Genomic DNA, 110823 nt, shown 5'->3' on the forward strand with positions numbered 1-110823 from the left:
GCGGCAACCTCTTGTGTTCGAGCGGGGTCGAGATCAAAGATGCCCGCGAGGGTCGTGGAGGGGATGTCGCGCCATGCGTCTAGGTGAAACTGGCTAAAATATCCGAGGCCCACAACCCCGACGCGCAGGTTTGTCATTTGGGCAATTCACCGATAATTTTGATAAGTTCTTCAGTGACTGCGATGGTGCCCATGTCGCCCCCAAACTCCATCGGGCGCAGGCGGTTTTGGGCAAAGCCCGCGTCCACGGCGGCGTCGATTAGGGCGCCTGCCGCTTCATAGTTTTCGGTTTGGGTTTTGGTCGCGATATAGTCCAGCATGAGGCCCGCTGACAGGATCGCTGCAAGTGGGTTTGCTTTATCTTGACCCATGATGTCGGGTGCCGAGCCGTGCGCGGGTTGGAACAGGCCAATGGTTTCGCCGATTTCCCCACAAGACGCCATTCCCATGCCGCCAACAAGGCCACCAGCGAGGTCGCTCAGAATATCGCCAAACATGTTTTCCATCACCATGACGTCAAAGTTCCAAGGTTGGCGCACAAGGTCAAGCGCCATCGCGTCAACATAGTTGTAGGAGACATTTACATCTGGATAGCGAACCTTGGTTTCATCGAAAATCTGACGGAAAAATGCTTGGCTGGTAAAGACGTTCGCCTTATCCACGCAGGTTAGATTTCCCGATTTTCCACGCGCTCGCCGCTTTTCAGCCAGCTTGAATCCAAATTCATGCAGCTTTTCCGTCGTTGCCCGTGTGATCCGCATGATGTCGCGCACTTCGACGTTTGGGATGATTTCGGACCGTTTGTGGACGGCAGCGGAGTAAAACAACCCTTCGGTGCTTTCGCGCAAAATGATCATATCGATACCAGCTGCGCGTGGGTCTGCGAGGCGCTGGGGGGCGTTCGGATAGGCCTTAATCGGGCGCACACCTGCGTAAAGTTGATACCGATCCCGCAAGCGTAAGTGCGGCGAAACCTCTGTTCCGTCTTCTTGGCGGATGGAGGGAAGACCAATGGCGCCAAGAAAAATTGCATCGGCCTCGCCAGCTTTTTCTTCGCCACCCGGTTCGATGTCCAAACCAGTTTGCGCAAAGTATCCTGCACCAGCCGCAATTTCTTGCACCTTGGGCGCAATCGCTCCGCAACGAAGGAGCGCAGTATCCATAACCGCAAAAGCCGATTCCGCGACGTCCACGCCAATACCATCGCCTTTAATCAGAGAAATTGTTGGAATATGCGCCATGTTCGTCCTTTGGGTTTTAGGTGTTTACCCGTTTTACGGATTTGATAATAAATACATTATTAAACTCATTAATGCGATTGCACAAGATTATCAATTGGGTAAACTGAAAAATGTGGAACTTTTTAGAGTTTGAAAGCGGGAAATGAGGCCGAAATGAGCACCAAGTGGAATGTCTTCGCAATAAAATACGCTGAGCGGAACACGCGAACACGCGCGGATAGTTTTATTTTCGACGATCATCCTGCTGCGCAACATGGGATGGACTATTTCGTGTGGTTATTGACGGATGGTGTGCGCAATATTTTGGTCGATACGGGGTATGATGAGGCCGAGGGAAAGCGCCGCGACCGTCCGATCCTGCGCGATCCTGCGCTTGCGCTAGAGGCGTTGAATATCTCCGCCGAGTGTATCGATACGGTTATCATTACCCATCTTCACTATGACCACGCGGGGGGATTGGATCGATATCCGAACGCGCAATTCCACCTGCAAGAGATCGAAATGGGCTTTGCGACAGGGCCATGTATGTGTGATCCCACGCTGCAAATGCCCTATACCGCCGAGCATGTCTGCGACATGGTGCGCCACGTTTTTTCGGGGCGCGTTGTGTTCCATAAGGGAGACGGCGAGGTTGCTTCGGGGGTCACTGTGCACCGGATCGGTGGGCATTCGCGCGGCTTACAAGCGGTTCGGGTCGAGACCGAGAACGGCCCGTTGTGTTTGGCATCGGATGCCACGCATTACTACGAGAATTTTTTAAACCGCAAGCCGTTTCCGATTGTCGTGGACGTCGAGGATATGGTGATGGGCTTTGACAAGATCACGGCCTTGGCGGCGGGCGAAAAAACGCGGGTTATCCCCGGGCATGATCCACTGGTGCGCGATTACTACCCTGAGGTGGGGACGTCGGGGTTTGTTTGGCGGTTGGATTCTGGCCGCGTTTAGAACGTGAAAAGGGCGCCGCGTACATGTTGTACGGCGCCCTCTTTGTTTTAGGAGAGAAGCGCGCGGGCTTCTTCTGGGCCAACGGGGGCAGGGCGATCGCAGGTTGTTGTCATTTCGACAAAACTACGCGCTTCGCCTGCGGCCAGAATGCTCGTCATAACTTCGACGACATGGAGGGCAAGCTCGGAGGAGCAGCGATGTGGCCGACCCTCGGAAATTGCGATGGCCATATCGGACAGACCCGCCGCGCGATAGTTTGCGTGTTCGCCGTCGTTTGGAACCGAGAAGGGGTGATCCCAGCCATCGGGCAATTCCACAAAATCCTCCCGTTTGGTGATGCGAATATCCCCACCAAAGAAATTGGGGTCGGGCACGTGGACGGTGCCGTCTTGGCCATAGAGTTCCATGTTGGAATGGTCGTGTTGCCAAACGTCCCAGCTGGTGACCATCGAAATTACGGCACCGGATTTGAACTCAAGCAGAGCGTGGATGGTTGTTGGTGTACCCACTGGAATCGTTTCGCCATTGCGTGGCTCGGATGTAATCAGGCGCTCGGATGAAGGCGTTGAGGTCAGTGCCGCAACACGAGCCACTGGGCCAAGGAGCTGTACGAGGTTGGTCACATAATAGGGGCCAATATCGAGCACGGGTCCGGCACCCGGCTGATAAAAGAAATCTGGATTTGGATGCCAATGCTCCATGCCATGCCCCATAACAAAGGCCGTCCCAGAGGTGATTTTCCCCAATGTGCCGTCGTCAATCATTGCGCGCACATGTTGGTGCGAGGAGCCCATAAACGTATCCGGAGCAGAGCCGACGCGCAGACCCTTTTCCGCCGCCAAGGCCGCAATTTCTGCGCCCTCTTGGAGGGTGAGCACGAAAGGTTTTTCCGAGTAGACGTGTTTACCCGCGTTGAGAATGCTTTTGGACACCGCAAAATGCGCCGCAGGGATTGTCAGGTTGACGACGATATCTATGTCATCAGAAGCCAGTAAGCCCTCAACGGTCTCAGCGCGGACGCCGAATTCTGTGGCGCGGCTTTGGGCGGCTTCCATGTTCAAATCTGCGACGGCCCGCATTTCGATGCCTTTAAACATCGGCGCAAGCCGCAGGTAGGCCGCGGAGATATTCCCCGCGCCAATAATACCGATTCCAAGTTTTTTGGTCATTTTATTACCTTAAAGGTTTTTGTAGTTGTTGATGGAACGCGTCGCGAAGCGATTGATATCGCTTGGGTTGTCGTGCTCCATAACGAAGTGTTTCACGGGTGTTTTGCTACGGACGGCGGCGAGGATGCCTGCCCAATCCATGGTGCCTTCACCGACGTCTGCCCAACCATCCTCGTCTGCGTTCTCGCCAACGGGGGCGATGTCTTTGACGTGGACGGCGGTGATGCGGTCGCCGTACTTCTCGATCCATGCAAGGGGATCGCCACCGCCTCGCACGATCCACGCGATGTCGGCTTCCCACATCAATCCAGGGGCAGCTTCAAGCAGGGTTTCCATTGGAATGGAGCCGTCGTCACAGGCAACAAATTCAAAGTCGTGGTTGTGCCAGCCATAGGAAATGCCGTGTGCGGCAAGTGCATTGCTGATCGCTTGCAAACGGGCTGCGAAAGCTTTCCAGCCTGCCTTGTCTGTTGGGCGATCGTCCTCAACGATGTGGGGGCCGAAAATTGACGTGATCCCGAGGGCTTTTGCCGTGGCCACAACATCTTCAAGATTGTCCTCGGTATCGGAGATACCAACGTGGGCGGTTGGCATGGAAAGGCCCGTGGCATCCATTGCGGCCCGTACTTTGGCGGTGTCAACGTAAAGGGCGCCGTAGCCCTCAACGCCCGTATATCCAAGGGATGAGATCGTTGCGAAAACGTCGTCCCATGGGGTGAAATTGCGGGCGCTATAAAGCTGAAAAGAAGCGGTCATAGGGATTAAATCCTGTTTTCAGTGGTTTTTTCAAAAAGAGAGAGTCGGGCCGCGTCAAAGCCAATGCGGATCTTATCATCGTCGCGGACCTTCGATTGCCCATCCATGCGAAGACGAATGCGCACCCCCATGATTTCACACCAAACAATGGTGTCGCTTCCCATGGGCTCAACAAGTTCAACGGTGGTGTCCAAAGCAAAATCGGCAGCATCGACGGCCTCTCCGGTCACAATGTGTTCGGGTCGAATGCCCATCCAGCCTTTGCCAGCGGCGGGTTTGGAGATGAACTCGTAATTTGAGATCGGGATCGAGTGGCCAGCCGTCACGAACATCGGGGCACCGTCCGTTGTGATTTCGCCTTCAAAGAAGTTCATGGAGGGGGAGCCGATAAACTCTGCGACGTATTTGTTGCAAGGCTTGTTGTAGATCACGTCGGGACTGTCGAGTTGGTAGATTAATCCGCCTTTCATGATGGCAATGCGATCCGCGAGGGTCATGGCCTCGACCTGATCGTGGGTCACGTAGATCATGGTGTTTTTGAGTTGGTGGTGCAGGCGTTTGATTTCAACCCGCAGATCAGCGCGAAGTTGTGCATCGAGGTTTGACAGTGGCTCGTCAAATAAGAAGACATCCACGTCGCGCACGAGGGCGCGGCCAATGGCAACACGTTGACGTTGGCCACCAGAAAGGGCCGCGGGTTTACGTTTGAGCAGGGGTTCGATTTGCAAAACTTCTGCGGCGTGCGCGACCCGTTTTGCGATTTCGGCCTTGGGAACCTTGGCGTTTTTAAGGCCAAATGAGAGGTTTCCTTCGACTGTCATCTGTGGGTAAAGCGCATAGGATTGAAACACCATGCCGATGCCGCGCTCGTTGGGTTGGGCCCAAGTGACGTTTTCACCATTGATATGAATTTGCCCTCCCGAGACATCCAAAAGGCCCGCAATACAGTTGAGCAATGTGGATTTTCCACAGCCCGACGAGCCAAGAAGCACAAGAAATTCGCCTTCTGGAATGTCCAAATTCAGGTCTTTGAGAACCTTAACGGCACCAAAGTTTAGGTCGAGGTTTTTGATAGATACGCTTGTCATGATTTAGCCTTTCACCGCACCAGCAGCGATGCCGCGTACGAAGAGCTTGCCAGAAGCAAAATAGAGAATGAGAGGAACGAGACCGGTCAGAAGGGTTGCCGCCATATTGACGTTATATTCCTTCACACCTTGGACGGAGTTCACGATGTTATTGAGTTGAACCGTCATCGGATAAATCGCCGGTTTGGTGTAAATGACCCCAAAGAGGAAGTCGTTCCAGATACCCGTGACCTGAATGATCATTGCCACAACAAAAATGGGCAGGCTCATGGGCAGCATCACGCGAAAGTAGATACCCCAGAAGCCAGCGCCATCTACACGGGCCGCCTTAAAGAGTTCGTCGGGCAAGCTTGTGAAATAGTTACGGAACAAGAGCGTCAGGATCGGCATTCCGAAAATCGTGTGCACCAAAACAAGCCCCCAAAGCGACCCCATAAGGCCGAGGTTCTTCAGGATAAGAACGATGGGATAGAGCATCACTTGGTAAGGGATGAAAGCCCCGAAGATGAGGATGGTAAAGAAAATTTCCGAGCCTTTGAACTTCCAATTCGCCAGCGCATATCCGTTCACAGAGGCAATCAAAATCGACAGAATTGCCGAGGGGATAAGGATGCGGACCGAGTTCATAAATCCGCGACTTAACCCGTCGCAGTTCAAACCCGTACAGGCCGTGCTCCACGCTTTCACCCATGGTTCAAACGTGACCTCGACGGGGAGGTCAAAGATATTGCCCAGTCGGATTTCCGGCATGCCCTTAAGGGAGGTTGTAACCATCACATAGAGGGGCAGGAGGTAGTACATCGTCACCAAAAGAAGCGTGCCATAGAGCATGATATTGTTGGGACTCATACGTTTTTTGGGTTTGGGACCTTGGGGTCCGGTAAGATTATTTTTCACGGCGTTTCCCTCCGAATTCTAGGTATGCGTAGGGGACAAGAATGATCAGAACAGTCACGAGCATCATGGTAGACGCGGCGAAGGCCTGTCCGAGGTTTTGGTTTTTGAACATGCTTTCGATAACGTATTTGGCGGGGACTTCAGAAGCGATCCCCGGCCCACCGTTTGTTTGGGCGACGACGAGGTCATAGACCTTCACAATCCCCGAAGCGATGAGAACGAGCGCTGTGATAAAGACAGGCTTCATCATCGGGATCACAATAAAGATGTAGGTTTTCCAGCGTGGGATACCGTCCACACGGGACGCTTTCCAGATGTCTTGGTCGATTCCGCGTAGACCCGCGAGCATGAGCACCATGATCAAACCGGTCCCTTGCCACATCGCCGCGATGAGTATGCCATAAATAACGATGTCCTGATTATACAACGGATCAAAATTGAAGCTTTCCCACCCCATTGAGCGCACGACATTCTGGATGCCAAAGTCTGGATTCAAAATCCACTGCCACGCAAGGCCCGTTACGACGAAGGACAGGGCGAACGGGTAAAGGATGATGGTGCGGATCGTATTCTCAAACCGAATTTTTTGGTCAAGCAAGGTTGCCAAAAAGAAGCCGATTGATATCGAAAGCACCAAGGAGCAGAACCCAAAAATCGCGAGATTTTCGATCGAAATCAGCCATTTATTTGTCGACCAAAGGCGATCGTATTGGTCAAGACCAACAAAATCTAGTTTGGGTAACAATTTGGATTTCGTGAAGGAGTGGACAACAGTCCACACTGTGCAACCTACAAAAATTACCAAGGCAGTCGCGATCATTGGAAGCGCGGCGACTTTGGCGTTTAGGTTGCGAAAAAGCTGGTTGGGCCTTTTTGCATCCGCCATTGGAAGGACTCTCTTTCAGGAAGGTACGCCCTCATTTCAAAGGGTGGCACCTCGTTTGTAATGAAAAAAATGCCCCCGAACGACATGTGTTCGGGGGCATGTCACAATCGGGGAGGATCAGTCCGCGTTTGCAATGATCGCAGCATAACGCGTGTGGGCGTCTTCTGCTGTGATCGACAGGTCATTCCAGAATTCAACCATAAGATCTTCGATTTGGCCGGATGTATCTGCGGAAAGAACTTGGTCGCCGCTGGGCATGATGTTGCCCGAAGCAAGGATTTCGAGGCCCTTTTTCATACAGTCGTTTGCCGCAGAAAGATCGATGTCGCCCCGAACGGGAAGCGAGCCTTTTTTCAGGTTGAAGTTTACTTGAACTTCTTTGGAAAGAAGCAAGCTGGCCAACTCTTTTTGTGCCGCTTCAATTTCTGGATCATCCTGTTTTGGGAAGTAGAACGCATCGCCCGCAGTCGAGATGATTTCATTTACGCCCAAACCTGGGAGGCATGTGTAATCAACTCCCGCAACTTGCTCTGCAACAGCGAATTCGCCCTGTGCCCAATCACCCATGATTTGGCCGCCAGCTTCACCGTTGATAACCATTGCCGTTGCTAGGTTCCAATCGGATACGTTGGAGCCAACCGCGAGTTCACGTGCGCTTGCTGCTGCTTTAAAAACAGCGAGCATTTCAGGAGAAGACGCAGCCTCAGCATCTTTGTCAACGTTCACTTTGGTCCAAAGATCAACACCACCAAGCGCAACACTCATCACGCCGAAAGCACCGGAGGACTGCCAAGACTGCTGACCCATCGCAAGTGGTACTTTGTCAGCATCCCGCAGAGCAGGAGCGGAAGCCACAAACTCATCCCAATTCGCAGGAACAGGAACACCGGCGTCGGCGTATGCTTTGTGTGAAAGCCAAATCCACTGCCAAGAGTGAATGTTTACAGGCACACAGTAGATTTTTCCATCAAGTGTACAGCTGTCCAGCAGCGATACTGGGTTCACGATGTCGCGCCAGCCTTCTTCGGTCGCAATGTCTGTAAGGTCGAGCATGAGGCCGGCTTCTACGAGCTCTTCTGCCTGACGACCGTGGTTCAACTGTGTGGCATGCATAGGATCGCCGCCCAGAATACGGCTCACGATGACGCCGCGCGCAACGCCGCCGCCGCCCGCAATGGCGCCGTCTACCCATGTGTTGCCCTCAGTTGCGTTAAAGGCGTTTGCGAACTCAGCAACCGCAGCTGCCTCGCCGCCGGATGTCCACCAGTGTGTGACTTCCAAATCGGTCGCATAGGCTGTCGACGCTGCGCAGAGCGCAGTGGTCGCAATAAGTGCATTACGTAATTTCATGTTATCCTCCCAATTGTGTCCGGCGCCTCCCTGAGCGCCTTTTGCAATCGATTACAATATCGTGCCGCAGCGTGAAATAGGTTCTGTAATCGATTACAGGTAGATTTCAACGAACGCGCGATTCTGTCAAGCCCTTGGATTAATCTTTTCCACAGAGTAGACAGAGAAATCATTTTTGGGGACCACCGCATGAATTCGAACAGGGCGAGAATACAAGATGTTGCACGTGTTGCGGGGGTTTCGACGGCCACCGTAAGCCGCACATTGAGCAACCCGTCTGTGGTTTCTGAAGCGACGCGAAGCTCGGTTTTGGAAGCCGTGAAAGTCACCGGATATCGGGTCAATCGCGCGGCTAGAAATCTACGAACCCAGAAGACGAGTGCCATTCTCGTCTTGATTCCAAACCTCTCTAACCCGTTCTTTTCGCAAATAATTTCTGGAATTGAACAAGTTTTCTCGCGGGCCGGTTACTCACTACTGGTGGCTGATACCGAAAACAAAAGCAAACCCAATTTTAGTCTGGTTGACGTGTTTCGGGACGGGCAGGCGGATGGCATCATTTTGCTGGACGGCTACATCCCGCTTGAGGCGATCACATCGTTGCGCGGCACCGAAGCCGAGCATCTGGTTATATATGCTTGCGAGTGGGGTGAATCGGAGGGCATTCCATCGATTCGCAGCGATAATCCGGCAGGCGCGCGCATGGCTGCGGAACATTTTGCGAGCCTTGGACATAAAACTGTTGGTCACGTTTGTGGACCCGCCGAAAATGTTTTGACTCCCATGAGGCGTGATTCGTTTCTTACAGAAGCAAAGAAATTGGGTATGGAAGTGCGCGACGAGTGGGTTTTTCCCGGCGATTTTCGCCTTGTGACGGGTGCGCAGGCGGCGGACATGTATATGGCCCTTGAGGATAAGCCGAGCGCGATTTTCTGTGCGTCGGACCTTATGGCCATTGGCTTCATGAAGAGATGTTTGTCCGAGGGAATACGCATTCCCGAAGACGTGTCTGTTATTGGATTTGATGACGTGGGCCTCGCAGCATATTACCACCCGTCCCTAACGACAATTCGCCAAGATCGGGGTCAAATCGGGCGGGTCGCCGCCACCACGTTGCTTTCACGTCTTCGTGACCCCTCAAATATCGACCCTTATTTTAGACACACAGTGCCAGTCGAATTAATAAGTCGCGAAAGTACGGGTAGGTTTTTACCAAAAGCATAGTCCACGACTGGAGACTAATAGTCTGGTCGGTCCAGTTAAGAGATGTCTTAATGAATTCTGTATTTCGCCATGTTGGCGCCGCAATCTCAAGCGCATTTTAGGGGATAGTGCATTTGCACGCCCCCTTAAGTTTAACTGCGAGAACAACATGTCTTTTTTTACGGCCATTACATTTGATCAAGTCGCCTTAAGTTTTATGGCGTGTTTCTTGGTGCGGGAAGCGATGATTGCGACGCTGCCAAATTATGTTGCAGGTCCAGGTGGATGGTTGATCAATACTACAGTCTAGAGCTTTAACTGCGGCAATGCCCCGAAGCTAGTTTCAGTATTCAAAACCCACGCGATGCAAGACTTTTGGTTTTGCAGATGCCGAATCTTTTCTCCAAAAATCTGACCGTAACCGTTTACATAGCTTGATTTTTTCGATTGTAATCGATTACGTTGTGCCAACCCCCGCATTTTTGGGATTTCGGGGAAGGTTCATTTTGGAGGAAATAATGAAAACATTAAAAGGGCCAGCCCTCTTTCTTGCGCAATTCGCGGGCGACGAGGCACCGTTCAATTCTTGGGACGGTATCACCAAATGGGCGGCGGATTGCGGTTATAAGGGCGTGCAAGTTCCCAGCTGGGACGCGCGTTTCATCGACCTAGAAAAAGCAGCAACATCTAAAGATTATTGCGACGAACTCGCAGGGCAAGCGCTCGCAAACGGCGTTGAAATCACAGAGCTTTCGACGCATTTGCAAGGACAACTGGTTGCTGTCCATCCGGCATATGATATCGCGTTTGACGGCTTTGCTGCCCCCACCGTGCGGGACAATCCCAAAGCGCGGCAAGAGTGGGCGGTCAATCAAGTGAAAATGGGTTTGACGGCGAGCAAAAACCTTGGGCTTACCAAACATGGGACATTTTCTGGTGCCCTCGCTTGGCCGTATGTTTACCCTTGGCCACAGCGCCCAGCCGGACTTGTTGAGGCGGCATTTGACGAATTGGCGAAGCGTTGGCTGCCGATTCTTGACCACGCAGAAGATTGTGGTGTGGATGTTTGTTATGAAATCCACCCGGGTGAGGATCTCCATGATGGCGTGACGTTCGAGATGTTTCTTGAGCGCGTCAACAATCACGCGCGTTGCAATATGCTATATGATCCCAGCCACTATGTTCTGCAGTGCCTTGATTACATTGATAATATCGACATCTACAAAGACCGTATCAAAATGTTCCATGTTAAGGATGCCGAGTTTAACCCGACGGGTCGCCAAGGCGTTTACGGCGGCTATCAGAGTTGGGTTGATCGTGCGGGCCGCTTCCGCAGCTTGGGTGATGGCCAAGTCGATTTCGGCGCAGTTTTCTCCAAAATGGCAGCCAATGATTTTGACGGCTGGGCCGTTGTCGAATGGGAATGTGCGCTGAAACATCCCGAAGATGGGGCGCGCGAGGGTGCGCAATTTGTTAAGGATCACATTATCCGCGTCACCGAACGGGCGTTTGACGACTTTGCGGATGGTGGCACCGACGACGCTGCTAATCGCAAAATGCTTGGCTTGGAGGCATAGAAATGGCGATCACAGGACGTAACGAAGCCCTAGAGGGTCCCATACGCTTAGGTATGGTCGGCGGCGGTAAAGACGCATTCATTGGTGGAGTTCATCGGATTGCCGCGCGTATTGATGGCAAATTCAACCTAATCGCGGGGGCGCTTTCGAGCACCCCTGAACGAGCTTTGGAATCTGGCCTTGCGTTGGGATTGGCCGAGGATCGAATTTATTCCAGCTATAAGGAAATGGCGATCCGCGAGGCGCGCCTCAAAAATGGGATTGAGGCGGTTGCGATCGTTACGCCCAATCATGTTCACATGGATGCGGCGCGTGAATTCCTGAAGCGGGGCATCCATGTTATTTGCGACAAGCCCCTTACGCATACGTTGACGGATGCAAAAAAGCTGGTGAAATCTGCCGAAGCTTCGGACGCATTGTTTGTGCTCACGCATAACTACACGGGCTATCCGATGATCCGCCAAGCACGCGAAATGATCGCTAGTGGCGCATTAGGAAAAATACGTTTGGTGCAGGTTGAGTATGCGCAGGATTGGTTGGCAGAGGCCGCCGATCCCGACAACAAACAAGCAGCGTGGCGCACTGATCCGACCAAGTCTGGCGCGGGCGGATCAACGGGCGACATTGGAACGCATGCGTTTAACCTTGCGAGCTTTGTATCCGGTCTTGAGGTTGAAACGCTTTGTGCCGATTTGCAGGCTTTTGTACCGGGGCGCCAAGTGGACGACAACGCGCATGTGATGCTGCGCTATGAAGGCGGTGCGCGGGGGATGCTGTGGTGTTCACAGGTTGCCGTCGGCAATGAAAACGGACTTCGCCTTAGAATTTATGGTGAGAAAGGCGGGCTTGAATGGGCCCAAGAGGATCCAAACTATCTTTGGTATACCCCATTTGGTGAAGCCAAGAGGTTGCTGACACGCGGAGGGGCCGGAACGGGCGCGGCCGCCGCACGGGTTAGTCGTATTCCCGCAGGGCATCCGGAAGGGTATCTTGAGGGGTTCGCCACGATTTACTCCGAGGCTGCAGAAGCGATACTAGCAAAGCGGGCCGGAAAAGACGTGCCGAGCGAAGTTGTTTATCCAACCGTTCAGGACGGTCTAAAGGGTGTGCAATTCATCGACGCCTGCTTGCGCTCCTCGGCGCGGGATTCTGCGTGGGTTAAGTTCGTCTAAATTGATTGGCCGCACCTTGGGCAAAATGCGCATTGGTGCGGCCATAAATCCTCCGGTATCGGCCCGAAAACCAGAAGATTTATTCCGTAAGCGCGACGAGGGCTCCATGCGCTTGTACCACTTGTCCGGCAAGGCTCGCGCCGGCTTTGATCGCGTCGCTCAGGGTGCCGCCCGTGAAGTAAGAGGCACAGAAACCTGCGTTGAAACTGTCGCCAGCGGCGGTTGAGTCCACGACATTGTCGATGATGTTTGGCGCGATTGTGAGGGGTGTCCCGCCCAGAGTTTGGGCGATAACCGAAGCCGCACCGTTTTTGACAACAACGGTTTTCACGCCGAGCGATTGGTACCGCGCGATGGTCGCTTCGGGAGTTTCGTCGCCGTTAAATAGCTGTTCTTCGTCAAAGGACGGCAACACAATGTCCGAGACTTGTGCGGCCTTTGTTTTGACGGCCAGCATTTCCGCCTGATCTGTCCAAAGGCGCAAACGTTGGTTTGGATCATAGACAATTGTTTTTCCAGCTTTGCGTGCATAGGCCAATTCAGAAAGAAAAGTATCACGGTGCTCCGGCAGGATAACAGCCATTGTGATGCCAGAGAAAAACAATACATCCGCCGATGCAAATGCGGTGCGCAGGGTGTTTTGGTCGCCAGCCATTTGACGGGCCGCGGAATCCGAACGCCAGTAAGAGAAGCTGCGCTCGCCGTTGTCCAAGTGGATCATATAGAGGCCGACGGTTTTGCCCGCAACGTCCCGCGCGAAGGACATGTCGATATTTGCGGCGGCTCCAAAAGCCCGCATTTCCTGACTGGCAGAATCTGAACCTAGGCCCGTGAAATAGGACGTTTTCCACGCTTCTGGCACCGTCTTGGCCAAATACCACGCGGTGTTGAAAGTATCGCCCGCAAATCCGCGGCGATAGGTGTCTGGTCCAACGACGGCCAATTCGATCATCGCTTCGCCAATGGCCATAAAGTTTTTCTGCGTCATATCAGGTTGTTTCCTTGAAGCGATCTGGGTGGTTGGCTTGGATTCTCGGTAAGGCTGTTAAGACACGCGAGAGATGGATTTCAACTTGATCCGAAGCAGAGAGCACGTCGCCAGAAACAAGGGAGGAAAGGATGTCCTTGTGGTCTTGAAGGGCCGTTCGGCTGTCAAAGGCGAGGCTTAGAAACCGCACGCGATCCGCTGGGGCTTTTGTGTCGCAAATAAGGTGCCAGACCTTCGGTTGGCCTGCAATTCTGCAAAGTTCTTGGTGAAAGAGTTCATCCAATTCATAAAAGGCGATAATGGAGCCTTGGTCCAAAACTACGGCCTGTGCTTCGATCAAATCCTTAAGCGTGCCGATGGCGGTTGGCGTCATATTCTTGGCGGCCTCCCGAACGATTTCCTTTTCGAGGGCCACGCGAATGAACCGTGCGCGGCGCAGATCTGGGATCGATATATGAGTGACAACGGTTGCTTTTTGCGGACGAATACGAAGAAGCCCTTGTTGGGATAACCGATAAAAAGCATCGCGCACGGGTTGGCGGCTTACGTCGTATTGGCTCGCAATTTCGCTTTCGGAGATTTTCTTGCCGGGTTCCAATTCCAAAGAAACGATCTGATGAAACAGAATGTCATGCAGGGCTTCGGTCGCGGATTGCGCGCGACGGGTAGTATTTGACAGAGCCATTCGTTGTTCTTCCAAAAGCGGGTTGAAGCATCTTACAGACTAGCATATTAGTTTTGGCGGAGGAAGCAAGCCCTTCCAGTGGGCCGAACGGTATGACATGTTCGGATGAGTTCAGTTTACGGTGCGATGCGCGCCAAATTGCAAAAGGATACAAGCATGAAATTTCTTCGAATGGGCAAAGAGGGCGCTGAAACACCCTGTGTTCTGGATGCTGATGGCGTTGTGCGCGACGTGTCGAGCGTTGTTGCCGACTTTGGCCCCACGACCCTCGCCGATTTGACCAGCGTTTTCGACGGTTTGGACCTCGGCGAATTCCCCGAGTATGCTGGCGATCCACGTATCGGCACGCCCATCAGCCAACCTAAGAATATCTATTGTGTTGGTTTGAACTACTCGGATCATGCGGCAGAGTCGGGACTAGCTGTTCCAGACGAACCTATTCTGTTTAACAAATCCTCCAGTTCCTTTTGCGGTCCCAATGCGCCGCTGTTCTACGCGGCGCATATGACGAAACTCGATTGGGAAGTTGAACTTGGGATCGTGATCGGCAAAACGGCCTTTGGCGTTGGACCAGACGAAGCAATGGATCATGTCGCAGGTTTTACCGTAGTTAATGACGTGTCCGAGCGCGCATGGCAGGCCGAACGTGGTGGCCAGTGGATGAAAGGCAAGAGCTTTCTAAACTTCTGTCCGACCGGCCCGTGGCTTGTGACGCCAGACGACTTTGCGGATGTTCAAAATCTTGGAATGTGGCTTGATGTAAATGGGGAGCGTATGCAAACCGGAACCACAGCGAAGATGATTTTCGACGTGAAAACAATCGTTTCCTATATGAGCAGCTTTATGATGCTCGAAGAGGGCGACTTGATTTGTACGGGTACCCCTCCGGGTGTTGGGATGGGCAAGAAGCCGCCACGTTACCTGAAAATTGGCGATACTGTTGAGCTGGGAATTGATGGTCTGGGCGCGCAAAAACAGGTCGTTGAAGAGCTGTAAGCCATTCTGAATCTCTAATAAAACGCCCCGCAGATTATCTCTTCGGGGCGTTTTTCGTTTAAAGTCGACTTAGTGGTTGTCGCGTGGAACTCTGTGTTTGCTCACAACTTTTTGGTATTTCACCGCAGGTTTAAGCACCATACCCTTGTCGAATTGTTCGATCATACCGCGTTGGATTTCTTGCCACGGTGTTTGGTGCGCGGGGTAAGGGTAGCCCCCCGCTGCTTCGAGGTCGGCACGGCGTTTTGCCAGCTCATCTTTGCTGATCAGGATGTCTGCGGAACCTTTGTTCAGATCGACGCGAATATTGTCGCCCGTGACCACTAGGGCCAAACCGCCCATGGCTGCGGCCTCGGGGGATGCATTCAGGATCGACGGAGAGCCGGAGGTGCCCGATTGACGCCCGTCACCGATACAGGGCAGTTCGGAAATCCCCTGTCTGATCAACTCGGTCGGCGGTTGCATATTTACAACTTCCGCGCCGCCTGGGTGCCCGATTGGGCCTGCACCGCGCATAACAAGAATGCAGCTATCGTCGATATTGAGCGATGGATCGTCAAGGCGCGTGTGGTAATCTTCGGGGCCGTCAAACACGATTGCGCGTCCTTCAAAGGCGTTCATATCGTCGGGGTTCGAGAGATAGCGCGCTCGGAAATGTTCTGAAATCACGCTTGTTTTCATTATGGCGCTGTCGAAAAGATTACCGGTAAGTTCAACAAATCCTGCGGCCGGTTTGAGCGGAGCCGCATAGGGGTAAATCACGTCAGCATTGCTAACACTTGCGCCCGCATAGGCCTCGCCCATGCTTGTTCCTGTCACGCAAAGCGCGTTGGGATGAGGCAGAGCACCCGCGCCGATCAACTCGGCAAACACGCCCGGAATGCCGCCTGCGCGGTGAAAATCCTCGCCCAGATATTCACCAGCGGGCTGTACGTTGCACAACAGCGGTGTGCTGTGCCCATGTTTTTGCCAATCGGCGTTCGTGAGGTCAATCCCAAGGTGTGCGGCGACCGCGATGAGGTGAATCGGGGCGTTTGTACTGCCGCCGATTGCTGAATTCACAACAATCGCATTTTCAAAGGACTCGCGCGTCATAATATCGCTGGGCTTGAGGTCTTCGTTGACCATCGCGACGATGCGTTTGCCAGTTTCATAACTGATCTGGCCGCGCTCGCGATACGGCGCAGGGATTGTTGCGCCACCCGGAAGTTGCATGCCAAGGGCTTCGGCGAGGGAATTCATCGTAGTCGCGGTGCCCATTGTGTTGCAATAACCCACGGAAGGGGCGGCGGCAGAAGCGATATCCATGAACTCCGGATAGTCGATTGCACCCGTCGCCAACTCTTGGCGCGCATCCCAAATCACGGTGCCAGATCCCGCGCGTTTGCCCTTGTGCCAGCCGTTGAGCATGGGGCCGACGGAAAGCGCGATCGCAGGGATATCAACCGTTGCGGCGGCCATCAGGAGGGCAGGGGTGGTTTTGTCACAGCCGATCGTCAAAACGACGCCGTCGAGCGGGTAGCCGTGCAAAACTTCGACCAATCCAAGATAGGCGAGGTTGCGATCCAAGGCGGCCGTGGGGCGACGCCCCGTTTCTTGAATGGGGTGTACAGGGAATTCAAAGCAAATCCCGCCCGCCGCAATAATCCCGTCGCGCGTCCGTTTCGCAAGCTCAATGTGGTGGCGATTACAGGGTGACAAATCGCTGCCTGTTTGTGCGATACCAATGATCGGTTTGCCGGATTGCAACTCTTCGCGGGTGATGCCGAAATTCAAATACCGCTCAATATATAGGGCCGTCATTCCAGGGTTGTCTGGGTTGTCGAACCATTGTTGCGAACGGAGTTTGGTTGAATTTTCGGTCATTATTGCAAGTCCTTGCATTGGGTTTAAAGGGGGAGAGCGCCTTGTTTATATGGCCTCTGACTGGGCGTACCAAAGCGGGTTAGGGGGGTGTTTGCAAGGGCATTCTCTGGAAGTTTGTTCCACATTGTGAATTTTTGAACCAAATCACTGATATTCCAGTAGGAAGCGTATTTACTTGAGTAAATAGATCAGGTATATAATCAGATAACCGCGAAAAGGAGTGCAAAATGAACATTGTAGTGAGTGCCGAGCGAATCCCGCAGAACGATGTTATTGAGCGCGAGATTCCCGCGTACGACGCGCGCCGCTTGACCTTGGACAACGGGCAGGCGCGCATCATCCTAGATGGTCAAATCTACTCTTTGCGCATTACTCGAGCCAACAAACTCATTCTGACAAAGTAACCAACTCTCCCGCAAACTCCGCGCGGCGACTACAGATGCGTTCCTGTAGAAAGTCGAGCAACAAGCGTATACGCGCCGTTTTGCGCAGGTCGCCATGGAGGAGAAGCCAGAGTTTTCTGTCGGCAATTGTTCCTTGGTAGGGCGGGCGAACGAGGCCTTGAATTCGGTCGCCCACGAAGCACGGAAGCATGGTCATTCCAACCCCTTCAAGAGCCATAGCGACCTGTGGTGCTACTTCAAAGCATCGAAACCGAAGGCTTGCCTTTGGGTAATCACTTTTGCGAATCCAGCTCGCGGAGGTTGCTTCTTCGGGTTCATTCCAGCCGATAAAATGAAGCCCTATACCTGCGTTGTCTTGAATTTGGGCGGCGTATTCTGGCGTGCAGTACACAGCCTTGCGGCAGTCCACCAATTTGCGCCCATAAACATCGTCTTCGACGGTTTGGGCGTAGCGAATTGAGATATCTGCTTCCCGATGGTCGAGCCGAACAACAGTATTTGTGAATCCTAAATGCACGTCGATTTCGGGGTGCAATTTGCCAAAGAGGGCAAGGTCTCCCGTCACGGACGAAAATGCGAGGAAGGGCGGCATTGAAACGTAAATCGCGCCCGAGGGGAGGGAGTCGCGCCCTGCGATCAGGCGGGCAGCTGAAGCGATTTCATCCTCAATGCGCTCTGCTATGGGAAAAAGATCTTCGCCGAGCTGGGTCAATGCAAGGCCAGACTTCGCGCGGTCAAATAATCGCGCGCGCGTTGCGTCTTCGAGGGCAGTAATACGCCGCGAAACGGTGGCATGGTTCGTGACCAACTTGATCGCCGCACCACGAATGGTACCCGTGCGCGCAACTGCGAGAAAGTATTTTAGGTCATTCCAGTCAAACCGCGACAGGCGCGAAGGTAGGGGACGATAAGTCGACTGGTTCATATTTGATCCGCTTTGTAAGGAATGTTATTTTTTGTTCCAAATAGTATCCAACATACAGCTTTAGTGCAATGTGCAGCGCACTGGAAGATTGTGAGTTTGGGGCACGGGGTGGGATTTGACTGGATTGCGCGGCTAGGACTGATATTCTGAATTCAATTTTTCTGAAAAGGGTATTCCATGCTTCGCAACCTTAACCGCCTGCTTTCACCAGACATTCTTTATACATTAGCAACTATGGGGCACGGAGATGAAATCGTAATTGCGGATGCGAATTTCCCCGGCGATTCATGTACCGACCGCCTTGTGCGTCTTGATGGAATTTCAGCAACCGAAGCGTTGCGGGCTGTGTTGAGCGTGATGCCTTTGGACAGTTTCGTCGCCGATCCAGCAATAACTATGCAAGTTGTTGGGGCCCCTGATGATGTCCCACCAATTGTTGCGGAATTCCAGAATATTATAAATGAAACCGCCGATAATCCGGCGCAAATTCAAACGTTGGAGCGCTTTGCGTTTTACGAGCGCACCAAGCAAACCTACGCTATTATTCAAACGGGGGAACTGCGCCTCTACGGGAATATCGTGCTAAAAAAGGGTGTTATTTCGCCAGAATAAGCTGCTTTCTGCGAGCAATAAGGGCGTCTAACCCGTAGGATATAAGTAGGACAAGCAGGACGGCGAAAATTGTGTCCGAGAGGAAATGCCGCCCCATCGCAACGCGCATCCCTGACCCGACGATGGCAAAAAATATCGCAAATCTGCGTAAGTTTCGCGCGGCTACGGGATTGCTGCTCGCGGAGGTTAGCACGAAAATTCCGACTGCCACGGCGACGGCGCCTGACGCTTCGCCAGAAACGAATGAACAGTTCTGGGCACATTGATCGGTGATTTGGAAGGGCGGGGTAAAGGTCGCGTCGCCTCCGAATTCGGTGACATAGGCGGGGCGCGCTCGACCCCAATACGATTTAAGAATGCCATTGACCAAAAGGCCCGGTCCCAAGAGGAATAGGGCAAGAATTTTACCCCACATGAGCGGTGTAACCCCAAAGAGATTTCGCTTCCAAAGGTTGAGGAGGAGGAAAATCAGGGCCACCACAGGGAACAACAGCATTGCGTTCATCATGACACTGCGCACGCCCAAGGCAAAGGGCGATTGGGCCGTCGGAAAAACTCCAGTTTCAGAATTATAAAAAAGCCCAGTTACCCATAGATCAATCGAAGGCACAGTGGTGAAAATTACTAGGGTGAGGAGGAATACGACCGTAAGGCGTTGAAGGTAGGGTTGCATTTTAGGTCCTGAAATTGAGTTGGGCTCTCATAGCACGTGGTTGGTTTGCCCGCAAAGCCGCTAAATCAACCAAACCAGCAGATCTATCGAAATCAACACTGCGATCAAAGGTATGCCAACCCGCAATGCCAAAAACCGAATTGCCTCGCGGGTTAGGCGCGGTGGAGCGGCGCTGACGCCAAGAATGAGTTCAGGTTTTGGGCGCTTGGTACGGATTTTCATACGCGCATTAACGACGTTTTAAGTAATCAAACGGTTAACAGGAGTATGGATGCTGTCTGGGCCAATATTAAAGAAGATGAGTGGAGGGAAGCCGCTTGCGCGTCATTGGCATCGCTTCAGCAATCCTATGAGTACGGTGAAATCTGTGGCTCATTCGGACTGGAAGTTATGCGGGCGCGCCTGACACAAGAAAGCGAGCAGGGCTATGCGCAAGTTTTGGTGCGCAGCGCATTCGGGGGGCGGCGATTGGCCCTTTTGTCGCGCGGCCCGATTTGGCCCGACGGGGTCGACCGTGATGTTGCAAGTAGTGCTGCCCTATATAAGACGATCCCCATGTCTCGTGCCAGTATTATGATGGCGACACCAAATGGGTTGGCCCCCCTTGTTGGCATCCCGATGATGTCTGGGGCGACAGTTGCGGAGATTTCCCTCATGGACGACGACACCGCGCAACGCGCCTTTATGCACGGGAAATGGCGCAATCGTTTGGTGCAATCCGAAGGTATGGATTTAAGCGTCGAACCGATTGCGCCTACACCGGCCCTTATTGAGATGCTTCTGGCGCGAGATGCCAAACAGCAAAAACGGCGAGGGTATCGCAACCTTCCCCCGCGTTTCTTGCGCCGTTGGGCGGAGCATTATCCCGAGAAAACACATATCCTTGTGAGCCGTAGTTGCGGCAAGATTAACGCCGCGATGGTTTTCCTGCGACACGGAAGTACCGCGACTTATTACCTCGGGTGGCGCGAGGTTGAGGCACACATTCCGGTTCACAATTTGATGCTCTGGCAGGGCATGAGACTTTTGACACATCTCAACATCAAGCGACTCGATCTTGGTCTTCTGGATACCCATAATTCACCAAATCTTGCACGATTTAAGCTCGGCTCAGGCGCTCGGGCGCGTTGCATTGGTAAGACGTATCTCCTCCGATCGTCGTGACATAATTCTGTTACCCACAGCGGCTATGGAAGGCCCAATTCTGAAAACTATTTTTCGGAAGGCGTTCGCCTGTCGTATTCTGTTCTTTACTAAGTGGTAAAAAACAAATTAGGCTTCGGGAACAACAATGAGAGCTCAAAAAGGGCTCACCGACAAGGAGAGAGACTATGACGATTAAAACTGGGATCACTGCGATTGCCCTCGTTGCCTCTGCTGCGGCGACTGGTGCGTCCGCTGAAACTTTGCGTTTGCTCACTTGGGGTGGTTATGCTCCTGAGGAAGTGATCGAGAAATTCACGGCTGAAACGGGCATCGAAGTTGAAGTTACAAAATCCAACAACGAAGAAATGATTGCCAAGTTGCGCGCAACTGATGGCGGTGGTTTCGATTTGGCTCAACCCTCCCAAGACCGTATTGCCGGTGCACAGGAAGAGTTCGACATTTACAAGCCGATCGACCTTTCCAAAATCGATACCAGCCTCTTTATCACGTCCATGCTTGAAGCCACAAAAGGCAACACAACGCTTGGGTCTGACGTTTATGGCCTGCCACATATTTGGGGCACATCGGGCCTTGTTGTGAACACGGCGATGGCGCCAAATGTCAAAGATTACACGGACCTTTGCGCAGATGACGTTGCTGGCAAAGTTTCCTACCGTCTGAAACGCCCCACTTTGATTGGGTTCGCCTTCTCGATGGGCATGGATCCTTTCGCAGCTTATTCCGACCCCACAGCATATGAAAAAATCATCACTGCGGTTGAAGAAAAACTCGTCTCCTGTAAGGCGAACGTAAAAGCCTATTGGAGCGGTGGCGACGAGTTGATGGGCCTTTTGCGGTCTGGCGAAGTGACGGCATCCATGGCGTGGGATACGGGCGGATGGAAGCTTAACTCCGAAAATCCAGAGATCACGTTTATCGCACCCGCGTCCGGTGCACTTGGCTGGATCGACACTTTTGCGCTTCCACGGAAAACTAAAGCGGAAGATGCGGCTTACAAGTGGATCAACTTTGTTATGCAGCCAGAAATCGCTGCTATGATCACAGCGTCTGCTGGCAACTTCACGGCGTCCGTGGGTGCCGATGGCTTTGCCGACGAGGAACTGAAAGCGCAGTTCCAAGCGTCTTTCCCACCTGAAGCTATCGACAACATCAATTGGTACCCAACTGTACCAGCAGGCCTTGAAGACATCGAAGGCGCAGCTTTGGATCGTATCAAAGCCGCGAATTAATCAAACCACATAAAGGCGCGCGGGGAAACTCGCGCGCCTTTTTCTATTATTTTGGATGTTCTAAATGACGACTGTAAATGACCTCGACTGCATCAACCTCACGAAGCGTTTTGCGGAAACTCTTGCTGTGGATGATGTGACCTTTTCCGTACCAAGGGGATCCTTCTTTTCAATCCTCGGGCCGTCGGGATGTGGAAAAACCACGATCATGCGGATGATCGCGGGATTCCTTGATCCCACGTCTGGCGACATTCAAATCAAAGGTCATTCGGTTCTTGAAACTCCGCCCAATCGGCGTCCGGTCAATATGGTCTTTCAGCATCTCGCTCTGTTTCCGATGATGAACATCGAAGAAAATATCGGGTATGGTTTGCGTCGTCAGGGCTTAAAGAAGCGCGAAATCGAGGCCAAAGTTGGTGATGCGTTGGAGCGTATCGGGCTTCCCGGAATTGGGAAACGCCAAGTGGATCAACTTTCGGGTGGTCAAAAACAACGCGTCGCAATTGCACGGTGTATGGTTCTTGAGCCAGACGTTCTGTTGCTTGACGAACCCCTTGGGGCGCTGGATTTGAAGCTGCGTGAGCACATGAAAGTTGAGCTGAAATCCTTGCAGGCGGCGTTCGATACGACCTTCGTTTATATTACGCATGACCAATCCGAAGCCCTTGTGATGAGCGACCAAGTCGCCGTAATGAACGCAGGGAGATTCGAACAACTCGATACCGCGTCTAACCTTTACTATGCGCCGAAAACGCCATTTGTTGCTGGGTTTGTGGGCGATTCAAATCGTTGGGAAGGCCTTGTTGAAAGCGTGGACGGGCGCGCAATTAGCGTGCGCACAAGTGCTGGTCTTTCGCTGCGAGGCGTGTCGCAAGTTTCGCTCGCAAAGGGCGACATGGCCCAAATTTTCTTGCGTCCAGAGGCCATAAGGATCGCACGTGCCGCTTCTGGTGTAGCGGGGCAGGATAATAGCGCTGTTGGCACGGTTGAAAACGTGCTGTTCAACGGCGCAAACAGTCGCGTTTTGCTGGCCGTTCCGACAGGGGGGACAATCGACGTTGCGCTGCCACAATCAGGGGAGTTCGCGGATTTATCACGCGGAAATACACTGCACATTGGCTGGGGCGCGGCACAATCTCTTTGCTTTGGAGTTGCTTGATGGGAGCCCGCGCGAAACTTGGATTTATCCTTCTGGCAAGCCCGCTTTTGCTTTGGCTTTCCCTTTTGATCATCATCCCACATATCGATATGTTTATCTTGTCGCTACAGGAAAAAGTGGGCGTTCGGCAATATGAAACGGGCCCCGCCAACTACCTGACGTTCTTCACAGAGCCGCTTTATATCCGCACTTTTTTGCGCACCGCGTTCATGTCAATTTTCGCGACAATCCTAACGTTGTTCATCGCCTTTCCGGTGTCCTATTACATCGCCAAAATTGCGCGAGGGCGCCTTCAATCGGTTTTGTTTCTCATGTGTCTTGTGCCGTTCTGGGTCTCGGAATTGGTGCGGACTTTTGGCTGGATGATCCTGCTGCGGGAAACGGGGATTTTCTCTCAATTCTTGCAATGGTCGGGGATTGTCGACGGCCCTGTTGAGTTTCTTTATAACGATGCGGCCATGATGGTCGGGCTGGTCTATACGTCGATGCTGTTCATGGTTGTACCGCTTGTGACAACCCTTGAGAGCCTCGACGACAGCATGATCGAAGCGGGATACGACCTTGGCGGCAATGGCTTAACTGTTCTGCGTGAAATCATCATTCCCCACGCAGTACCCGGTATTGTTTCGGGTTCAATTGTTGTCTTTATGCTGTCGCTGGGCAATTATCTCACCCCGATTATGTTGGGTGGTAAGGACAGTCTTTGGTTTACGGAAATGATCTATGATCAGTTCATTGTACGATTTAATTGGGAACTTGGGGCGGCCTTTGGCTTCCTGCTTCTTGGCCTGTCTTCGCTCATAGTTTGGGGCGCACTCAAGCTTTCCGGTCAAACACTCGAAAAGACGATGGGGTAGGCGCATGATACCAACAATCAAACAATCCCCTGCGTTTTCAATCACCTATGGCGCTTATGTTGCGTTGTTCTTCATCTATCTTTCGCTGCCGCTTGTGGTCGTATCCGTTTTTGCCTTCAACGACAGCTTGTTTCCGTCGTTGCCGTGGAAGGGGTTCACGTTGGACTGGTTCTTCGGAACTGAATTGCCCAACCGTGGCGTTTTTTATGAAAGCAGTATCCTGACGTCCATCGGCACGTCCGCCTTTGTCGCGGTTTGCGTTTCGGTTTTGTCGGTTTTCGTTGGCACGTGTAATGCGTTCCTTTTTAACCGCTATGAGTTTCGCTTCAAAAGCGCTCTCTATATCTTGATGCTTTTACCACTGGTGATACCCGGGATTGTCTTGGGTATCTCGATTCTGGTGTTTTCATCAACTTTGGCGAACGGAATTGAAGACAACTTGGGTATGGACATTGAGGCGTTGCGGCCCGGTCTTGCTTTGGTGATCCTCGGCCAGTTTTCCTTTATTACAACGATCGCGACGCTTGTCATTTCAGCACGACTCAAGAAGTTTGACCACAGCCTTGAGGAGGCAGCACTTAGTCTCGGGGCTGCTCGGATGACGGCGGTAAGAACGATTACTTTGCCTTATTTGCGCCCCGCAATCTTAGGAGCGCTCCTCGTTGCATCCTTAATGAGTTTTGAAAACTTCAACACGACTCTGATGCTCGTCGGCTCGGACTCGCCGTTGACCATCACCATGTTTGACCGCCTCAGGGAAGGGTCTACGCCCGTCCTAAACGCGGTTTCGTTGTTGCTCATGCTGGGATCTTCTCTGCTTGCCCTCACAATGATCGCCTTTCAGCGCAAAGCCTAGTTAGGCGTTTACTCAGAGAGTTTCGGGCAATTCCGAAAATACCCCCCCATCAATCCTGAGGGTTAGCGGGATGGAGTTGAACGGTGGACGCCTGATCATAGGCACTTCTTTCTACAGCCGATCGCGCGCAAAACAGTGGTTTTACATTGGCGAACTTAGCATGACCCTAATTCAAAACAGTGACGCGGTGCCCGATGCGCGTCAAGAAAGTGTCCAATCGTGTCGCAAAATCCTCAGGGGCTTCGACCATAGCGAGGTGACCAGCACGTGGCATGATTTGGAACTCTGAGCCCTTGATGACATCCACCGTTTCCCGCATGAGGTCTGGCGGGAAAAGTAAGTCGTTATAGGCGGAAATTCCGAGGGTTGGCAGGCTTAAGCCGGATATCGGCGTATAGAAATCGGTGCCAGAAAGCGCTTCGATCCCCGCGATAAACCCCTCCGGGCTAGTGGAATCGAGCATGTGCCGCCATGGCATATATGTGGTCGTTGTGCGAGCTTGTTTGCTAAACCATCCGTCCCACAGGGACTGGCTAATTTGGGGCATTCCGCCTTGTTCTAAGCGATCGATCTGGGCATCCCAATGGGCTTTGGTGCCGAGTTTTGCGGCGGAGTTTAGAAGGACAAGGCCACGCACGAGGTCTAGCCGTTTGATCGCCAAGCCTTGGGCAATCATCCCGCCCAAACCAACCCCGACGACCACGGCATCGAGCAGCATTAGCCCCTCCATGAGCAGCTCCGCGTCGCGAATGAGCGCACCCATGGAGCCACGGCCACTGGGGGCGTCACTTGCCCCATGCCCGCTCAGATCATAAGTGATGATGCGGCAATCCTGTCGACTGTTTAAGGCGTTTATGGCGTCCAGCCAGACGCTCCGCTCCATTCCCAGCCCATGAATGAACACGACGGGCGAGCCATCGGGATTTCCGAATTCGGAATGAAGCGTTGATCGGGGAGGAGTCGATAGGTTCGCCATGATTGATGCCATTTGTTGAAAACGTGAAGGTTCAATCTAACGTTTGGAGGGCAGCTTTGAAAGTCGCGGGGTCGGTGTTTCCGCCAGTCGCGATGCAAATGACATGCGCGCCTGAAAGCTCGTTTCCATGGAAAAGCGCCGCCGCAAGCGATACCGCGCCACCTGGTTCAATGACAATACGAAGGCGCTGAAAGGCTAGTGCCATTGCCTGCAAAACTTCTAGTTCCGTAACCACAATGCCCGACCCGCAAAGTCGTTTAAGAATTGGAAATGTGATTTGTCCAGGTGACGGGGTTAAAATGGCGTCGCAGATTGAGCCTGACGCTGATTTGTTCGTCTGATGTACACCTGTTTCCAGCGAACGGGTCACGTCGTCAAACCCCTCTGGCTCCACGGGTCTCACGGTAAAACGGGGAGCGGTTTTTTCAAGGGCGAGGGCCACACCAGACGTTAAACCACCGCCGCCGCAGCAGACCAGAACATCTGCTTCTAGGATGTCCTCAACCTGCGCTTGCTGCGCGATTTCAAGCCCGACGCTCCCTTGCCCTGCGATAACTTCTGGATCATCGAATGGCTTGATGAGCGACAGGTTTTTCTCGCGTCTGAGCGCCTCTCCTAGGGCGTCGCGGTCTTGGGTGGAACGGTCGTACAATATGACTTCTGCTCCCAATGCCCGCGTGTTTTGAATTTTAATTTCGGGCGCATCCGAAGGCATTAAAATGGTCGCAGCAACGCCATGTTTTTGCGCAGCATATGCGACGCCTTGGGCGTGGTTGCCGCTGGAGTAGGCCAAAATGCCGCGCGATTTCTCCTCGTCATTCAAGGCGGAAACCGCTGCCCAGCCACCTCGGAATTTAAACGAACCCGTGTGCTGGAGACATTCTGCTTTAACCCAAACCTGTCGTCCGGCGATCTTATCCAGAAAGGGAGAGGAGAGGAGCGGTGTGACGCGCGCACGCCCGTTTAAGCGGATTGCAGCGGCTTGGATTCGGTCAAAGTTCACTGCATTTTTCCCAACCACGAACGGATCAATTCCAAGCTCTCAGGCTCATCCAGAAATGGAATATGGCCTCGGTCCGCGACTTGCGTGAAAAACATATCGGGGCGACGTCTCAGCATTTCCTCGGCTGTTTCCCGCGATAATAGGTCGGAAGTCTCGCCACGTAAAAGGGCGGTTGGAAGGCCATCCAATGCGTCGAAATAGGGCCATAAATCGGGCGCAGGGGCATTAAATGTGGCCAGCACGGTATCCGTCAATCGGGGGTCATATCGCAGCGCGAGGCCGTCATCTGTTTGCGCTAATTGGTTCTGCACTTCTTCCTGCCAGCGCGACATCGGGACATTACGAAATCCCGTGAGATAGTTCGCCCTAGCTACCGCAGCGTCTTGGTAGTTTTTCTGCGCGGGAGGGCGTCCCAAATACTGTGCGATATCATCGAGTCCCGTTTGTTCAATCACGGGGCCGATGTCGTTTAGGCAAACCCCAAGCAAGCGGTTCTTGGCGGCACGGGCAAGACCCATTGCGATGAGGCCCCCTCTGGAGGTCCCTAAAAGCGCGGCTTTTTCGAGATCAAGGTAGTCCATCAAGGCCAGAATGTCACCTGCCTCGACGGGAACCGTGTATGTGGCCGGATCGGCCCAGTCTGATTTTCCCCGACCACGATAATCGGGGCGAATGATGCGAATGTTTGGGAAGTGCGGGACCAGATAGTCGAAATCTTGTGCATTTCTGGTCAGGCCGGGGAGGCAGATGACGGGAAGACCAGCGCCTTGGTCCATATAATTTAGCGTGAGGCCATCAACGCTTTTGTAGGTGTGATTCATAGAGATTTTGCCAATTCAGGGATGTTTTTGAGGTCGGAAAGAGTGTTTTTAGGCGTCCAAGGAAGGCGATCCATCGGCTCTTTTGAGCGGTTCACCCAAACAGTTTGAAAGCCATATCCAGTCGCGGCAGCAGCGTCCCAACCGTTTGAAGATACAAATAAAACTTCGTCATTTGCACAACCAAAACGCTTCCCGACAAGGTCATAAACCGACTTATGTGGCTTAAAGACGCCCACGGATTCGACCGAAAGGTTGTCATCCAATAGGTCTGCGAGGCCCGCAGAAGTTACCGCTCCTGAAAGCATTTCGGGAGACCCGTTTGAGAGAATGGCGGTGTTTAATCCCGCCGTCTTGAGGGCGGCAAGCATAGTGGGGACTTCGGGGTAAGCCGAGAGCTCCCAGTAGAGTTGCAGGAGGCGTTCGCGCAGGTCTGGATCGTCAATGGCGCTGTTTTCGAGGGCCCAATCTAGGCCGTTCTGGGTGACCTCCCAAAAGTCGTCATGCGCATCGGCAACCGCCCGTAACCATGTGTATTGCAACTGTTTCAGACGCCAATCGCTTGCGACCCTGGGCCAAAGCTTGGCGAAGTCTTCGCGACCGGGCTCTGCTGCGGCCTCGCGCGCAGCGGCAGCCACGTCAAAAAGTGTTCCGTAGGCGTCAAAGATGCAAGTTGTGATGGTCATGGTGCCCTCCCTTTTGCCGGAGTTTGGCACGGGGGCCTAGGCGCGGAAAGCGAAATTTCATAAAAGACTGAGGGTTTACAGTTGGCACATAATCCCTAGAGTGCCCGTTTTTCAGATAGCGGTTAGAGCCGCGCACTGATGGATATTGAAAGGGCACGAGATGAAAATAGTTGAAAAGGGCGATAAAATCGCACTTCACTACACGGGTACGCTGGACGACGGGAGTGTTTTTGATACTTCGGAGGGGCGCGGTCCCCTTGAGTTTACGGTCGGAAGTGGCGAGGTGATTGTTGGTCTCGACAAAGAATTGCCCGGTATGAACGTGGGCGACAAAAAGACAATTAAGGCCGTTGCCGAAGAGGCTTATGGCCCCTTGCAAGACAACGCACGCCAACCTGTGCCGCGTGATCAATTCCCTGATGATGTTCCGATGGAAATTGGAACGGCATTGCAAATGCAAACGCCTGAAGGCGGGATTGTCATGGTGACGATCGCAGAAGTTGGTGACGATTCTGTGGTTTTGGATGCGAACCATCCACTGGCCGGTAAGGACCTTACCTTCGCGATTGAACTGGTTTCGATTGCGTAAACAAAAAGCGCCGCTGAGGATCTCAGCGGCGCAATTTTTTAAAGTTTTTAAACACTCAAAGGGGTGCCTTTTTAAACTTTTTAAAGATTATCTGGCTGCGGCATGCCGAGCACATGGTAGCCACCATCGACCCGAATGATTTCGCCCGTTGTGCAGGCGCCCCCATCAGATGCCAGATAGACCGCCGTCGCGCCGATGGACTCCAAAGTTGCATTCGCGCGCATTGGGGCGTTGGCTTCGGTTTGACGGAAGGTCGCGCGCGCGCCGCCAATGGCGGCACCAGCGAGCGTTTTCATTGGACCGGGGGAAATCGCGTTGACGCGGATTCCGTCGGGGCCAAGGTCGTTGGCAAGATAGCGCACTGCTGCTTCGAGCGCGGCTTTGGCAACGCCCATCACATTGTAGAACGGTGTCACGCGATTTGACCCTTGGTAGGTCAGGGTCAGGATCGTGCCGCCGTCGGTCATCAAAGGGGCTGCGCGGCGGGCCACTTCGATGAGGGAATAACAGCTGATGTCGAGAGTCTTTTTGAAGTTCTCGCGGCTGGTATTTACGAAGCGTCCCGTGAGCTCGTTTTTATCCGAGAAGGCAATGGCATGGACGATGAAATCGATCTTGCCCCATTTTGCTTCGAGTTCGGCAAAGGCGCTATCAAGCGAAGCATCGTCGGTGACGTCAACATCCACCATGAAGTCGCTACCGAGGGTTTGGGCGAGGGGAAGTACCCGCTTGCCGAAAGCTTCACCTTGGTAGGTGAAAGCCAGTTCAGCGCCTTCTTCGGACAAAGCTTTTGCAATGCCCCAAGCAATCGACCGTTCGTTGGCGACCCCCATGACGAGGCCACGTTTTCCGTTCATCAAATTCGCCATGTGGCAATTACCCGTGGTATTTGCTCATGACGAGGGTGGCGTTTGTGCCCCCAAATCCAAAGCTGTTGGAAAGGAAGGTATCGATTTCGACGTTCTCGCGCAGAGTTTGGACGATTTCGCCCTCGTTGATTGCGGGGTCAAGTTCGGTGATGTTTGCCGAAGCCGCGATGAAACCCTTTTGTTGCATGATCAGCGAGTAGATTGCCTCATGCACGCCGGTTGCGCCGAGCGAGTGGCCGGTGAGTGATTTGGTTGAAGCCATTGGTGGGGTGGAACCCTCGCCAAATACACGGCGCACCGCGTTTACTTCGGTCACGTCGCCCGCAGGTGTGGAGGTGCCGTGAGCGTTGATGTAATCCACGGAGCGGCCTTTTTCCAAGGTGCCGAGCGCCAGTTTCATCGAACGTTCGCCGCCTTCACCAGACGGAGCCACCATGTCGTGGCCGTCGGATGTTGCGCCATAACCTGTGACTTCTGCGTAGATTTTCGCGCCGCGGGCTTTTGCGTGCTCAAGCTCTTCGAGGACAACAACACCGCCGCCGCCGCCGATGACAAAACCGTCGCGTGTGGCGTCAAACGGGCGAGAGGCCGTTGTTGGGGTGTCGTTATATTTGCTCGACATGGCGCCCATCGCGTCAAACAGACAGCTCAAAGTCCAGTCAACCTCTTCGCCACCACCGGCAAAGACGATGTCTTGTTTGCCAAGTTGAATTTGCTCAACGCCGTTGCCGATACAATGCGCAGATGTGGAGCAGGCGGACGTGATGGAGTAGTTCACGCCCTTGATTTTAAACGGAGTCGCAAGGCAGGCAGAGTTGGTCGAACTCATGCAGCGGGTGACCATGAAGGGCCCCATACGCTTGGGCGCGCCTTTTTCTTTGACGGTCGTAAAGGCCGAGAAGAAGTTCGACGTGGACGGACCACCAGAGCCCATAACGAGGCCTGTGCGCTCGTTAGAAACGTCGGTTGGCTCCAAGCCCGCGTCGGCGATTGCTTGTTCCATCGCGAGGTAGTTATAGGCAGCACCCGGTCCCATGAACCGCAACTGGCGTTTGTCGATGGATTCAGCGAGGTCAATTTGCGGAATACCAGCAACTTGGCTGCGAAAGCCATTTTCGGCATAGGTTTCTTCGCGAATAATACCCGATTTGCCCGCCCGAAGGGAGGCTTCAACTTCAGCAACAGAATTTCCGATGGGGGAAATAATGCCCATCCCTGTGACAACGACTCTACGCATGGGTGTCCTTTCGTAAGGTTCGGTTTGTTAAGCTTATTCGGCCGGAGCCAAACCAACCTTCATGTTTTTAACTTCGTAAACTTGTTCGCCATCGGCAAAGAGAACGCCGTCAGCCAAGGCAACTTTGATCTTAGCGCGGTCGATAACCTTGGTAAAATCAACTTTATATGTGAGCAATTTGCGGGTGGGGGTCACTTTGCCCGTCAATTTCACTTCACCGACGCCAAGCGCCATGCCTTGGCCTGTCATACCGCGCCAACCGAGGTTGAAGCCTGTGAGCTGCCAAAGGCCATCTAGGCCGAGGCATCCGGGCATAATTGGGTTGCCGGGGAAGTGGCACTCAAAAAACCAGAGGTCGGGTGTGATGTCGAATTCGGCAACCACATGGCCTTTGCCGTGAAGTCCGCCGTCCGCGCTGATGTCTGTGATGCGATCCATCATCAACATTGGCGGCATTGGTAATTGCGCGTTACCGGGGCCAAAAAGCTCGCCCTGTGCGCATTTTATAAGATCTTCTTTGTCGAAGCTGCTCGGAAAATTAGCCATTCGGCCTTGCCCCCATATATTGTGTGCCAATTGTACACTTCCTCTTTACCATCCCGCTACTTAGGCTGGCAAGGGTTCGCACAATATACGTGTTTATGTCCGCGTAAAAAAAACCTGTTTGAAAAATGCTGTAAAAACCCCTTATATGGTGGGGAACTTAGTCAAAGGCACCTATGGAAACCGCGGCACCTCTTCTTACACCAGACTCAAAAGAGATTAGTTCTTTGTGGCTGTCCTGTGCTGGCTTGCGTCCAACGCGCCAGCGCCTGTCCTTGGCGGAACTGTTGGTCGGCGACGGCAATGATCGTCATGTAACCGCAGAGAGCCTGTATGAATCCGCGAGTGAGGCGGGCGAAAAAGTGTCGCTGGCGACGGTTTATAATACGCTGAAAGCGTTTTGCGAAGCGGGGCTGTTACGCGAAATCATTGTGGATGGTTCAAAAAGCTATTTTGACACCAACATGAGTGATCACCCGCATTTTTTCTGGGAAGATGAAGCTATTTTGACGGATGCCCCAAAAGAACAACTGGTTTTGGCGCAGATTCCCGATGCGCCAGCGGGGGCCGAAATCTCCAAAGTTGATGTGGTTATTCGGTTGCGCAGAAAATAGCGGTTGCTAGAACCACTGACCGGGTTCCATCAGGCCTAGATCCATAAGTTGTTGGCCATGCCATTTAAAGGGTATGGAATTGTGCCATTTAAAGGTGTCAATCTCGATTGATGAGCCAGGGTTGAGTTTCAAGGCCTTCGCGACCCGAAAACTGCAAACAGCCGCCGTAAGATTGTGATGCCATGGGCAAGCATAGGTGTTGTATTCTTCATCAGAGAAGGTGTGATCCTCGCGGAGTTTGAGTCCTGCTTTTGCCCGAAAGATTGAAATTCGGTCTATTTTGCGGTTTTTCACGGGAATGTGTTCTTCGAACCGCCATCTTAAGCCGCCAAAGAAATCGAGTTGGCGTTCTTTTGGGTGGTTGTGAGTGGCGGCGTCCGCACGGGCGAGGGCGTAATAGCCCGATTTATCGATATGCGCCCCTTCGAGGGTGACGGCATTGGGGAATTTTTCCAAATCAAGGGCGTATAAATCGACAACATAGGTCAGCATGGAATCGCGCCGCTCTTCTGTGTGATAGGCGAGCATTTCGCCAATCGTGCGGTTTTCTGAAAAGGGAAAAAAGAGGTACTCAGCGTTATAGCAGTAGTAAATCCATTGCCCGATGGCCGCGTCATTGACGCGATTTACAATTGTCTGGGTTGCGTTTTTTTCGAACAAATTGGCGGTGATGCAATGGACTTTTTCTTTGAATTCGACGGGAAGTTCCAATCCGCGAGGCGCGAACAGCAAGACCGTTTTAAAACCAAGGGCAAGGTGATGGCGAATCGTCGTATCAACTTCAACAAGGTCTTCCATAAGAAGAATTGCGATCGGCCCTTTGGTCAAAGCATCGCCACTATTTTGTAGGAATTCCTGAAGGTTAGAATATTGCATGACGCTGCCCGTATTGTTTTCCTCAATTTCTGCGAATTCTCTTGTTATTGCAAGCGTTGCAGGTGCGCTCATAGTTGTGTAGGGACACAGAGTTACTCCCCGATGAATCCATGAGGCCTGTTATGTCTGTTCCAAAGAAGCTGTTTATCAAAACATATGGTTGCCAGATGAACGTCTATGACAGTGAGCGCATGGCGGAGAGTTTGAGTGGCGTTGGCTATGAAACGACCGATGATGCGGCCTCTGCCGATATGATCATGCTTAACACCTGTCACATTCGCGAAAAAGCAGCCGAGAAGGTCTATTCGGAACTTGGGCGCTTGAAGGTTCATAAGGAAAACAATCCGAACCTCAAAATTGCTGTTGCTGGATGTGTGGCGCAGGCCGAGGGCGAAGAAATCGTCCGTCGCCAGCCTGCTGTGGATCTTGTTGTTGGACCGCAAAGCTATCACCGCCTGCCCGAAATGGAGGCACTTATTCGTCAGGGCAAGCGCGCGCTTGATACGGATTTTCCCGAAGAGGATAAGTTCGAGAAACTGCCTAATCGCCCGAAAGCGGCACGTGGTCCTACGGCGTTTTTGACCGTCCAAGAGGGCTGTGACAAGTTCTGCGCATTTTGCGTAGTGCCTTATACACGCGGCGCAGAAGTGAGCCGCCCTGTGGATCGTATCCTGACGGAAGCGCGTGATTTGGTCGAACGTGGGGTGCGTGAAATCACCCTATTGGGGCAAAATGTGAATGCTTATCATGGCATTGGGCCGGATGGTGACACGACGCTCGATAAGCTGATTTGGGCGTTGAACGATGTCGATGGTTTGGAGCGTATTCGCTTCACCACGAGCCACCCAAACGACATGACGGATGCCCTTATTGCCGCCCACGGCGAATGCGAAAAACTGATGCCGTATCTGCATCTTCCTGTGCAAAGTGGCAGTGACAAAATCCTCAAACGGATGAATCGCAATCACACGGCCGAGAGTTACCTTAAGGTGATCGAACGCATTCGGGCGGCGCGTCCGGATATTCTTCTTTCGGGTGATTTTATCGTGGGCTTCCCTGAGGAGACCGAAGCCGATTTTGAGGCAACGATGGAGCTTGTACGGCAAGTGCGTTATGGCCAAGCCTATTCGTTCAAATACTCCTCGCGGCCCGGAACGCCAGCGGCGGAACGCCCCCTTGTTGACGTCGCTGAAGCCAATGATCGTTTGCAACGTTTGCAAGCGTTGTTGAGTTCGCAACAATACGCGATTCAGGATGAGATGGTCGGGCGGGACGTCAGCGTTTTGTTTGAACGGGAAGGGCGTATGGAGGGGCAAATGGTTGGAAAATCCGAGTATTTGCATGCCGTTCACGTGACGGCTCCGAACGCCAAACGTGGGGATATCGCGCGGGTGAGAATCATCAACACAGAGCGCAACTCCCTCGGCGGAAAATTGCTCGACTAGGGCGGCGTTGCCGTGCTTTCAACGTTGGGTTGAGAGGAATAGCGGAAACCGTTTCTCGGACAGGGCTAGTCTTGGAATTTGCTCGCAACTGTTTCTTGTGTCTCCACAGTATTCCCATTGTCTGCTTTCAAAAAACCTAAATATTGATAAAGTTCCTTTAGGTTTTATAAGCACCTAAAGTGGTATCACAGTATTCTTCTGTGCTGCGTTTCACAAAAAGGGACGGGAATGATAAGTAGAATTTTTATAAGCGCTTTGCGCGTAGTGGTCGTCGGGATTGCGATTTTCGGAGTGAGCGTTACCGTACCTAATGGCGCGTCGGCTCAAAACACGATCAAAACGGATCGCTATAAGCCTGCGTTGGGTGTTACGCCGGATGGTTGTCAGGTTTGGATGATCGATGACGGCTGGGAAGGCTATGCTTGGAACCGGACAGACCGCGACGGAAAGCCAATTTGTGGCGAAACTGCCGTTTGTTTTAGTGAGCCTTCCGATAATCTATTCACAACCGCGAGTGGTAATTTGCGCCCAGGTCAGCGCGAGCGTTTGACCAAGTTTTTCAAACAAGAGGGCGTGTATTCATACGCAATCAACGGTTACACAGACTCGCGCGGATCTTATGAGTCCAACATCAAACTTTCTGGCTGGCGGGCGAAAACTGTTGCTGAGGTTGCCCAAGCGGCTGGTGCAAAGGTAACGGCCATTCGAGCACTTGGTGAACAATATCCGCGTGCGGCAAATAATACATCCGCAGGGATGCAACAAAATCGCAGGGTGGAAATTTTCTGTCACCGAAACATCGGGGGGTATTAATCTGATGGCACTTAAAGGTTTTACTCTTGTTGCGGCAGTAGCTGTCGCCGTTTCGGCTTGTACGCCAAAGACTGATCAATCGGTCGACCGCTTTATTGATTCCGGTTCCCTTGCAAGTAAAGTTAAATGGGGTGTCTATGTCGATCCAGATGGGTGTGACACTTGGATCGCCGATGACGGTATCGAAGGGTACGCGGTTGCGCGATTGGAACCACGTACCGGCGCACGCGTTTGCTCGGGTATATTGCCGGTTGGCGAGGCTGCGGGCCATAATGGTGGTCGCTCCGACCCAATCTAGCCAAATTTTCAGCGACTTTAGCGGCCATCGTGGAAACACGGTGGCCGTTTTTGTATCAGAATCGTGAAACTTGTTTCTGACCCCTTGCACCCTAGGCCGCAAGTTGGCAACATTGAATGGAACACAGTCCTAGGGAGTCCTTTTTGGGAACAAAATCCTCGCAACGCCCGATAGCCGGTGACGCAGTCACTAGAATTCACGTTGAATTTCCTGACAATCGTTTGCTGATAAGTCTTTGTGGTCCGTACGATAGCCATTTGGCGAAAATTGAAACTGACTTAACAGTTCAGATCGTTCGCCGCGGCAATCATCTTGATATTATGGGCGAGCCCGATTCCATAGAAAAAGCCAAGGATGTTCTCTCGTCGCTATATTTGCGTCTAGAAGGCGGCGGCGATGTTGAAAGCGGCCAAATAGATGGTGAAATCCGCATGGGGGGAGCTGATAAAGGAACTGGTGTCCTCACTGGAGACCAGCTTGAGTTATCTGTTGGCGATAAGGTCGAGATCAAAACGCGTAAGAAGCTCGTTGAGCCCAGAACTGAAGCGCAAAAAGCCTATGTGAAGTCTCTGTTTGACAATGAGCTTGTTTTTGGGATCGGACCTGCAGGGACGGGGAAAACATATCTGGCGGTGGCCGTCGGGGTGAATATGTTTATCAACGGGCATGTAGATAAAATAATCTTGTCACGGCCCGCGGTCGAAGCTGGCGAAAAATTGGGTTATTTGCCTGGCGACATGAAAGACAAAGTCGATCCGTATATGCAGCCGCTTTACGACGCGCTCAATGATTTTTTGCCTTCAAAACAAGTAGCTAAGCTGATTGAGGACAAGAAGATTGAAATTGCTCCCTTGGCTTTTATGCGAGGGCGTACATTGTCCAACGCTTTTGTTGTTTTGGATGAGGCACAGAATGCGACGACGATGCAAATGAAGATGTTCCTCACCCGTCTAGGGCAGGGGAGTCGCATGGTGATTACGGGTGACCGCACACAGATCGACCTTCAGCGAGGGATCAAAAGCGGCTTGAGAGAAGCAGAAGAATTGTTGAAAAATATCCAGAAAATCGACTTCAATTACTTCACGTCCAAAGATGTTGTACGCCATCCGTTGGTTGCACGCATTATTGAGGCCTATGAAAGTTCCGATGAAACAAATCGTTGATATTACGACGGAAGACGCACGTTGGGATGATGTTGGGATTGAGAAATTGGCGCAGCGCGCTGCGGCGGCGACTCTTGGCTTCCTCAAAATTTCCGATGGGTTTGAGATCAGCCTTCTGGCCTGCGATGACAATCGTATTGCGGAATTGAATTCGGAGTTTCGCGATAGAGGCGACGCGACGAATGTATTATCGTGGCCGAGCGAAGAGCGAGCTGCGGAAATCGATGGGGAATCGCCAGAAAATCCAGAACCGGATTCGCAATCCGCAGATTTTGGCATGCCGGATGAGTTGGGCGATATTGCGATTTCGTATGACACCTGTGCGCGTGAAGCTGCCGATGAAAGCAAGCCAATCAACCACCATGTAACCCATTTGATTGTGCACGGGGTCCTTCATTTGTTGGGTTACGATCACATTCGCGAAAAAGATGCGGATTTAATGGAAGGTTTAGAGCGGGACATACTTGAAACTTTATCTATTCCAGACCCATATAAAACATAGTATTAACTATTTTTCGTTAACGAAGCATATGTGCACATTCGTACTATGTATTTTGGAAAGGGCCCATGGGCGACACTCAATCAATCGATGGAGGGAGCGAAGACTCCTCTAGCGCAGCGCAGAGCGCGCAAACTGAAGAAATCCCTCCGGAGACACGCGGCTTTTTTAGCCGCATCGTTGGCGCCCTGAGCCCGACAGAAGAAACCCAGATCGTTGATAGTCCAACGGATGTGCCGCGAACACCGGCACAATCTGGCGGCGGTATGATTAATTTGCGGCGTCTTAACCTCGAGGATGTAGCTATCCCCAAGGCGGAAATCGTTTCTGTTCCAAAAGACATAGACAAGGACGCTTTGGTGTCCCTGTTTCGCGAGTCCGGATTGACGCGCTTACCTGTTTTTGACGGTACATTGGATACGCCCATTGGCCTGATCCACCTCAAAGACTTGGCGCTTCAGCATGGATTTAACGGCGACCGCTCCAGAAAATTTGCGTTAGAGCCACTTTTACGGCCCCTTATTTTTGCGCCGCCCTCAATGCCAATCGGCGTTTTGCTGCAAAGAATGCAGAGCGAACGTCGCCACATGGCGTTGATTATTGATGAATATGGTGGAGTCGACGGATTGGTCACCCTTGAGGATTTGATCGAGCAAGTTATTGGCGAGATCGAAGACGAGCATGACATCGAAGAAGACACCTACTGGAATTTGGAAAAAAATGGCTGCTATTTGGTGCAGTCACGCACCCCGCTTGAGGATTTTGAAAACGAGATCGGCGTGGATTTGCGGTCGGTCGTGGATGAGGACGAGGTTGATACCCTTGGTGGGCTTGTGTTTCTTTTGTCGGGGCATGTTCCGTCCCGTGGCGAGGTTGTGCGTCATCCCAATGGGGTCGAGTTTGAGATCGTCGACGCCGATTTGCGTAAGATAAAACGTCTTCGGGCGCGGATCGTTGAACCTGTGGATGGCTAGCATTTTGCGGCCTTCCGCGTTTAAGGCGACATTGCTTTTTGGGGCATTGGCTGGGGGCGCAATGGCGCTTGGCCAAGCTCCGTTCTCGCTGTGGTGGCTTGCGGTAATTGGCATCCTCAGCGTTTTTTATCTGAATCTCCGAGTTTCTACCCCGCTACAGGCGGCCCTTTTGGGTTGGCTTGTCGGGACGGTCTACTTCGCGGGATCGCTTTATTGGATCATGGCTCCCTTTCAGGTCGACGCGGCGCGCCATGGTTGGATGGCTCCATTCGCGCTTGTTTTTCTTTCTGCAGGATTGGCGCTCTTGTGGGGTGCCGGATTTGGATGGGCGAAATGGAGAACGCGTTCACCGGGCTTGGCTTTGGCGCTTGGCTGGGCTGCTGCCGAAATGTTGCGCGGTTATTTGTTTACGGGGCTGCCTTGGGGCCTTGTCGGCTATATTTGGGTGGACACACCCGTGGCGCAGGTTGCCTCACTCATTGGACCGTATGGCCTTACTTTCCTGACATTTCTCGTTTTGGGCGGGGGCTTTGGTCTCGCTGGGCGGCAAAAATGGGTGGCGCTTAGTGGCGCGGCACTTGTTGCTGTTATTGCTGTCGTATTTGGCGCTTCGCAACTGTCGAAGGGGCCATCCCTTCGTTTGGATGCTCCCATTATTCGCCTTGTGCAAACCAATGCCGCGCAGCGTGAAAAATGGCAATCAGGCAAAATCTCTTTGTTTTGGGAGCGAAATCTCGCGCTTACGGCGCAAAATTCTGACCACAAACCTGATTTGATTGTTTGGCCTGAAACGGCTGTTCCGTATTTGATGGAGCAGGCGGGCAGGGCCTTTGACGTTATGGTTCAGGCTTCTGGTGGGGTTCCAATTGTCGCGGGTATTCAACGGGAGGATGACGATGGTTTCTATAATTCCATGGTCGTTATTAACGGGGATGGCAGCATTGCGCAGACGTATGACAAAAGCCATCTCGTTCCTTTTGGGGAGTATATTCCTTTTGGTACGGTGGCCCGAAAACTTGGCCTTTCTGGAATCGCGGACCAGTTGGGTGGCGGATATCAAGCTGGAAGTGGTACGCAAATATTGGAGCTTGGCGCGTTGGGGCGCGCGTTGCCGTTAATTTGCTATGAAGCGGTTTTCCCGCGTGATGTACATGTCGCCAAGGATCGGCCTGATTGGATTTTGCATATTACAAATGATGCGTGGTTTGGCAAAAAAGCAGGGCCCTATCAGCATTTAACGCAAGCTAGAATGCGCGCAATTGAACAGGGGCTTCCGGTGGTTCGGGCCGCAAATACAGGGATTTCGGCCGCTATTGACCCTTATGGGCGGGTGATTGATAGTTTACCTTTGGGCGTCGCAGGAGCGCTGGACGTTGCCCTTCCAGCCCCCAATTCTGCCACAGTTTTTAGTAAAACAGGAAATATTCCACTTATTTTCTTTTTCTTTACCCTTATCTTAAGTCTAACAGTGCATAGATACCGACTTTCACGTTGACGCCCATTCATCTCACGGGTAGCGACATTCATCTTTCCCCCACAACGGCTTCCTGAAGTGGCGGGCAACTTTAACTGGAGCAATTCATGTCACGACAAAACTACTTATTCACTTCGGAATCCGTTTCTGAGGGGCATCCAGACAAAGTTTGCGATCGTATTTCCGACGCTATTCTGGACGCATTTCTAGAGCAGGCTCCCGAAGCACGGGTCGCATGCGAAACATTCGCGACTACCAATCGTGTAGTTGTTGGGGGCGAAGTGCGCGGACCCCAGGCGGTTATTGACCGTGTTGAGGACATCGTGCGCGAATGCGTTCGTGACATTGGATATACCCAGAATGGTTTTCATGCGGACACGCTAGAGGTCACCAACCTTTTGCATGAGCAGTCCGTGGATATTTCCATGGGCGTAGATGCGTCGGATGACAAAGAAGAAGGTGCGGGGGATCAAGGGATCATGTTCGGTTATGCCGTAGATGAAACCGAGGTCCTCATGCCCGCGCCAATTCACTACGCGCACGCCATTTTGGCCCGTTTAGCGCAGGAGCGTAAGTCAGGCGTCGGGTCCGCGGCGGTTCTTGGACCGGACATGAAGTCTCAACTTTCGTTGCGGTATGTTGATGGCCGCCCAATCGGCGCGACGTCTATTGTGCTCTCGACGCAGCATTTGGACGAAACACTTACATCCAACGATGTGCGTTCAATTGTTGAACCCTATATTCGTGAAACACTCCCCGAAGGTTGGATAACCAGCGAAACAGAATGGCTGGTGAATCCTACAGGTAAATTTGTCATTGGTGGCCCGGACGGCGATGCGGGTCTTACGGGACGCAAAATCATTGTCGACACATATGGCGGCGCGGCCCCCCATGGCGGCGGTGCGTTTTCTGGCAAAGATCCAACAAAAGTTGATCGTTCTGCTGCTTATGCCGCGCGTTATTTGGCGAAGAACGTCGTGGCTGCGGGACTCGCGACAAAATGCACGTTGCAGCTTGCTTATGCCATCGGCGTTGCCCGTCCCTTGTCGATCTATGTCGATACGCATGGAACTGGTAAGGTTGAGGAGGCCGCGATTGAGGCTGCCATCGCAAAAGCAATGGACCTAACGCCTCGCGGAATTCGCGAACACTTGAAATTGAACCGCCCGATTTATCAACGCACAGCGGCCTATGGCCATTTTGGGCGGACGCCTGATGCGGACGGCGGCTTTAGTTGGGAAAAAACGGACCTTATTGAGGCGATTAAATCCGCCCTTTAAGCGCACTGCTTGACGGCGGCGATTAAATCACTAGGAAAGGCCCCCAACATAGCTTCGGGGCCTTTTTCTATGAATGATGATCACACTGACGACGCCGATCACATTGGCTCGCATCCCACTGGGGCTCCATGGCGCAATTTCTATGGCCGTTTCAAAGGGAAAACCCTACGCGATTCCCAAGAAGAGTATCTTGAGCAAGATCTCGCTTCGCTTTCTCCTGGTAAGGTGACGTGGGAGGAAAATCCTGATCGCGAGAACCTTGATCTTGAAGGTTTGTTTGGCAAGCGCGATGTTTGGCTTGAGATCGGGTTTGGCGGCGGGGAGCATATGGTGCACCAAGCTGTGACCTATCCGGACGTTGGGATCATCGGTTGCGAACCCTATATCAATGGGGTGGCGATGCTTTTGGGGAAAATCCGAACTGCAGGCGTTGAGAACGTCGCCGTGCATCCGGGGGATGTGCGCCATATGTTTGACGTCCTGCCCGAAGCGTCGGTTTCGCGTGCATTTCTGTTGTATCCAGACCCATGGCCCAAACGCCGCCATCATCGCCGCCGCTTTGTGACGCCCGAACATTTGGCGCCTTTAGCGCGCGTGTTGAAACCAAACGCGATTTTTCGGGTGGCGACGGATATTCCTGATTATGTGCGCCAGACGATCAAAGAAGTGCCGCTTCAGGGGTTCACATTGCTCAATCCTGATTCCGCCACGTGGCAGGATAAATGGGACGACTGGATTTCTACGCGCTATGAGCAAAAAGCTTATCGCGAAGGCCGCAAACCACATTATCTGACGTTTCAGCGCAACGCATCCTAAAGCGAACTTTGGTTTATTTTTCTTTCTTTCAACGCCACTGGCTGTAATACCATTTAGCGGCGAAACAAAAAATGCGGGTAGTTTATGCAATTTACGGTGGCGATTGACGGGCCTGCAGCGGCGGGGAAGGGAACGATTTCCAAGGCTGTGGCCGCGCATTTTGGTTTTGCACATCTGGACACGGGCCTTTTGTATCGGGCCGTTGGCGCGCGCGTTATTGGTGGAGATGAGGCGATTTTCGCCGCGCGGTCCCTCGCCGTGTCTGATCTAGAACAATCAAACCTACGCACCAATGAAGTTGCGCATGCGGCCAGTGAAATTGCGGTTATTCCCGAAGTTCGGGCGGCTTTGTTAGAGTTTCAACGTAGTTTCTCTGAGCGCGACGGGGGGGCCGTTTTGGATGGCCGCGATATTGGCACAGTGATTTGCCCAGATGCAGACGTGAAATTGTTTGTGACCGCAAGTGCGCAAGTGCGCGCCGCGCGTCGGTTTCAAGAATTCTCCCAAACGGGCGCAGAAACCAGCCTTTCGGAGGTTCTTGCGGATGTCATCGCGCGGGATAAACGGGATAGCGAGCGCGCAACCGCCCCGTTGGTCGCGGCCTTGGATGCCGTTTTGATCGATACCAGTGATTTGACCATCGAGGCCGCGACTGCGCGGGCGGTGGCGGCCATAGAAGCGGCACTCCAGTCACAGGCGTAATTGCGCCCTGATATGTGCGAAGCCCTTGCCTGCGGGCAGAAATGCTTCTATATAGCGCGTGTCGATAAGGCGGAATCGCCATGCAGCAGAATATACAGGGTCGGGTAATTTACTCCGGCCTATTTTTGTTGGGTGACCCGTCGCATCGGCCAATTCGTAATCCAAAGACCGGCGGAGACAACCGCACGGCCCGTAAAAAAACTATGTAAAGGAAACTGAGACCACATGGCTCAAATAAATTCTATGGACGAATTCGAAGCTCTTCTTGCTGAAAGCTTCGAAATTGACACACCCGAAGAGGGTTCCGTTGTCAAAGGTAAAGTTATCGCAATCGAAGCTGGCCAAGCCATCATCGATGTAGGCTACAAAATGGAAGGCCGCGTTGACCTAAAAGAATTCGCAAATCCAGGCGAAGCTCCCGAAATCGCTGTTGGCGACGTTGTCGAGGTTTTCCTCGACCGTGTTGAAAACGCCAAAGGCGAAGCTGTTATCTCGCGCGACAAAGCTCGCCGTGAAGAAGCATGGGATCGCCTCGAAAAAGCATACGGTGACGAAGAGCGCGTTGAAGGCGCAATCTTTAGCCGCGTTAAAGGTGGCTTCACAGTTGACCTTGGTGGTGCAGTGGCCTTCTTGCCCGGCTCCCAAGTTGACGTGCGCCCCGTTCGCGATGCGGGCCCATTGATGGGTCTTAAGCAACCGTTCCAAATCCTCAAAATGGACCGTCGTCGTGGTAACATCGTTGTTTCGCGTCGCGCTATTCTTGAAGAATCACGTGCTGAACAACGTGCAGAAGTTATCGGCAAATTGGCCGAAGGCGATGCGGTTGACGGTGTGGTTAAGAACATCACTGAATACGGTGCCTTTGTTGACCTTGGCGGCGTAGACGGCTTGCTTCACGTGACTGACATGGCTTGGCGTCGTGTGAACCACCCATCCGAAATCCTGACAATTGGTGAAACAATTAAAGTTCAGGTTATCAAAATCAACAAAGAGACACACCGTATCTCCTTGGGCATGAAACAGCTCCAAGACGATCCATGGTCCCTCGTTGAAGAACGCTTCCCACTTGAGTCGGTCCACAAAGGCCGCGTAACAAACATCACCGATTATGGCGCGTTTGTTGAACTTGAGCCAGGCGTTGAAGGTCTTGTGCACGTTTCTGAAATGTCTTGGACAAAGAAAAACGTACACCCAGGCAAAATCGTTTCTACTTCGCAAGAAGTCGAAGTTATGGTTCTGGAAATCGACAGTGCAAAACGCCGCGTTTCGCTTGGCCTCAAGCAAACACAGCGCAACCCATGGGAAGTCTTTGCTGAGCAATTCCCTGTTGGCACAAACGTTGAAGGTGAAGTCAAAAATATCACTGAATTCGGTCTCTTCATCGGTCTCGAAGGCGACATCGACGGCATGGTTCACCTGTCAGATTTGACATGGGAAGGCCGTGGCGAAGACGTTATTGGCGACTTCGTTAAAGGCGACGTTGTTAAAGCAGTTGTCACCGAAGTTGACGTTGAAAAAGAACGCATCTCCTTGAGCGTTAAAGCGCTCGACGATAGCTTCTCTGGTGCAGTTGAAGGCGTGAAACGCGGCTCCATCATCACCGTTGAAGTGACTGCGATCGAAGAAGGCGGCATCGAAGTCGAATATGAAGGCGCGAAATCCTTCATCCGTCGCTCCGACCTGTCGCGTGATCGTGCAGAGCAACGTCCTGAGCGCTTCAGCGTTAGCGACAAGCTCGACGTTCGTGTAACAAACGTTGATGCGAAAACACGTCGCCTTGGTCTGTCGATCAAAGCCCGTGAGATTGCAGAAGAAAAAGAAGCAGTTGAGCAATATGGCTCCTCGGACTCCGGCGCATCGCTCGGTGATATCCTTGGTGCGGCGCTTAAAGGCGACGAATAATCTTCACATCAATTGATGTATGAATTTGAAACGGCCTCACTTTGGTGGGGCCGTTTTTTTGCGAATCAATGGCTCCCAAAAGTTTGCAGGGCGGGAAAATTCGAAAAATCCGTGCAACCCTAGGTTAAAATTCAGAAAAATCGGACCTTTGGACGCAAACTTGAGCGATTTTTTACCGACAACCCATTGGAAAATCTTTCTCAGACGAGAAATTACCCCTATAGTTGCGGGAACCGGCGCACACTGTCTGCTAGCGCAAATAACCACAACGAGGGGGACTACGGATGATCCGTTCGGAACTGATTCAAAAGATTGCCGATGAAAACCCACATCTCTATCAAAGAGATGTTGAGCGCATCGTGAATACGATTTTCGAAGAGATTATCGAAGCGATGTCTCGTGGCGACCGAGTTGAACTGCGTGGCTTCGGCGCGTTCTCTGTTAAGAAGCGTGATGCGCGCGCGGGTCGCAATCCGCGGACTGGCGAGAGTGTTGCCGTCGAAGAAAAACACGTGCCTTTCTTTAAAACTGGCAAACGTCTCCGAGACCGTTTGAACGGAAAGTAATCCAATGCGTTATTTTCGCTATGCGTTTCTCGCGGCCCTCGGGCTGGTGCTCGTTACAATTGCGCTCGCCAATCGTGCCGATGTTTCGGTTCAAGTCCTGCCAAACGATTTCGCAGCTTTCCTCGGTGTTCAATATGCAGCGCAGTTGCCGCTCTTTATAGTCATTTTTGGCGGGATCGTTGCGGGATTATTGATCGGATTCGTTTGGGAATGGATTCGGGAGTATAAGCAACGTGCCGAGGCGAACCGTACACGCAAGGAGCTTAACGGTTTGCGGGCTGAAGTGGCCCGTTTGAAAGAAGAAAAGGGGGAGCACAAAGATGATGTGCTCGCTCTACTTGAGGATAGTAACGCCACGCGTTAAACCCTACTCATGATACGTATTCAAAACCCAGAAGATGTCGTTTCGCAATCCGCGAGCGATGTGAACGTTAAGATTTGTGGCCTTCGCAATGCGGAGGACATCGCGGCGGCTGTTGAGGCGGGCGCGACCTATATCGGGTTTGTCTTTTTCGAAAAATCCCCGCGCAACGTGTCGATAGATGTGGCGCGTGCGTTGGCAATCGAGGTTCCCGTCGGAGTGGCGAAAGTTGCTTTGACCGTTAATGCCAGCGACAGTTTTCTGGATGAGCTCACGGATAAAGTCCCCTTGGATATGTTGCAACTGCATGGCCGCGAAACACCAGAGCGTGTCACCGAAATTCGGGCGCGCTACGGCCTTCCAGTGATGAAAGCCGTTGGAGTCGCAACGCGTGACGACCTAGAGCAACTCGCCGCTTATGAGGCCGTTGTGGACCTAATCCTTGTCGACGCGAAGCCGTCGCCGGGTTCGGTTTTGCCGGGCGGGAACGGGATGTCTTTTGATTGGCGCCTCCTTGCTGGACGCAGATGGGCAAAGCCTTGGATGTTGGCGGGTGGGCTTTCCGCCCAGAACGTGGCCGAGGCGATAAAATTAACAGGAGCACGTCAAGTTGATGTCTCCTCAGGGGTTGAATCCGCGCCCGGAATCAAGGACCAAGGACTGATCGCCGACTTCGTGCAAGCCGCGCAAAAGGAGCACTACCATGAATGATCTCTTTAATAGTTTTATGAACGGCCCAGACGAAAACGGGCGGTTTGGCGATTTTGGTGGCCGTTTCGTTTCCGAGACGTTGATGCCGTTGATTCTCAGCCTCGAAGAGGAATATGAGCGCGCAAAGACGGACGAAACGTTTTGGGCCCAGATGGACGATTTGTGGAAGCATTACGTTGGCCGTCCGAGCCCGCTGTATTTTGCCGAACGTATGACCGAAGACCTTGGTGGCGCGAAGATTTATCTCAAGCGGGATGAGCTTAACCACACGGGTGCGCATAAAATTAACAACGTTTTGGGGCAAATATTGCTCGCAAGGCGGATGGGTAAAACACGGATTATTGCCGAGACTGGCGCGGGGCAGCATGGCGTTGCCACGGCGACGGTTTGTGCTCGTTTTGGCCTCAAATGTATCGTCTATATGGGCGCGCATGATGTGAAACGCCAAGCGCCAAACGTGTTTCGGATGCGCCTTCTTGGAGCTGAAGTTATTGCCGTAACGTCGGGTCGAGGCACACTTAAGGATGCGATGAACGATGCATTGCGCGACTGGGTGACCAATGTGAACGACACGTTTTATTGTATCGGCACGGCGGCTGGGCCTCACCCGTATCCTGCCATGGTCCGTGATTTTCAGTCGATCATTGGCAAGGAAACCCGTGAACAATTGCAAGAACATGAGGGCGAAGGCCGCCTTCCAGACACGTTGATCGCCGCTATTGGCGGGGGATCAAACGCCATTGGTTTGTTCTATCCGTTTTTGGATGATGAAAGCGTGAACATCATCGGCGTCGAAGCAGGCGGCAAAGGCGTGAACGACAAAATGGAGCATTGCGCGAGTCTTACGGGTGGCCGTCCGGGGGTTTTGCACGGCAACCGCACCTATTTGCTTCAGGATGACGATGGCCAAATCCTTGAAGGCTTCTCGATTTCTGCGGGGCTTGATTATCCCGGAATCGGCCCAGAGCACAGCTGGCTGCACGAAATTGGCCGTGCCAAATATGTTGCGATTACAGACAAGGAAGCGCTCGAAGCGTTCCAATATTGCTGTACGCTAGAGGGGATCATTCCGGCCTTGGAACCCTCCCACGCCCTCGCGCATGTCATGAAAATTGCACCGATTTTGCCAAAAGACCACATCATCGTGATGAACATGTGTGGCCGTGGCGACAAGGATATCTTCACCGTGGCCAAGGCGCTCGGTTTTGATATGAGCGACGCAGACTAAGTTTAGCTGCGGAATCTATCAGCGAGTTTTTGAAGACCCGAGCGTGTATCTTTCACCTCGGGTTTTTCTTTGGGGGCTGTCTTTTGCGGCTTGTTCGCTGGCTTCGCTTCCGTCTCGCGGGGCGCTTGGACGCGCAGGGCAACGGCATTCATAAAACGTCCACTATCCCCTTTGGCAAGATCAACGGCCCCATCGCAAACACCACGTAGAACATCCTCAAGCCAGTTTTGTTCCGCCTTTGCGAAGTCGTGCAAAACATATCCCGCAACGCGATCCTTGTGACCGGGATGGCCGATGCCCATGCGAACCCGTCCATAGGTATCGCCAATATGTTGATGCATAGAGCGCAAACCATTGTGACCCGCGTGGCCTCCACCTTGTTTTACCCGAATTTTTCCTGGCACAAGATCGAGTTCGTCGTGAAAAACGATCACGTCGTCTGGTGTGAGTTTGTAAAAGCGCATGGCCTCACCGACCGACTGGCCCGACAGGTTCATGAAGGTTTCAGGTTTGAGGAGAATAATCTTCTCGCTGCCCAATTTACCTTCGCTCACAGAACCTTGAAACTTGTTCTTCCATGGCACAAATCCGTGATCCGACGCGATTGCATCCAGCGCCATAAAGCCGATGTTATGCCGATTTTGCGCGTATCTCGCACCGGGATTTCCAAGGCCGACAAAAAGTTTCATTGGGTTCCCTCGTTTGATTCGCCTGCAGTGTGGCCCGCAAAGGGGTCAGTTTGATAGCATACTTCTCGCAAGTATAGACCTTGCGAGGGGGCGACAGGCCCACAAACGTCTCTTCTGCGGGTTTCGAGTGCGGTTTTCACGTCAATTGGCGCCCAGCTTCCGCCGCCGACGCGCTCTAACGTGCCGACAAAACTGCGCACCTGATTATGTAAAAATGCGCGTGCGCGGACGTGAAAGCGAAACTCGGTACCGTCTGCGAGTGGGATTTCCTCGACGGTCAACTCATCGAGAGTGCGAACGGGCGAAGGGGCTTGGCACAGAGTTGAGCGGAAGGTCGTGAAATCATGTTTTCCCAACAGGTAATTCGCGCCCTCTTGCATCGCTTCCCGACTCAAGAGGTGGGGCACGCGCCAGATTCTTCCTGCTTCAAACGTCAGAGGGGCTCGGCGTGAAATAAGACGGTACATGTACCGCCGTTCTAGCGCCCAAAATCGCGCGTGGAAATCATCCGCAACGGGGGCCGCGTTTACAATTGCAATCGGGTTGGGCTTGAGATGATAATTTAACGCTTCGGCCAGACGAAAGGAATCCCATTGGCGCGCGAGATCGCAATGCGCGACTTGGCCAGTTGCGTGAACGCCCGCATCGGTGCGGCCTGCGGCGGCAATCCCTTTATTGGTCGGGTCGATTTTCAGAAGAGCATCTTCAATGGCCTGCTGTACGGAAGGGAGCGTCTTTTGCCGCTGCCACCCGTAAAACGGTGTCCCTTGGTATTCAATTTTTAGTGCAAAACGAGGCATCCCCCGCGATACATTCTTGCGATGACAATGGCAACAGGAACGTGTTTTTGGCGCGGCCCCTAGGAAAATTGCCTATAAGGGATTAAGTGTATGGCAAGCAATTTGAGGGTATGAATTGGGTTTAGCAGATTTTACCGATAGTGTTTTACGTGATGTAGAAAGCCTCGGCTCACGCGTGAATGAGGCATTGTTTGAACCAACCGTGCGCTTGGGCGTGACGGGCCTGAGTCGCGCGGGAAAAAGCGTGTTTATTACGTCGCTTGTTTCAAACTTGCTTGAGCGCGGACGCATGCCGCAATTTGTTGCCGCGAATAATGGGCGCTTGCAAACCGTCTATTTACAGCCACAGCCTGACGATACAATCGCTCGGTTTCCGTATGAGAAGCATCTTGCGTCCCTCACGGGCGACACCCCAAAATGGCCCGAAAATACGCGAAATGTCAGCGAGTTGCGCCTGTCGTTCCGCGTAAATCCCACAGGTTTGTTGGGGGGATTGCGGGGCGTTAAAACGTTCCACCTTGATATCGTAGATTATCCGGGCGAGTGGCTTCTCGATCTTGCCTTGATGGGAAAATCCTATCGGGAATGGTCGGCGGACGCCCTTGGTCGAATGGGGGCACAGGATATCGGGGCGCAGGTTTCTTATCGGCTTGAACAGGTTGATGGGGCGAAACCCATGGATGAAGTCACCTTACAGGCGCATGCGGCGGACTACGCTCGGTTTGCTCGTTCTGCGCACGACGAGGGCATGAGTAGTGGCGCGCCGGGGAGGATTGTTTTGCCAGGGGAACTTGAAGGCTCGCCAGTTTTGACGTTTTTCCCACTGCTTCCCGTTGTAAGACCGCCGCGAGGGTCGTTATGGCGTGAAATGGAACGACGCTATGATGCCTATCGTTCAGAAGTGATGAGGCCGTTCTTTCGGAACCATTTTGCGCGGATTGACCGCCAAGTTGTCCTTGTTGATGTTCTTGCAGCCCTTCATCGTGGGCCAAAGGCCGTCGATGATTTGCAACAAACAATGGCAGATATTTTGTCGGGCTTTAGGCCGGGGAAAAACGCTTGGCTGAGCGGTCTTTTGGCTGGAAAACGGGTGGAAAAGATACTCTTTGTCGCGACAAAATCGGACCATTTGCACCAGAGTCAGCATCCGCAACTTGCCGCGATAACACAGGCGCTTTTGGCGCAAGCTAAGTCTCGAGCGGATTTCGCAGGGGCCAAAACACAGGCAATGGCAATTGCGGCGTTACGAACCACGACCGAGACCATGTTGAACCATGAGGGACGTAAGCTTGAGTGTGTTCAGGGGCGGATCGCGCAGAACGCAAAGCCCGTTGCGTTTTATGCAGGGGCGCTGCCCAAAGATCCGGCACGCATCCTTTCGGCGGCGCAAATGGGGCAGGCCGATTGGGGTGGATTTACCATTCAAAATCAGCAATTTGACCCCGCAATTCTTGAGTTAAAATCCGGTGAAGGTTTGCCACACATCCGTCTCGACAAGGCCGTTGAATTTTTGATTGGAGATCAGTTTTGACCTCAGATGATAAGCCTGTCCTCGTTGAACTGGACGTTGAGGAGGTACTTTCTCCCGCCGATGCTCCGATAATATTGGAAACTTCCGAGGCCACAATGCAGCGCGCTGCACGGTTTGCCTCACGTCCGCGCTCCCGCATTGGCTCGCTGTTCTGGGGATTGCTGGCCGCACTTCTTGGCGCGTTTGTTTCGGTAGCGGTTTGGGACTTTGTCACGAGTTTATTGGCGCGAAATGAAGTTCTTGGCAGTGCGGTGCTTGCGATCGCTTTGGCATTTTTAGCTGTTTTGTGCGCGGTCATCCTGCGCGAAATAGCTGGTTTTTTGCGATTGGGGCGGATTGATTCGTTGCAAAAAGAGGCGGCTGAAGTGCAGGCCTCGCATGACATCGGTCGCGCGAAGCATTTTACGGCAAAATTGCAAAAACTTTATAAAAACCGCCATGAAGCCGAATGGGGACTCGCGGCCTTTCATGAACGCGCTGAGGAACAGTTTGATGCCACTGACCTTATGTCGTTGGCCGAGAATAAAATTCTAGCTCCCTTGGACGCGGAAGCTATTTTGGAAATTCAGTCTGCAGCCCGCCAAGTTGCGACCGTGACGGCCTTTGTGCCGATGGCTTTTGCGGATGTGATCGCCGCGTTGACGATGAATATGCGGATGATCCGACGGATTGCGGAAATTTACGGGGGCCGTGCGGGAACACTTGGGTCGTGGCGGTTGACCAAAGTGGTTTTAAGCCACCTTGTTGCGACGGGAGCCGTTGCCGTCGGGGATGATTTGATTGGATCGATTGCGGGCGGCGGTGTGATGTCAAAAGTGTCGCGCCGATTTGGTGAGGGGATTATTAATGGAGCTCTTACGGCGCGGGTCGGTGTTGCGGCGCTTGAGGTCTGTCGGCCAATGCCCTTTGTCACGCAGAAGCGTCCACGCGTGACGACGCTGGTTCAGCGGGCTATGGCTGGCTTGTTTTCCGGGAAAAAAAATGGCGACACAGCAGACAGCTAAAAGATCGGAGGTCCGTCTTTTGGTTGTCTGACGGCTTGGATGCCCATGCGCAATCCGCGGCCAATTCGGTGGGCGAGGGCGGAAAAAGCCTGTGCGGTTTCCGGCTTCAATTCTTTTTCCAAGACGTTGTCAAAAAGCTCCAACCATAGGGCGAAGTGTTCTGGTTTGATTTCGGGCACGCCCATATGAACCTGCATCGGATTGCCAGAATACGCGCGATCAAACAGGATTGCATTGTTCCAGAACGCGGCGATTTTTGCTTCGTGGGGTTGCCAAACCTCGGTGGAAGTTCCTAAGCGGCCGATAAAAATAGGCCCCAGAACGTCATGCGCACGAATGCGGAAATAGAACGCGGCTACCACGCGGGCAATTTCGTCTGGTGTGATGTCAAAACGGGCGAGCTTGGAAGCCATGTGGTATCCCTTCGCATTAGTGATACGCCTTTGAGAAGTGCACGCAACCACGTAAATGTCGCAGGGAGACGAGAGGTTCCCATTGCACTAGACCCCGTTGGAACGTCGAACTATAAGGCCGTATGAGGATGTTTCACTTACCCCTTATACGAATTATTTGCCCGGCGCTCTGACGATGAGCCGCCGGGACAAGGCGCCTGCAACGCGCGCCGCCCACTGAATTCAAATTCCCCGTTTAAGGACCGCAGATATGTGCGCCGATACGCCCGAGACTCTGAACTACAAATCTACTTTAAACCTGCCCAAAACCGATTTTCCAATGCGCGCGGGGCTTCCCAAACGCGAGCCGGAATGGCTTGAGAAATGGGATAAACTTAATGTTTACAGCCAGTTGCGCGAGAAAAAGGGCCGTACGCCTTTTACGCTCCACGATGGCCCTCCCTATGCCAACGGCCACCTGCATATTGGTCACGCGTTGAACAAGACCATTAAAGATGTGATCGTGCGCAGCCACCAGATGATGGGCTTTGATGCGCGTTACATTCCGGGTTGGGATTGCCACGGACTTCCGATTGAATGGAAGATTGAAGAGCAATATCGCCAAAAGGGTAAGAACAAGGACGAAGTTCCAATCAACGACTTCCGTGCCGAATGTCGTAAGTTCGCGCAGGGATGGGTTGATATTCAGCGTGATGAGTTCAAGCGACTGGGCATTACCGGAACGTGGGATAAGCCCTATCTGACGATGGATTTCCACGCCGAGCGCGTGATCGCCGAGGACTTCATGAAGTTCCTAATGAACGGTACGCTCTATCAAGGGTCAAAACCCGTGATGTGGTCGCCGGTTGAGAAAACCGCGTTGGCTGAAGCCGAGATCGAATACCACGATCACAAAAGTCATGCGATTTGGGTGGCGTTTAAAGTACGTTCTGGGGGCGATGATCTTGCCGATGCGCGTATCGTTATCTGGACCACGACGCCTTGGACGATTCCGTCGAACAAGGCTATCGCCTATAACCCGACCATTGCCTATGGGCTGTATCGCGTTGAAGCCACCGAAGAAGAAAGCTGGACGGCGGCGGGTGATCTCTATCTTTTGGCCGACGACCTTGCCTCTGAAGTTCTGACCAAAGCCCGCGCAACCGAGTTCACGCGTGTGCGTGAGGTGAGTGCATCCGAGCTTGCTGGCATTACTTGTAGCCATCCATTGGCCGGTTTTGAAGGCGCGAATGGTTTCTGGGATTACGACGTTCCGGTCATTGATGGGGATCACGTTACGGACGATGCTGGGACGGGGTTTGTTCACACGGCCCCAAGCCACGGTGCTGATGACTATGAATGTTTCGTTAAGCGCAATTGGCTCGACCGCATGACCCATAATGTTGGCGAAGAAAGCCAGTTTTTGCCACATGTTCCCTTGTTCGCGGGTCTTCAAGTCTTTGATCAAAAAGGCAAAGAGGGCAAAGCTAACAGCACAGTTATCGATAAACTGGTTGAAGCTGGCGGGTTGATTGCCCGCAGCCGGATTACGCATAGCTACCCACACTCGTGGCGTTCAAAAGCGCCCATCATTTTCCGCAACACGCCACAGTGGTTTGCGGCGATTGATCGGGAAATCGGCGACGGCAAAGACACGCATGGTAAAACCATCCGCGAACGAGCCCTCACCGAGATCGACAATGTGAAGTGGACGCCCCAATCGGGTCGCAACCGCCTGCATTCGATGATCAAGTCTCGCCCTGATTGGGTCCTTTCGCGGCAGCGCGCTTGGGGTGTACCTCTGACGTGTTTCACGCGCAAAGGTGCCTTGCCTACGGATGAGAACTTCCTTTTGCGGGATCCTGCTGTGAACGCACGGATTGTTGAGATATTTGAGGCCGAAGGGGCGGATGCTTGGTATGCTGATGGCTCCAAAGACCGGATTCTCGGCGGTTTGCAAAACCCAGAAGACTTCGATCAAGTATTTGATATTCTTGATGTTTGGTTTGACTCGGGCTCTACACACGCCTTCGTACTTCGGGACCGTGAAGATGGTACCGAGGATGGCATTGCAGATGTTTATCTAGAGGGTACAGACCAGCATCGCGGCTGGTTCCACAGCTCACTTTTGCAAAGCTGCGGCACCAATGGGCGCGCGCCCTATCGCAATGTTGTCACGCACGGCATGACCTTGGACGAAAAGGGCATGAAGATGTCCAAATCCATCGGCAACACGATTGTGCCTGAAAAAATCATCCAACAATACGGCGCTGATATCCTACGTCTTTGGGTTGCTCAGGTCGATTATACCTCTGATCAACGTATCGGTCCTGAAATCCTGAAAGGCGTGTCTGACAGCTATCGTCGTTTGCGCAATACCATGCGCTACATGCTGGGATCGTTAGCGGAATTCACCGAAGCGGATCGCATGGATCCCGCGGACATGCCCGAGTTGGAGCAGTTGATTTTGCACCGTTTGGCCGAGTTGGACCACGAGGTTCGCAAAGGTTATGCGGCGTTTGATTTCCAAGGTGTATTCCAAGCGGTCTTTACCTTTTCAACGCTCGATCTTTCGGCGTTCTATTTCGACATTCGCAAAGACGCGCTTTATTGCGATGGAGACACGGTACAGCGTCGGGCTGCGCGGACGGTTTTGGACATTTTGTTCCATCGCCTGACGACGTGGCTTGCGCCAATTTTGATCTTTACGATGGAAGAAGTTTGGCTTGAACGCTTCCCTGGTGAGGACAGTTCAGTGCATTTGATGGACTTTCCTGAAACACCTGCGGATTGGTTGAACGAGCCATTGGCGGCCAAATGGGACGGGGTGCGTAAGGCCCGTCGTGTTGTGACTGCTGCGCTTGAAATTCAGAGGCAGGACAAAGTTATCGGTGCGAGCCTTGAAGCGGCGCCCACGGTTCACGTTCGGGACGCTAATGTCTTGAAGGCGCTTCAAGAGTTGCCGTTCGAGGATATTTGCATCACGTCGGCAGTTTCGCTGACCAATGATCCGCTGCCAGACGAGGCCTTCCGCCTTCCCGAAATCGAAGGTGTTGGCGTTGTGTTTGAACTTGCCGAGGGTGTGAAATGCCAACGGTGTTGGAAAACGCTTCCTGATGTTGGGAAGCACAAGCACGAAGGTGTTTGTGGCCGTTGCGATGCGGCACTGAGCTAGTTCAATTTGCCCGCTGCAGGAAACTGTGGCGGGCAATTTCGTTTGGGGGCGAAGCCATGATCGAATCCAGTGTCCTTACTTCCATGGGTACCTTTGGACTTATTGAGGACGAGGGCGCGATCATTCGTTTGACGTGGCACAGCCAAGCTCCCGCGCCGAGTACAGATGTTTCAAAGCGCGCGGCAGATCAGCTTTCTGCGTATTTCGATGGGGGAAAGGCGGGATTTGACCTTCCTTTGCGCCCTTCAGGCAGCGCTTTTCAGCAAAAAGTGAACGCGGCGATGCGCGCTATTCCCTACGGGGAAACGCGGACTTATGGTGAGATAGCCAAAGATATTGGCGCCTCTGCGCAAGCTGTTGGCAATGCCTGTGGAACCAACTCCATACCCGTTATCATCCCTTGCCATCGTGTCCTTGGGGCACAGGGATTAGGGGGCTTTTCCGGTGAGGGTGCCGTCGAGACCAAAGTGAAACTTTTGATACATGAGGGCGCGGCTGGATTGCTTATTTAGCCGTCTTGCGCTCGGGAATAATCTCTTGGGCAATGCCTGCACCCAGCAGATAGAGGGAGGTGACGATCAGCCCCCAAAGCGCAAAATCGTGCGGCTCAAAGCGCACCCACGCGGCCCAGCCAGCAAAACATGTCCAAGCCAAAGCAATGGGAAGCGACAGGTTGCGCCAGCGTTCTGTACGCACTGGATGGATGAATTTGAGCGGTGCAAACATTGCGACGGCGAGCACGACGATAATCGCAAGCATGACCCAAAAATTCGGGGTAACCGCGAAGAACACCAAGACCACCATATTCCAACATCCCGGAAATCCAGAGAAGGAATTATCCTTGGTTTTCATGCGCGTATCAGCAAAATACAGAGCACTGGTGAAGGTGATCACGATGATGGCAATCCACCCTGTCCACCCCGGTAAGAGACCTGATTTAAAGAGGGCAAATGCCGGAATAAAGACATAGGTGAGGTAGTCGATAATGAGGTCGAGGAGCACGCCGTCGATCTGGGGGGCGTTTGTTTTGACGTCAGTGTGCCGCGCTAAAGGTCCATCGATCCCATCCACAAAAAACGCAACGACAAGCCACAGGAACATTTGGCTCCATGCCTGATCGGCCGCTGCCAAAAGGGCAAGCATTGCGAAAACCGCACCAGTTGCGGTTAAGAGATGGACGGCATAAGCGCGAAGTTCTTTGGACATGAGGTTTAATGGCTCAAAATTGGCCGCCATGCAATGGGGCAAAACTTTGGCTAGGCGCGCGGGTGGGACCGCTCATAGACTTCCATCAATCTTGCTGTGTCCACCGCCGTGTAAGTTTGGGTCGTAGAAAGGGAGGCGTGGCCCAAAAGTTCTTGGATTGTCCGCAGATCACCACCAGCACTTAACAGATGCGTAGCGAAGGAGTGGCGCAAAGCATGTGGCGTTGCACTTGCTGGAAGGCCAAGCTGCATTCTTGCTGCTGCCATCGCTTTTTGGACCGTACGCGGCGTGAGTGCGCCACCACGTACCGCGAAAAACAGTGGCGATTTCGCGGTCAACTCATAGGGGCAATCCGCGACATAGGCGGCGACTGCGGCTTGGGCTACGGGCAAAACGGGGACGACGCGCTCTTTGTCGCCCTTGCCGATAATGCGCAGGCTGCTGGAAAGCGGGGAGTCGCTTCCCTTGAGCGAGAGTGCTTCGGAAATCCGCAGCCCACAGCCATAGAGGAGTGTTAAGACTGCGGTATCCCTTTGAGCGACCCAAGGTTTTTCGCTTTGATAAGCGATGGTTTCAAGAAGGGCGCGCGCGGCCTCTTTTTCAACGGGGCGCGGTAGTTTTTGTTGGAATTTTGGCGCACGGGTCGCAAGGATGGCAGTGGCGTCAAATCCGTCGCGTTCTGCAAACCAGTTGTAGAAACTTTTGACGGCGGAAAGTTCGCGGGCGAGGGAGCGCGGCGCAATTCCGCGGCCTCGTTCACGGGCAAGCCAGGCGCGCATGTCTTGGATCGAAATCCTTTTTAGGGGGGCGACGCCGAGGTCTGTACCAAAACGTTCCCCCATAAATGCGAAAAAGCATAGGAGGTCTGCTTGATAGGCTGATATCGTGTTTTCTGACAATCCTTGAACGGATTGCTTCATTTCAAGCCACCCAGACAGCAAAGCGCTGGCGGCTGGCGAAACGGATGTCATGACAGCCAACGCGCCATTGCACGTTCAAAAGTTCCCGCAAAAAACGCTAAAAGGTCAGTGCCTTGGTCCGATTTGAACATATGTGGGTCTTCTGACCCCAGAAGCAGCAACCCTGGGAGGCGGCCATTGCCAAAGTCCAACTTAAGGGCCGCTTCGGACCGGATATATTCAGAACCCGTACCATAGATTTCGTCATCCGCTGGGCGATACTGACGTAAAGTTACAGGACGCGGTTCGGATTGGCGGCCCGCTTTGAGGTATGTGTCAACGAAACCCGGTTCAGCGACGGTTAAAATATGGCCAAGCTTTTTGACGACGGGATCTTCGCCTTTTTGAACGCTTTCCAAAACAAGGCGCACGGCATCAACCCGCAGGATTTCGGCGATGCCCGTTCCGAGTTCTTGAAGGAAGGCTTCAAAATCTGTGGGGTCCAACAGTTTAAGAACCGCGCGGTGCACTTGATTGGTACCTGCGAGATTTTCATAGGCCGCTGCGATGACGGAGCGGTGTGTGTCTTCGAGGCGGTCAAGACGGGCCTCTAAGCGGTCCATCGCGATCCCGCGCAAATCCACGATATTGCCGCCAAGGGCCTTTTCGTTGGCCGCCACAAGGGCGCGCATGACGTCTTTGTCCTCAAGAATGAACTCGGGGTCCGTCATTATTTTTTCACGGAGATCTTCTTGCAAAATCGCGTTGCTCAAGTGCCTGCCTCGTTTTTGTTTTTATATGGTACTTGCACATTTCGCGGATTTTTCCGTCTAAATGCGCTGAATTGTACCGCCTGCTTGCTCTTTTCTAACATGGGGGGGGATTCATTGCATCAGGTTTTTGAGCAGAATTGAATTTCTGTGCGAATGTACGCTTAGGGGCACAAAGCAAAACAGCCCCTGCTTTCACAGAGGCTGTTTGTTGTAATTTAGTTCGTAGGATTACAGGATTTTTTGACCTGTTTTCGCCCAGTCAGCCATGAAAGCTGCGAGGCCTGCATCCGTAAGAACGTGGTCAGCCATTTTCAAGATAACGCCAGGAGGGGCCGTGCAAACGTCGGCTCCCAGAAGGGCGCAATCTTTCATGTGGTTGACGGAGCGAATTGAGGCCGCCAGAATTTCAGTCTCAAACGCGTAGTTGTCATAGATTGTGCGGATGTCCGCGATCACGTCCAAACCATCGATGTTGATGTCATCCAAACGACCAATGAAGGGCGAAATGAATGTGGCACCAGCTTTTGCTGCGAGCAGGGCTTGGTTAGCGGAGAAGCACAAAGTGACATTGACTTTGGTGCCTGCATCGCTAAGCGTCTTACATGTTTTCAAGCCGGCCCAAGTAAGAGGAACTTTGACACAGATGTTTTCTGCGATCTCGGCTAGTTTGCGGCCTTCAGCGATCATTTCGTCGGCCTCAAGGGCAACGACTTCGGCTGAAACCGGACCGTCGATCATGTCGCAGATTTCTTTTGTGACTTCCAGAATATTGCGTCCGGATTTCATAATGAGGGAGGGGTTTGTTGTAACCCCATCTACCATGCCAAGGTCGTTTAGTTCGGCAATGGCGGCGACGTCTGCGGTATCTACAAAGAATTTCATGAGAGTATTCCTAGTTAGGTTGGGCTCTATCCGGCGCCTATGTACCTCAACTCAGACTTTGCTGGAACCCCAAAAGGGGGCGAAACATGTCTGATCAGTTTGGCTTTGGGGCTGATTTTGGTGGCGAGCCTGATTTTGCGTCTGACGAAGGGCAAGAATTCGCGCGCGGCGCGCAGGTTGCCGTGATGACCACCCAACCGATTGATCGGTTCTTGGATTATAAATCACCAGAGGGCGGATGCAACACGGGCGATTTTGTCGAGGTGCCTTTGGGGCCACGCAAAGTGTTGGGCGTTGTGTGGGGCAAAGGAGAAGGGCGGTTTGATCCGTCGAAAATCCGCTCTGTGAGTCGTGTATTGGATGTTCCTCCAATGGGAAAAGATATGCGCGAGTTTCTTGTGCGGTCGGCGGAATATACCTTAACGCCTTTGTCCCAAATGGTTCGGCTGGCAACCCGTGCGCCGGGGCTTTTTGATCCGCCATCGATGCGTAAAATCTTTCGCATGGGGACTGGAACACCCGACCGCATGACGCCCGCGCGGGAAAAAGTATTGGCTGTGCTAGAGGATTATGGCGACATGTCCTTTACGCTCAAGGAATTGGCCGACATGGCAGGGGTAACGTCGTCGGTTGTAAAAGGCCTTGCAAAACAGGGGGCTGTGCGCGAAGAAGACACGCCACGCGACGTGCCATTTCCACTGTTGCGGCATGACTTTAGCGGTGTCGCGCTTGAGGGCGATCAAAATGGCGCGGCGCTTGAATTGCGCGAGGGCGTGGCGGATCGGGCCTATTCGACGGTGCTTTTGAAGGGTGTGACCGGATCGGGGAAAACCGAAGTTTATCTTGAGGCGGTCGCAGAATGTTTGCGCTTGGGGCGGCAAGCTTTGGTCCTTTTGCCCGAGATTGCTTTGACGGCAGAGTTCTTGACGCGGGTTGAAAAACGCTTTGGTGCGAAACCTGCTGAGTGGCATTCCGGCGTTACCATGACCGAGCGCCGTCGTGTTTGGCGGATGGTCGGGGCGGGCGGGGCCGAGTTGGTTGTCGGAGCGCGCTCAGCGCTGTTTTTGCCCTTTCGCGACCTCGGGTTGATCGTTGTCGATGAAGAGCACGACACGTCCTATAAACAGGAAGAAGGCGTTTTGTATTCGGCCCGCGATATGGCGGTTTTGCGGGCCACATATTGTGCAGCGGAAGTTGTTTTGGCGTCGGCTACCCCTAGCCTTGAAACTTGGGCCAACGCGGAGGCGGGCAAGTATAAACGTCTTGATCTCTCCAGCCGGTTTGGTGAAGCGCAACTGCCTGAAATGCGTGCGATTGATATGCGCAGTGAGAAGTTGGCAAGCAATCACTGGATTTCGCCGACGTTAAAAGCCGCAGTGCAAATGCGCGTTGATGCAGGGGAGCAAGCGTTGCTTTTCATCAACCGTCGTGGCTATGCGCCAACGACTCTGTGTCGGGCTTGTGGCGAGCAAATCGGATGCGATTTTTGCGACGCCCGCATGGTGGAGCACCGTTTTCAAAAGCGTCTGGTGTGCCATCAGTGTGGCGAGACCAAGCCGATGCCGATTGAATGTCCAAGTTGCAAGGTTGAGGGAAAACTTGCGCCTGTCGGGCCCGGTGTTGAGCGCTTAGCAGAAGAAGTGAACGAACTTTTCCCCGACGCCCGCGTGGCGGTATTGTCGAGCGATTTGTTTAGTTCAGCCCGCGCCTTGAAAGAGCAAATTGTGTCGATTGCCCAAGGGGGCGCGGATATCGTTATTGGCACGCAGCTTGTGGCCAAGGGGCATAACTTCCCGAACCTCACTTTGGTCGGAGTTATTGACGCGGATCTGGGCCTTCAGGGAAGCGACCTGCGCGCCGCCGAACGCAGTTTTCAATTGATGCGACAGGTGTCTGGACGGGCAGGACGCGCGGCGAAAAAAGGCACAGCGCTTTTGCAAACGTTTCAACCGGAGCATCCTGTTATTCGGGCAATTTTGTCGGGTGAAGAAGAACAGTTTTGGCGGGCAGAAGCGGCGGAACGTATGGAGGCGGGCGTGCCGCCCTATGGGCGTATGGCGGGAATTGTTTTATCCTCAACCGATATACAAGAAGTGTTTGATTTGGGAGGGGAAATGGCGCGTTTAGACGGGCCATTGCGGGCCATTGGCGCGCAAGTTTTCGGCCCAGCACCAGCGCCAATTGCCCGCGTCCGTGGCCGCCATCGCGTGCGCCTTTTGGTGAAAGCCCCAAAAAATGTACCGCTGCAAAAGGCACTGACAAAGTGGATTGCGCAATTTAAAATCCCAAACACCCTGCGCCTTTCGGTCGACATTGATCCGCAGAACTTTTTTTAAACTTTGCTTCCCTTGGCGCAAATTTCTGCGTAGGAAAATCGAATGAAAACTTACCCTCTCGAAGACGTGAATCAACTTCCCGTATGGCGCCGCCCCATTGCCTATTTGGTTTTGACGGCGATTGCGCTTCCACTGGCTTTTGCGACGTGGTCGGCGCTGCTAAATAACTTCGTTATCGAGGTCGCTCAATTTGATGGTGCCGATATCGGTATGCTCCACTCAATTCGCGAAATTCCTGGCTTTTTAGCTATTGGCGTGATCGCCGTCTTACTGTTTGTGCGCGAGCAGGTTTTGGCGATGGTCTCGCTCATCCTGCTTGGAGTCTCGACAGCGGTTACGGCGTATTTCCCAAGCCTTGGCGGTATTCTGATGATTACCTTTCTGAGTTCTGTTGGGTTCCATTATTTCGAGACGGTCAATCAATCGCTGCAACTTCAGTGGCTTTCAAAAGAGCGCGCACCAAGAATCCTTGGTATTCTCGGGGCTGTGGGATCAGCGGCGACTTTGGTGTCCTACGGGCTGATTGTCCTGTTGTGGGAGCCGTTGGCGCTCACGTATAACATTGTGTTCCTGCTGTCGGGAGGCAGTTGCGCGTTGATTGCCCTGTATTGCATGTTTGGCTTTCCGCAGTTTGAGAACAAAGTGGTGCAACGCCGCGAGGTCGTTTTGCGCAAACGCTATTGGCTCTATTATGCGTTGGAGTTTTTTGCGGGTGCGCGTCGGCAAATCTTTGTTGTTTTTGCGGGCTTCATGCTGGTTGAACGCTTTGGCTTTGACGTGCACGAAGTGACGGGGCTTTTTATGATTAACCTTGTCGCCAATATCGCCCTGTCGCCGATGTTTGGCGGGTTGGTCGCGCGTTTTGGCGAACGGCGTATGCTTTTGATTGAGTACACGGGCCTCGTTTTGGTGTTTCTTGCTTATGGCGGTATTTATTTCTTCAATTGGGGCGTGCTTTTGGCGATGGTGCTTTATGTGGTCGATCACATGTTGTTTGCGTTGAAATTGGCGCTCAAAACCTATTTTCAAAAGATCGCAGACCCCAGTGATATTGCCCCAACGGCCGCTGTTGCCTTTACGATCAATCATATTGCGGCGGTGTTTTTGCCCATTCTACTTGGCCTGTTATGGGTCGTGTCTCCGGCCGCCGTGTTTTTTGCGGCCGCAGGGATCGCATGCGGCTCGTTCCTCCTCGCGCTGCTCATCCCGCGCCATCCCACACCTGGATATGAAACGGTTTTTTCTGGGCGTGACTTGGCAGTGGCAGAGTAGCAATTACGTTACATCGCTCCTATATTGACGATATACGGAATAGAAATGGGAGCGCGTCATGTTTGGTACGAAAAAAGAGACAATGGTGAAAGAAGACCGTGCGCTTGCGGGACAAGAAGCACCGGTTCCCACTGCTGATGTTCATTTTCTCTCTGGTATTCCCCTAAATTCTGACGTGCCGGAGGGCATGGAAGAAGCCATGTTTGGCATGGGCTGTTTTTGGGGCGTTGAGCGGATTTTTTGGCAAGTCGAGGGCGTTTACCTGACGATGGTTGGCTATTCCGGTGGCTTCACCGAAAACTGCACCTATGAGCAGGTTTGCACCGGAAAAACTGGCCACAATGAGGTTGTGCGGATCATCTTTGATCCCAAGAAAATCTCCTATGAAACCCTGCTGCAGCATTTTTGGGAAGGCCATAACCCAACGCAAGGCATGCGTCAGGGCAATGATCGCGGCACACAGTATCGCTCTGGGATATACACGTTCAATGACACGCAAGCTGAAAAGGCCGAGGCCAGCATGGCGGTCTATGCACATCGTTTGCGGCGCAACGGGCATGGTGCGATTACCACTGAAATTCTGCCCGCGAACACTTTCTATTTCGCGGAAGGGTATCATCAGCAATACCTTGAGAAAAATCCAAGTGGGTATTGTGGTATCGGTGGAACAGGGGTGACATGCCCTATCGGTGTGGCCGTCTAGGCGGGATTGATCAACGCGTCTTGACCCGTGCGAGACAAGACCTTACGCCAGAATAGAACAGAAACCAATTGGCGTATTCTGCACGAGGACCTTATGGCCACTTATACCGCACTCACAACGCTCAACGGCAAAGCCGCAGCGACTTCGCTTGGCGAAGCCATGGAGAATATGACGTCTGAACCTACGGGCGTAGGCGTGTTCGAAGTTGAGGACGGGTCTGGTTTTTGGGAAGTTGGGGGCTATTTCACCGAGATGCCCGATGTGACCGAATTAGCATTGCTTGAAACGATGTCGGGTGCAAAACCATTTGTCGTGTCCGAGGTGCCAGACGTCGACTGGGTTGCACATGTGCGTCGCGAGTTGTCGCCCGTTAAGGCGGGCCGCTTTTATGTCTACGGCACCCACGATGCGGATACGGTTCCTGAGGATTCCATTCCTTTGTTGATCGATGCCGCGATGGCCTTCGGAACGGGCCACCACGGCACGACGTTGGGGTGCCTTCGGGCACTGGATGGCTTGGCGAGCGGTGGTTTTGTCGGCAAAAATGTGGCGGATATCGGGTGTGGAACCGCCGTGCTCGCTATGGCCGCCGCGCGCATTTGGCCTAACAGGGTGATGGCGAGCGATATCGATCAAGTTGCGGTCGACGTTGCCATGACCAATGTGCGCTCTAACGACCTTTTGGAGCAGGTGCAGTGTGTCGAGGCTGCGGGCTTTAATCATCCAACACTTGTAGCGAAAGCACCCTATGATTTGGTGTTTGCAAACATCCTCAAGGGCCCTCTTATTGGTCTCGCGCCTGATATGAAGGCTAACATTCAAGCGGGTGGCTATGCGATTCTCTCGGGGATTCTGAACGAGCAGGCAGATTCTGTGGTCGAGGTTTATGCACAGAATGAGTTCAATCTTATCTCTCGCACCGAGATTGTTGAATGGACCACTCTTTTGCTCCAGAAAAAAGGCTGAGGTGAGGGTGAAACTCCCTGATTTTGCCTTATTCGCCTTGATTTTGCCACATTTCACCTTGAGAATAACATTGTTGGTGGGGGCCAACTGACGGAGCCGGATATGGCTGATGCAAATATGCAAGATTTTGCCAAGCGTGTGTCTCGCATTAATAAGCGTAAACACAAGCAGGCCAGAAATGGCTCTACGTTGGTCGTGGACGATGACGGCCTGATTACGACGCGTACGCTCCGCCGTACCCCTCGTTTTCCTTGGCGTGGTGTTTTTCTAACGCTTGCAGTCTTTTTCGTTCTTAAAGGGATGTTGCTTGCGCACCTTGGCGCGGCTACCTACGACGCTCGAGTTGCCAAGCTTGAAGCGGGAACCGCCTTTGAAAAGGTCGGTGCATTCGCCATGGCGGCCGATCCGGTCACCAAAATGACGGCGGAAACTATCGGGAAATACTTAAAGTAATATGTGCCGGATTCGATTGGTGTCTCTCTCGATCCTTCAGTTTTACTTCGAAAAAGCCGCACCATGGCCTCTGGTGCGGCTTTTTCTATTTGAGGAGTCAAAAACGCAAAAAACCCGCGCTATCCTAAAATAGACGCAGGTTCTCACCGTGAGTGTTGTCGTTTTTTAAATGCGTTCGATGTCTTGGCGGCAAAGGCCGATGTCGTCCAATTCGCGGTCGGAAAGTTTTCTCAGTGCATTGCGTGTTGCGCGGGTGTCGTTCCAGTCAGCGAATACTCCGAAAAGAGTTGCGAGGGCGCCGAAAACGCGACCACCAATTGAGGCGCCGTTTGCGATTGTTCCGGAAGAATATGTAACAGCCATGCTAGGCATCCTTTTTTGTGTGTATTGATGATTTCGTTTTATCTTGAATGGCAAATAGGGTTATTAAATCGCCCAAACAAGTGGCGACACCCGCATATCCCGCATGCGTTTTGTGCATAGCTGAAACCTTGGTGGTCCAAAACGGGCGGAAACCCCTGTAAACGCTCCGAAAACGATGTGTCTTCTGGGCATAAAAACAAGGTTCGTGCGGCAATCTCTTGGCAAATGTTCGCGTTTCGTGCTATTGCTGGCCGCAAGCGATAATGGCGGCAAACGCCAAATCCAGAGCAGACAGGATGTAATATGCGTGTATTGGGAATCGATCCCGGTCTTAGGAATCTTGGATGGGGCGTTATTGATGTCACGGGGGTGCGCCTGTCACATGTGGCAAACGGGGTTTGTACGTCGGATGCAAAGGCCGAATTGGCGGAACGTTTATTATCCTTGCACAGCCAGTTGACGCGCGTCCTTAAGCAATACGCCCCAGATACAGCGGCCGTTGAGCAAACCTTTGTGAATAAGGATGGCGCGGGCACCCTTAAATTGGGTCAGGCGCGCGGTATTGCGATGTTGGTTCCTGCGCAAGCGGGTTTGCCCGTTGGCGAATATTCCCCAAACAAAGTAAAGAAAACTGTTGTCGGGGTTGGCCATGCCGACAAAGGGCAGGTTGCGCATATGGTGTCTATGTTGTTGCCGGGATGTGTTCTTGCGGGGCCTGATGCCGCGGATGCTCTTGCGATTGCGATCTGTCATGCTCATCATGCACAATCCGCCAACCATTTGGAAAAAGCAGTGAAACGCGCAGAGCGACAGGGGGCCGCATGATAGGCAAGATTTCAGGGCGTTTGGAATATCGCAGCACCGATCATGTGATGATCGACGTGCGCGGCATTGGATATTTGGTCTATGTTTCTGAGCGTACTTTGGCCGCGATGCCGCAAGTTGGCGAAGCAGTTGCGCTCTATACGGAGCTTTTGGTGCGCGAAGATTTGTTGCAACTTTTTGGCTTCACAAGCTTGGTTGAAAAGGAATGGCATCGTTTGCTTTTGTCTGTGCAAGGAGTTGGGGCTAAGGCGTCCTTGGCGATTTTGGGCGCCCTTGGGCCCGACGGCGTTGGCCGTGCGATTACGCTGGGCGACTGGAACGCCGTTAAAGCCGCGCGAGGCATTGGGCCAAAAACCGCACAGCGTGTTGTTTTGGAACTCAAAGACAAAGCGCCAAGTGTGATGGCACTGGGCGGGTCGTTGTCGATGGCGCAGGGCACCGTTGCACCAGTTGTGGATGTGGACGATGATGTCGTGATCGAGACTCCGACAGCCACTTCATCGGTACCTGTTCGAAATTTTGCTGCGGCGCAATCCGAGGCGCTCTCGGCGCTGACCAATTTGGGGTATAATCCCAGCGAAGCCGCGCGAGGCGTGGCGCAGGCTGCAATGGACACTCCCGACGTTGAAACGCCCGACCTTATTCGCGCAGCGCTGCGCCTGCTTGCTCCGAAGGGCTAGACTATGAGTGATGTGTTCCAACCCGATCCAGACTTGCGGCCAGAAGTACGCCCCGAAGATACGGACCGCGCATTGCGTCCTCAAGTCTTGGAAGATTTTATCGGCCAAGCGGAAGTTCGGGCCAATCTCCGGATTTTTATCGAAAGCGCCAAGCAGCGCGACGAGGCTATGGATCACGTCTTGTTTCACGGCCCCCCCGGTTTGGGAAAAACCACGCTTGCCCAGATTATGGCGCGTGAATTGGGCGTGAATTTCCGCATGACGAGTGGGCCCGTGCTGGCAAAGGCAGGTGATCTTGCGGCCATCCTCACCAATCTTGAGGCAAAAGACGTTTTGTTCATCGATGAAATTCACCGTTTAAATCCAGCGGTTGAGGAGGTTTTGTACCCAGCACTTGAGGATTTCGAGCTTGATTTGGTGATCGGCGAAGGGCCAGCGGCACGTACTGTCCGCATCGAGCTTCAGCCGTTTACGCTTGTCGGGGCGACCACCCGCATGGGGCTTTTGACAACGCCGCTACGCGACCGCTTCGGCATTCCGACGCGTTTGCAATTTTATACCGTCGAGGAATTGCATGAAATTGTGACCCGTGGCGCAAGGCTTTTGCATGTCCCGACAGAACCCGATGGGGCAATGGAGATCGCGCGGCGCGCACGCGGGACACCAAGGATCGCAGGACGGCTTTTGCGCCGCGTTGTGGACTTTGCGCTTGTTGAAAACGGTGGCAAGATTACCCGCAAGCTCGCGGATCATGCACTGACGCGGCTTGGGGTGGATCACCTCGGTTTGGATGGTGCGGATCGTCGCTACCTTAAGCTCGTCGCCGAAAATTATGGTGGGGGGCCAGTAGGCATTGAAACCCTATCGGCGGCGCTGTCTGAAAGTCGCGACAGCTTGGAAGAGGTCATTGAGCCGTTCCTCCTTCAGCAAGGTCTGATTCAGCGCACGCCACGCGGACGGATGCTGGCTCAAAAAGCATGGACCCACCTTGGGCTAAATGCGCCCCTCCCCCCAGGGCAAACGCAAATGTTTGACGACTAAAGCTTGCATTGCTGCCCTTGAAAACATATCCCAATCTCGGTTCAATCCGATGTCAAAGGGAACGATGTGATGACCTCACCTGAAGATATTTCGGCGCTGTTTCAGCGAAACGGTGCTTATGGGTTTTCCCGTTGGGGCAGGCCTATCGCGCCCGTTGTTTTTGGGGTTGAAGACGAAACACTGGCCGTGGTGAAGGGCGCTCTTGAAGCAGTCACCGCGCTTGCGCGGCACGACATTGTGGAAACGGACCCAGAGTTTGGGTCTAACCTGTGGGTGTTTTTCCTACGGGACTGGGACGAACTTAAGGGCGTGCCAGATATGGATGGCCTTATCCCCGAAATGGATGCGCTTTTGCCGCGACTGACCAATGCCAACGCCAATCAGTATCGCTTTTTCAGGTTTGATACCCACGGCGCGATCAAAGCTGGTTTCCTATTTTTGCGAATGGATGAGGCCCTCTCGCAAATTCCAGCCGACGTCCTTTCGCTTGGTCAGATGGTGCAAATGATACTGCTGTGGGGCGATCAGGCTTTTGCCACGGCGTCCCCTTTGGCAATCCACCCTGATACGGGTCACACAGTTTTACGGCCCGAAATCGCGCAGATTATCCAAGCGGGATACGACCCGATCCTTCCCTCCGTCGCAACCGACAGCAGTCATGCGCTTCGCCTTTTTGCACGGATTCCGCCTACGTCTTCAGTTGTCTAATCCATTAAGCGTTGGCATGGTGCATTTTGCCCTGCCGCCAAAACCTGTGAGTGCCGAATGATTCATCGCTTCCCATTGCGCGTTTATTACGAAGACACCGATTTGGCGGGCATTGTATATTATGCGAATTATTTGAAGTTTATCGAGCGCGCACGATCAGAATTCGTCCGCGACCACGGTATTGATCAGGTAAGTTTAAAGGAAGAAAAAGGCGTGGTTTTTGCCGTACGCCGCCTTGAAGCGGATTATCTGGCACCAGCTTTATTTGACGATGTTCTCACGGTCGAAACTTCGTTGGAGGCGGTCACTGGCGCACGGATGGCAATGGCGCAAGACGTTAAGCGTGGCGATACGATTTTATTCACGGCACTTGTAACATTGGTTGCAATTCGCCTGTCGGATGGGGCCCCAACGCGATTACCGGCGGAAATTCGCCACATCGCCTCCTAATTATGCGTCATTTTTGGCGTGCTGTTTGCAAATCATAGCTTTTCCTGTGGGAGTGCTATAAAACATCAACTAATCAGAGCCGGAACACCGGCCTTTATAAACGAGCAGGCATATGGAAACAGATACCCTTGCGATGGCGCAGGAGATTGATTTCTCCTTCATGGCGCTTTTTTTACGTGCAACTTTCACCGTAAAACTTGTGATGATCCTTCTGATTATCGCGTCTTTTTGGTCGTGGGCGATCATTATTCAAAAATCCATTGGATTTAAGCGTGCGCGTGGAGAATCTACCGACTTTGATCAGGCTTTTTGGTCGGGCGAACCTTTGGACGAGCTCTTTGACCAAATCGCAGGCGACCCAAAAGGGTCTTCGCAGAAGATTTTCTCAGCAGGAATGTTAGAGTGGCGGCGGTCGCATCGTCAGGATGGCGGCTTAATCGCAGGCGCGCAGGCACGGATTGACCGCTCCATGGATGTGGCGATTTCAAAGGAAAGCGAATCTCTTACGCATGGTCTGTCGTTCTTGGCTACGGTCGGCGCGACGGCACCTTTTGTTGGGCTTTTTGGTACAGTTTGGGGCATTAAAAACGCCTTTGAGGAAATCGCGATGCAGCAAAGCACGAACCTAGCAGTTGTTGCGCCCGGGATTGCGGAGGCGCTTCTTGCTACCGCACTTGGCCTACTTGCGGCGATTCCAGCGGTTGTGTTTTATAACAAGCTGTCTGCCGATAGCGATCGGATCGTGTCAAGTTATGAAGGTTTTGCAGATGAGTTTGCGACCATTCTAAGCCGTCAGTTGGATAGCTGATATGGGCGCTGGAGTGGTGCAAAGTGGTGGCGGTGGCGGACGACGCGGCCGTCGCGGCCGTGGTCGATCCAAAGCAATGGCGGAAATTAACGTTACTCCGTTTGTGGATGTGATGTTGGTTTTGCTGATCATTTTTATGGTCGCGGCGCCAATGTTGACGGTTGGTGTGCCAGTGGAGTTGCCCAAAACGGCGGCGAAAGCCTTGCCGAGCGAGCAGGAAGAACCCCTGACAATCACCCTGACAGCAGAGGGGCAAGTTGTACTCATGAGTACGGAAATCGCCCGTGAGGACTTGCTCACCAAGCTTATCGCAATTGCGGAAGAGCGTGATGATAACAAGGTGTTTTTGCGTGCAGACGGCAGTATTCCCTATTCAGACGTGGTCCAGATCATGGGTGCGCTGAATGCTGGCGGGTTCAACAATATCGGCCTAGTAACCGAGACGGGCGGGCCCCGTTTGGACGGCAACGACGGATAACGGTACAACGTGAAAACCGGCTTCTATACTTCAGGCACTGCGCATGCAGGCATAATAATATGGCTTCTTTTGGGGGGCCTGTTTTTGCGTGCCGAGGATTCACCTACGCTTGAAAACACACAGGTTTCTCTTTTGACGTCAGAGGAGTTCGCGGCGTTGTCGCCACCCGAGCTTCCGGCCGCAACCGGTGCTCAGCCTAGTCAGCCGGAGGCCGCGACGCCCGATGCACCAGAGCCGGCGGCACCAGACGAACCCATTCAACCCAGCGCGCCAACGGTTGTGGATGATCAGCCCCCATCAACTATTCAATCGCCAGACCCCCTTGTGGTGCCGCTCGCCCCAACGGCACCCACCGCGTCTCCACGGCCATCGCAGCGTGTCGCCCCGCAACCTGTTGTGAATGAAACCCCTGACGCGGCGGTGGATGACATTCCCCAAGAGGCCATAGAATCTGTCGATGAACCGGCGCAAATCCCTGAACCTGCGCCAGAGGTTGAACAAACGACCGCCCCCGAGGAGACAAGTGACCGTATCGTTTCCGAAGCCGTGGCTCCCCCCGCTTCTGCGCCAGCCTCTTCCGCGCGCCCTCCCGCGCGCCCAGAACGGCCAAAACCTACCCCCACGGTTACGCCGACACCGACGACGCCCCCAGCGCCACCGTCCACCCAAAACGCGGATATTATGGCGGCCTTGAATGAAGCAAATGTAGCGCCAGTGACGCAATCCGCTCCAAGTGGTCCCCCCTTATCTGAAGGGGAGAAAGACGCGTTGCGCATCTCGGTTTCCGAATGTTGGAATGTTGGTACGCTATCAAGTGAAGCCTTGCGCACGATTGTAATTGTTGGTTTGGATGTGGGATTGGACGGCAAGCCTGTTAGCAGTTCCCTGCGTATGATTTCGTTTAGTGGCGGTGGACAAGCCGCTGCAAACCAAGCCTTTGAGGCGGCACGTCGCGCAATTATTCGGTGCGGTGCCAAAGGTTTTGATCTTCCGGCCGAAAAATACGATCATTGGAAAGAAATTGAAATTACGTTTGACCCAGAAAAGATGAGGAATAGATGACTATGTTCCGTAAATTAACTATGTTGGTTGCCCTCACTTTTGCGAGCGCAATTACACCCGTTTTGGCAGAACCCCTGCGGATCACAATTGATCAGGGTCAGATTGAGCCCATGCCAATTGCGGTGCCAAACTTCATCGGCGAAAACGCGGCGGCGACGGATATTGCCACGCAAATCAGTCGTGTCGTTGTCAGCGATTTGGAAGGAAGCGCCTTGTTTCGGGAAATCCCGCAAAGCGCGTATATTTCCCAAGTCACTAGTTTCGCCAGCCCGATCCAATATTCGGATTGGCGCGCGATCAACACCCAAGCCCTTGTAACGGGGGCGGTGAGCGTCAACGGATCAAGCCTTACTGTGAAGTTTCGTCTGTTTGATGTCGTAACAGGGCAAGCGCAGGGTGAGGGACTTCAATTCGTTGGCACCACAGATAGTTGGCGTCGGATGGCCCACAAGGTTGCGGATGCCGTCTATAGCCGGATCACGGGTGAAGGTGGATATTTTGACAGTCGCGTTGTTTATGTTGCCGAAAGTGGCCCTAAGGATAACCGTAAAAAACGGCTTGCGGTGATGGATTATGACGGGGCGGGCGTTCAATATTTGACCAATGATTCCTCCTTGGTGCTTGCGCCGCGTTTTTCCCCAACGGGTGATCGCGTCCTTTATACGTCCTATGACTCTGGCTTTCCGAGGATTTACCTTTTGGATGTGGCCACTGTGGGGCGCAGTCTCCTCGAAAGCCAAGAAGGCAGTATGAGTTTCGCACCGCGTTTCTCGCCAGATGGCCAAACGGTCGTCTATTCCCTTTCACGGGGGGGCAATACAGATATTTATTCGCTCAACCTTGCGTCAAGAGTGCCGACACGCCTGACCAATACACCCGCAATTGAAACAGCGCCGAGCTATTCGCCTGACGGGAGCCAGATCGTGTTCGAGAGCGACCGAAGCGGTGGGCAGCAGGTTTATATTATGTCGTCCAACGGCGGTGAAGCGCGCCGGATCAGCAAGGGGTCCGGTCGTTATGGTACGCCGGTGTGGTCTCCGCGTGGTGATTTGATCGCCTTCACCAAGCAAGATGGGGGCCGCTTCCACATTGGTGTTATGCGCACGGATGGCAGCGAAGAGCGGTTGTTAACAACGTCGACTCTTGATGAGGGGCCTACTTGGTCGCCAAACGGGCGTGTGATTATGTTTACCCGCGAAACCTCCGGTGCAAGTGGAACCGCGGCGCTCTATTCCGTGGATGCAACTGGGCGTAACCTTAAACGGATAAGCACCCCAGGGGCGGCAAGTGATCCCGCATGGTCACCGCTGTTGAAATAAGGCGGCGAAGCTGAAATAACGAGGGAAATGCAAAGGGATCCCCTTTGTAAAAACGAAGTGGAACTTCTAATGGTACATATTTCGAAAGTGGTTTTGCTGATTGCAGTCCTTGGGCTCGCGGCATGTAGCAATAAAAATGCAGACGCGTTAGGAAGCGGTGGCTATGGCGACGGTTCAAGCACCAGCGGTGGCTATGGCGATGCAAATGATCCGCGCAGTGTGGCCTATTTCAACACAACGATTGGCGACCGCGTTCTATTTGCCGTGGATCAAAGCACCTTAAGCGAACAGGGGAAAGATATTCTAACGCTTCAAGCCCGTTGGTTGATGGAAAACACGGCCTATACCGCGATCGTACAAGGGCACGCGGACGAACAAGGCACGCGTGAATACAACCTTGCACTTGGCGAGCGTCGTGCAAACGCCGCACAGCAATTCTTGGTGTCACAAGGCGTTTCAAGCAGCCGTCTGCAAGTGGTGAGCTATGGCAAAGAACGCCCAATCGAGATTTGTTCCCAGGAAAGTTGTTACGCGCTCAATCGCCGTTCTGTCACCGTTGTAGCCGCTGGTGCTGGAGTCTAGCGCATGCGGTATCAGATTGGTTTTTCAACATCTCGTAGGGCACTGACAGGTATTGTTGCAGCTTCGTTCCTGAGCTTTGGAATGGGTGGGGTTGCCGCAGCACAGGATCAGACCCTTGCCGACATCCGTCAGGAACTTTCCGTTGTTTATGTAGAAATACAAAAGCTTAAGCGGGAATTGTCCACGACGGGTGGTGCAAATGGTGGCCAGAACAATGGCAGTTTGATTGAGCGAATTGAGACCCTAGAGGCCCAGCTGCAAAGTGTAACCGCACGTTCAGAAGAGATTGAATTGCGGCTTGACCGGGTTGTCACGGATGGCACCAATCGGATTGGGGATTTAGAATTCCGGATTTGTGAGCTTGAACCAAAATGCGACATCGGTAGTTTGACATTGGGCAGCACATTGGGCGGCGATACGTCGGCTGTGAATACGGCTCAGGCACCTACAGATAGCGTGCAATTGGCGGTTGGTGAAGAGGCCGACTTTGCAGCGGCGAAAGCGGCGATGGACGCCGGAAATTTCACTGACGCCGTGGAGAAATTCGACGCTTTCACCACGAACTATCCAGGTAGCAGACTGTCGCAGGAAGCCCATTTTTTACGCGGGACATCCTATGAATCCCTGTCGGAAACCTCTTCAGCCGCGCGGGCTTTTCTGGCCAGTTTCTCCGGCGATCCCAACGGAGCGTTTGCGCCAAAAGCCTTGCTTAAGCTGGGCGTTTCTTTGGGTGCGCTTGGCCAAACAAATGAAGCCTGTTTGATGCTTGGCGAGGTCGAAACACGCTTCCCGTCCTCCGAAATCGTAGGCCAAGCGCAATCATCTTTGAGTGGTTTGGGCTGCAGTTGATCGAACCCGAACTTCACGACAAAGAATTGCAAAAGGCGCTGGCAGAAAAGCTGGCGCCTTTTGTCGGTCGTACCCTTGGGCTCGCAGTTTCGGGTGGTTCGGATTCGAGGGCATTGCTTGAATTAGCTGCGGATTGGGCACGCGAAACCAACGGCGAATTGCTGGTTGCGACGGTTGACCACGGATTGCGTAAAGAGGCGCGAAACGAAGCTAAGTGGGTTGGGGAAATTTGCGCACAACGCGGGATTCCCCATGACATTTTGGTTTGGGACAATTGGGACGGTCAGGGCAATTTGCAAGCACAGGCCCGCCGCGCGCGCTATCATTTAATCGCAGAGTGGGCCGTTGCCGGCGGGGTAGCAACCGTTGCCCTCGGGCATACCGCCGACGACGTCGCCGAGACGTTTTTGATGCGTCTTGCACGTTCCTCTGGTGTCGACGGACTCGCGCGTATGCGGTCGGAGTTTGAGCGAGAAGGAATGCTCTTTACGCGTCCACTCCTATCAATGCGCCGCGAGTCGCTGCGAATGTTTCTTCGGGAACGTGGTGCGACATGGGTCGAGGACCCCTCTAACCAAGATTCCAGATTTGAGCGGGTGAAAATGCGCTCCGTTTTGCGGGAATTGGAAGCCTGCGGGCTAGAAACAAAAAAAATAACGCAGGTAGCAGAAAATTTAAAACAGGCTTCAATCGCATTGAAAACTTACGCGGCCAAGGAAGCCGAAGCAGCGATGAAGGTTGAAGATGGCGACGCGTTGCTCGACTGGGAGCAGCTCAAAAAAATGCCAGAGGACATCCAAAGGCGCTTGCTTATCGGTGCACTTTCTTGGGTTTCTCCATCTGAATACTCTCCACGTTCGCGGGCATTGACGCAAGTATTTGCGCAGCTTACTGACCAAGGAACGAGTACGCTTTCTGGCTGTATTTTGACCTTGAAGTCCAATGAAATAAGGATATTTAGGGAGCTTTCTGCGGTCTCGGAACCCGTTGAGACACATGGAAGTGCCGCGTTTGACTGGGATAATCGTTGGCATATTTCTGGAGGATTTCCAGAACATGCTAGGGTCGGTGCACTCGGCGAGCAGGGCCTCGCTGCTTGCCCCGAGTGGCGTGCATCTGGGCGCAAGAGGCAGTCGCTCCTGTCCTCTCCATCGGTATGGGTCGGCGCAGAACTCGTTGCGGCGCCACTGGCCAAAAAGCACAAATACTTGGTGGCGACACCTCTTCGTGATAAGGAAGATTTGATCAGAATCCTTTTATCGCATTGAAGATTTCGCTGTGATCCTTATTTTAGGTAGGTGACGACGCTCGGATTCTACCGTTCTGTTAATTTTCGTAAGGAGATGTCCCTTGGGCAACGCTCGAAGTTTCGCTTTTTGGATCGTTTTGGGTCTGCTTTTTATTGCATTGTTCCAGCTTTTCAGCGGCAATCAAACGACACTGTCTAGCAGTGAGTACGCCTATTCGGATTTTGCCGTTGCGGTTGAGGCCGGTCAAATCACGCAAGCAAAAGTTGATGGCGAACGCGTCACCTTTGTTGGGCTAGATAATAAAGAGGCTTGGGCGATTATTCCTAAGGACGCTGAAGTTACGAAAATGCTTCTTGATCAAGGCGTCGAAGTAACCGCCGTTTCTCAGGAAGCCTCATCGGTTAGTCGTATCATTTGGCTGTTTGGTCCTGTCATTCTCCTGATTGGTTTCTGGTTCTTTATGATGAACCGTATGCAAGGTGGCGGCAAAGGCGGCGCGATGGGCTTTGGCAAATCCAAGGCCAAAATGCTGACCGAGAAATCAGGCCGAGTAACATTTGATGATGTTGCAGGTATTGACGAAGCTAAGGAAGAGCTCGAAGAAATCGTAGAATTCCTGCGAAATCCACAAAAATTTAGCCGCTTGGGTGGTAAAATTCCTAAAGGTGCTTTGCTTGTGGGCCCTCCAGGTACCGGTAAAACACTGCTAGCGCGTGCGATTGCGGGCGAAGCGGGTGTGCCTTTCTTCACCATTTCGGGTTCTGATTTTGTTGAGATGTTTGTCGGCGTGGGCGCAAGCCGCGTGCGCGACATGTTTGAACAGGCCAAAAAGAACGCACCTTGTATTGTGTTTATTGACGAAATTGACGCGGTTGGGCGCCATCGTGGTTCCGGCCATGGCGGCGGCAATGACGAGCGCGAGCAAACTCTCAACCAACTTCTGGTCGAGATGGATGGCTTTGAAAGCAACGAAGGTGTGATCCTTCTTGCCGCGACAAACCGTGCCGATGTTCTGGACAAAGCACTAACACGCCCCGGTCGTTTTGACCGCCAAGTTCAAGTTCCAAATCCAGATATCAAAGGTCGCGAGAAAATTCTGAATGTTCACGCTGCTAAAGTCCCTGTTGGCCCCGACGTTGATCTGCGGATCATTGCGCGCGGTACTCCAGGTTTCTCTGGGGCGGACCTTGCGAACCTTGTGAATGAGAGTGCCTTGATGGCCGCGCGCATTGGGCGCAATTTTGTGACCATGCATGATTTTGAAATGGCCAAAGACAAAGTTATGATGGGCGCGGAGCGTCGCAGCATGGTTCTGACGGCGGATCAAAAAGAAAAAACGGCCTATCACGAGGCTGGCCACGCGATCGTGGGGATTACGTTGCCGAAATGTGATCCGGTTTACAAGGCCACAATTATTCCACGTGGTGGCGCTTTGGGCATGGTGATGAGTCTTCCCGAAATGGACCGTCTGCAAATGTTTAAGGACGAAGCCAAGCAACGCATTGCCATGACGATGGCAGGGAAAGCCGCCGAGATTTTCAAATACGGCGCGGATAGTGTTTCCAGCGGTCCCGTAGGCGACATCATGCAGGCGACAGCTTTGGCGCGCGCCATGGTCATGCGCTATGGCATGTCCGATAAAGTGGGCAATATCGACTATCAGGAGGCGGCAAATGGGTATGATTCCATGGGCGGTGTCGGCGGGTTCTCGGTTTCTGCGGCAACAAAAGAATTGATCGAAAGCGAAGTTAAAGTGCTGATCGATGAGGGCTATGCCACTGCGGTGCGTATTATCGAAGAGCGCGCCGAAGATTTTGAACGTTTGGCGCAAGGGTTGCTTGAGTACGAAACCCTAACGGGTGAGGAAATCGCCCGCGTTGTGCGCGGCGAGTCACCTCATGTGAGCGACGACAATGATGACAAGTCGGACAAAGGTTCCAAGCCAAGTTTGACAGCAGTTCCAAAAACGAAACCGAAAAAGCCAAAGTTGGACGGTGGTATGGAGCCAGAGCCATCAGCTTAGTTTTTCACCCATAAGATTTTAAACGCCACGGGAATTCTCGTGGCGTTTTTTTTGGAAAGAACACTTTATGCACGCCGGCCTACGCGCAAAAATTATCACAGTTTGCACCCAAAAAATTGCGCAAAAGGGCGAAGGCGTCGGCCTATCGTTCTATGCATTTTTCGCCAATCGAAATGACGACCCTGTCAGATTGATGGAGGCCGCGACGTGGTGGATTGAAACTCACAAGCTGGATCATTTTGAAAAAGCGACAAAAATTCTGGCCATGGCGATCGCAGAATCCGAAGCGTGAGCGAAGCTTTCTTCCACTCAATGGCCCCAATCTTTCCCATGTGAAACAAATCACGGCGCTTTCTATGGGGGATATGTCGGAATTGCGCCTGTGGCACCGGTTCTGGCAAGGTATAGCAGTTGTGAAGCACCCTTGAACCAGAGGCCATAATGACTTTCAAAACCGACATTCAGATTGCACGCGAAGCCAACAAGAAACCAATACAGGAAATTGGCGAAAAACTTGGCATTCCAACAGATCATCTTTTGCCTTTCGGTCATGACAAAGCCAAGGTCAGCGCCGACTTCATCAAAGGCCTCAAGGGTAAAACTGACGGCAAACTCATCCTTGTGACCGCGATTAATCCGACTCCGGCGGGCGAAGGTAAAACCACAACGACCGTTGGCTTGGGGGATGGCCTCAATCGTATCGGAAAGAAAACCGCAATCTGTATTCGCGAGGCATCGCTGGGTCCGTGCTTTGGGATGAAGGGTGGCGCCGCCGGTGGTGGCTATGCGCAGGTTATACCAATGGAGGATATGAACCTCCATTTTACGGGCGATTTCCATGCCATAACGTCGGCCCACAACCTGTTGGCGGCCATGATCGACAACCATATCTATTGGGGCAACGAACTTGAAATCGACGAGCGTCGTGTGGTTTGGCGCCGCGTTCTCGATATGAATGACCGTGCCCTACGCGACACCGTGACGTCATTGGGTGGGATTGCGAACGGTTTCCCACGCCAAACAGGTTTTGACATTACGGTGGCGTCCGAAGTCATGGCGATCTTGTGTTTGGCCACGGATTTGAAGGATCTCGAAAAACGTCTTGGGGATATTATTGTCGCTTATCGTCGGGATCGCACACCCGTTTACGCACGGGATCTTAAGGCGGATGGGGCGATGACCGTGTTGTTGCAACAAGCGATGCAACCCAACATTGTTCAAACGCTCGAAAACAATCCAGCCTTTGTTCATGGTGGCCCGTTTGCGAATATTGCACATGGCTGTAACTCGGTTATCGCCACCACTACGGCCCTAAAACTGGCCGATTATGTTGTGACAGAAGCTGGATTCGGCGCGGACCTAGGTGCCGAAAAGTTCATGAATATCAAATGTCGCAAGGCGGGCATTGCGCCTGATTGCGTCGTATTGGTCGCCACTGTGCGCGCCATGAAAATGAATGGGGGCGTCGCCAAAGGCGATCTTGGCGCGGAAAACGTCGAGGCTGTGGAGCATGGCTGTGCGAACCTAGGACGCCATATTGGCAACATGAAATCCTTTGGGGTGCCCGTCGTCGTTGCAATCAACCATTTCACAAGCGACACAGACGCTGAAATCCAAGCGGTCAAAGACTATGTCGCGTCACAAGGTTCTGAAGCGATTCTCTGTAAGCATTGGGAAAAGGGCTCTGCGGGAATCACAGAACTGGCAACGCGTGTCGCAGAGATTGCGGATGCAGGTATCAGCCAATTTGCGCCACTATATCCCGACGACCTTCCACTGTTTGAAAAAATTGAACGGATTGCAAAGTCAATTTACCGTGCCGACGAAGTCCTTGCGGATAAGAAAATTCGAGATCAACTGCGCACATGGGAGGATGCTGGATACGGCCATCTCCCCATTTGTATGGCAAAAACGCAGTATAGTTTCTCAACCGACCCAGATTTGCGCGGCGCACCCGTTGGGCATTCTGTGCCAGTACGAGAAGTTCGGCTTGCGGCGGGAGCTGGGTTCATTGTCGCGATTTGCGGGGAGATCATGACGATGCCGGGTCTGCCGCGCGTGCCGTCCGCAGAGACCATAAAACTCAATCCCCAAGGCGAAATTGAAGGGTTGTTTTAGACGCATTGAGGGCGGGCGCGTATTGGCGTATGAGAAGGCGACCTAAACTATGGAATGCCCATGCGCGACCCAGAAAACTGTAAAAACATGATGGAATTGCGCGTCGAAATCGATGCGCTGGACCGTGAATTGGTCTCGAAACTGGCGTTACGGTTGAAGTATATCGACCGTGCCGCCGAGATCAAAATGCGTGATGGCCTGCCGGCAAACATCCCCGCTCGAGTCGAAGATGTCGTTGAAAAAGTCACGTCACAGGCTCGGATTGTCGGCCTTGCACCAGCACTCGCAGAATCCATATGGCGCGAAATGATCGGGTTTTCGATTGCCCGTGAAGAAGCCGTTCTAAACTCACCCAAGGAGAGCCCCGATGACAGCAACGTTGATTGATGGCAAAGCATTTGCAGCCAAAGTGCGTCAGAAAGTGGCCACCCACGTAACCCGATTGCGCGATGAAAATGGCATTACACCAGGGCTGGCTGTTGTGTTGGTAGGTGAAGACGCTGCGAGCCAGGTTTATGTTCGCGCAAAGGGAAAAATGACAACCGAAGTTGGCATGAATTCGTTTGAACACAAGTTGGAAGCGGATACCTCTGAAGGCGATTTGTTGGCGCTGATTGCGAAGCTAAATGCCGATCCTAGCGTGAATGGCATTTTGGTCCAGTTGCCGCTTCCTGCGCATTTAAACGAGGATTTGGTGGTCAATTCCATCGATCCTGCCAAAGACGTTGATGGGTTTCATATTTCCAATGTTGGGCGCTTGGGGACAGGACAAAAGTCTATGGTGCCTTGTACGCCGCTCGGCTGTTTGATGATGTTGCGCGAGTTTCATGGTACGCTTTCCGGTTTGAATGCTGTGGTCATTGGGCGCTCAAATATTGTGGGCAAGCCTATGGCAAGTCTGCTTCTTGGGGATAGCTGTACGGTCACAATCGCCCACAGTCGCACGAAGGATTTACCAAGTGTCGTCCGTGCTGCGGACATCGTTGTGGCCGCCGTTGGGCGGCCAGCGATGGTAACGGGGGATTGGATTAAGAAGGGCGCAACTGTGATTGATGTGGGGATTAACCGCATTCCCGCCCCTGAAAAAGGCGAGGGCAAGACACGGCTTGTTGGCGACGTGGATTTCGCGTCGGTCAAGGAAGTTGCTGGCGCTATTACACCGGTTCCGGGGGGTGTTGGCCCCATGACGATTGCATGCTTGTTGGCGAACACACTGACAGCAACCTGCCGCGCGAACGGGCTAGCTGAACCTGAGGGGCTGACGGCTTAGACGGGGTCTTTATAGTTCATTTTTCGCCCCTCTAATCCAGCCATGATGGCCTCCATCTGGTTGGGTGTACCTAAGAGTTTTGCTTGTGCTACAGATTCCGCCATGAGTACGTCAGGTACACTCGCATGTTCGATTTCTGCAATTAGCCCCTTCGCAACGCGGATGGCATCGGGGTTTTTGGTTGCAATATCACAAGCGATCTCAAGTGCGCGGGCTTTTGGATCACCGTTGATTTCGGTGATAAATCCTGCGTTCAATGCGGCATCGCCACTAAAAACTTCTGCGGAATATATGTACTTCCGGATAAGGTCGTCGCGGGCCAGTTGCGGCATGAGGGCCATGCCTCCCATGTCGGGAACAAGCCCCCATTTGCCCTCGCGGATCGAAAACTTACTGTCTGGCCGTGCGATCCGCATGTCTGCGCCGAGCATAATTTGAAAGCCGCCGCCATAAACGTGCCCATGCACTGCGGCGATCACGGGCATCGGTAAGTCGCGCCAAACCATTGTTGCGCGTTGGAAAAGGTTGCTTTCTCCATGCGTACGCGCCGTAATGCCACCGATTTTGGACATTTGCACAACGAGCGTACCAAATGTGGATGTATCAAGGCCTGCACAGAAGGACGGGCCGTCGCCGCATAAGACAACCGCGCGGATGTCTTTGCGGTCCATCAATGCTTCACCCGTTTCGACAATAGCTTGGATCATTTCCAGATCAAGCGCGTTGCGTTTTTCTGGACGACAGAGCGCAACAATCGCGACAGGCCCATCAATCGATAGGGATACACGTTTCATTATAGCATTCTCCTTTGACATTCAGGGAGAAGATTGCCGTGGTTTCAACCTTTTTCCAAGCCCTTCCGCGAGGGAAGGGCCAAGCTGTTAGTGAATAATCGCCTCGTCTTTTACGAACATATTGGCCCATGCGCGGTCGATCAGGTCGGGGGACATCTGATAGGGTATCCCCTCAAACTCGCAAATCGCGATCATTTGGTCGATCAGGAAGATAGGCTGATAGTTGGCATAAACGTTGTCGATTTCGGGATATTTCTTTTTCAACAAATGCACCAATGCGGCTTCATCAAGAGGCATCTTACGGCGACGTGCCATCATGGCAAAAATCTTGATGTAATCTTCTTGGTCGGGACCATCAATTTTGATTTTAAAGAAGATCCGGCGCAGAGCCGCTCTATCGAAAATCTCGTTCGGGTGGAAGTTGGTTGAGAAAATGACCAGCGTGTCGAAGGGAACCTCAAATTTTTCGCCCGATTGTAGAGATAGGATATCTTTGCCCTCTTCAAGCGGCACAATCCAACGGTTGATGAGAGCCTGTGGTGACTCCTCTTGGCGTCCAAGGTCGTCCACAATAAAGACGCCGCCCGTGGATTTAAGCTGGAGAGGCGCTTGATAGGTGCGGGAAGTTGGGTTGTAGACAAGGTTGAGCATGGAGAGAGACAACTCGCCACCGGTGATAACCGTGGGGCGCTCGCACCGCACATAGCGTGTGTCAAAACGGTTGGAGGCACGTCGCAGCGAGTTTGGATCCTCCTCCTGCGCTTCTGCAGCACTGTGCACAATCGGGTCATAGACCGTGATCACCTGACCGGCATATTCAATGGCGCGCGGTACGAAAATTTTGTCGCCAAGCGCGTCGCGAATCCCGTTCGAAATCGAGGACTTCCCGTTGCCAGGAGGGCCATACATCAGGATTGAGCGCCCAGAACTCACCGCAGGCCCTAGTTGATCAAGGAGCGTTGGCGGTAGGATCAAATGCCCCATTGCGCCGTTCAGTTGCGCCCTGTTGATCATGATATTCCTGATCGATTGGCGTTTGACCTGTTCCTGATAGACCGCGAGGGGGACCGGCATGGCGCCATAATATTCGGACTGGCTTAGAGCATCTAAGGCACGTGCTTTACCCTGATCGGTTAGTTGGTAGCCCATTTCATTGCCCGAGTTGGCGTGAAGGGTCCCTGTCGCTTCAAGTAAGCGTTGCTCGCGGGCCATATCCACCAATTCTTGGGTGACGGGCATTGGGAGGCACACAGCCTTGGCAATTTCAGACACCATTTCGATATTCTGCCGAAACAGCGTTTTCAGAAGTATGTCGCGCATCATCACAGGCGAGAGGTTCATCTCGTTGAGACGTTTTGGGGCGGGGGGGGCAACAACACCCGTGGATTCATAAGACATTTGAAATACCTGTTTGTTTGCCAATTGGTTAGAACTGCTCTTTTTGTGGTGATTCTACCGCGCTTTGTAGGAATGACCACAAAAATCGCGCAGGAGGTTTTGCAAGACGTATGGTCTGCAGCTAGTGTTGCTTAAAAGTTAACGCAGGCACCCATGAAACAAATTAATTCAATTCTCCTTTTTACGATTTTATTCGCAGCCACAATTGTCTTTTCAGGCCTGACCCTTGCCAAGGGGGGCATGTATTTGGGGAAGCACGAATCCGACATCCTCCATCTCTTGGATATTTTACAGCGATTAAGATTGGGTGGGGAAATTCACACTGATATTCAAACGCCCATCGGGGTTTTTGCGTTCGCGCCGGTACTTTGGGTGGCTAATTTTGACGTTGGTTTTGGGATGAGCTTCGCAATCGTTCAATTGGGGCTCGCACTTTGTTTGTTACCCGCTCTTGTTTGGATTGGCGTTTCGCGACTTGGGCCGGTTGGCGCGGTGTTTTTTGGCGTGAGTATCCTTGCGATTGCGACCTCGATGGTTGGCGGGCAAACCGATACATCCTCCTCTATATCGGTGCATTACAACCGGTGGGCTTGGGCCCTTGCCCTGACAGGTCTTGCTCTTGCTGTTTTGATGCCGCGCATACCCTCGCCTAGAGCGAGCATGTTTGAAGGGGCGGTCATTGGGGTCATTATGGCCGTTTTGGCGCTCTTGAAGGTTACGTTTTTTCTGGGGTTCGCCATACCTGTAGTGGTTGGCCTTCTTTTGCACAAAAACAAAAAGGGCCTCGGCGTTGCCATTTTGGCTGGCCTCGGTGTCGTTGCGGCGACAACCTTGATGATGGGGGCCACATTTTGGGGTGCCTATTTTGATGATTTGATGCGGGTCGCCACGTCTAAAAATCGGCCGTTTCCCGGTGAAAGTCTTATGACTCTTGTGACCGCTCCGCAGTATTTGGCAACGTCAATTGTGGCATTTATAGCCTGCGTTACGCTTCGGCAGTCAGGGCAAGGCAAAGCGGCCCTTCTCCTTCTGATTTGCTTGCCGGGCTTCTATTACATCACTTTCCAGAATTTCGGTAATGATCCGATTTGGCTCATTTTCCTCATGGCTTTCCTTATGGCCAACCGTCCGGATCGGGATTTACGCAATGGAATGGGCTGGAGTATGCGAGGGGTGGCGGCGATTATGTCTGGCGCAGCGCTTGCAATTGTTGCCCCTGTTTATCTGAACATCCTGACGAGTAGCTTGCACCATTACGCCGTAAACACAGCCTCCTACGCACCCTTTCTTCCGATTGTCGCTGCGGACATTCAGACAGCAAATATCCGAAGCCAATCCGTTTCAACCCTTCAGAGGGTGGATGGCGGTGCGAGTGGCCTTGAAGGGTTTGTTTCGGAGCCTCTTGAAAGGGAACCACGCATGTTAGGTGGGATAGTGTTCCCCGAGTGTCAGAACCAAACGGGTGTGGTCGCGACAGTTCATGCGATTTCGGGTGCGATTTCCCAGATTATTCCCGCGAAGGGCGGGGCACTTTATGTGGCCGACGTGATTTCGGCGCATTGGATCGAAGCGGGGATGACGCCCGCCAAAGGTTCGGCACCGTGGTACTATGGTGGGCTTCCGGGGTTTGAGAACGCTGAGTTCCTTCTTGTTCCCAAATGCCCCGCGCTTCTGTCGGTACGCAATGCCATGCTCGCGGAAATCCAAGCCCACGAGAAGGTTTTGTTGACGCCCTTGGATGAAACGCCGCTTTATGGGTTCTTTCGGATCGACGTCTTAGACGTTGAAAAAAGCAGCAAGTACGAGGTAGAGCGCGAGCAAAAATCCTAGAGAGATCCCCGCAGGGAACTCTTTTTTGCGATGCCAACTTTCCCATTCGGGCGCGAGTTTTTTCGCCAAAGGCGAAGCACGCACAAGCCGGTGCGCAACAAATCCGACGAGCAAACAGGTTGCGAGTAAAATCGTAAATTTCGGGATATCCGCTCGCGCAACGAAAGGGGAAATCGCGGCGAATACCTTTGCGTCTCCTGCGCCCACTAAACCTATGCTTGCGGCAACAAAGCCCACGACGAGCATAACAAGCCCCTGCATCCATCCGGAAAAATAGACATCTAAAGGGAGGGCGAAAAAGCCGATAACCGCGTAGATCGCGACCAACGCTAGGACGGCTGTATTGCGAATTTTCATGTACTTTAGATCGCTAAACATGACCCAAACACAAATGGGCAGGACGAAAGGCAAGAAGACTTTCGCCGCGCTAGCGGAAAGTGCTAAATCCAAAGTTAAGCGCCGCCTTCAAGGGCAGTCAGGGATCGAACCGCAGCTTCGAAGTGCTGAGGATGGGTATCAATCGATTCCTTGAGGAGACCTTTGCCGGTAGCCACATCCCCTTGCTTGACGGCGGTAAGGGCCATCGTGTGAAGCAACAAAGCACGTTCTTCTTGGGTCATGGGGACAATAGGCATTTCGTAATTGCGCTGTGCGCCCCGAGCCAATACCAGATTATTTTTGGCAGTAAACAGTTTGGTGTCATAGGAAATTGACTCGCCAAAGAGCTTTTCGGCCCGTGCGTAATTCCCACGGGTCAGCATTGAGTAGCCCCAGTTATTCAAAACATTTGCCGGTGTCGTTGTCAGTCCTACCGCGGTTTCATAGTAACTATCCGCTTTGGTCCACTCTTTGTTCGAGTCCGCGACCATAGCTTCGAGGCGATACCGTTTAAAAGTTTCGACTGTGGGGGAGACTTGATCCAGCACAACTTCGGCTTCATCCCACTTATTGGATCGGATCAGCGCGTCAGCGTAATCAACCTGATCGGTGCTTGTCCCTTCACTGCTTGCAACAACGGTTTTCCAGCTGCTCAAAGATTCATCGGGTTTCTTGGCACGCACCAAAGACACCGCAAGGCCCCGATGGAAATCCATCCGACTGGGGTCGCTGAGGACGGCTTTTTTGTAATAGAGAACGCCTTCATTTGGATCTGCAACCGTCAACATGATGTCGTTCAGGTTGCTCTCGTCAATGACGTTAATGTCTTTTATCGCACGTTTGACATCGGCTGAATTCGACGAGTCTTCACAGGCGGCAAGAGCTATTGCACTGCTCAAGCACAGCGTTAGAAAAATTGGATGGCGCATTTTTGCGTCCTTTACTGCTCAATTCTCTCGTGGAGTCGCGAGGAGTAAATAGCTGCTGCTACCACGCCGAACCAACTCGTAATTACTTACATCTTCTTCAGCATAGGTCGTATTGTCAATTTTTTCGAGCGCTAAGCGAAGATTTTTGCGGATTGAGTCGCTTTCGCCACTATCCAAGGCATAAGCCGTTTGGAATACGCGGCTGGCTTCACCCGTTTGGCCAGTTTCCATCAAGACAACCCCGAGGTTATTCCATGCAGGAACGAAAGTGGGGTCCTTCTTCACAGCTTGTCGCAACAGTTTTTCAGATTGTCCTAGTCGACCAAGACGCAGGTTCACCGAACCAAGCGCGCTGAGCACATCTATGGTCATTCCCTGCTCGGAGGCGGCGCGTAAATAGGCTTTGAGGGCGAGTTCATATTCGCCAGCTTCCATCAATCGGTGTCCTACGAGAAGGCCATCTACGCCGTTTTCGGAGCTAACACCGGGAGCGAGAGTACCATTCACGCCAGAACCGCCCGTGGGATCACAGGCGGTTAAGAAGAGACTGGCAAAGAGGAGAACAAATTTCGTGGCTGTCATGCCACCTAGAGTCCCGCACTTCCTAGTGTTGTGGCAATACCATAAACCGATGGGCCAATAAGAATTATCAATAGTGGCGGAACTGTCAGCATCATCGTGGCCAAAGTCATTTTTGTTGGCAATTTGTTGGCCTTTTCTTCGGCCCGCATCACCCGTTTGTCGCGCATTTCTTCAGCATAGACACGGAGCGCATCGGAAATGGATGTCCCGAAGGTCTGGGACTGATTCAAAACGGTCACAAAACTACGTACGTCTTGCACACCACAGCGTTCGGCCATGTCGTTGAGAACCTGCACCTTGTCCTTACCCGCTTTGGATTCGTGGGCAACGATGGCAAACTCATCGGCCAAATCTGGAAATCCTGCGCGGATTTCTTCACTTACGCGGAGGATGGATTGGTCCATGGATTGCCCCGCCTCGACGCAGACGAGCATCAAGTCGAGGGAGTCAGGAAAGCCGTTGATGATCGCCTCTTGGCGCATTTGGAGACGACGGTTTACCCAGTATTTTGGGGCCATATAACCGATAATTCCGGGAAGGAGGATGCTCATCATCGACGATTGCAGGCCCGCATCTTCTGAACCTGATTGGGTCAAAGTATAGATGGCCCCAAGGATAAGCGCCAAAATACCCAATGCGAATTGTGCAAAATGATAGGTGCGCACCGAGGTTTTATCGCGATAGCCAGCCTGTAAAAGTTTCAAGCGCACAGCGGAGTATTCTTCTTCGTCTTGTGGCTCCAAGAAGTTGGAATATTTTTCCAACTTGTCGTTCTTGCCCGACCGCAAGGCTTGCGTTTTGCCTTGCTCACCATTGGTCCGTGTCTGGCGCAGCTTGTCCAATGGGTCGACCGTCTTGCGCATTAAGAACGGAAGGGTGCCCAAAATGAGGAGAATTCCGAGGGCGCCCGCAATAATCGCAAGCCCGACAGTGACATCCCCAAAGTTGTCGATCAGCATTGTTTTGAAAGTATCAATAAGTCCCATGATGTGCTCCGATCTAAACTTTGATGTTCACAAGCGATCTCATTACGAAAATGTTCGCCGTGAGGAAGCCAGCCACAACGAGGCAAGCGGGGATAAAGACAGAGGTTTCTTTCACGCCGTCATAGTAATCTGGCTGAAGGACGCTGATGCCAACAAGGGCCAAAAGCGGGAAGCCGGAGAGGAACATACCAGACCATTTAGCCTCTGCGGTAATCGCATTCACGCGGCGGAAAAGTTTGAAACGCGCCCGGATAACTTTTGCCAACCCGTCCAGAATTTCGGCCAAGTTACCACCTGATACCTGCTGGATTGTCACGGCAACCGCTAGGAAGCGTAAATCCTGCATATCCATGCGCTCGGCCAAGTGTTTTAGCGCTTCGCCAACGTCGCGACCATAGGCATTTTCATCGGCAATGACGCCCATTTCGGTTCCCAAGGGATCGGCAACTTCTTTTGCGACAATGGAAATTGCAGACGAAAAGGGGTGCCCAACACGCAGGGAGCGCACCATCAACTCAACTGCGTCAGGCAGTTGCTCTTCGAGCAGTGCCATACGTTTTTTGGCTTTGCCATTCACCCACATAAAAACGGCGGTGATACCCATCAAGATTGCGAGTCCAACGCGAATTGGCGCGGAAGCCCCCGTGGCGATTGTCAGGCCGAGGAAGGCTACGCCCGCCATCCCGACCATCACGAGAATGAGCTGTGCGGGTGAAAAGGCGATGTTCGCTTTTTGCGCCTTAACAGCCAACAGTGAATAGAGAGGAATGCCGCGCGATTTGAGGTGTTGCCCCATTTCCTTGCGAAGTTGTTCGAGAACTTGTTCCCGCCCGCCGCCTTTTTCCAGCATATCAAGGCGTCGGTTTACGCGACTGTTCAAGCTAATGGATTTGCCAAAAACCGTCAGGTAGATCCCTTCAACAAGGACCAATACCGATACGAAAATGAGGACGTAAATCAGAGGGGCTGCACTGATAATCATAACATTTACTCCGCGGCCATTTTGGTGGGTTCAAACAAGGTGGCTGGCAAATCATAACCCCACATGCGGAACCGCTCTGAGAAGTGGCTGCGCACACCTGTGGCTGTGAAGTGACCAATGATTTTGTTGTCGGGGGTTAGTCCAACACGTTGATATCTAAATATTTCCTGCATCGAAATCACGTCGCCTTCCATGCCCGTGATCTCGGTGATCGAGGTCATGCGGCGCGAGCCATCTTGAAGGCGGCTGGCTTGAACGATGAGGTTAACAGCCGAAGAAATCTGGCTGCGCACAGCCTTGAGCGGCATCTCAATGCCGGCCATCGCGATCATATTTTCCAGACGGCTGACACCATCACGCGCCGAGTTGGCGTGGATTGTGGTCATAGAGCCGTCGTGGCCCGTGTTCATGGCTTGCAACATGTCGATAACTTCTTCGCCACGCGTCTCCCCAACGATGATGCGATCTGGGCGCATCCGAAGGGCGTTTTTCAAACAGTCGCGCGCGGAAACTTCGCCTTTGCCCTCAACGTTTGGCGGGCGACTCTCCATGCGTCCAACATGTGTTTGCTGGAGTTGAAGCTCCGCCGTATCCTCGATTGTTAGGATGCGTTCGGCGTTATCAATGAAGGACGAAAGCGCGTTTAACGTTGTGGTCTTACCCGAGCCAGTACCGCCAGAAACGATGATGTTCAGGCGCGTGGCAACGGCGGCCTGAAGATAGGCGGCCATTTCCTCGGTGAAGGCACCGAAGTTTACCAGATCATCAATGCCCAGCTTGTCCTTTTTGAACTTACGAATTGAAACCAAGCTGCCGTCTACGGCAACAGGGGGCACCATGGCGTTAAAACGAGAGCCATCTTGAAGCCGCGCATCCACGTAAGGGTTGCTCTCATCAACACGACGGCCAACGGCGGAAACAATTTTGTCGATGATCCGCAGAAGGTGCTTTTCGTCCTTGAAAGTGATGCTGGTGAGTTCCAGTTTCCCGTCGCGCTCCACGAATATTTGCTGTGGGCCATTCACGAGAATATCGTTCACGGTCTCATCCCTCAGGAGAGGTTCGAGCGGGCCAAGGCCGGTCACTTCGTCAAAAAGCTCTCCGTTCAGCGCCGCCCGCTCTTCGCGATTGAGAACAACTCCCATATCTTCCAGGGACTCACTTGCTATGGCAAGAATTTCGGCGCGCAAATCTTTTTCGCTCGCTTTTTCCAAGGCAGCTAAGTTCAGGTTGTCCAATAGGCGACTGTGAATCTCAACTTTGATCTCGCTGAGACGGGATTTGCGTTTAACTTCTTTGTCTTGGGGCGCAGCGGCTCCTGCGACCAAAGCCTTGCGAAGGCTCGGCGCTTTGGGCGCGCTCGAAGTAACCTTTGGAGCGGCCTCCACAAGTTTAGCTGCTGAAGTGACGGCGTCTTTTTTGCTGTAACGTGAAAACATGGTAACCCCTTACGATCCTGTAGCTTCAGCCAAATTGTGCTTGTGTAGCGACAGGGCCAGTTTGTGAATTTCTTTGCGAAGCGGAGACTTCGGAGCGCTTTCGGCTAGCGGTTGACCGTGGTCATTTGCTTGCACGATCTGCTTGCCGCCGTCTGGCAGCTGGACTTCGATGTGTATATCCAGGCTTTCCGCCATCCGCTTGACCCGCGTTTTTCCCGCAATATCCGTGAATTTTGGCCCACGATTGAGTACGAAACGCATTTTCTCGTAGGGCAGTTGTTCTGCCTTCAGGGCGCGGATCATCCGCAATGCGTTTTGGGCAGAGCGCATGTCCAATTCTACCATCGCGAAGTAAATATGCGCTTGCTGAAGAACCGCTTCTGTCCACGCAACCAAAGTCGAAGGCATATCAATGACCACGTAATCGAAGTTGGTCCGTGCGGTTTCAACGATTTTTAGTACTTCTTCCGGGCCAATAATATCCAGCGGCAAGATTTCCGCAGGCGCCGTCAGCACGTGGAGCTTCTCGTTATAGGACAAAAGCGTATGCATGAAGCTTTCACTGTCCATCGTGTCGGTATCCGTCAACATTTCGTAAACGAGGTCGCGACGCGGTAAATCCAGGAATGTGGATGCGGATCCAAACTGGAAATCCAGATCAAGCAAACACACGCGCGGTGGGTTCTTTTTGTCGATTGTCGCGAGTTCCCACGCCAAGTTCACAGCGAAAGTAGTCGCGCCAGTGCCTCCGGCAAGTCCGTGGACCGGTAGAACAACGCCACTATGGTCATTGGTCGCCTTAAGCGTGGTCGTAAGTGGAACCTCCGCCACCGCTGCGGCTGCAAGGCTCGGTTTCTGGCGAAGCCGTTCGATGGCCTCATGCAGTTCGTTTTCTGGAAGCGGGTAGGGGATGAAATCATCCGCGCCCAACCGCAATAATTTGTGCAGAGCAATGGGGCTCACATCGTCGGCGATTAATATCACCTTAACTTCCGAGGTTTTCGCCGCAGTGATCAGGTTGGATATTAGGGACAGGTCCTCTTCGTCTTGGTCGTCAACCGCGATGGCGACGAACTCAAGCCCTTGGGCTTCATCTTGTCCTAAAAAAGCGAGTGCGTCTTGGAACGTCAAGTCTCCCCAGCTCTCGCCGAGTTCTGTTTCCATGTCCTCGATCAAAAGATCGAAGTTTTGCACATCGCGAGAGATGGTACACGCTACGATCGGTGCCAACTCTGGCTGCAGCATTGCGTTACTCGTCATTTGCCTCACGTCCTTCTGTTAAAGGACGAAAACGGTTCTAAATGACAACCCACATTACACTGCTCAAGTGATGGATCGTCCCGTTGTCGCCCATACACGCAAGTCATTCTGCGTGTACTGCTCCCATTTTTTGAGAATGGCAGTCAATCTGGGCAACATTAGGGCCAAAAAGCTATAATTGTGCGGTATCTTGAGACTATTGACTGTTTCCGGCAGCACCCGTCCCAGTCAGTTCGGTTTGGTAAGTTGCGCTTGCAACATACTCGCGGAAAACCACTTCTGCATACTTACCATTGAGTACGGTTGGGTGATTCTTTAAGAAACCGTCCACCTCAGTAACTGTACGACGGTTTTCGCGATTTGGATTGTTGGTATCAATTAAAGGCTGAGACTTACCGTATGATACAACAGCCGCAAGGCGACTGCGGCTAATTCCCTGACTTTCGATATAGTTAACCGCAGCTTGTGCGCGGCGCAGTCCCAAGGCCTTGTTGTAAGCCACAGAGCCAACCAGATCGGTGTGGCCATAGACTTTGAACTTCATTTCAGGGAACTGGGCAATCCATTTTGCCTGAATCGCAAGTGCGGCGCGGGCGTTGTCATCCAACTGGGATGAGTTGAATGCGAAATTGATTGTTGACGGTGTTTCTTCAGCAAAACGCTTTGCCAAATCAACGGCATAAGATTTTTGCCCGGTTTCGACCAATATATTGTTCATGGTCGGGTTTCCGAAACTGCCCTCGTCCAATTCCGAGCCAGCTTCTGTACTACAAGAGGCGACTGCAACTAGACTAACCATTGCGAAAGATTTTACGAAGGCTGCTTTAGACATAAACCGCTGCATTTACTTACTCCATCACGTAACCGTAGGATCCGCCAAATTCTTGCTTGGCAACTTCCCCGGCAACGCCTTTAGGTGTTTTTGAACCGGCAACTTTGCCAAAGAGAAAGAGCTCACTTTCAGTCGGGATTCGAATGCGATCCGTTGGAAGAGCAAGGGCTTCGCCGCGCGTTGGGGTCACCAAGTGAGGTGTGATGATGATCACAAGTTCAGTTTGGGCCCGTTGGTATTCGGCGCTGCGGAAAAGAGATCCAAGAATAGGGATGTCCCCGACCCATGGAACCTGACTGTTAAGGTCCTGAAAGTCATCCATTAGCAAACCGGCGATGGCAAAACTCTCACCGTCGCGCATCTCAACTGTTGTCGAGGTTTCGCGCGTTTTGAAGGCGTCAATGCGGAAGCCGTTCACGTCAATACCGTTTGAAGTATCGAGGCTCGAAACCGAGGCGTTGAGCGACAGGTTTATGATGTCATTATCAACAACGCGTGGAATGAAGTTTAGCGAAATACCGAAGGGTTTATATTCAACCGTTGTTGTTGATCCACCGCTTGATGTTTCACTTGCGACTGGAACAGGGTATTCACCACCCGCCAAGAATTTAGCTTCTTGTCCGGAAATAGCCGTCAAGTTTGGTTCTGCGAGCGTACGAACAACACCTTTGCTTTCAAGGGCTTCGAGCATTACGGCAACTTGTGTTGCGCCCGCATTGAAGCCAAAGAGCATCGCGCCAGCACGATCACCAGCGTTGGTCGAAGCTGTGGACCCATTATTGATCGCGTTGTTCAATAGGGTGCTGTTGGAATATTGGCCAGAACCAGCCGTTGTGCCGACCGAACCATTTGCAAGAAGGCCCGTAACACCGACGCTTGCACTAAGACTTTTGCGCACGGAGCGGTTCATCTCTGCAAAGCGAACTTTGAGCATGACTTGCTGATTGCCGCCAACAACCATGAGGTTGGAGACGCGCTCAGGAGCGTATCTTTGCGCAAGGTCCATCGCACGATCCAAACGTGCAATGCTCGATACCGTACCAGAAAGGACTATACCGTCATTTGCTGTGCGGACTTGAATCTGCTCGCTCGGAAGGATTTGTTTCAAACGCTCTTTGAATTCAGCGATGTCTGGCGTGACCTGAACTTCTACGTTTGTAAGAAGATTTCCGTCGCCTCCAAGAAGGGTCAACGTCGTCCGTCCGGGCGCTTTGCCCAAAACATAGATCGTTCGATCAGAAAGTGTGGAAATGTCCGCGATTCCTGGGTTTGCGATGGAAAGTTCCGCAAAAGGAGTTTCGCTTTCCACAACGACCGCGCGGTTCATCGGGACGCTCAACGCAGTTGAGGTCGACCCCCGCAGGACTTTAAGTGTTTCTGCTTGTGCTGATAGTGGGACTGCTGAGCCCAAAATTGCGCCAAAACATGCTGCTGTAAGTATTTTTTTGATCATCATTGTGATCCCGCCTCTCCGACCACGCCTCTATTTATTGGGTCTTTTGTTGCCCATTTTAAAGCTACAATGACGCAAAGCAATTTTCATTGCAAGAATCAAAGCATTGAGGGGGGATATTGATGTGGATAAGTCGCAACACAAAACAATCTGTTGTGATTGGGTTCGGGCGCAGACTCTATATAGAGTGTGCGCCCTTCAGATTTTTAGAATGTTCTAATTGGTACAGGGAATTGGAATTTCCACAACTTCTGCGCCTCGGCGTGTTCGAATAGTACAAACTTCTTGTTGTTCGACTTCCACGACTTGTTGGGTAACAATGCCCAATAGGTCTCGTTGGTTGATTTCGATATTTGCATCAGCAACTGTGTCATCCTGAGCCCCGACAAGTGACAGGGCAAGGCGACCGGTTGCTTGCGCTTGCGCCAATGCCGCAACCTGCTGTGGCGTGATCTCTACAGTTACGTTTCGTGCAATCGCCGCATCGGAGCGGTCCGAATTCGCGGTCTGATCGACGGCAATCAACTGAACATTGGTTTCGATAAGTTTGGTCACATCATTACCGTTGCTAGAACCGGACCAATAAACGTCAACCTGATCACCCGGACGCAAGAACCCGGAAACACCTGTTGTGACGTCAACTTTGATGGCAAACGCGCGCATTCCTTTGGTTAGCCGCGATGTAATTCCAGCATCTTCGCCGGGGGCGGTAACTTTTACAGCCATGATGGGCTCTCCGAGCTCCATGGTGCGTAATACTGTACGTGGCTCATCTTTCCCCTTAGAGAAAAGCGCTTCTTCCGAGGTGAAAGCACCCTCAGGGATCGCGTTTTCTGGCCAGGCAATGGTCTTGATATCTTTGAGAGTAAGACGCTCGCCATATACTACGCGGCGTGTCGTAACATAAACATCAAGTGTCGGAACAATTTTCGCAGCAGCAGCGCGTTCGCGGGCCAACTGGTTTTCTTTGCCTTCAATGAAGCCCTTTGCGGTATATACTGCGAAACCAGCTAGGCCTAAGCCAAGCATGAGGACCAATCCAAAAACCAATCGCATTTTCTGCCCTTTCATTATTGTTGCTTTTCTCAGACGTTGTCGGAAAAGCCGTTACTCGATAACCAATATTGCGCGCTGATTGTGTCAAATCCGTGGAGTTTCGGCGGGAAAATTATGAATTCCCTCTAAAATGGAAACAAATATCATTCGGAAATGACTTCAATTTCGGCCACTTGTTCGCTGATGTTGCTGGCGACATTGGATGAGGAGCTCGCGAGTGAATAAATCACACCAATACTTAAACCGACGATGCCCGCCGTTAGTACGACCCAGTCAACAGTGACTGCGCCGGATTCGCTCTTTGCAAAAGCTTTGAAAAGGTTAGTCATGGCTTCATTCCTTCTTTCTGTAGGACATTTAACACCGATTTTCTCACCGAGATCTGTAGGTATTGTGGGGAGGGATTGTGGCAGATTTTTGCATTTCACACGGTATGTTTGTGTCCATTGAGAATGGGCATTCCATGAAAAATGCCGCGCCCTAACTAAAGGAGCGCGGCGGATACAAACCTAAGTTTGTACGGGTTTTATGGCTGACCGTTGTCTACAGTGATCGCGCCAACTTGTGTCGAAATAGTTTCCGACAATGTTGTTACGCCGTCACGTACAGTTGCGAGAACTGCGACACCCAAGCCAACGATTGCAGCTGTAAGAACAACCCAGTCAACGGTTACGGCACCAGATTCGTCGTTCGCGAAGTTTTTGATAAAGTTAGTCATGTTGTTAATCCTTACTAAGTTTGTTTGCCTGAGAATTCAGGTCTTGGATGAAGTTTGGCAGCAAATTGTGGCGACATCTTGAATGTTGCTTGGTGTTTTTGCAGCCAAATAATTCGGGAATTTATTCGTCAGCGGCTGTTCTTATGGTTGACCGTTGTCAACAGTGATCGCGCCAACTTCTGTCGAAATTGTTTCGGACAGAGTAGTTACGCCGTCTTTAACAGTTGCAAGAACTGCAACACCAAGGCCAACGATTGCGGCTGTCAAAACAACCCAGTCAACAGTTACGGCACCGGATTCGTCATTTGCGAAGTTTTTGATAAAGTTAGTCATTGTGTCTCTCCTAAGAATTCATTTTGCTCATTCGCCCTGACGTTCACGTTGTGTAGGCCGGCCTCTTGTTGGCCCCGTGTTCGTCTTGGATGTACATATATAGCCCTCGGATTGGGGCAGCATTTGGGCACGAAAAGTACATATTTAAGGGGACGTTAATAATTACCACTTTTTTATTTATCTATATGAAAACAATGGATTTAATATTTATAATTGTTCCTATTTTCTTCTGTGGTGGTTGTGTTTCGGACAGAATATGGCCATTTTGCCAATCTTTTTCATGGGTTTTGCTAGCGAGAAGCCGATTTATTTGCGACACTGCACGTAGAAATAATAAACGAGCAGGATAAAAACCGCATGAAGCGGACCTACGGGCGGATATTCGGAGCAGTAGCAGTTTGTTTTGCTATGAGCGCGCAGGCGGAATCGCCAGCGCCCGTAGAGGATTTTACTTTCAAGCGCCTTAAAGTCCCGCAACGAGGGGCGCCGCCAAAAATTACTGTTCAGATTGATCCCGTTGAGCAAGCCCGTGTGCAGGAGGCCGCCGTGGCGCGTGCGCGTGCGTTAAACGAGCGTCTGTATGGAACAGAGAGTGAAGAGGCTCCTCAGGAGGAAACAGAAGACGGTGAAAAAATCTTGGCTGAGGTCATTGCCAAAAAAGATGCTTTCGAATGGTACTGGTCGGTTATTTCACCAAAAATTTCAGATTCCGGGCCGGGTAGGTTGGGCGCGGCGGTGTTGCACCTCAAAAAAGCGCCATCAGGGCTTGCAAACCTAAGCCCCCGCTTGCAGACCTTGCAGGATATTACTTTTGCCCACGGCACAGAGATAATGATTGCAACAATTGGCACGAAAGTCTCTCCCGCCTTGGCATTGGCCATTATCAGCGTGGAATCGGGGGGGCGTACGGATGTGACGTCCTCGGCTGGCGCAAACGGTCTGATGCAGCTCATGCCTGCTACGGCTGAGCGCTTTGGCGTAAAAGACACCACGGACGCCAAACAAAACATCACGGGCGGCGTGGCCTATCTCGATTGGCTGATGGAAAAATTCGACGGCGACCCAATGATGGTGCTCGCTGGATATAACGCAGGCGAAAACGCTGTTATCAAAAATGGCGGTGTGCCTCCCTATACAGAGACACGGGGCTACGTCCCTAAAGTCCTCGCTGCTTGGGAGGTCGCACGCGGAATGTGCCTCACCCCACCGCAATTGGTTTCAGACGGGTGTGTCTTTGCAAATAAAAACGAGGTTTCAGGTGGGTGAACAGAAACCGTTGGTCTTGGATGTGGATGGAACCTATCTCAAGACCGACATGCTCTTCGAATGTTTTTGGGCTGGGCTTGGTAAACATCCAACCAAAACCTTCAAGGTTTGCGTGGCGCATATAAATGATCGCGCGCTCCTTAAGGCGAAACTTGCCGAGATCGCCGATCTAAATTGTGACTTGTTGCCCGTGAATCCACAGGTCGAGGCCCTCGCACAAGCAGCCAAGGGGCAAGGCCGACCCGTTCATTTGGCGTCGGCGTCTGACCAGAAGTTGGTGTCCGCAGTTGCGCAGGTCAGCGGACACACAGGCACAACATTTGCCTCCGACGGTGTGACAAACATGAAGGGTTCGACAAAAGCGGCGGCCCTTGTCGAACGGTTTGGTGAAGGCGGGTTTGACTATGCGGGGAATGAACCCGTTGATATGCAAATTTGGGAGAAGGGCGACTCAGCAATTGTTGTCGGGGCTCCAAAAGAAGCGGCCCAGTTACGCGCGCGCGGGCGGACTGTTACCGAAATCGACGATGGCACCGCTCCAAAAGACGTCCTTCGGGCGATGCGGCCGCATCAATGGGTCAAGAATATCCTCCTTTTGCTCCCTCTTTTGGCGGCACATGATTTCGCGCTTGCGTCATGGTTGAGTGTTGCGCTGGGCATTGTGGCCTTTTCCGCGGCGGCGTCGTCCATCTACATTATTAACGATCTCTTGGATCTTGAGGCAGATCGCGTCCACGCGAAAAAGAAGTACCGTCCATTTGCCAGCGGTGCGGTTTCCATCAAGCATGGCATGTTGCTTTATGTGGTGCTGACTCTTGTAACCTTAGGGATCAGTTCCTTATTGGGCGCGAAGTTCATGGCTATCGTCGTGCTCTATATGGCGATTTCACTGGCGTATTCGATGCGATTAAAGCGGATGCGCTGGGTAGATGTGATTATGCTTGCGACGCTCTATACGCTACGTGTCGTTGCTGGTGCCGCTGCAGGAGGGGTTCACGTTTCCCTTTATATGTTGGTGTTTATCTTCCCGATTTTCATAACCCTAGGAAGTGTGAAGCGATTAACTGAACTGCATGGCGCCACGGATGATGCGCGCTTACCCGGGCGAGGGTATGCGCGCCAAGATCGCAAACCCCTTTTGTATCTAGGGGTTATCGGCATTATCGGCGCGCTTATCTTGTTTTTTCTCTACAGCCTCACAGACCACGCCGCGAGCCTCTACCCCTCCCAAGGATTGCTTTGGTTCGCACTTTTGCCGATTTCGATTTGGCTCGTGCGCATGCTAATTCTTGGTTACCAAGGCAAACAGGACCACGATCCCATAATCTTTGCGTTGAAAGACAAAAAGGGACTCGGGATCCTGATGTTTACACTGTCACTCATGTTTTACGCAGCGGGGTTATGGCAACAGTGGTTCGGGTTTTAGACCGATAGCTTTTTGAAAATCGGCTCAGGTATGGAGCGAATGATCAACATGATGTAGCGCCAGAAAAACGGTGTATACAGCGTGTTTTTCTTTTTCTTCACGGCCTTAAGCAGGCTTGCGGCAACATCGTCGGGCGAGGCGACAAGGAACATGCCCTCGACTCCCCATGTCATTGCCGTGTCCACAAATCCCGGCTTCACGGTCATCACGTGCACGTCAGAGCGGTTCAAACGGTTGCGCAATCCCGAAAGATAGGTGTGAAATCCAGCTTTGGCCGCGCCGTAGACATAGTTGCCAATACGACCTCGATCTCCAGCCACAGACCCGACCCCAATGACCGCGCCGCCACCGCGGGCTTCCATCTCGGGGGCGATCATCTGCAAGAAACACGCGGGGCCTGTGAAACTGTCCATAACGACGCCGGCAATCAAACTCGGGTCCGTATCGATTTCCGATTGATCGGGCATCGAGCCGACGAAACAGGCCACGTTGATGAGACCTTCTTCGGCACAGGCTCGCTCAATGATCGCTTCAAAGCCTTCAGGCTTGCGAGCGTCAAACTTAACGGCTTCGGCCCTGCGCGCGCCGCGCGTTTTGCAATCCAAGGCCGCGGTTTTCAAATCGTCCATGTCTCGGCCTGCAAGGAGGACAGTTGCGCCTTTTTCGCTGACGGCACGGCTAAAGGCGCGTGCCATGGACGAGGTTGCGCCGAGAATGATCCATGTTTCGGTCATTTTGTGCTCCTAAGCTCGAGTCTGCGGATAAGGTCGGTTTTTAAAGCACCATTCGGGTCGGATTTTTCGACCTCGTCGCGCCATTTTTCATAATCGGGATACATTGAGCGGATACGTACGCCACTGGACATAGAATCCTTGGCCAAGTAAATCCGGCCACCGGCTTCGGCGGTGAGTTTTTCAAGCCGCGGGATCAAAACGCGTGCCGCTTCGGTGTTGGGAAAATCCACAGCCAAGGCGTAGCCTTCCATCGGGAACGACATAAATCCAGCACTCCCTTCGCCCATCCGTTTCAAGACAGCAAGTGGGCTAGCCAATCCAGAATGCGCAATCTGGGTTAGCATTTCGCGCAGAGCAGGGGCTTGATCAATTGGCACTACGCATTGGAACTGGTGAAAACCACGTTTCCCATAGAGTTTGTTCCAGTTGTGAATCCGGTCCAGCGGGAAAAAGAAATCGGTGATTGGCTTAACCAATGTGCGACCATGATCTGGTACCCGTTTGAAATACAGCTTGTTGAATAGGCGTACGGTGAGGGGCGAAAGCGCAAAACTAGGCGCGTTGAAGGGGATAGATTTGGATTTCTGTCGTGCAGGTACAAGGCCAGACCCCGTTTCTCCTTCTTCCAAAATGCCGCGTCCCAAGGCGTTCCCCTTGGCCGTCGCGTCAATCCAGCCAACGGTATAAGTCGCCGACGAGGTGTCGAGAAGGGAGAGGAATTCGTCAAACCCATCCACGCGCCGTTCGGTCACCATGATGACGTCGCCCTTGCAGGGCAGCATCGTGATTTTAGCAGAAAGGATAATGCCCGTTTGGCCTAGACCGCCGAGAGTGGCCTTGAAAAGGGAGGCATTACTTTTGGACGAGATTGTCTTTTTCTTGCCATCTACAAGCAGCGTGATCGAGACAACATGTTGGCCGAAACTTCCCGCGACGTGATGGTTCTTCCCGTGCACATCCATCGCGATCGCGCCGCCAATGGTCGCAAACCCTGTTCCCGGAAGCACAGCAGGAAGCCAGCCTTGGGGCGCGAAAAGGCGGGTCAACTCGCCCAACCGGCACCCAGCTTCGACTTCCAAAATGCCTGTTTCGGCATCAAATCCAAGGATGCGATCAAGGCGCGTCATATCAATGCAGCGGCCATTGTTGTTTAGGGGCGCATCACCATAAGAGCGGCAATTGCCAAATGCCGGAGCCAAATTATCTTCGGATAGGGTTTCTAAGGCATGCATCCGTTCAGGGCGCGCAACTTCGCTTGATGCGCTCAACACGCGGCCCCATCCACTTACTTTTTCAGACTTCCAGCGCATAGGCCCCTCGTTTCGAATATTTCTCGGCAATTGGAAAAATCACAAACCCGATGGCAATCGCAAACCAAAGGGTCGTTAGGCGAATTACGGCAGTCGCCGGAATACTCATTGAAAGCGGAATACCTTCGAGCGACAGCAGCGCGATCATCGCCGCTTCTGCACCACCCACTCCACCCGGTGCGCCCGTCAGCCCACCTGCTAGTGTTGAAAAGACAAAGATCACGACACAGGTTGCGAGCGAAATGTCCGAACCCAGCCAACTCATTAAATAGTAAAAAGATGCGCCCTCGGCGAACCAGCCTATACCGCCCAGTATCAGCGCCATGAACATCGTAGGGCCGTGCGAAAACTGGGCAAGACTGTCGGACGCGCGCCGGACGCGGACAAAAAAGCGTGGCTTGCGGCCGATGGTTTTATAAATGCTATTCACTGCAAACCTTAGCAAAGTGGGGCGCGTTACGACAAACGCCACCATCAAAGCTACTATAACGACGGGTATTGCTCCACGAGGGCCACTGGCAGCGGCCAGTAAACCGATCGCCAGCAGGAGCGCCATAACGGCGAGGTCGCTCGCCCGATCCATCAACATCAATGGCGCGGTTTTTTCCGCGGGCACCCCAGTTTCACGGCGAATCCATCGCATACGCACGAATTCGCCCAAACGCCCGGGGGTCACACTCATTGCAAAGCCGCCCAGAAAATGGCGTAGATTTTGAGGGAAGTTCAAATCGAGCCCCAACCGACGCACCAAAATATGCCAACGCAGGCCACGCATCACGTAGTTCACAAGGGAAAGCAGAAGCAAAACCGCAACTTGCCAAACGGCGAGGTTATTAATGTGCGTCCACGTTTCTTCCCAACCTGTTGCTGCGGCAATACCAAAAAGCCCTGCAATCACCAGCCCGAAAAGTCCCGCAAATAGCGCAATGTCGCGCCATCTATGCACAGGCGGCAGGCGCAGGGGCGCGACGGTTTCTACCGTTTTGGGGGTATGGGTGCTCGTCATCATTGCCTGCGATTTAGATGCTAATTAGGGCAAGAATATGATGCTGTTTCCAAATTGGGAACAAAAACTGTAAAAAAGCTAAATTTTGATTACTATTTAGGGCCACATCCAGAAATGCAGCCCTTAAATATTCTGATCTCGGCTTAAACCAACGTGGCTTGCGTGCTGGCGCGCGCGTCTTCTTCGCTCACCCCCTCGGCGAGTTCAATAAGCTTTAAGCCGCCCTCGACCACATCGAAAACACCCAAGTTGGTGATGATGCGATCAACACATTTTTGTCCAGTAAGGGGTAGAGTGCATTCCTTAAGAAGTTTGCTTTCGCCCTTTTTATTCGTGTGATCCATCACGACCACAACGCGGCCCACGCCGGCAACAAGGTCCATCGCGCCGCCCATCCCTTTGACGAGCTTGCCCGGAATCATCCAATTCGCGAGGTCGCCGTTTTCGGCAACTTCCATCGCGCCGAGAATAGCCATGGCAATTTTGCCACCACGGATCATGCCAAAGCTTTGCGCGCTATCAAAATATGCGGTTTGCGGCAGTTCGGTAATCGTTTGTTTCCCAGCGTTGATCAGGTCGGCGTCTTCCTCGCCTGCAATGGGGAAGGGGCCCATGCCCAACATACCATTCTCGCTTTGAAGAGTCACTTCGATACCCTCGGGAATGTAGTTGGAAACGAGTGTTGGGATGCCGATCCCAAGGTTCACGTACCAGCCGTCCTGTAATTCCTGCGCGGCCCGTTCGGCCATTTGATTGCGATCCCACATGGTCTAGGCCCCCCGCACTGTGCGTTGTTCGATACGTTTCTCGTGATCGCCTTGAATGATCCGATGCACATAAATGCCGGGCAAATGGATCGAGTCAGGGTCAAGGCTTCCGGTAGGTACAATTTCCTCAACCTCAACCACACAGACCTTGCCGCACATTGCGGCGGGGGGATTGAAATTACGGGCGGTTTTGCGGAACACGAGGTTGCCAGTTTCGTCGGCTTTCCATGCTTTAACGAGAGAAAGATCGGCGAAAATACCTTCTTCAAGGATAAAGGTCTCGCCACGGAAATCTTTGTGTTCCTTGCCTTCTGCAATAACGGTGCCAACGCCCGTTTTGGTGTAGAAACCGGGGATTCCACAGCCGCCTGCGCGCATGCGTTCCGCCAAAGTTCCTTGGGGGTTGAATTCCAAATCCAATTCGCCGGATAGATATTGGCGCATAAACTCTGCGTTTTCTCCGACGTATGAGGACAACATTTTTTTGACCTGCTTGGTTTGCAGCAAAATTCCAATACCAAAATCGTCAACACCCGCATTGTTGGATGCAAAGGTCAGATTCTTGGTGCCTGCGTCCCGAATTGCGGCCAAAAGCAATTCCGGTATGCCGCAAAGGCCAAACCCGCCCGCTGCGATGAACATGTCATCAAACAGCAAGCCATCAAGGGCCTCGGCTGCTGATCCGTAGATCTTTTTCATTTCAAACTCCCTAACTGCTCTCTCTCGATGGCGGAGTTTTGCCTTTGTACGGGCGCGTGTCAACGACTTTGCTGCGACGCAGAAAAAAGCCGCGCTCCTTAGGAAGGGCGCGGCTTGATTATTTATAGATGTGGGTTTGTTCTATTCGACGACGTCGCCATCATCCGCTTTCGCCGCCGCCGTTTTCTTCGCGGGGGCTTTCTTAGCAGCAGTCTTTTTGGCCGCGGGTTTCTTGGCGGGCGCCTTCTTGGCCGCGGGTTTCTTAGCGGCTGCTTTTTTAGGAGCCGCTTTTTTCCGCGTTGGCTTTTTCGCGGCTTTTTCAGCGATCCAAGTTAGCGCGAGTTCCATTGTGACGTCGTTTGGCTCAACGTCTTTTGGAATTGTCGCGTTGATCTTTGCCCATTTTACATACGGGCCATAGCGGCCTTCCATGACATTAATTGGGCCGCCCTCTTCAGGATGTTCGCCGAGTTCTTTCAACGGGGCGACGGCTGCGCCACGGCCCGTTTTGGCTGCCTTTTGCGCCAGCACTTCCATGGCGCGGTTCATCCCGATGGTGAAGACTTCCTCTACATCAGGAATGTTCGCGTAGATTTTGCCATGCTTCACATATGGGCCATAGCGTCCGATGTTGCTTTCGACCATCTCCCCGTCTTCGGGGTGTGGGCCGATTTGGCGGGGGAGGCTCAACAATGTCAGTGCTTTTTCAAGGTCCAACGCGTCGGGTTCCCAGCCGCGCGGCAAGCTCGCACGCGGCGGCTTTTTGTTTTCTTCGGTGACTTCGCCCCGTTGAACATAGGGTCCAAAACGTCCCGAACGCAGGCTGATTTCGTCTCCGGCGTCTTCGCCTAAAACACGTTCGCCTGTTGCGTCGCCTTCGCCACCGATTGGGCGGGTGTAACGGCATTCTGGATAATTGCCACAGCCAACAAAACCGCCGGTTTTGGAGGTTTTTAGGTGTAGTTGGCCTTCGCCGCATTTTGGACAAATGCGGGGGTCGGACCCATCTTCGCGCGGTGGATAGAGTGTTGGTGCAAGGACGTCATCAAGGTGGTCGAGAACTTCGGAAATCCGTAGTTCCGTGGTTTCTCCAATGGCGACCGAAAAGTCTTTCCAGAAATGCCGCAACACCTCTTTATAATCCCGTTCGCCTGCGCTCACGTCATCGAGCTGGCTTTCGAGGTCAGCCGTGAAATCATACCCCACATATTTGCGGAAATAATTCATCAAAAAGACGGTAACGATTTTACCTTTATCTTCGGGAATAAGGCGATTTTTGTCTTTGCGCACATACTCACGGTCTTGAATCGTGGTCACAATACTTGCGTATGTGGACGGGCGGCCAATGCCCAATTCTTCCATGCGTTTCACCAAAGTGGCCTCGGTGAAGCGAGGGGGCGGTTGGGTAAAGTGCTGTTGGCCCAAAATAGCGGCATTTTCTGTCATGATCGCGCCGCTATTGCGTTGCATCCCAGCACCCACAGCTTCAACAACACTGTCAGATTTTTCACCTTTAGCAAAATCAGCACTCAATGCGCCCGCGACGAGGGGGGCAGCATCGCCTTCGGAAATTTGCGGCAGACGTTTTTCGTCCTCGTCATCGGTATCGTCGCGGCCTTCGGTATAGACCTTCATAAAACCGTCAAACGCAACAACCTGACCGGTCGCACGCAGCACTACTTGGCCGTCGTCAGAGCCGATATCCACGGAGGTGCGTTCCAGAACCGCACCGGCCATTTGGCTGGCCAAAGTACGTTTCCAAATGAGATCATAAAGCTTGCGTTGATCGGCCTCAAGTTTCGCCAACTTACTGGCATCCAAAGTCATGTCCGTTGGGCGAATACATTCGTGGGCCTCTTGGGCATTCTTGGCTTTGTTTTTGTAAACACGGGGTTTTTCAGGGATATAGTTGGCACCATATCTGTCGGTGATCGCGGCGCGGGCTTCGGTGATGGCTTCTGGTGCCATATCGATGCCGTCTGTCCGCATATAAGTTATGTAACCCGCTTCATACAGGCGTTGCGCGGTGCTCATGGTTTGACGTGCACCAAAGCCAAACTTGCGGCTGGCTTCCTGCTGCAGGGTCGATGTCATGAAGGGCGCGGACGGGCTACGGTTGGCGGGTTTGGCTTCAACCATGAGTACAGACAAGGACCGGCTTGAAACAGCTTGAACGGCCAATTCCGCATCGGTGGCTGTAGGCAGGTCGAATTTATCGAGCTTATTGCCGCCCAATACGGTCAGGCGGGCTTCGAACTGTTGGCCACGGGGTGTGCCTATCATCGCTTTGACGGACCAATACTCGCGCGCATCAAAGGCGTCGATTTCCGCCTCACGTTCAACGATGAGACGCAAACAAACGGATTGCACCCGCCCTGCGGATTTCGCACCGGGCAGTTTGCGCCACAAAACGGGCGACAGGTTAAAGCCAACAAGATAGTCGAGTGCGCGGCGGGCCAAATAGGCTTCGACCAACGGGGTGTCGACTTGGCGCGGATTTTTCATCGCCTCGGTGACGGCGGACTTTGTGATGGCGTTAAAGACCACGCGACTGACGGGTGTGTCTTTTTTGATCACTTTGCGTTTGGTCAGGGCTTCCTGAAGGTGCCAAGAAATTGCCTCGCCTTCGCGGTCGGGGTCGGTCGCGAGGATCAATTCATTGTCGAGGGCAAGTGCGTCGGCGATGGCTTTGACGTGCTTACGGCTGTCATATCCGATTTCCCATTTCATCTCGAAATCGGCGTCCGTATCGACGGAACCGTTCTTGGCGGGCAAATCGCGAACGTGGCCATAACTGGCGAGAACGGTGTAATTGCTCCCCAGATAGCTATTGATTGTTTTGGCTTTCGCGGGCGATTCAACGACAACAACGGGCATAAATTTCCTCTCGACTCACTGGGAGCTATTGGCGGCGCAAAATGTGGTCGGATTGGACTGATTGTCAATGGGAGTGATGAAACTCCTAATTTACACGCGTCAAAAGCCCGCCACTTGCCCGCTCTATGTGCCCGTCGATCTCCAAAGTTACAAGTTCGGAACTGACTTGATGGGCCGAGAGATTTAGGTCGCGGATCAATTGGTCCTCAGCGAGAGGCGTCGGGCCGAGGCGGTTGAGGATCATTTGGTGCAGTTGTGATGTGTCGCTCAAGGTGCGCGCGGGTGGTTCTTTGAAAACTTCGAATTGGGGTGTTTGCGGCGCGAGCGTTTGTTCAAGATCGCCGACGATGCCGGAAAGTTGTTCGAGAACGTCGTCCAAGTGGCGCACCATTGTCGCCCCATCGCGCAACAGCATATTGCTTCCTGCCGAGCGGGCGTCAAAGGGATGCCCCGGAACGGCCATGACATCGCGACCTTGATCGAGGGCATTGCGCGCTGTGATCAAAGTACCCGAACGCGCGGCGGCTTCGACAACGACAAGACCTCGGGATAACCCAGAGATGATCCGGTTGCGCTTAGGGAAATGGCGGGCCTGTGGCGTGAGACCAATGGGGTCTTCGGAAATGCGCAAACCCTTGGCGCCGATTTCCCAGAAAAGATCGGTGTTCTCACGTGGATAGATTTTATCAACGCCCCCTGCTTGAACCGCGATCGTGCCCCCTTTGAGGGCGGCGTCATGGCACACTGCATCAATGCCGCGGGCAAGTCCGGAAACCACGACGAACCCCTGCTCCGAGAGGCCCGCGGCCAATTTGCGCGCCATGCGTTCACCAAGGGAACTTGCATTTCGCGCGCCGACGATACTGATTTTCGGGCGGGCAAGGAGGGCGGTGTCGCCAATCGCCCAAAACAGGGGTGGGGCGTCTTCGAGTTCCATGAGGGTTTTGGGATAGCGCGGGTCGCCGTAACAAATCATCTGCGCGCCAACTTTATATGCAGCGCGAAGTTCTGCCTCTACAACGCCGATTGGGCAAATTTGATAGTCGAAGGCTCCGGCGGCACGGGCGACATCTGGAAGCGCTTCAAGTGCGACCTCTGCGGAGCCATGCTCGTTAAGCAAGCGGTAGAAAGTGGAAATACCAACGCGGCGAGAGCGTAAAAGACGGAGCCACGACGCACGCATTTCTTCCGTGGTGGGTGGGGTGAGGGGTGGGGTAGAAGAAATAGTATCTTCGGTCATCGTGGCTCCGTCTGCTTACTCCTTCAGACTAGAATCAGGATGGTTAATAACTTGTGAACAAATTCAGAGCTTTTTGCGATAAATGCAATCGTTTAGGGTTCCACCACCGTGTTCCTCCAGTATTGCCTCTGTTTTTATGTGGATAAGCTGCCAGCCCTGCGCTTCGTAAAATCCTCGTGCGGGGGTGTTTTCAACAAGGCATCCGAGTTCGCCCTCCGATATCCCCTCTCGCCGCATTTCGGTTTCGGCATCGTTTAAGAGTGCGGCGCCATACCCCCGTTTGCGCACGCCAACGAACAGTCGATCAACATAGTTTCCAATGCGCAAGTAGAACCCAAACGGTGCACCCACCGGTCCAATGACGCGCGTCTGCGCGGCAAAGGTTTGGAGGGTGCGTTGGAAATAATCCAATTGCCGATTGGGGAGCAAGGTTGCGGGCACATGGGCACCATGCGCCATATGCCACGCGTCGTGCCACAAAACCGCAAGGGCGGCCTCATCGCGTGGATCAAAGGCGCGGACGCGGTCCACTATGCGGCGCTTCCGCCGACGGTCAATCCTCCGATCAACAGGGTCGGTTGCCCCACGCCAACGGGCACCCATTGTCCGGCCTTACCGCAATTTCCGATGCCGGGATCAAGGGCCATATCGTTGCCGATAGTGCGAATTTTCTGCATTGCCTTTGGGCCGTCGCCGATCAGGGTTGCTCCCTTGACGGCATCTCCGATGACACCGTTTTTCACGGCATAGGCTTCGGTACAGGAAAAAACGAACTTGCCTGACGTAATATCAACCTGTCCGCCGCCAAATCCAACCGCATAAATACCGTCTTTAAGGTCGGCAACAATATCGGCAGGGGGGGTGTCACCACCAAGCATATAAGTATTGGTCATCCGTGGCATTGGCGTATGTGCATAGCTTTCACGCCGCCCGTTGCCCGTAGGTTCAACCCCCATGAGGCGCGCGTTTTGGCGATCCTGCATATAGCCAACCAAAATGCCGTCCTCAATAAGGACATTCTTGCCACTAGCAGTCCCTTCGTCATCAAAACTAATGGAGCCTCGCCGATCAGGAATTGTGCCATCGTCCAGAATTGTCACGCCCTTAGCAGCAACTTGTTGGCCTATAAGACCGCTAAAAGCCGAGGTCCCTTTGCGATTAAAATCGCCTTCAAGTCCGTGCCCGACCGCTTCATGCAGCAAAATTCCGGGCCAACCTGCGCCAAGTACCACGTCCATAACCCCAGCAGGGGCGGGCACAGCACGCAAGTTCACCAGCGCAATGCGCAAAGCCTCGCGGGCTACAGACTGCCAATGTTCCGGTTCAAGTAAACCAGTTAAGGCGGCGCGACCACCACCTCCCGTGCCACCAGATTCGCGACGGCCATTCTCTTCAACAATCACCGAAATGTTCAAACGGCTCATGGGGCGGGCATCACGGACGTGCAATCCGTCGGGGCGCAGGATTTCGACTTCTTGCATGGAGGCCGCAAGGGTCGCGGAAACCTGAATGATTCGTTTATCAAGGCCGCGCGTGAAAGCATCGATTTCCTTGAGAAGGTCGATTTTGACGGGGAAGGTCGCTTGCTCAATCGGGTTGTCGTCGGAATAAAGGCGCCGGTTCGTTTGGACGGGAGCCATGGCGAGGGTGCCGCCGCCATCACCAACCGCAAGGCGCGCGGTTTCTGCCGCACGGAGCATCGCCTTGACGGTCATTTCTGTGGAATGGGCATAGCCGGAAGTTTCGCCACGCACCGCGCGAAGGCCAAATCCTTCACTCGCGTCATAGCTCGCCGTTTTCACCCGTCCGTCATCAAAAACCAAAGCTTCAGAACTGCGACGCTCCAAAAACAATTCGCCATCATCCGCGCCAGCAGTTGCATTTTGCAAAACGGAAAGGGCCGCAGCTTTATCTATTATCGTGTCGAAAGGGCGAAAACGATCATTGGGCATGGATATTCTCCAGATTTTACACCAAAAAGAGGTGAAGCGGCTGTTTGCCGCGCGTAAATTGCTTGTTCTGTTGCGTCTAATATGGTTTTTGACGCAACAAACACAATGGGATTCCAGCCGAAGGGCGGGATGAAGGCTATAGCAGGGGCTCTAAAGCCCGAGCGAACAGGAAACAACTATGCGATTTTTGACCAAGATTTCAGGCCTCTCAGCTTCGATGCTAGCATTCGCCAGCGCAGCAAATGCTCAAGATGCATTGGGCAATCTAGAAGTTATCGGCAAACCTGTCGACAAATCTACGGGCTTTCAATTCGCCGCGACCGAGGTTGCGCGCGAGCTTCAATGGCTCGATGGCATGATTCTCTATATCATCACAGCGATTGTGATTTTCGTAACGGGTTTGATCCTCTGGATCGCATTTCGCTACTCTGCCAAACGCAACCCAAATCCCGCGACATTCACACATAACTCGCCCCTCGAAGTTGCGTGGACCCTCGTACCTATTGTGATCTTGGTCTTTATCGGCGCGTTTTCCTTGCCCGTTCTGTTCAAGCAACAAACCATTCCGGTTGCTGATATTACGATCAAAGCCACTGGGAATAAATGGTTTTGGACCTACGAATACGTTGACCACGGTGTTGAATTCGACAGCTACATGCTCGGCCAGCCCGCATCTTTGGAAGAAGAAGACGGCGACGTAACGCCTTATGTGCGCGATGCTGCTATGGATGCTATGCTTGAGCGTCACGGGTATTCCCCCGACGAGTTCCTCTTGGCGACAACAACTGCGCTTGTGATCCCCGTGAACAAAACGATTGTTGTTCAGGTGACAGGTGCCGACGTGATCCACAGCTGGACTGTTCCCGCATTTGGCGTGAAACAGGATGCGGTCCCTGGTCGCCTTGCGGAACTTTGGTTTGCTGCGGAAAAAGAAGGCGTTTATTTTGGCCAGTGCTCCGAGTTGTGCGGCAAAGACCACTCTTACATGCCGATTACGGTTAAGGTTGTGAGCCAAGAAGTTTATGACGAATGGCTCCTTGGTGCGATCGAAGAATATGCGGGTATACCGCTGCCTCTTACGGTTGCCTCAAGCAACTAGACCAACCTATTCGAGCGATTTTGCGGTGTCCGTACAGGACGCCGCAGAGCCATTGACCTACCAAGATCTGCCCCAAGGAAACCCACATGAGCGACGCAAGCCTACAGACTCATACCTCCGCCGATACAGGCGAAGCCGGTTTTGGCGACTTTGTTGCTCTGTTGAAACCACGGGTGATGTCGCTGGTCGTTTTTACTGCCCTCGTGGGCGTGTTGGTTGCGCCCAATCCCGTGCATCCTTTTGTGGTTTTTACCTCTATTCTCTTTATCGCACTGGGCGGCGGGGCTTCTGGCGCGCTGAATATGTGGTGGGACGCCGATATTGATCGCGTGATGAAACGCACCCAAGGTCGCCCAATTCCCTCCGGCAAAGTCGCCGAAGGCGAGGCGTTGGGCATCGGCATGGCGCTTTCTGGCATTGCCGTTGTCATGCTGGGACTTGCGGGCAATGTGTTTGCCGGCGCGCTTCTGGCCTTTACGATCTTCTTTTACGTTGTGATTTATACCATTTGGCTCAAGCGTTGGACGCCTCAAAACATCGTGATTGGCGGGGCCGCTGGTGCCTTCCCTCCGATGATTGGCTGGGCGGTTGCGACCGGTGGTATTTCCATCGAATCCATTCTTATGTTTGCGATTATATTTATGTGGACACCTCCGCATTTCTGGGCGCTCGCGTTGTTTATGAACGACGATTACACCAAAGCCAAAGTGCCGATGCTAACGGTAACCCATGGCCGTAAATCCACCCGAAACCATATTTTGGTCTATACGCTTTTGCTCGCCCCTGTTGCGTTGAGCATTAGTTTTACGTCCATCGGCGGTCCGATTTACTTTGCGGTATCTGCTGTTCTGAACCTCATGTTTATCTGGGGAGCTTTTGGCCTTTGGAAACGCCAAGAAGCCGACGCGGAAGCTGACAAATACAAAAGCGAGCGTAAATTCTTTCGCCTGTCGCTTTACTACCTCTTTCTGCATTTCACAGCCCTCTTGGTGCAATCCGCCGTGGGCCTTACCTGGGGAGCGATCCTATAATGGCACCGCACGTTGAGCACGAACTTCACCAGCGCCGCCAAGGCCGCAACTACGGCGTCGGTGGGCTTTTACTGGCATTCGTCGTTATCGTTTTTGCCCTGACACTGGCCAAAGTGCAGCGCGGCGAACCGGTCGAAGCCTATGACCATACGCCGAGCCGGACCTTAGAGCCGGTAACAGGGGGCACGAACTGATGGCGATGAAAAACACCCATAAAACGGCCGCGCAAGCGGCAAGTGTGGTGGTCCTCATGGGCGCCCTCGCATGGGCCTCGGTGCCATTTTACAGCTGGTTCTGCAAAGTCACAGGCTTTGGCGGCACCACGGGCGTTGCCGCGGCTGGCTCTGACGAGATACTCGATCAAACCATCACCATTCGGTTTGACGGCAATGTGGC

General features: G+C 52.8%; 117 protein-coding genes and 1 riboswitch (2 of these 118 running past the window's edge). Of the genes, 63 read left to right on the top strand and 54 right to left on the bottom strand.

Annotated elements, in window-relative coordinates:
• A protein-coding gene (locus AB9F26_RS01655) for a Gfo/Idh/MocA family protein (protein ID WP_369767129.1) crosses the window boundary here: on the bottom strand, nucleotides 1–137 show its 5' end (the start). The gene continues 889 nt to the left of window position 1, outside the view; the window shows 137 of its 1026 coding nt (coding positions 1–137); the start codon lies at nucleotides 135–137; the stop codon falls past the left edge of the window.
• A complete protein-coding gene (locus AB9F26_RS01660) occupies nucleotides 134–1240 on the bottom strand; it encodes an isocitrate/isopropylmalate dehydrogenase family protein (RefSeq protein ID WP_369767130.1) in 1107 nt (368 codons plus the stop codon). Before AB9F26_RS01660 ends, AB9F26_RS01655 begins: the two co-directional genes overlap by 4 nt.
• A 153-nt stretch (nucleotides 1241–1393) precedes the next feature.
• Between AB9F26_RS01660 and AB9F26_RS01665 the strand changes: the two genes are divergently transcribed.
• Complete coding sequence (locus AB9F26_RS01665) at nucleotides 1394–2185, top strand: N-acyl homoserine lactonase family protein (RefSeq protein WP_369767131.1); 792 nt, start codon at nucleotides 1394–1396, stop codon at nucleotides 2183–2185.
• A gap of 47 nt (nucleotides 2186–2232) precedes the next feature.
• Here AB9F26_RS01665 and AB9F26_RS01670 read toward each other — a convergent pair whose 3' ends face one another.
• The 6 genes from AB9F26_RS01670 to AB9F26_RS01695 form a co-directional block, all read right to left on the bottom strand.
• The gene (locus tag AB9F26_RS01670) at nucleotides 2233–3354 is read right to left on the bottom strand and encodes a Gfo/Idh/MocA family protein (RefSeq protein ID WP_369767132.1); all 1122 of its coding nucleotides are present in this window, start codon (nucleotides 3352–3354) and stop codon (nucleotides 2233–2235) included.
• 9 nt (nucleotides 3355–3363) lie between these two features.
• Nucleotides 3364–4110 carry a sugar phosphate isomerase/epimerase family protein gene (locus AB9F26_RS01675; RefSeq protein WP_369767133.1) on the bottom strand — a complete coding sequence of 249 codons (747 nt, stop codon included), beginning with the start codon at nucleotides 4108–4110 and terminating at the stop codon, nucleotides 3364–3366.
• A gap of 5 nt (nucleotides 4111–4115) precedes the next feature.
• Nucleotides 4116–5198 carry an ABC transporter ATP-binding protein gene (locus tag AB9F26_RS01680; protein ID WP_039000712.1) on the bottom strand — a complete coding sequence of 361 codons (1083 nt, stop codon included), beginning with the start codon at nucleotides 5196–5198 and terminating at the stop codon, nucleotides 4116–4118.
• A gap of 3 nt (nucleotides 5199–5201) precedes the next feature.
• Nucleotides 5202–6047, bottom strand: coding sequence for a carbohydrate ABC transporter permease (locus AB9F26_RS01685; RefSeq protein WP_335585334.1), 846 nt, complete (start codon nucleotides 6045–6047; stop codon nucleotides 5202–5204).
• A 37-nt stretch (nucleotides 6048–6084) separates the two neighbouring features.
• Entirely contained in the window at nucleotides 6085–6981 is an 897-nt protein-coding gene (locus AB9F26_RS01690; protein WP_335585276.1) for a sugar ABC transporter permease, read from the bottom strand.
• A gap of 117 nt (nucleotides 6982–7098) precedes the next feature.
• Nucleotides 7099–8331 (bottom strand): ABC transporter substrate-binding protein, encoded by a 1233-nt coding sequence (locus tag AB9F26_RS01695; protein ID WP_335585277.1) that lies wholly within the window; start codon nucleotides 8329–8331, stop codon nucleotides 7099–7101.
• Between the two features lie 189 nt (nucleotides 8332–8520).
• Between AB9F26_RS01695 and AB9F26_RS01700 the strand changes: the two genes are divergently transcribed.
• The 4 genes from AB9F26_RS01700 (at nucleotide 8521) to AB9F26_RS01715 (ending at nucleotide 12283) form a co-directional block, all read left to right on the top strand.
• A complete protein-coding gene (locus tag AB9F26_RS01700; RefSeq protein WP_335585278.1) occupies nucleotides 8521–9555 on the top strand; it encodes a LacI family DNA-binding transcriptional regulator in 1035 nt (344 codons plus the stop codon).
• Nucleotides 9556–9703: 148 nt separating this feature from the next.
• The gene (locus AB9F26_RS01705; RefSeq protein WP_335585279.1) at nucleotides 9704–9844 is read left to right on the top strand and encodes a hypothetical protein; all 141 of its coding nucleotides are present in this window, start codon (nucleotides 9704–9706) and stop codon (nucleotides 9842–9844) included.
• 208 nt (nucleotides 9845–10052) lie between these two features.
• The gene (locus AB9F26_RS01710) at nucleotides 10053–11111 is read left to right on the top strand and encodes a sugar phosphate isomerase/epimerase (RefSeq protein ID WP_335585280.1); all 1059 of its coding nucleotides are present in this window, start codon (nucleotides 10053–10055) and stop codon (nucleotides 11109–11111) included.
• Nucleotides 11112–11113: 2 nt separating this feature from the next.
• Nucleotides 11114–12283, top strand: coding sequence for a Gfo/Idh/MocA family protein (locus AB9F26_RS01715; RefSeq protein WP_369767134.1), 1170 nt, complete (start codon nucleotides 11114–11116; stop codon nucleotides 12281–12283).
• 79 nt (nucleotides 12284–12362) lie between these two features.
• On the opposite strand, the gene AB9F26_RS01720 is transcribed toward AB9F26_RS01715, so the two are convergent.
• Both AB9F26_RS01720 and AB9F26_RS01725 read right to left on the bottom strand, forming a co-directional pair.
• Nucleotides 12363–13271 (bottom strand): sugar kinase, encoded by a 909-nt coding sequence (locus AB9F26_RS01720; RefSeq protein WP_335585282.1) that lies wholly within the window; start codon nucleotides 13269–13271, stop codon nucleotides 12363–12365.
• A 1-nt stretch (nucleotide 13272) separates the two neighbouring features.
• A complete protein-coding gene (locus tag AB9F26_RS01725; protein ID WP_335585283.1) occupies nucleotides 13273–13956 on the bottom strand; it encodes a GntR family transcriptional regulator in 684 nt (227 codons plus the stop codon).
• 156 nt (nucleotides 13957–14112) lie between these two features.
• Between AB9F26_RS01725 and AB9F26_RS01730 the strand changes: the two genes are divergently transcribed.
• Nucleotides 14113–14952, top strand: a complete 840-nt coding sequence (locus tag AB9F26_RS01730; RefSeq protein WP_335585284.1) for a fumarylacetoacetate hydrolase family protein — start codon at nucleotides 14113–14115, stop codon at nucleotides 14950–14952.
• A gap of 69 nt (nucleotides 14953–15021) precedes the next feature.
• Here the strand turns inward: AB9F26_RS01730 and AB9F26_RS01735 are convergent, their stop codons facing one another.
• Nucleotides 15022–16818, bottom strand: a complete 1797-nt coding sequence (locus AB9F26_RS01735) for an IlvD/Edd family dehydratase (protein ID WP_369767135.1) — start codon at nucleotides 16816–16818, stop codon at nucleotides 15022–15024.
• A gap of 227 nt (nucleotides 16819–17045) precedes the next feature.
• Here AB9F26_RS01735 and hemP point away from each other — a divergent pair, with 227 nt between their 5' ends.
• On the top strand, nucleotides 17046–17222 hold the full coding sequence (gene hemP, locus AB9F26_RS01740; RefSeq protein ID WP_369767136.1) for a hemin uptake protein HemP: 177 nt from the start codon (nucleotides 17046–17048) through the stop codon (nucleotides 17220–17222).
• Here the strand turns inward: hemP and AB9F26_RS01745 are convergent.
• Complete coding sequence (locus AB9F26_RS01745) at nucleotides 17206–18147, bottom strand: LysR family transcriptional regulator (RefSeq protein WP_369767137.1); 942 nt, start codon at nucleotides 18145–18147, stop codon at nucleotides 17206–17208. The two genes, hemP and AB9F26_RS01745, sit on opposite strands and share 17 nt — an antisense overlap.
• A 177-nt stretch (nucleotides 18148–18324) precedes the next feature.
• Between AB9F26_RS01745 and AB9F26_RS01750 the strand changes: the two genes are divergently transcribed.
• Complete coding sequence (locus AB9F26_RS01750; RefSeq protein WP_369767138.1) at nucleotides 18325–18759, top strand: RbsD/FucU family protein; 435 nt, start codon at nucleotides 18325–18327, stop codon at nucleotides 18757–18759.
• Here the strand turns inward: AB9F26_RS01750 and AB9F26_RS01755 are convergent.
• Nucleotides 18743–19432: a phosphatase PAP2 family protein gene (locus AB9F26_RS01755; protein ID WP_369767139.1), complete on the bottom strand. Its 690-nt coding sequence runs from the start codon at nucleotides 19430–19432 to the stop codon at nucleotides 18743–18745. The genes AB9F26_RS01750 and AB9F26_RS01755 overlap by 17 nt on opposite strands.
• Nucleotides 19433–19492: 60 nt before the next feature.
• Nucleotides 19493–19654, bottom strand: a complete 162-nt coding sequence (locus AB9F26_RS01760) for a hypothetical protein (RefSeq protein WP_156477403.1) — start codon at nucleotides 19652–19654, stop codon at nucleotides 19493–19495.
• A gap of 45 nt (nucleotides 19655–19699) precedes the next feature.
• On the opposite strand from AB9F26_RS01760, the gene AB9F26_RS01765 reads away from it, so the two are divergent.
• The 5 genes from AB9F26_RS01765 (at nucleotide 19700) to AB9F26_RS01785 (ending at nucleotide 24700) form a co-directional block, all read left to right on the top strand.
• Nucleotides 19700–20596 (top strand): GNAT family N-acetyltransferase, encoded by an 897-nt coding sequence (locus AB9F26_RS01765; protein ID WP_369767140.1) that lies wholly within the window; start codon nucleotides 19700–19702, stop codon nucleotides 20594–20596.
• A gap of 167 nt (nucleotides 20597–20763) precedes the next feature.
• The gene (locus tag AB9F26_RS01770) at nucleotides 20764–21828 is read left to right on the top strand and encodes an extracellular solute-binding protein (protein ID WP_369767141.1); all 1065 of its coding nucleotides are present in this window, start codon (nucleotides 20764–20766) and stop codon (nucleotides 21826–21828) included.
• A gap of 64 nt (nucleotides 21829–21892) precedes the next feature.
• Nucleotides 21893–22987: an ABC transporter ATP-binding protein gene (locus AB9F26_RS01775; RefSeq protein ID WP_369767142.1), complete on the top strand. Its 1095-nt coding sequence runs from the start codon at nucleotides 21893–21895 to the stop codon at nucleotides 22985–22987.
• Nucleotides 22987–23844 carry an ABC transporter permease gene (locus tag AB9F26_RS01780; protein WP_039000733.1) on the top strand — a complete coding sequence of 286 codons (858 nt, stop codon included), beginning with the start codon at nucleotides 22987–22989 and terminating at the stop codon, nucleotides 23842–23844. The genes AB9F26_RS01775 and AB9F26_RS01780 overlap by 1 nt, the downstream gene beginning before the upstream one ends.
• Nucleotides 23845–23848: 4 nt before the next feature.
• On the top strand, nucleotides 23849–24700 hold the full coding sequence (locus AB9F26_RS01785) for an ABC transporter permease (RefSeq protein ID WP_335585293.1): 852 nt from the start codon (nucleotides 23849–23851) through the stop codon (nucleotides 24698–24700).
• A gap of 166 nt (nucleotides 24701–24866) precedes the next feature.
• On the opposite strand, the gene AB9F26_RS01790 is transcribed toward AB9F26_RS01785, so the two are convergent.
• The 4 genes from AB9F26_RS01790 to AB9F26_RS01805 are packed head-to-tail and all read right to left on the bottom strand — an operon-like array spanning nucleotide 24867 to nucleotide 28183.
• Nucleotides 24867–25676 carry an alpha/beta fold hydrolase gene (locus AB9F26_RS01790; RefSeq protein WP_335585294.1) on the bottom strand — a complete coding sequence of 270 codons (810 nt, stop codon included), beginning with the start codon at nucleotides 25674–25676 and terminating at the stop codon, nucleotides 24867–24869.
• A 31-nt stretch (nucleotides 25677–25707) separates the two neighbouring features.
• Nucleotides 25708–26679, bottom strand: coding sequence for a threonine/serine dehydratase (locus AB9F26_RS01795; protein ID WP_369767143.1), 972 nt, complete (start codon nucleotides 26677–26679; stop codon nucleotides 25708–25710).
• Nucleotides 26676–27500: an alpha/beta hydrolase gene (locus AB9F26_RS01800; protein ID WP_335585296.1), complete on the bottom strand. Its 825-nt coding sequence runs from the start codon at nucleotides 27498–27500 to the stop codon at nucleotides 26676–26678. The genes AB9F26_RS01795 and AB9F26_RS01800 overlap by 4 nt, the downstream gene beginning before the upstream one ends.
• A complete protein-coding gene (locus AB9F26_RS01805) occupies nucleotides 27497–28183 on the bottom strand; it encodes a haloacid dehalogenase type II (protein WP_335585297.1) in 687 nt (228 codons plus the stop codon). The genes AB9F26_RS01800 and AB9F26_RS01805 overlap by 4 nt, the downstream gene beginning before the upstream one ends.
• A 160-nt stretch (nucleotides 28184–28343) precedes the next feature.
• Between AB9F26_RS01805 and AB9F26_RS01810 the strand changes: the two genes are divergently transcribed.
• Complete coding sequence (locus AB9F26_RS01810) at nucleotides 28344–28772, top strand: peptidylprolyl isomerase (RefSeq protein WP_039000742.1); 429 nt, start codon at nucleotides 28344–28346, stop codon at nucleotides 28770–28772.
• 80 nt (nucleotides 28773–28852) lie between these two features.
• On the opposite strand, the gene AB9F26_RS01815 is transcribed toward AB9F26_RS01810, so the two are convergent.
• Genes AB9F26_RS01815 through fabA form a run of 3 tightly spaced genes read right to left on the bottom strand, consistent with a single transcriptional unit; the run spans nucleotide 28853 to nucleotide 31424 of the window.
• Nucleotides 28853–29641 carry an enoyl-ACP reductase gene (locus AB9F26_RS01815; RefSeq protein WP_039000743.1) on the bottom strand — a complete coding sequence of 263 codons (789 nt, stop codon included), beginning with the start codon at nucleotides 29639–29641 and terminating at the stop codon, nucleotides 28853–28855.
• Nucleotides 29642–29648: 7 nt separating this feature from the next.
• Nucleotides 29649–30878 carry a beta-ketoacyl-ACP synthase I gene (fabB, locus tag AB9F26_RS01820; protein ID WP_039000744.1) on the bottom strand — a complete coding sequence of 410 codons (1230 nt, stop codon included), beginning with the start codon at nucleotides 30876–30878 and terminating at the stop codon, nucleotides 29649–29651.
• A 33-nt stretch (nucleotides 30879–30911) separates the two neighbouring features.
• Nucleotides 30912–31424, bottom strand: coding sequence for a bifunctional 3-hydroxydecanoyl-ACP dehydratase/trans-2-decenoyl-ACP isomerase (gene fabA / locus AB9F26_RS01825; protein ID WP_039000745.1), 513 nt, complete (start codon nucleotides 31422–31424; stop codon nucleotides 30912–30914).
• 173 nt (nucleotides 31425–31597) lie between these two features.
• Between fabA and irr the strand changes: the two genes are divergently transcribed.
• Complete coding sequence (gene irr / locus AB9F26_RS01830; protein ID WP_052274647.1) at nucleotides 31598–32035, top strand: Fur family transcriptional regulator Irr; 438 nt, start codon at nucleotides 31598–31600, stop codon at nucleotides 32033–32035.
• A 6-nt stretch (nucleotides 32036–32041) separates the two neighbouring features.
• Here irr and AB9F26_RS01835 read toward each other — a convergent pair whose 3' ends face one another.
• Nucleotides 32042–32911, bottom strand: a complete 870-nt coding sequence (locus tag AB9F26_RS01835) for a hypothetical protein (protein ID WP_369767144.1) — start codon at nucleotides 32909–32911, stop codon at nucleotides 32042–32044.
• A 122-nt stretch (nucleotides 32912–33033) separates the two neighbouring features.
• On the opposite strand from AB9F26_RS01835, the gene miaB reads away from it, so the two are divergent.
• From miaB to trpB, 15 genes are all read left to right on the top strand, one after another.
• A complete protein-coding gene (gene miaB, locus AB9F26_RS01840) occupies nucleotides 33034–34356 on the top strand; it encodes a tRNA (N6-isopentenyl adenosine(37)-C2)-methylthiotransferase MiaB (RefSeq protein WP_335585300.1) in 1323 nt (440 codons plus the stop codon).
• Between the two features lie 228 nt (nucleotides 34357–34584).
• Complete coding sequence (locus AB9F26_RS01845) at nucleotides 34585–35169, top strand: OmpA family protein (protein ID WP_335585301.1); 585 nt, start codon at nucleotides 34585–34587, stop codon at nucleotides 35167–35169.
• A 4-nt stretch (nucleotides 35170–35173) separates the two neighbouring features.
• On the top strand, nucleotides 35174–35467 hold the full coding sequence (locus AB9F26_RS01850; RefSeq protein ID WP_369767145.1) for a hypothetical protein: 294 nt from the start codon (nucleotides 35174–35176) through the stop codon (nucleotides 35465–35467).
• Nucleotides 35468–35583: 116 nt separating this feature from the next.
• A complete protein-coding gene (locus AB9F26_RS01855) occupies nucleotides 35584–36630 on the top strand; it encodes a PhoH family protein (RefSeq protein WP_082802165.1) in 1047 nt (348 codons plus the stop codon).
• A complete protein-coding gene (ybeY, locus tag AB9F26_RS01860) occupies nucleotides 36614–37132 on the top strand; it encodes an rRNA maturation RNase YbeY (RefSeq protein ID WP_369767146.1) in 519 nt (172 codons plus the stop codon). Before AB9F26_RS01855 ends, ybeY begins: the two co-directional genes overlap by 17 nt.
• A gap of 65 nt (nucleotides 37133–37197) precedes the next feature.
• On the top strand, nucleotides 37198–38103 hold the full coding sequence (locus AB9F26_RS01865) for a transporter associated domain-containing protein (RefSeq protein ID WP_369767147.1): 906 nt from the start codon (nucleotides 37198–37200) through the stop codon (nucleotides 38101–38103).
• Nucleotides 38096–39598 carry an apolipoprotein N-acyltransferase gene (lnt, locus tag AB9F26_RS01870; protein ID WP_369767148.1) on the top strand — a complete coding sequence of 501 codons (1503 nt, stop codon included), beginning with the start codon at nucleotides 38096–38098 and terminating at the stop codon, nucleotides 39596–39598. Before AB9F26_RS01865 ends, lnt begins: the two co-directional genes overlap by 8 nt.
• A gap of 33 nt (nucleotides 39599–39631) precedes the next feature.
• Nucleotides 39632–39680: riboswitch (SAM-SAH riboswitch) on the top strand.
• A 4-nt stretch (nucleotides 39681–39684) separates the two neighbouring features.
• The gene (gene metK, locus AB9F26_RS01875) at nucleotides 39685–40857 is read left to right on the top strand and encodes a methionine adenosyltransferase (protein ID WP_335585304.1); all 1173 of its coding nucleotides are present in this window, start codon (nucleotides 39685–39687) and stop codon (nucleotides 40855–40857) included.
• 69 nt (nucleotides 40858–40926) lie between these two features.
• On the top strand, nucleotides 40927–41673 hold the full coding sequence (locus tag AB9F26_RS01880) for a tRNA (guanosine(46)-N(7))-methyltransferase TrmB (protein WP_369767149.1): 747 nt from the start codon (nucleotides 40927–40929) through the stop codon (nucleotides 41671–41673).
• Nucleotides 41674–41757: 84 nt separating this feature from the next.
• Nucleotides 41758–42375 carry a d(CMP) kinase gene (locus AB9F26_RS01885; RefSeq protein WP_369767150.1) on the top strand — a complete coding sequence of 206 codons (618 nt, stop codon included), beginning with the start codon at nucleotides 41758–41760 and terminating at the stop codon, nucleotides 42373–42375.
• A 225-nt stretch (nucleotides 42376–42600) separates the two neighbouring features.
• The gene (gene rpsA / locus AB9F26_RS01890; RefSeq protein WP_335585307.1) at nucleotides 42601–44277 is read left to right on the top strand and encodes a 30S ribosomal protein S1; all 1677 of its coding nucleotides are present in this window, start codon (nucleotides 42601–42603) and stop codon (nucleotides 44275–44277) included.
• A 284-nt stretch (nucleotides 44278–44561) separates the two neighbouring features.
• Nucleotides 44562–44843, top strand: coding sequence for an integration host factor subunit beta (gene ihfB, locus AB9F26_RS01895; RefSeq protein WP_039001524.1), 282 nt, complete (start codon nucleotides 44562–44564; stop codon nucleotides 44841–44843).
• Between the two features lie 4 nt (nucleotides 44844–44847).
• Nucleotides 44848–45207, top strand: a complete 360-nt coding sequence (locus AB9F26_RS01900) for a lipopolysaccharide assembly protein LapA domain-containing protein (protein ID WP_369767151.1) — start codon at nucleotides 44848–44850, stop codon at nucleotides 45205–45207.
• 9 nt (nucleotides 45208–45216) lie between these two features.
• Entirely contained in the window at nucleotides 45217–45915 is a 699-nt protein-coding gene (locus tag AB9F26_RS01905; protein WP_335585309.1) for a phosphoribosylanthranilate isomerase, read from the top strand.
• Nucleotides 45908–47143, top strand: a complete 1236-nt coding sequence (gene trpB, locus AB9F26_RS01910; RefSeq protein WP_369767152.1) for a tryptophan synthase subunit beta — start codon at nucleotides 45908–45910, stop codon at nucleotides 47141–47143. Before AB9F26_RS01905 ends, trpB begins: the two co-directional genes overlap by 8 nt.
• Before the next feature lie 2 nt (nucleotides 47144–47145).
• On the opposite strand, the gene pth is transcribed toward trpB, so the two are convergent.
• Together pth and truA are read right to left on the bottom strand one after the other, a co-directional pair.
• Entirely contained in the window at nucleotides 47146–47832 is a 687-nt protein-coding gene (gene pth / locus AB9F26_RS01915; protein ID WP_369767153.1) for an aminoacyl-tRNA hydrolase, read from the bottom strand.
• Nucleotides 47829–48632 carry a tRNA pseudouridine(38-40) synthase TruA gene (truA, locus tag AB9F26_RS01920; protein ID WP_369767154.1) on the bottom strand — a complete coding sequence of 268 codons (804 nt, stop codon included), beginning with the start codon at nucleotides 48630–48632 and terminating at the stop codon, nucleotides 47829–47831. Before truA ends, pth begins: the two co-directional genes overlap by 4 nt.
• Nucleotides 48633–48747: 115 nt before the next feature.
• Between truA and AB9F26_RS01925 the strand changes: the two genes are divergently transcribed.
• Complete coding sequence (locus tag AB9F26_RS01925) at nucleotides 48748–50163, top strand: YcjX family protein (RefSeq protein WP_369767155.1); 1416 nt, start codon at nucleotides 48748–48750, stop codon at nucleotides 50161–50163.
• Complete coding sequence (locus AB9F26_RS01930) at nucleotides 50160–51167, top strand: YcjF family protein (RefSeq protein WP_369755027.1); 1008 nt, start codon at nucleotides 50160–50162, stop codon at nucleotides 51165–51167. The genes AB9F26_RS01925 and AB9F26_RS01930 overlap by 4 nt, the downstream gene beginning before the upstream one ends.
• Here AB9F26_RS01930 and AB9F26_RS01935 read toward each other — a convergent pair.
• A complete protein-coding gene (locus tag AB9F26_RS01935) occupies nucleotides 51164–51580 on the bottom strand; it encodes a group III truncated hemoglobin (RefSeq protein WP_369755026.1) in 417 nt (138 codons plus the stop codon). The two genes, AB9F26_RS01930 and AB9F26_RS01935, sit on opposite strands and share 4 nt — an antisense overlap.
• Nucleotides 51581–51830: 250 nt before the next feature.
• On the opposite strand from AB9F26_RS01935, the gene ileS reads away from it, so the two are divergent.
• Both ileS and AB9F26_RS01945 read left to right on the top strand, forming a co-directional pair.
• Nucleotides 51831–54734 (top strand): isoleucine--tRNA ligase, encoded by a 2904-nt coding sequence (gene ileS, locus AB9F26_RS01940; protein ID WP_369767156.1) that lies wholly within the window; start codon nucleotides 51831–51833, stop codon nucleotides 54732–54734.
• Between the two features lie 56 nt (nucleotides 54735–54790).
• Nucleotides 54791–55246 carry a methylated-DNA--[protein]-cysteine S-methyltransferase gene (locus AB9F26_RS01945; RefSeq protein WP_369767157.1) on the top strand — a complete coding sequence of 152 codons (456 nt, stop codon included), beginning with the start codon at nucleotides 54791–54793 and terminating at the stop codon, nucleotides 55244–55246.
• Here AB9F26_RS01945 and AB9F26_RS01950 read toward each other — a convergent pair.
• The 4 genes from AB9F26_RS01950 to fsa form a co-directional block, all read right to left on the bottom strand.
• Complete coding sequence (locus tag AB9F26_RS01950) at nucleotides 55239–55940, bottom strand: phosphatidylcholine/phosphatidylserine synthase (RefSeq protein WP_039001546.1); 702 nt, start codon at nucleotides 55938–55940, stop codon at nucleotides 55239–55241. The genes AB9F26_RS01945 and AB9F26_RS01950 overlap by 8 nt on opposite strands.
• A 50-nt stretch (nucleotides 55941–55990) precedes the next feature.
• A complete protein-coding gene (locus AB9F26_RS01955; protein WP_335585318.1) occupies nucleotides 55991–56911 on the bottom strand; it encodes a tyrosine recombinase XerC in 921 nt (306 codons plus the stop codon).
• A complete protein-coding gene (locus tag AB9F26_RS01960) occupies nucleotides 56908–57612 on the bottom strand; it encodes a DUF484 family protein (RefSeq protein WP_369767158.1) in 705 nt (234 codons plus the stop codon). Before AB9F26_RS01960 ends, AB9F26_RS01955 begins: the two co-directional genes overlap by 4 nt.
• A gap of 228 nt (nucleotides 57613–57840) precedes the next feature.
• A complete protein-coding gene (gene fsa, locus AB9F26_RS01965; protein ID WP_039001514.1) occupies nucleotides 57841–58494 on the bottom strand; it encodes a fructose-6-phosphate aldolase in 654 nt (217 codons plus the stop codon).
• Nucleotides 58495–58679: 185 nt separating this feature from the next.
• Between fsa and AB9F26_RS01970 the strand changes: the two genes are divergently transcribed.
• The 5 genes from AB9F26_RS01970 to AB9F26_RS01990 all read left to right on the top strand — a co-directional run bounded on the left by AB9F26_RS01970 (nucleotide 58680) and on the right by AB9F26_RS01990 (nucleotide 64224).
• The gene (locus AB9F26_RS01970) at nucleotides 58680–60830 is read left to right on the top strand and encodes a primosomal protein N' (protein ID WP_369767214.1); all 2151 of its coding nucleotides are present in this window, start codon (nucleotides 58680–58682) and stop codon (nucleotides 60828–60830) included.
• A 42-nt stretch (nucleotides 60831–60872) separates the two neighbouring features.
• The gene (locus tag AB9F26_RS01975; RefSeq protein WP_369767159.1) at nucleotides 60873–62102 is read left to right on the top strand and encodes an MFS transporter; all 1230 of its coding nucleotides are present in this window, start codon (nucleotides 60873–60875) and stop codon (nucleotides 62100–62102) included.
• A 58-nt stretch (nucleotides 62103–62160) separates the two neighbouring features.
• Nucleotides 62161–62805 carry a peptide-methionine (S)-S-oxide reductase MsrA gene (gene msrA, locus AB9F26_RS01980; RefSeq protein ID WP_369767160.1) on the top strand — a complete coding sequence of 215 codons (645 nt, stop codon included), beginning with the start codon at nucleotides 62161–62163 and terminating at the stop codon, nucleotides 62803–62805.
• 93 nt (nucleotides 62806–62898) lie between these two features.
• On the top strand, nucleotides 62899–63771 hold the full coding sequence (locus AB9F26_RS01985; protein WP_335585322.1) for a 50S ribosomal protein L11 methyltransferase: 873 nt from the start codon (nucleotides 62899–62901) through the stop codon (nucleotides 63769–63771).
• Between the two features lie 102 nt (nucleotides 63772–63873).
• Nucleotides 63874–64224: a hypothetical protein gene (locus AB9F26_RS01990; RefSeq protein ID WP_369755021.1), complete on the top strand. Its 351-nt coding sequence runs from the start codon at nucleotides 63874–63876 to the stop codon at nucleotides 64222–64224.
• 165 nt (nucleotides 64225–64389) lie between these two features.
• Here AB9F26_RS01990 and AB9F26_RS01995 read toward each other — a convergent pair whose 3' ends face one another.
• On the bottom strand, nucleotides 64390–64587 hold the full coding sequence (locus AB9F26_RS01995; RefSeq protein ID WP_369767161.1) for a DUF1127 domain-containing protein: 198 nt from the start codon (nucleotides 64585–64587) through the stop codon (nucleotides 64390–64392).
• Between the two features lie 303 nt (nucleotides 64588–64890).
• On the opposite strand from AB9F26_RS01995, the gene ruvC reads away from it, so the two are divergent.
• The 17 genes from ruvC to folD all read left to right on the top strand — a co-directional run bounded on the left by ruvC (nucleotide 64891) and on the right by folD (nucleotide 80050).
• Entirely contained in the window at nucleotides 64891–65412 is a 522-nt protein-coding gene (gene ruvC, locus AB9F26_RS02000; protein ID WP_335585325.1) for a crossover junction endodeoxyribonuclease RuvC, read from the top strand.
• The gene (ruvA, locus tag AB9F26_RS02005; RefSeq protein ID WP_369767162.1) at nucleotides 65409–66092 is read left to right on the top strand and encodes a Holliday junction branch migration protein RuvA; all 684 of its coding nucleotides are present in this window, start codon (nucleotides 65409–65411) and stop codon (nucleotides 66090–66092) included. Before ruvC ends, ruvA begins: the two co-directional genes overlap by 4 nt.
• 3 nt (nucleotides 66093–66095) lie before the next feature.
• A complete protein-coding gene (gene ruvB / locus AB9F26_RS02010) occupies nucleotides 66096–67133 on the top strand; it encodes a Holliday junction branch migration DNA helicase RuvB (RefSeq protein WP_369767163.1) in 1038 nt (345 codons plus the stop codon).
• Nucleotides 67134–67202: 69 nt separating this feature from the next.
• Complete coding sequence (locus AB9F26_RS02015; RefSeq protein WP_335585328.1) at nucleotides 67203–67841, top strand: hypothetical protein; 639 nt, start codon at nucleotides 67203–67205, stop codon at nucleotides 67839–67841.
• Between the two features lie 57 nt (nucleotides 67842–67898).
• Nucleotides 67899–68291, top strand: coding sequence for a tol-pal system-associated acyl-CoA thioesterase (gene ybgC, locus AB9F26_RS02020; RefSeq protein WP_039001505.1), 393 nt, complete (start codon nucleotides 67899–67901; stop codon nucleotides 68289–68291).
• Nucleotides 68292–68403: 112 nt separating this feature from the next.
• On the top strand, nucleotides 68404–69099 hold the full coding sequence (gene tolQ / locus AB9F26_RS02025; RefSeq protein ID WP_335585329.1) for a protein TolQ: 696 nt from the start codon (nucleotides 68404–68406) through the stop codon (nucleotides 69097–69099).
• A gap of 1 nt (nucleotide 69100) precedes the next feature.
• Nucleotides 69101–69577 (top strand): protein TolR, encoded by a 477-nt coding sequence (gene tolR, locus AB9F26_RS02030; protein WP_369767164.1) that lies wholly within the window; start codon nucleotides 69101–69103, stop codon nucleotides 69575–69577.
• A gap of 9 nt (nucleotides 69578–69586) precedes the next feature.
• Nucleotides 69587–70639, top strand: a complete 1053-nt coding sequence (locus AB9F26_RS02035; protein WP_369755018.1) for an energy transducer TonB — start codon at nucleotides 69587–69589, stop codon at nucleotides 70637–70639.
• A gap of 2 nt (nucleotides 70640–70641) precedes the next feature.
• Nucleotides 70642–71958 (top strand): Tol-Pal system beta propeller repeat protein TolB, encoded by a 1317-nt coding sequence (gene tolB, locus AB9F26_RS02040; protein WP_335585332.1) that lies wholly within the window; start codon nucleotides 70642–70644, stop codon nucleotides 71956–71958.
• 69 nt (nucleotides 71959–72027) lie between these two features.
• Nucleotides 72028–72540 (top strand): peptidoglycan-associated lipoprotein Pal, encoded by a 513-nt coding sequence (pal, locus tag AB9F26_RS02045; protein ID WP_335585333.1) that lies wholly within the window; start codon nucleotides 72028–72030, stop codon nucleotides 72538–72540.
• 3 nt (nucleotides 72541–72543) lie between these two features.
• Nucleotides 72544–73389 carry a tol-pal system protein YbgF gene (gene ybgF, locus AB9F26_RS02050; RefSeq protein WP_369757571.1) on the top strand — a complete coding sequence of 282 codons (846 nt, stop codon included), beginning with the start codon at nucleotides 72544–72546 and terminating at the stop codon, nucleotides 73387–73389.
• On the top strand, nucleotides 73386–74657 hold the full coding sequence (gene tilS, locus AB9F26_RS02055) for a tRNA lysidine(34) synthetase TilS (protein ID WP_369767165.1): 1272 nt from the start codon (nucleotides 73386–73388) through the stop codon (nucleotides 74655–74657). Before ybgF ends, tilS begins: the two co-directional genes overlap by 4 nt.
• 82 nt (nucleotides 74658–74739) lie before the next feature.
• Nucleotides 74740–76662, top strand: a complete 1923-nt coding sequence (gene ftsH, locus AB9F26_RS02060) for an ATP-dependent zinc metalloprotease FtsH (protein WP_335585036.1) — start codon at nucleotides 74740–74742, stop codon at nucleotides 76660–76662.
• A gap of 67 nt (nucleotides 76663–76729) precedes the next feature.
• Complete coding sequence (locus AB9F26_RS02065) at nucleotides 76730–76954, top strand: DUF6500 family protein (protein WP_335585035.1); 225 nt, start codon at nucleotides 76730–76732, stop codon at nucleotides 76952–76954.
• A gap of 149 nt (nucleotides 76955–77103) precedes the next feature.
• Complete coding sequence (locus tag AB9F26_RS02070; RefSeq protein WP_369767166.1) at nucleotides 77104–78780, top strand: formate--tetrahydrofolate ligase; 1677 nt, start codon at nucleotides 77104–77106, stop codon at nucleotides 78778–78780.
• A gap of 60 nt (nucleotides 78781–78840) precedes the next feature.
• Complete coding sequence (locus AB9F26_RS02075) at nucleotides 78841–79167, top strand: chorismate mutase (RefSeq protein ID WP_369755011.1); 327 nt, start codon at nucleotides 78841–78843, stop codon at nucleotides 79165–79167.
• On the top strand, nucleotides 79148–80050 hold the full coding sequence (gene folD / locus AB9F26_RS02080) for a bifunctional methylenetetrahydrofolate dehydrogenase/methenyltetrahydrofolate cyclohydrolase FolD (protein ID WP_369755010.1): 903 nt from the start codon (nucleotides 79148–79150) through the stop codon (nucleotides 80048–80050). The genes AB9F26_RS02075 and folD overlap by 20 nt, the downstream gene beginning before the upstream one ends.
• On the opposite strand, the gene AB9F26_RS02085 is transcribed toward folD, so the two are convergent.
• Nucleotides 80047–80844, bottom strand: coding sequence for a crotonase/enoyl-CoA hydratase family protein (locus AB9F26_RS02085; RefSeq protein WP_369767167.1), 798 nt, complete (start codon nucleotides 80842–80844; stop codon nucleotides 80047–80049). The two genes, folD and AB9F26_RS02085, sit on opposite strands and share 4 nt — an antisense overlap.
• 87 nt (nucleotides 80845–80931) lie before the next feature.
• Nucleotides 80932–82242: an ATPase gene (locus tag AB9F26_RS02090; protein WP_039001494.1), complete on the bottom strand. Its 1311-nt coding sequence runs from the start codon at nucleotides 82240–82242 to the stop codon at nucleotides 80932–80934.
• A 153-nt stretch (nucleotides 82243–82395) separates the two neighbouring features.
• On the opposite strand from AB9F26_RS02090, the gene AB9F26_RS02095 reads away from it, so the two are divergent.
• Nucleotides 82396–84072, top strand: a complete 1677-nt coding sequence (locus tag AB9F26_RS02095; protein ID WP_369767169.1) for a hypothetical protein — start codon at nucleotides 82396–82398, stop codon at nucleotides 84070–84072.
• Here AB9F26_RS02095 and AB9F26_RS02100 read toward each other — a convergent pair.
• The 13 genes from AB9F26_RS02100 to AB9F26_RS02160 all read right to left on the bottom strand — a co-directional run bounded on the left by AB9F26_RS02100 (nucleotide 84019) and on the right by AB9F26_RS02160 (nucleotide 95020).
• On the bottom strand, nucleotides 84019–84522 hold the full coding sequence (locus tag AB9F26_RS02100) for a prepilin peptidase (RefSeq protein ID WP_369767170.1): 504 nt from the start codon (nucleotides 84520–84522) through the stop codon (nucleotides 84019–84021). The two genes, AB9F26_RS02095 and AB9F26_RS02100, sit on opposite strands and share 54 nt — an antisense overlap.
• A 2-nt stretch (nucleotides 84523–84524) precedes the next feature.
• Nucleotides 84525–85379 (bottom strand): lipopolysaccharide assembly protein LapB, encoded by an 855-nt coding sequence (locus AB9F26_RS02105; protein WP_039001491.1) that lies wholly within the window; start codon nucleotides 85377–85379, stop codon nucleotides 84525–84527.
• Between the two features lie 18 nt (nucleotides 85380–85397).
• Nucleotides 85398–85961 (bottom strand): tetratricopeptide repeat protein, encoded by a 564-nt coding sequence (locus AB9F26_RS02110; RefSeq protein ID WP_039001490.1) that lies wholly within the window; start codon nucleotides 85959–85961, stop codon nucleotides 85398–85400.
• A gap of 5 nt (nucleotides 85962–85966) precedes the next feature.
• Nucleotides 85967–86947 (bottom strand): type II secretion system F family protein, encoded by a 981-nt coding sequence (locus tag AB9F26_RS02115; RefSeq protein WP_039001489.1) that lies wholly within the window; start codon nucleotides 86945–86947, stop codon nucleotides 85967–85969.
• A 13-nt stretch (nucleotides 86948–86960) separates the two neighbouring features.
• Nucleotides 86961–87929 carry a type II secretion system F family protein gene (locus AB9F26_RS02120; protein ID WP_335585028.1) on the bottom strand — a complete coding sequence of 323 codons (969 nt, stop codon included), beginning with the start codon at nucleotides 87927–87929 and terminating at the stop codon, nucleotides 86961–86963.
• 5 nt (nucleotides 87930–87934) lie between these two features.
• A complete protein-coding gene (locus tag AB9F26_RS02125) occupies nucleotides 87935–89368 on the bottom strand; it encodes a CpaF family protein (RefSeq protein WP_335585027.1) in 1434 nt (477 codons plus the stop codon).
• 9 nt (nucleotides 89369–89377) lie between these two features.
• A complete protein-coding gene (locus AB9F26_RS02130; RefSeq protein ID WP_335585026.1) occupies nucleotides 89378–90628 on the bottom strand; it encodes an AAA family ATPase in 1251 nt (416 codons plus the stop codon).
• A gap of 196 nt (nucleotides 90629–90824) precedes the next feature.
• A complete protein-coding gene (locus AB9F26_RS02135) occupies nucleotides 90825–91472 on the bottom strand; it encodes an OmpA family protein (RefSeq protein ID WP_335585025.1) in 648 nt (215 codons plus the stop codon).
• A gap of 4 nt (nucleotides 91473–91476) precedes the next feature.
• Nucleotides 91477–92916: a type II and III secretion system protein family protein gene (locus tag AB9F26_RS02140; RefSeq protein WP_369755005.1), complete on the bottom strand. Its 1440-nt coding sequence runs from the start codon at nucleotides 92914–92916 to the stop codon at nucleotides 91477–91479.
• A gap of 213 nt (nucleotides 92917–93129) precedes the next feature.
• Nucleotides 93130–93969 carry a Flp pilus assembly protein CpaB gene (cpaB, locus tag AB9F26_RS02145; RefSeq protein ID WP_335585023.1) on the bottom strand — a complete coding sequence of 280 codons (840 nt, stop codon included), beginning with the start codon at nucleotides 93967–93969 and terminating at the stop codon, nucleotides 93130–93132.
• Between the two features lie 143 nt (nucleotides 93970–94112).
• Nucleotides 94113–94298 carry a hypothetical protein gene (locus AB9F26_RS02150; RefSeq protein ID WP_335585022.1) on the bottom strand — a complete coding sequence of 62 codons (186 nt, stop codon included), beginning with the start codon at nucleotides 94296–94298 and terminating at the stop codon, nucleotides 94113–94115.
• 197 nt (nucleotides 94299–94495) lie between these two features.
• Nucleotides 94496–94687, bottom strand: coding sequence for a Flp family type IVb pilin (locus tag AB9F26_RS02155; protein WP_369755004.1), 192 nt, complete (start codon nucleotides 94685–94687; stop codon nucleotides 94496–94498).
• A 141-nt stretch (nucleotides 94688–94828) separates the two neighbouring features.
• The gene (locus AB9F26_RS02160) at nucleotides 94829–95020 is read right to left on the bottom strand and encodes a Flp family type IVb pilin (RefSeq protein WP_369755003.1); all 192 of its coding nucleotides are present in this window, start codon (nucleotides 95018–95020) and stop codon (nucleotides 94829–94831) included.
• Between the two features lie 357 nt (nucleotides 95021–95377).
• Here AB9F26_RS02160 and AB9F26_RS02165 point away from each other — a divergent pair, with 357 nt between their 5' ends.
• Nucleotides 95378–96286 (top strand): lytic transglycosylase domain-containing protein, encoded by a 909-nt coding sequence (locus AB9F26_RS02165; protein WP_335585019.1) that lies wholly within the window; start codon nucleotides 95378–95380, stop codon nucleotides 96284–96286.
• Nucleotides 96279–97712 carry a UbiA family prenyltransferase gene (locus tag AB9F26_RS02170; protein ID WP_369767171.1) on the top strand — a complete coding sequence of 478 codons (1434 nt, stop codon included), beginning with the start codon at nucleotides 96279–96281 and terminating at the stop codon, nucleotides 97710–97712. The genes AB9F26_RS02165 and AB9F26_RS02170 overlap by 8 nt, the downstream gene beginning before the upstream one ends.
• On the opposite strand, the gene AB9F26_RS02175 is transcribed toward AB9F26_RS02170, so the two are convergent.
• From AB9F26_RS02175 to tldD, 9 genes are all read right to left on the bottom strand, one after another.
• Nucleotides 97709–98446: an SDR family NAD(P)-dependent oxidoreductase gene (locus AB9F26_RS02175; protein WP_335585017.1), complete on the bottom strand. Its 738-nt coding sequence runs from the start codon at nucleotides 98444–98446 to the stop codon at nucleotides 97709–97711. The genes AB9F26_RS02170 and AB9F26_RS02175 overlap by 4 nt on opposite strands.
• A complete protein-coding gene (locus tag AB9F26_RS02180; RefSeq protein WP_369767172.1) occupies nucleotides 98443–99756 on the bottom strand; it encodes an FAD-binding protein in 1314 nt (437 codons plus the stop codon). The genes AB9F26_RS02175 and AB9F26_RS02180 overlap by 4 nt, the downstream gene beginning before the upstream one ends.
• Nucleotides 99740–100762: a YbhN family protein gene (locus AB9F26_RS02185; protein WP_369767173.1), complete on the bottom strand. Its 1023-nt coding sequence runs from the start codon at nucleotides 100760–100762 to the stop codon at nucleotides 99740–99742. The genes AB9F26_RS02180 and AB9F26_RS02185 overlap by 17 nt, the downstream gene beginning before the upstream one ends.
• Before the next feature lie 143 nt (nucleotides 100763–100905).
• Nucleotides 100906–101529: a CoA transferase subunit B gene (locus tag AB9F26_RS02190; RefSeq protein ID WP_039001478.1), complete on the bottom strand. Its 624-nt coding sequence runs from the start codon at nucleotides 101527–101529 to the stop codon at nucleotides 100906–100908.
• Nucleotides 101530–101532: 3 nt separating this feature from the next.
• Nucleotides 101533–102228: a CoA transferase subunit A gene (locus AB9F26_RS02195; RefSeq protein ID WP_335585014.1), complete on the bottom strand. Its 696-nt coding sequence runs from the start codon at nucleotides 102226–102228 to the stop codon at nucleotides 101533–101535.
• Between the two features lie 141 nt (nucleotides 102229–102369).
• Nucleotides 102370–105105: a type I DNA topoisomerase gene (topA, locus tag AB9F26_RS02200; protein ID WP_335585013.1), complete on the bottom strand. Its 2736-nt coding sequence runs from the start codon at nucleotides 105103–105105 to the stop codon at nucleotides 102370–102372.
• 85 nt (nucleotides 105106–105190) lie between these two features.
• A complete protein-coding gene (dprA, locus tag AB9F26_RS02205; protein WP_335585012.1) occupies nucleotides 105191–106345 on the bottom strand; it encodes a DNA-processing protein DprA in 1155 nt (384 codons plus the stop codon).
• Between the two features lie 63 nt (nucleotides 106346–106408).
• On the bottom strand, nucleotides 106409–106876 hold the full coding sequence (locus AB9F26_RS02210; protein WP_369767174.1) for a GNAT family N-acetyltransferase: 468 nt from the start codon (nucleotides 106874–106876) through the stop codon (nucleotides 106409–106411).
• Nucleotides 106876–108297 (bottom strand): metalloprotease TldD, encoded by a 1422-nt coding sequence (tldD, locus tag AB9F26_RS02215; protein WP_369767175.1) that lies wholly within the window; start codon nucleotides 108295–108297, stop codon nucleotides 106876–106878. The genes AB9F26_RS02210 and tldD overlap by 1 nt, the downstream gene beginning before the upstream one ends.
• Before the next feature lie 178 nt (nucleotides 108298–108475).
• Here tldD and coxB point away from each other — a divergent pair, with 178 nt between their 5' ends.
• From coxB to AB9F26_RS02235, 4 genes are all read left to right on the top strand, one after another.
• The gene (gene coxB / locus AB9F26_RS02220) at nucleotides 108476–109396 is read left to right on the top strand and encodes a cytochrome c oxidase subunit II (RefSeq protein WP_335585009.1); all 921 of its coding nucleotides are present in this window, start codon (nucleotides 108476–108478) and stop codon (nucleotides 109394–109396) included.
• Between the two features lie 86 nt (nucleotides 109397–109482).
• A complete protein-coding gene (cyoE, locus tag AB9F26_RS02225; protein ID WP_335585008.1) occupies nucleotides 109483–110427 on the top strand; it encodes a heme o synthase in 945 nt (314 codons plus the stop codon).
• The gene (locus tag AB9F26_RS02230; protein WP_039001471.1) at nucleotides 110427–110621 is read left to right on the top strand and encodes a hypothetical protein; all 195 of its coding nucleotides are present in this window, start codon (nucleotides 110427–110429) and stop codon (nucleotides 110619–110621) included. Before cyoE ends, AB9F26_RS02230 begins: the two co-directional genes overlap by 1 nt.
• Nucleotides 110621–110823, top strand: the start of a protein-coding gene (locus AB9F26_RS02235; RefSeq protein ID WP_369767176.1) for a cytochrome c oxidase assembly protein. The gene runs 373 nt beyond the window's last position; the window shows 203 of its 576 coding nt (coding positions 1–203); it begins with the start codon at nucleotides 110621–110623; its stop codon lies beyond the right edge, outside the window. Before AB9F26_RS02230 ends, AB9F26_RS02235 begins: the two co-directional genes overlap by 1 nt.

The organism is Falsihalocynthiibacter sp. BN13B15 (assembly GCF_041205415.1).
GTDB classification, from domain to species: domain Bacteria; phylum Pseudomonadota; class Alphaproteobacteria; order Rhodobacterales; family Rhodobacteraceae; genus Falsihalocynthiibacter; species Falsihalocynthiibacter arcticus.

What these genes read in the sequence shown, in the direction of transcription:
- AB9F26_RS01660 (WP_369767130.1), bottom strand. Translation starts at nt 1,240, where the DNA reads ATGGCGCATATTCCAACAATTTCTCTGATTAAAGGCGATGGTATTGGC.
- AB9F26_RS01665 (WP_369767131.1), top strand. Translation starts at nt 1,394, where the DNA reads ATGAGCACCAAGTGGAATGTCTTCGCAATAAAATACGCTGAGCGGAAC.
- AB9F26_RS01670 (WP_369767132.1), bottom strand. Translation starts at nt 3,354, where the DNA reads ATGACCAAAAAACTTGGAATCGGTATTATTGGCGCGGGGAATATCTCC.
- AB9F26_RS01675 (WP_369767133.1), bottom strand. Translation starts at nt 4,110, where the DNA reads ATGACCGCTTCTTTTCAGCTTTATAGCGCCCGCAATTTCACCCCATGG.
- AB9F26_RS01680 (WP_039000712.1), bottom strand. Translation starts at nt 5,198, where the DNA reads ATGACAAGCGTATCTATCAAAAACCTCGACCTAAACTTTGGTGCCGTT.
- AB9F26_RS01685 (WP_335585334.1), bottom strand. Translation starts at nt 6,047, where the DNA reads ATGAGTCCCAACAATATCATGCTCTATGGCACGCTTCTTTTGGTGACG.
- AB9F26_RS01690 (WP_335585276.1), bottom strand. Translation starts at nt 6,981, where the DNA reads ATGGCGGATGCAAAAAGGCCCAACCAGCTTTTTCGCAACCTAAACGCC.
- AB9F26_RS01695 (WP_335585277.1), bottom strand. Translation starts at nt 8,331, where the DNA reads ATGAAATTACGTAATGCACTTATTGCGACCACTGCGCTCTGCGCAGCG.
- AB9F26_RS01700 (WP_335585278.1), top strand. Translation starts at nt 8,521, where the DNA reads ATGAATTCGAACAGGGCGAGAATACAAGATGTTGCACGTGTTGCGGGG.
- AB9F26_RS01705 (WP_335585279.1), top strand. Translation starts at nt 9,704, where the DNA reads ATGTCTTTTTTTACGGCCATTACATTTGATCAAGTCGCCTTAAGTTTT.
- AB9F26_RS01710 (WP_335585280.1), top strand. Translation starts at nt 10,053, where the DNA reads ATGAAAACATTAAAAGGGCCAGCCCTCTTTCTTGCGCAATTCGCGGGC.
- AB9F26_RS01715 (WP_369767134.1), top strand. Translation starts at nt 11,114, where the DNA reads ATGGCGATCACAGGACGTAACGAAGCCCTAGAGGGTCCCATACGCTTA.
- AB9F26_RS01720 (WP_335585282.1), bottom strand. Translation starts at nt 13,271, where the DNA reads ATGACGCAGAAAAACTTTATGGCCATTGGCGAAGCGATGATCGAATTG.
- AB9F26_RS01725 (WP_335585283.1), bottom strand. Translation starts at nt 13,956, where the DNA reads ATGGCTCTGTCAAATACTACCCGTCGCGCGCAATCCGCGACCGAAGCC.
- AB9F26_RS01730 (WP_335585284.1), top strand. Translation starts at nt 14,113, where the DNA reads ATGAAATTTCTTCGAATGGGCAAAGAGGGCGCTGAAACACCCTGTGTT.
- AB9F26_RS01735 (WP_369767135.1), bottom strand. Translation starts at nt 16,818, where the DNA reads ATGACCGAAAATTCAACCAAACTCCGTTCGCAACAATGGTTCGACAAC.
- hemP (WP_369767136.1), top strand. Translation starts at nt 17,046, where the DNA reads ATGAACATTGTAGTGAGTGCCGAGCGAATCCCGCAGAACGATGTTATT.
- AB9F26_RS01745 (WP_369767137.1), bottom strand. Translation starts at nt 18,147, where the DNA reads ATGAACCAGTCGACTTATCGTCCCCTACCTTCGCGCCTGTCGCGGTTT.
- AB9F26_RS01750 (WP_369767138.1), top strand. Translation starts at nt 18,325, where the DNA reads ATGCTTCGCAACCTTAACCGCCTGCTTTCACCAGACATTCTTTATACA.
- AB9F26_RS01755 (WP_369767139.1), bottom strand. Translation starts at nt 19,432, where the DNA reads ATGCAACCCTACCTTCAACGCCTTACGGTCGTATTCCTCCTCACCCTA.
- AB9F26_RS01760 (WP_156477403.1), bottom strand. Translation starts at nt 19,654, where the DNA reads ATGAAAATCCGTACCAAGCGCCCAAAACCTGAACTCATTCTTGGCGTC.
- AB9F26_RS01765 (WP_369767140.1), top strand. Translation starts at nt 19,700, where the DNA reads ATGGATGCTGTCTGGGCCAATATTAAAGAAGATGAGTGGAGGGAAGCC.
- AB9F26_RS01770 (WP_369767141.1), top strand. Translation starts at nt 20,764, where the DNA reads ATGACGATTAAAACTGGGATCACTGCGATTGCCCTCGTTGCCTCTGCT.
- AB9F26_RS01775 (WP_369767142.1), top strand. Translation starts at nt 21,893, where the DNA reads ATGACGACTGTAAATGACCTCGACTGCATCAACCTCACGAAGCGTTTT.
- AB9F26_RS01780 (WP_039000733.1), top strand. Translation starts at nt 22,987, where the DNA reads ATGGGAGCCCGCGCGAAACTTGGATTTATCCTTCTGGCAAGCCCGCTT.
- AB9F26_RS01785 (WP_335585293.1), top strand. Translation starts at nt 23,849, where the DNA reads ATGATACCAACAATCAAACAATCCCCTGCGTTTTCAATCACCTATGGC.
- AB9F26_RS01790 (WP_335585294.1), bottom strand. Translation starts at nt 25,676, where the DNA reads ATGGCGAACCTATCGACTCCTCCCCGATCAACGCTTCATTCCGAATTC.
- AB9F26_RS01800 (WP_335585296.1), bottom strand. Translation starts at nt 27,500, where the DNA reads ATGAATCACACCTACAAAAGCGTTGATGGCCTCACGCTAAATTATATG.
- AB9F26_RS01805 (WP_335585297.1), bottom strand. Translation starts at nt 28,183, where the DNA reads ATGACCATCACAACTTGCATCTTTGACGCCTACGGAACACTTTTTGAC.
- AB9F26_RS01810 (WP_039000742.1), top strand. Translation starts at nt 28,344, where the DNA reads ATGAAAATAGTTGAAAAGGGCGATAAAATCGCACTTCACTACACGGGT.
- AB9F26_RS01815 (WP_039000743.1), bottom strand. Translation starts at nt 29,641, where the DNA reads ATGGCGAATTTGATGAACGGAAAACGTGGCCTCGTCATGGGGGTCGCC.
- fabB (WP_039000744.1), bottom strand. Translation starts at nt 30,878, where the DNA reads ATGCGTAGAGTCGTTGTCACAGGGATGGGCATTATTTCCCCCATCGGA.
- fabA (WP_039000745.1), bottom strand. Translation starts at nt 31,424, where the DNA reads ATGGCTAATTTTCCGAGCAGCTTCGACAAAGAAGATCTTATAAAATGC.
- irr (WP_052274647.1), top strand. Translation starts at nt 31,598, where the DNA reads ATGGAAACCGCGGCACCTCTTCTTACACCAGACTCAAAAGAGATTAGT.
- AB9F26_RS01835 (WP_369767144.1), bottom strand. Translation starts at nt 32,911, where the DNA reads ATGCAATATTCTAACCTTCAGGAATTCCTACAAAATAGTGGCGATGCT.
- miaB (WP_335585300.1), top strand. Translation starts at nt 33,034, where the DNA reads ATGTCTGTTCCAAAGAAGCTGTTTATCAAAACATATGGTTGCCAGATG.
- AB9F26_RS01845 (WP_335585301.1), top strand. Translation starts at nt 34,585, where the DNA reads ATGATAAGTAGAATTTTTATAAGCGCTTTGCGCGTAGTGGTCGTCGGG.
- AB9F26_RS01850 (WP_369767145.1), top strand. Translation starts at nt 35,174, where the DNA reads ATGGCACTTAAAGGTTTTACTCTTGTTGCGGCAGTAGCTGTCGCCGTT.
- AB9F26_RS01855 (WP_082802165.1), top strand. Translation starts at nt 35,584, where the DNA reads ATGGAACACAGTCCTAGGGAGTCCTTTTTGGGAACAAAATCCTCGCAA.
- ybeY (WP_369767146.1), top strand. Translation starts at nt 36,614, where the DNA reads ATGAAACAAATCGTTGATATTACGACGGAAGACGCACGTTGGGATGAT.
- AB9F26_RS01865 (WP_369767147.1), top strand. Translation starts at nt 37,198, where the DNA reads ATGGGCGACACTCAATCAATCGATGGAGGGAGCGAAGACTCCTCTAGC.
- lnt (WP_369767148.1), top strand. Translation starts at nt 38,096, where the DNA reads ATGGCTAGCATTTTGCGGCCTTCCGCGTTTAAGGCGACATTGCTTTTT.
- metK (WP_335585304.1), top strand. Translation starts at nt 39,685, where the DNA reads ATGTCACGACAAAACTACTTATTCACTTCGGAATCCGTTTCTGAGGGG.
- AB9F26_RS01880 (WP_369767149.1), top strand. Translation starts at nt 40,927, where the DNA reads ATGAATGATGATCACACTGACGACGCCGATCACATTGGCTCGCATCCC.
- AB9F26_RS01885 (WP_369767150.1), top strand. Translation starts at nt 41,758, where the DNA reads ATGCAATTTACGGTGGCGATTGACGGGCCTGCAGCGGCGGGGAAGGGA.
- rpsA (WP_335585307.1), top strand. Translation starts at nt 42,601, where the DNA reads ATGGCTCAAATAAATTCTATGGACGAATTCGAAGCTCTTCTTGCTGAA.
- ihfB (WP_039001524.1), top strand. Translation starts at nt 44,562, where the DNA reads ATGATCCGTTCGGAACTGATTCAAAAGATTGCCGATGAAAACCCACAT.
- AB9F26_RS01900 (WP_369767151.1), top strand. Translation starts at nt 44,848, where the DNA reads ATGCGTTATTTTCGCTATGCGTTTCTCGCGGCCCTCGGGCTGGTGCTC.
- AB9F26_RS01905 (WP_335585309.1), top strand. Translation starts at nt 45,217, where the DNA reads ATGATACGTATTCAAAACCCAGAAGATGTCGTTTCGCAATCCGCGAGC.
- trpB (WP_369767152.1), top strand. Translation starts at nt 45,908, where the DNA reads ATGAATGATCTCTTTAATAGTTTTATGAACGGCCCAGACGAAAACGGG.
- pth (WP_369767153.1), bottom strand. Translation starts at nt 47,832, where the DNA reads ATGAAACTTTTTGTCGGCCTTGGAAATCCCGGTGCGAGATACGCGCAA.
- truA (WP_369767154.1), bottom strand. Translation starts at nt 48,632, where the DNA reads ATGCCTCGTTTTGCACTAAAAATTGAATACCAAGGGACACCGTTTTAC.
- AB9F26_RS01935 (WP_369755026.1), bottom strand. Translation starts at nt 51,580, where the DNA reads ATGGCTTCCAAGCTCGCCCGTTTTGACATCACACCAGACGAAATTGCC.
- ileS (WP_369767156.1), top strand. Translation starts at nt 51,831, where the DNA reads ATGTGCGCCGATACGCCCGAGACTCTGAACTACAAATCTACTTTAAAC.
- AB9F26_RS01945 (WP_369767157.1), top strand. Translation starts at nt 54,791, where the DNA reads ATGATCGAATCCAGTGTCCTTACTTCCATGGGTACCTTTGGACTTATT.
- AB9F26_RS01950 (WP_039001546.1), bottom strand. Translation starts at nt 55,940, where the DNA reads ATGTCCAAAGAACTTCGCGCTTATGCCGTCCATCTCTTAACCGCAACT.
- AB9F26_RS01955 (WP_335585318.1), bottom strand. Translation starts at nt 56,911, where the DNA reads ATGACATCCGTTTCGCCAGCCGCCAGCGCTTTGCTGTCTGGGTGGCTT.
- fsa (WP_039001514.1), bottom strand. Translation starts at nt 58,494, where the DNA reads ATGAAATTCTTTGTAGATACCGCAGACGTCGCCGCCATTGCCGAACTA.
- AB9F26_RS01970 (WP_369767214.1), top strand. Translation starts at nt 58,680, where the DNA reads ATGACCACCCAACCGATTGATCGGTTCTTGGATTATAAATCACCAGAG.
- AB9F26_RS01975 (WP_369767159.1), top strand. Translation starts at nt 60,873, where the DNA reads ATGAAAACTTACCCTCTCGAAGACGTGAATCAACTTCCCGTATGGCGC.
- msrA (WP_369767160.1), top strand. Translation starts at nt 62,161, where the DNA reads ATGTTTGGTACGAAAAAAGAGACAATGGTGAAAGAAGACCGTGCGCTT.
- AB9F26_RS01985 (WP_335585322.1), top strand. Translation starts at nt 62,899, where the DNA reads ATGGCCACTTATACCGCACTCACAACGCTCAACGGCAAAGCCGCAGCG.
- AB9F26_RS01990 (WP_369755021.1), top strand. Translation starts at nt 63,874, where the DNA reads ATGGCTGATGCAAATATGCAAGATTTTGCCAAGCGTGTGTCTCGCATT.
- AB9F26_RS01995 (WP_369767161.1), bottom strand. Translation starts at nt 64,587, where the DNA reads ATGGCTGTTACATATTCTTCCGGAACAATCGCAAACGGCGCCTCAATT.
- ruvC (WP_335585325.1), top strand. Translation starts at nt 64,891, where the DNA reads ATGCGTGTATTGGGAATCGATCCCGGTCTTAGGAATCTTGGATGGGGC.
- ruvA (WP_369767162.1), top strand. Translation starts at nt 65,409, where the DNA reads ATGATAGGCAAGATTTCAGGGCGTTTGGAATATCGCAGCACCGATCAT.
- ruvB (WP_369767163.1), top strand. Translation starts at nt 66,096, where the DNA reads ATGAGTGATGTGTTCCAACCCGATCCAGACTTGCGGCCAGAAGTACGC.
- AB9F26_RS02015 (WP_335585328.1), top strand. Translation starts at nt 67,203, where the DNA reads ATGACCTCACCTGAAGATATTTCGGCGCTGTTTCAGCGAAACGGTGCT.
- ybgC (WP_039001505.1), top strand. Translation starts at nt 67,899, where the DNA reads ATGATTCATCGCTTCCCATTGCGCGTTTATTACGAAGACACCGATTTG.
- tolQ (WP_335585329.1), top strand. Translation starts at nt 68,404, where the DNA reads ATGGAAACAGATACCCTTGCGATGGCGCAGGAGATTGATTTCTCCTTC.
- tolR (WP_369767164.1), top strand. Translation starts at nt 69,101, where the DNA reads ATGGGCGCTGGAGTGGTGCAAAGTGGTGGCGGTGGCGGACGACGCGGC.
- tolB (WP_335585332.1), top strand. Translation starts at nt 70,642, where the DNA reads ATGTTCCGTAAATTAACTATGTTGGTTGCCCTCACTTTTGCGAGCGCA.
- pal (WP_335585333.1), top strand. Translation starts at nt 72,028, where the DNA reads ATGGTACATATTTCGAAAGTGGTTTTGCTGATTGCAGTCCTTGGGCTC.
- ybgF (WP_369757571.1), top strand. Translation starts at nt 72,544, where the DNA reads ATGCGGTATCAGATTGGTTTTTCAACATCTCGTAGGGCACTGACAGGT.
- AB9F26_RS02065 (WP_335585035.1), top strand. Translation starts at nt 76,730, where the DNA reads ATGCACGCCGGCCTACGCGCAAAAATTATCACAGTTTGCACCCAAAAA.
- AB9F26_RS02070 (WP_369767166.1), top strand. Translation starts at nt 77,104, where the DNA reads ATGACTTTCAAAACCGACATTCAGATTGCACGCGAAGCCAACAAGAAA.
- AB9F26_RS02075 (WP_369755011.1), top strand. Translation starts at nt 78,841, where the DNA reads ATGCGCGACCCAGAAAACTGTAAAAACATGATGGAATTGCGCGTCGAA.
- folD (WP_369755010.1), top strand. Translation starts at nt 79,148, where the DNA reads ATGACAGCAACGTTGATTGATGGCAAAGCATTTGCAGCCAAAGTGCGT.
- AB9F26_RS02085 (WP_369767167.1), bottom strand. Translation starts at nt 80,844, where the DNA reads ATGAAACGTGTATCCCTATCGATTGATGGGCCTGTCGCGATTGTTGCG.
- AB9F26_RS02090 (WP_039001494.1), bottom strand. Translation starts at nt 82,242, where the DNA reads ATGTCTTATGAATCCACGGGTGTTGTTGCCCCCCCCGCCCCAAAACGT.
- AB9F26_RS02095 (WP_369767169.1), top strand. Translation starts at nt 82,396, where the DNA reads ATGAAACAAATTAATTCAATTCTCCTTTTTACGATTTTATTCGCAGCC.
- AB9F26_RS02105 (WP_039001491.1), bottom strand. Translation starts at nt 85,379, where the DNA reads ATGCGCCATCCAATTTTTCTAACGCTGTGCTTGAGCAGTGCAATAGCT.
- AB9F26_RS02110 (WP_039001490.1), bottom strand. Translation starts at nt 85,961, where the DNA reads ATGACAGCCACGAAATTTGTTCTCCTCTTTGCCAGTCTCTTCTTAACC.
- AB9F26_RS02115 (WP_039001489.1), bottom strand. Translation starts at nt 86,947, where the DNA reads ATGGGACTTATTGATACTTTCAAAACAATGCTGATCGACAACTTTGGG.
- AB9F26_RS02120 (WP_335585028.1), bottom strand. Translation starts at nt 87,929, where the DNA reads ATGATTATCAGTGCAGCCCCTCTGATTTACGTCCTCATTTTCGTATCG.
- AB9F26_RS02125 (WP_335585027.1), bottom strand. Translation starts at nt 89,368, where the DNA reads ATGTTTTCACGTTACAGCAAAAAAGACGCCGTCACTTCAGCAGCTAAA.
- AB9F26_RS02130 (WP_335585026.1), bottom strand. Translation starts at nt 90,628, where the DNA reads ATGACGAGTAACGCAATGCTGCAGCCAGAGTTGGCACCGATCGTAGCG.
- AB9F26_RS02135 (WP_335585025.1), bottom strand. Translation starts at nt 91,472, where the DNA reads ATGCAGCGGTTTATGTCTAAAGCAGCCTTCGTAAAATCTTTCGCAATG.
- AB9F26_RS02140 (WP_369755005.1), bottom strand. Translation starts at nt 92,916, where the DNA reads ATGATGATCAAAAAAATACTTACAGCAGCATGTTTTGGCGCAATTTTG.
- cpaB (WP_335585023.1), bottom strand. Translation starts at nt 93,969, where the DNA reads ATGCGATTGGTTTTTGGATTGGTCCTCATGCTTGGCTTAGGCCTAGCT.
- AB9F26_RS02150 (WP_335585022.1), bottom strand. Translation starts at nt 94,298, where the DNA reads ATGACTAACCTTTTCAAAGCTTTTGCAAAGAGCGAATCCGGCGCAGTC.
- AB9F26_RS02155 (WP_369755004.1), bottom strand. Translation starts at nt 94,687, where the DNA reads ATGACTAACTTTATCAAAAACTTCGCGAACGACGAATCTGGTGCCGTA.
- AB9F26_RS02160 (WP_369755003.1), bottom strand. Translation starts at nt 95,020, where the DNA reads ATGACTAACTTTATCAAAAACTTCGCAAATGACGAATCCGGTGCCGTA.
- AB9F26_RS02165 (WP_335585019.1), top strand. Translation starts at nt 95,378, where the DNA reads ATGAAGCGGACCTACGGGCGGATATTCGGAGCAGTAGCAGTTTGTTTT.
- AB9F26_RS02175 (WP_335585017.1), bottom strand. Translation starts at nt 98,446, where the DNA reads ATGACCGAAACATGGATCATTCTCGGCGCAACCTCGTCCATGGCACGC.
- AB9F26_RS02180 (WP_369767172.1), bottom strand. Translation starts at nt 99,756, where the DNA reads ATGCGCTGGAAGTCTGAAAAAGTAAGTGGATGGGGCCGCGTGTTGAGC.
- AB9F26_RS02185 (WP_369767173.1), bottom strand. Translation starts at nt 100,762, where the DNA reads ATGACGAGCACCCATACCCCCAAAACGGTAGAAACCGTCGCGCCCCTG.
- AB9F26_RS02190 (WP_039001478.1), bottom strand. Translation starts at nt 101,529, where the DNA reads ATGTGGGATCGCAATCAAATGGCCGAACGGGCCGCGCAGGAATTACAG.
- AB9F26_RS02195 (WP_335585014.1), bottom strand. Translation starts at nt 102,228, where the DNA reads ATGAAAAAGATCTACGGATCAGCAGCCGAGGCCCTTGATGGCTTGCTG.
- topA (WP_335585013.1), bottom strand. Translation starts at nt 105,105, where the DNA reads ATGCCCGTTGTTGTCGTTGAATCGCCCGCGAAAGCCAAAACAATCAAT.
- dprA (WP_335585012.1), bottom strand. Translation starts at nt 106,345, where the DNA reads ATGACCGAAGATACTATTTCTTCTACCCCACCCCTCACCCCACCCACC.
- tldD (WP_369767175.1), bottom strand. Translation starts at nt 108,297, where the DNA reads ATGCCCAATGATCGTTTTCGCCCTTTCGACACGATAATAGATAAAGCT.
- coxB (WP_335585009.1), top strand. Translation starts at nt 108,476, where the DNA reads ATGCGATTTTTGACCAAGATTTCAGGCCTCTCAGCTTCGATGCTAGCA.
- cyoE (WP_335585008.1), top strand. Translation starts at nt 109,483, where the DNA reads ATGAGCGACGCAAGCCTACAGACTCATACCTCCGCCGATACAGGCGAA.
- AB9F26_RS02230 (WP_039001471.1), top strand. Translation starts at nt 110,427, where the DNA reads ATGGCACCGCACGTTGAGCACGAACTTCACCAGCGCCGCCAAGGCCGC.